A 115,343-nucleotide genomic window follows, 5' to 3' on the forward strand; every position below is an offset into this window, starting at 1 on the left:
GTGCAATGACCGCCTCATGAGAACGTAGAGCGCAGGCATGGATGATCAAATTAGCTTGCGTACCGCCCGTCACAAAGAAGATTGGTGTCTCTGCTTGCCCCAAATGACCCCGAATAAGTGCGCGCGCCTCATCGGAATGTGAGTCGGTACCATAAGGCTCGGCCTGTTCCAGATTGGCTTTGGATATTGCTTCCAAAATACTTGGATGGCAGCCTTCACTATAGTCATTTCTAAAACTGTATTTCATTGTGTTCACATCTGTATTATTGGATCTTACCAGTAATCGAAAATTTGGCTGCAAGTCAAAATCTAATAAACGATGATTCACATAAGAAAAACCTTGCAATTGGGGAGTTTTCGCCGTATGTGAGCCTCATTCCACACGCAGATTGGGATTGATTGGGGAGAAATCCGATCCGTTCCGCCCGGTGGCGTTCTAATTTTGGTTCGCTTCTTTCTGCGCTAGGTACAACCGGTAAAAGGAGAAACGGCATGGCAATGCCTTCATTTTCAATGCGTCAGCTATTAGAAGCTGGCTGTCATTTTGGTCACCAGACACACCGCTGGAATCCCAAAATGAAAAAGTTCATCTTTGGTGAGCGTAATAACATTCACATCATCGACCTTGGTCAAACATACCCAATGCTTTCAAATGCTTTGCAGCTTGTTTCTGACACTGTAGCTAAAGGTGGCCGTGTACTTTTCGTAGGTACAAAACGTCAAGCATCTGAAATCGTTGCAAAAGCTGCTGTTGAATCAGCTCAGTATTATGTAAATGCTCGCTGGTTGGGCGGAATGTTGACCAATTGGAAAACAATTTCAAACTCAATCGCACGTCTTCGTAAACTAGACGAACTTCTTGCTGGTGATGCACAAGGTTTCACTAAGAAAGAACGTTTGAACCTAGAGCGCGAACGTGAAAAACTAAACCGTGCACTTGGCGGTATCCGCGATATGGGCGGCACACCTGACCTTATTTTTGTCATCGACACAAATAAAGAAGGCATCGCTATCCAAGAAGCAAAACGTCTTAAAATCCCTGTAGTTGCAGTTGTTGATTCGAACTGTGATCCAGACATCGTTGATTTCCCAATTCCTGGTAACGATGATGCTGCTCGTTCAATTTCGCTTTATTGCGATCTTATCAGCCGCGCATGCATCGATGGCATCGCACGTCAGCAAGGTTCGTCAGGTGTCGATTTGGGCGCAGCTGTTGACGCGCCGATTGAAGCTGCTGTTGTCGCGGACGAAGCTCCTGCCACAGAAGAGGCTCCAGCCGCTCAATAAGAGCTGATGAGTTTTTAGATTAGCACTGGCGGCATATTAATTTCTGCCAGTGCTACATGTTAAGTGTCATATAATTGAACCGATACTCTGGTATCGATGTAGAGATAATTTGAGATACATATCTCACTATTTTGCAAAAAGAGGCTAAAATGAGCATCACAGCAGCAATGGTTAAAGAACTGCGCGAAAAAACAGGCGCAGGCATGATGGACTGCAAGAAAGCACTAACAGAAGCTGGCGGCGACATGGAAGCTGCTATTGATTGGCTTCGTGCTAAAGGTATCGCAAAAGCTGACAAAAAGTCAGGACGTACGGCCGCTGAGGGCTTGATTGCTATTGCAAGCAATGAAAATTCAGCAGTTGTTGTTGAGTTAAACTCTGAAACAGATTTCGTTGCGGGCAATGCCGAATTCCAAGGCTTGGTAAATGGTATTGCTGATGTTGCTTTGACAACTGACGGTACGGTTGAAGCTGTGGTTGCAGCAAATCATCCTTCTGGAAAAACAGTTGAAGACACAGTTAAAGATGCCATCGGTACGATTGGTGAGAACATGACACTTCGTCGTTCTGCCAAATTGGAAGTTGGTAATGGTGTAGTTGCGTCATACATCCACAACGCAGTAACTGACAAACTTGGTAAGCTAGGCGTTCTTGTGGCGCTGGAATCAGATGGTGATAAAGAAAAGCTAGCGGCTGTTGGTCGTCAGGTTGCAATGCACGTTGCTGCAACGAGCCCACTTGCGGTTACGTCGGAAGAAGTTGATAAAGACGTTGCAGAGCGCGAGCGTCAAGTTTTCCTTGAGCAAGCTAAAGAATCCGGCAAGCCTGATAATATTGCAGAAAAAATGGTTGAAGGTCGCATGCGCAAATTCTTCCAAGAAGTTGCGTTGATGTCCCAGGCATTTGTTATGAACCCAGATCAAACTGTTGAGGAAGCTGTTAAAGCTGCGGAAGCAGAAGTCGGCGCACCGATTAAAGTAGCTGGTATGGCCCGCTTACTTCTTGGTGAAGGTGTTGAAAAAGAAGAAGAAGACTTTGCCGCTGAAGTGGCAGCGACTGCAAAAGGCTAAATGCTTTTTCAAAAATCTATTGGATTTTTTCCGAATATATTGGGGCATCGCGTGACAACGCGGTGCCCTTAGTGTATCCGATTGTGAGTTTGATTTTCATCAAACGATAATTATTAAAATGAAGGTGCTATATGTCTGAAGACCCAGTTTATAAACGTGTTTTGTTTAAAGCCTCTGGTGAGGCGCTTATGGGCGATCAGGGATTTGGTATTGATGTTAATGTTGCAGACCGCATAGCGGGCGATATTGCAGAAGTTCATAGAATGGGTGTCGAGGTTAGCGTTGTTGTTGGCGGCGGTAACATTTTTCGCGGCGTGGCAGTTGCTTCCAAAGGCGGTGATCGCGTAACCGGTGACCATATGGGTATGTTGGCAACAGTCATCAACGCACTGGCGTTGGCGACATCTTTGCGTAAATTAGGTGTGGAGACGGAAGTTCTATCAGCAATCGCGATGCCGGAACTATGCCAGAGTTTTTCTCAACGCGCTGCAAAGCATCATCTTATTAAAGGTCGTGTCGTCATTTTTGCCGGTGGCACTGGCAATCCATTCCTGACAACCGATACTGCTGCTGCTTTACGTGCGGCTGAGATGAATGCCGATGCTATTTTCAAAGGTACGCAGGTCGATGGAATTTATACCGCTGACCCTAAGACGACGCCTGATGCAACTCGCTTTAATGAATTGACCCATGATGAGGTCTTACGGCGCGGGCTTGCTGTTATGGATATGGCAGCTGTGTCGCTTGCGCGCGAAAATAATATTCCAATTGTTGTGTTTTCTATCCATGAGAAAGGTGGTTTTGCCGAAATTCTTAGAGGTGGTGGACGTTCAACGATTGTGCGTGATAACTAATATAAATATTGCTGAACAGAATCTTATGGAGTGGAATATGCCCGGTACTGATTTGAATGACCTGAAACGTCGTATGGACGGAGCTGTTACAGCGTTCAAGAAAGAACTAGCTGCACTAAGAACAGGACGCGCATCCGGAAATCTGCTTGATCCGGTTATGGTTGATGCATATGGATCGAAAGTACCTCTCAATACGGTTGCCAATATTACCGTTCCAGAACCACGCATGCTTGCCGTTAATGTTTGGGATAAAACAATGGTCGCTGATGTCGAAAAAGCGATTCGTAATGCCAATCTTGGGTTTAATCCTATCACTGATGGTCAAAATTTACGTATTCCAATGCCAGATTTGAATGAGGAACGTCGCAAAGAATTGGTTAAGCTTGCTGGCACATATGCTGAAAATGCAAAAGTTGCTATTCGTCACGTTCGACGTGATGGCATGGATGGCCTTAAAAAAGCCGAAAAGGATGGTGATCTTGGTAAAGATGACGCACATGCTCAGTCTGAAAATGTACAAAAAGCAACAGATGATGTGACCAAAGAGATTGATGTTTTGCTTGCAGATAAAGAAAAAGAGATCATGACCGTTTAGTCAGATCAAGTTTGGGCGGGCCAGCATTTTGCAGACATTTTCAAATAATATTCCCGAACATGTAGCTATTATTATGGATGGCAATGGCCGATGGGCTAAAGAGCAGGGGTTGCCTCGAAGTGCAGGTCATAAAAAGGGTGTAGAAACGCTCCGCCAAGTGGTCACAACATCAGGAGAAATTGGAGTTAAATATCTAACGCTTTTTGCATTTTCTTCTGAAAATTGGAGCCGGCCAGCCGAAGAAGTCGGTTTCTTAATGGGACTGTTAAAAACCTTTATGAAGCGTGATTTGGGAAAACTTCGCGATAAAAATGTTCGCGTACGCATAATTGGTGGCCGAGAAAATCTACAATTGGATATCTTAAAGCTTTTGCTAGAGGCAGAAGAGTCAACAGCGCAGAACACGGGTCTAAATCTTGTGATTGCATTTAACTATGGCGCTCGTGATGAAATCGCAAGGGCAACAAAGAGAATTGCAGCCGATGTTAAATCTGGCCTGTTGGATGTAAATGATATCAATGAATGCTGTGTATCTTCCTATCTTGATACAAGGTCCATTCCAGATCCCGAACTCATCATTCGCTCCAGTGGGGAGCAGCGATTGTCAAATTTTCTGTTATGGCAGGCGGCATATTCAGAGTTTGTTTTTGTAGATGAGCTGTGGCCTGATTTTACAAAAGATGTCTATTTATGCGCGATTGATAAGTTTAAATCTCGCGAAAGACGTTTTGGCGGTGTTGTTCCCCAAAAAGTTGCTGTAACTTCTTGAGGATGAACTTCGATTATATATGTTCTTTGCGTAATTAAACGTATACCTTTATAAAAAAAAGGGCTGCTACTTTGTGCATTTCTCATATTAAGAACAATTATTTAGCAAGAATCGCATGAGCAGAGAGTTAAAGCTGCGCACCATTTCTGCGATTGTGTTGGCAATATTGGCTATATTCTCGACCTGGATGGGTGGTAAGGTATTTGCCTGCGTAGTGATTGTCGCTGGGTTCTTGATTTACTATGAGTGGAGCACCATCACGGCTCTAAGGAGTAAAAGTATTCGCGCCAATGGTGTTGCATGGCTGACACTGGTTCTCAGCTTTTCATTTTTGCTGTTTGATTTACCGATTTATGCTTTTGTTGTTCTTCTAAGTGGCGCTGCTGTTGCGATGACTTTTGGCGCAAGACAGGGTGTTTCGGCGGTATCTGTAGCGGGGATTTTTTATGCAGGATTTCCTGTCATCGCGCTGACCGAGTTACGTGGCGATGGGCTCTTCGGGCTATTTGCAGTAATCTTTGTTTTAAGCATTGTTTGGGCTACCGATATTTTTGCCTATTTTTGCGGTAAAGCGATAGGTGGTCGAAAGTTAGCTCCCGCCATTTCACCAGGCAAAACGTGGTCGGGTGCCATATTTGGTTTGGCAGCAGGTGTGGGTATTGGGCTTATAAGCGTGATGATGCTCAGGTATGGCGGCGGAATTTTCGTTCCAATCGTTGCAGCAGTAATTTCCATATCAGGTCAAATTGGAGATTTGTTTGAATCTTGGATCAAGCGAAGATATGGGGTCAAAGATTCAAGCCAGCTTATACCTGGACACGGAGGGTTTATGGATCGGTTAGATGGTGTTATTTTTGCCGCGATAATCGCGTTTGTAATCGCTACCCTAAACCAGTATTATAGTGGTATTGATTCAAGTTCGATATTGGCTGTACACCTCTTAGACTTATAGATTTCAAACATTACTACTCCTCAACTGGACAAAATTATGGATATCCTCAGTTCGCTATATTCGATTTTGACTGGAAATGTTCTTTCCTTCATTGTTGTTCTTTCAATCGTCGTTTTTGTACATGAGATGGGACATTACCTTGTCGGTAAATGGTGCGGTATTCATGCGACAACATTTTCCATAGGTTTTGGTAAAGAACTCTTTGGATTTACAGATAAATCCGGAACTCGCTGGCGGTTAGCGTTAATTCCATTAGGTGGATACGTCAAATTTTTTGGCGATCAAAATGCGACAAGCGCATCAGATGGCACAGCGATAGAAATGTCCGAAGCTGACAAAGCTCGTTCTTTTTATTATGCGTCAGTAGGTCGTCGTGCATTGACGGTTCTCGCCGGACCAATGGCCAACTTCATTCTCACCATTCTTATTTTCACAGCAATGTTTGCGACATTTGGTCGGCAAATTGCTGATCCAATCATATCGGAGGTTGTTGCTCAATCGCCGGCCGAGAAAGCAGGTCTTCAGAAGGGGGATTTGTTTGTTGCTGTTGACGGTATAGAGGTAATCGTTTTTCAAGATCTAAAACGCTATATAAGCTCCAGACCTGAAACAGAAGTTGCAATTACAGTTAAACGAAATGGGCAGGATGAAATACTGACCTTGATTCCTGATCGGATTGTAAGCAAGGATCGTTTTGGAAATGAGATAGAAGAGGGGCGAATGGGAGTGATGGTAAGTGCCGAAGGAGGCAATTTCCGTCAGCAGATATTCACTGTTCCTGAGGCGGTAGGACAGGCTTTTTCTGAAAGTTGGTTCATCGTAACCCGTACATTTGATTATATTGGCAACATATTAGTCGGTCGTGAAAGTGCAAAACAACTTAGTGGCCCCATAGGGATCGCGAAAATTTCAGGTCAGGTGGCCACCTTGGGTGTCCTTGCACTCGTACAATTGATGGCAGTAATTTCACTTTCTATTGGCTTGCTGAACTTAATGCCCATACCTATTCTCGATGGCGGTCATTTGGTGTTTTATGCTTTTGAGGCAATGTTGGGGCGGCCATTGAGTCTCAAGACACAAGATTATGCGTTGCGAGTAGGTATAATGATTCTCTTATCGCTTATGATATTCACCACGTTTAATGATGTCGGTTCTATCTACAAAAACATAGTTGGCAGTTAGTAGTCGCCTATTTTGTAAGGATCTTTGGTAAAATAGTGAAATAATTTGTTAACCCTAAAACATATCAGTTGAATGGGTGGCGTGATAAATAATAAATAAGTAAACGGAATTTAACGCTTTTCCTTGCTTGTAGGGGAAAAGCGTTTTAAACGTAAACCATAGTGCGAGTCTGGGCTAGGTTCAGGCGCGCCGTTGCGTTGTTAAAAGAAGGTACGTAGTGCAATGAAGTTTCGTTCTCGTCTGTTAAGTGCTGTTTCAGCCGTCTCATTATCGGCAGGTATCGCGATTACAGGAGTTGGCTCAGCTATGGTTGTCATGACTGGTATTGCCGAGGCCGCTGTGGTTAGCCGCATTGTTGTTCAGGGGAATTCGCGCGTTGATGCATCAACAGTGCGTAATAATCTGACTATCACACCAGGTGGTCGTTTTAATAATGATGATATTGATGAGTCAGTTAAGCGTCTTTTTGCAACGGGGTTCTTCTCCGATGTTAGTATTCGGGTTGCTGGTGGCAGCCTAATTGTTGATGTCTCTGAAAATCAGGTTGTCAATCAGGTTGTTTTTAACGGTAATAAAAAACTTAAAGACCGCCAATTGCAAAATGTCGTGCAAACCGCATCATTGGGACCGTATAATGATCTAATCGTTGCTGCAGATATTGAGGCTATAAAAAGCGCATACGCTGGTATCGGTCGAGATGATGCAAGCGTAACGACACAAGTTGTGCCTTTGGGCAATGGCCGAATTAATATTGCGTTTCAAGTTAATGAAGGCGACAGAACAAAAATTTCAAGAATAAATTTTGTTGGTAACAATTCTATCGCTAATAATCGTCTTGCTGATGTTATTTCGACGAAGAAATCTAACTTTTTGAGCTTTCTCAGCCGTAAAGATATTTACGATCAAGATAAATTATTGGCTGATGAGGAGCTTCTAAGACGGTTTTATTATAATCAGGGCTTTGCTGACTTCCGTGTAACATCGTCCTATGCAGATCTTAATGAAGCTACAAATGAATATGAAGTTACCTTCACTGTTGATGAAGGTGAACGCTATAAATTTGGTGCTATTAATGTTGATAGTACGATACCGGGCATAGACACAGATTCATTGGCTCGCGTTATTAAAAGTAAATCAGGTAAAACTTACAGCGCAAGATCGGTAGAAGATACGATTACAGCAATTGCAGATGAAGTAGCCGCGCAAGGCTATCCATTTGCGCAGATTACGCCACGAGGAGATCGCGATTTTTCTGGCCGAACAATATCGGTAGATTACCTTGTTGATGAAGGTACACGCGCCTATGTTGAACGTATTGAAATCATTGGTAATACGCGTACAAGAGATTACGTAATCCGTCGTGAGTTCGATATTAGTGAAGGTGATCCTTACAATCAGGTTCTGTTGCGTAAGGCTACTAAGCGCCTAAATCAATTGGGTTATTTCTCATCCGTCGACATATCAACGCGTCCTGGTTCTGAAGCTGATCGTGTGATCTTGGTTGTAAATGTTCAAGACAAGGCAACCGGCGAGTTCGGAATCGGTGGTGGTTATTCAAATACTACAGGGGCGTCTGCTGACATTTCCATTACTGAGAAAAACTTCTTGGGTCGCGGTCAATTCATTAAGCTTTCAGCGGGGCGTGGCGAAAATACGCAAAAGTACAATCTTTCATTCACGGAGCCCTATTTCCTAGGTTATAGATTGGCTGCAGGATTTGATTTATTCAGTGAAGAAGATACCTCAAACAGCGGTTACACAGCCAATACGCAAGGTGGAAGCTTAAGAATCGCAGCGCCATTGACGGATTATTTGTCATTGTCTGCCGCATATAATTATAGTCTGGTTAAATACCCGTCAGTGTCTACAATTGCATCAAATCCGGAAAAAGCTGTTGTTACTGCAGGAAACCGTACAACGTCTTCTATTTCCTATGCACTTACATATAAGAATTTTGATGATGAGCAATTTACACGTGAAGGTTACGGTGTTCGTTTAAATCAGGAAATTGCTGGCTTAGGTGGTGACGCTCAATACATCAAGACGACAGCAAAAGCGTCATATTTTGACGTTATTTCCGAGGCTGTTGATCTTATTGGTTCTGTGAAAGTGGGTGCAGGGTATGTGCAAGCGCTCAATGGCAATAATTTGAACGTGTTTGAGCATTTATATCTTGGTGGTGAAACCGTTCGTGGTTTTGATACAAAAGGTATAGGCCCACGAGTATTTTCGGGTGCATCGAATATTGAAGCGGCAGGTGGCACGACGTACTTTAATGCAAGTGTTCAAGTGAGTGCACCATTTCCAGCGGTATCGCGTGACTTTGGGTTAAGGCTTAATCTGTTTGCAGATGCCGCAACATTGTATGGTAATGACATTTCAGCTTCTGATCTTGGTGGACAAACAATCACTGGTTCAAGCATGAAGTGGCGTTCGTCCGTCGGTGTTGGAATTACTTGGGCATCTCCATTTGGGCCTCTTAATTTCTATTATGCGGAGCCTGTTGTTAAACAAAGCTTTGACAAAACTCGCCGGTTTGGCTTTGGTGCTTCAACACGTTTTTAAGTTAAGTAATCCCGTCTTCTTAGGCGGGATTCCATTTGTATGTCTGGTCGGTTGCAATGGGTAATTCTTTTTTCGCTTGTTCGGATAACTTGCCCGTAGCAAAAATAATTGAAATTACCAATGCGCAGGTTGAGCAGGAACTTTCACCTGATTTGTATGTTTCAGATGTTGCGCCAATAGAGCGTGCTAATCGTTCTGAAATTACATTTATTAGATCGCGTAAATCTCTGAATTTATTAGATAAAACAAGCGCTGGATTTGTATTTTGTACAAAGGCTTTGGCGTCAAAGATTCCTGAACATATTATTGCTCTTATTGTTGTAAATCCGCAACTGGCCTTTACCCAGACAATCGCTCTTTTTTATCCAGACGCTTCTACTGCAATTATCCAAAATGTTGAGAACAAAATCTCTGCGAATGCTATCATACATGAAACAGCAAGATTGGAAACAGGTGCACATATAGGTGCGGGCGTTATCATAGGTGCCGATGTATCTATCGGCGAAGGCAGTGTCATCGGCGCGAATACGGTTATTGAACAAGGCTGCAAGATAGGTCGATTATGTTCCATTGGCCCAAATGTAACACTGCAAAACAGTTTAATTGGCAACCGAGTTACTCTTCACGCAGGAGCTTGTATTGGTCAGGATGGCTTTGGATATATAACAACAAAAACAGCGCATCTAAAAATTCCCCAGATTGGTAGAGTTATCATTCAAGATGATGTCGAGATTGGAGCGAATACGACAATTGATCGTGGTGCCTTAGATGATACGGTCATCGGCGAGGGGACTAAAATTGATAACCTAGTGCAGATTGGTCACAATGTAACAATCGGGCGCAATTGCATGATTGTTTCACAGGTTGGAATTGCAGGTAGCGCGACACTCGGTGACTTTGTCGCCCTAGGCGGTAATGTTGGCGTAAATGGTCATATTACCATTGGTGATGGTGCACAAATTGCTGCAAAAAGTGCTGTTCCAGCCGATGTTCCGGCTGGCGCCATTTGGGGCGGAATTCCTGCAAGGCCGATGAAGGCCTTTTTGCGTGATGTAGCTGAAATCAATGCAAGAGCCTTTGGGCGAGGAAAATACAATAAAGATGGAGATTCAAATGAGTGATTCTGATCAAAACGCTTTAGAAACAGCTGACATAATGAAAATTATGGAACTGCTTCCACATAGATATCCATTTCTTCTTGTTGATAAAATTATTGATATTGATGGAGACAGTTCGGCGGTTGGCATTAAAAACGTGACTATGAACGAACCGCACTTTACGGGCCATTTTCCTGCGCAACCTGTTATGCCAGGAGTGCTGATTGTTGAAGCTATGGCGCAAACATCTGGCGCGATTTGCGTCATGAATTCTGGCGTAGAGGCAGATGTCGTTTACTTTATGACTATTGATAATTGCCGCTTTAGAAAGCCAGTTGTCCCAGGTGATCGATTGGAAATACACGTCAAAAAAATCAAACAACGTGGAACAATTTGGAAGTTCCATTGTGAAGGTATTGTAGACGGCAAAAAAGTTGCGGAAGCTGATATTGGTGCCATGCTTGTTGCCAATGAAGAAGGCAAGTAGATGATTTCAGCTTCAGCGCAAGTTCACCCATCTTCGATTGTGGAAGATGGTGCTATTTTGGCGGATGGCGTTAAGGTCGGTCCTTTTTGTATGATTGGGTCAAAAGCTCAAATTGGTAAAAATGTAGAGCTTAAAAGCCATATATCCGTTATGGGGAATACTAAGATTGGTGCAGACACACTCATTTTTCCGCAGGCTGCTTTGGGTGGTGACCCGCAAAACATCCATTATAATGGTGAAGATACTCAGCTGATCATTGGTGAGCGTTGTACTATTCGCGAAGGCGTGACGATGAACACAGGTATGCCTGACGCTGGTAATAGAACTATAGTTGGCAACGACTGTCTTTTCCTCGCATATTCCCATATCGCGCATGATTGTCGTGTTGGGAACAATGTTATCCTTTCAAATAATGTGATGCTTGGCGGACATGTTGAGGTTGGGAACAATGTCATTATGGGCGGCGGGGCTGCTGCGCACCAGTTTGTTCGTATTGGACACCATGCTTTTATGGGTGGTTTGTCACTGGCAAATCATGACGTTATACCATTTGGAATGGTAACTGGCGCTCCTGGTTCACTTATGGGTCTGAATGTTATTGGACTTAGCCGTTCAGGTTTTAGCCGGTCCGACATTCTTTCGATAAGGCGTTTCTATAAACATATGTTTGAAGGGGTGGGGCACTTCAAAGATCGGCTAGAGCAGGCAAAAGCATCCAAGATGAATAGCCTGGAAAAAGATATTTTTGATTTTGTCTCGGTTGATAGTAAGCGGGGTTTTCTATTCCCTCCTCAAGATCGGAAAAGAGGCTGACAATGGCATCTACGTCGCCAAATTCTCAAAGCGACGGCCGATTAGCAATTATTGCTGGCTACGGACAACTTCCGTTTGATGTTGCGCTGGCCGCAAAAGATATTGGTGAGAATCCATTTGTGTTTAAACTTGTTGGCGAAGCTGACCAAAACTGGGACGGATTTGAAACGACAGCTTTTCAAGTTGGTGATTTTTCATACTTAAAACAGCAGATTACACAGCGCTGTATCAAGCGAATTGTTATGGCTGGCGGTGTTAAGAAACGCCCGCAAATTTCACAGGTTCGCCCATCGCTAAACACTATCCTGGCATTACCATCAATAATTCGGAAAATTATCTCAGGCGGAGATGATGCGCTTCTGCGTGGCTTTATTGAGCTGATTGAAGCGCAAGGTTGCAAGGTTGTAGGCGCTCATGAGATCGTTCCTGATTTGCTGGCAGACATTGGTACTATTGGTACGCATAGTGCAGATAAGACAGCTAAGAGTGATATGAAGGTAGCTATTGAAGCTGCACTTAAGCTAGGTGAGCTAGATATAGGGCAGGCTGCTGTGGCTGTCAGTGGCCGTGTGGTAGCGTTGGAGGGGCTTGAGGGTACCGATGCAATGCTCTCTCGTGTTGAAGGTTTACGGAAGGCCGGACGCCTTCCAAACGGTAAAAAGGGAGTGTTGGTCAAATTTTGCAAACCAAAGCAAGATATGCGGGCAGATTTACCCACCATTGGCCCTGAAACCATAGAGCATGCGAAGCGTGCCGGACTAGCTGGGATTGTTCTTGAAGCAGGTAAATCTTTTATCTTACACAGAGACAAAACAATCAAAACCGCTGATAAAGAGGGACTTTTTATTTTGGGCGCTGAACGCGATGTTGCATAGATGAGCAATCTGGGTGGGATAAAGTTAGCCGTTATTGCGGGCGAAGTATCAGGTGATCACTTGGCCGCGGATCTTGTGCATGAAATAAAATTTCAACTTAAGAAGACAGATACAGCACTCGAATTGATTGGCGTCGGTGGCGAGGGATTAGAAGAGGAGGGGCTTACCTCGTTTTTTGATTATTCTGAGCTTTCATTGATAGGAATAGGTGCTGTTTTGAAGCAGTTGCCAAAACTTCTAATGCGCATAAATCAGACCGCTAAGGCGATTATTTCGCAGCAACCGGATGTCTTAATAATTGTAGACAGTCCAGATTTTACACACCGTGTTGCAAAGAAAGTGCATGAAGAACTTCCCGACCTTCCCATCATAAATTACGTATGTCCAACAGTATGGGCATGGAAACCGGAACGGGCGGAAAAAATGCGTGCCTATGTCAATCACGTGCTGTCTGTGTTCCCATTTGAGCCTGAGGTGGTTGCAAAGTTAAATGGTCCCCCACTTACCTACATAGGTCATCGATTGGTTGAAAATAAACAACTGAACAAAGCTCGCTCTGCTCAGAAAAAACGTAAGCTTACCGATCAAGCAAAAACCTTTCTTCTACTTCCTGGTTCTCGCAATAGTGAAATCATGCGTCTTATCGATGTCATGGGTGATGCGGCAGAGGAGTTGGCGATACAATACCCTACGGCGAAATTTGTTATTCCCACGTTAGAGCGATTTCGTGCAAAGATAGAGGATGAAACTAAAGCCTGGTCGGTTGATGTCGATATTGTTACAGGAGAGGCCAATAAATGGAAGGCGTTCGCTGAGGCTGATGCAGCACTTGCAGCATCTGGAACCATATTGTTGGAACTTGCGCTGGCGGGTGTACCTTGTATTTCGATCTATAAAACAGATATCTTGCTGAGAATGCTGTCGTATAAAATCAAAACCTGGTCAGCCGCCTTACCTAATCTCATTGCTGGTTATCCGGTGATACCCGAATATATTGACCATATGCTGCGACCAAGCGCGTTGGCTCGTAAATTGAACCGATTGGCATCTCCGACATTAGAGCGTGAGGCAATGCTGGAAGCATTTGGTCTTGTCCATCAGAAAATGAAGGTAGATAGAGCGCCAAGCGTAATGGGTGCGGAGATCGTCATTTCGCATATAAAAAAGGACGCTAAATAGCGTCCCTTAAACTTAAATTTTAGGTTAAACCTATCGATCTTTTATAGGTGTGTAGTCACGAACAGCAGGGCCTGTATAAAGTTGTCGCGGGCGACCAATACGCTGATTTGGGTCTTCGATCATTTCTTTCCATTGCGCGATCCAACCGACAGTTCTTGCAAGCGCGAAGAGCACTGTGAACATCTCTTTCGGGAAGCCAAGCGCTTTCAGGGTGATGCCGGAATAGAAATCGATATTCGGATAGAGCTTCTTTTCAATGAAGTAAGGGTCAGTCAGGGCGATCTTTTCAAGCTCCATAGCGACTTCTAGAAGCGGGTCATCCTTAATGCCTAACTCGTTAAGCACTTCATGCGTTGTTGTTTGCATAATTTTCGCACGTGGATCGTAGTTTTTGTAAACGCGGTGACCAAAACCCATAAGGCGGAACGGATCATCGCGATCTTTAGCACGAGCAACATATTCAGGGATGCGATCAACAGAACCAATTTCGGCAAGCATATTAAGCGCTGCTTCATTCGCACCACCATGGGCAGGCCCCCAAAGACAGGCGATACCAGCGGCAATACAAGCGAAAGGATTTGCGCCTGATGAGCCAGCAAGACGAACGGTTGATGTGGACGCATTTTGCTCATGATCGGCATGAAGGATGAAAATCCGATCCATTGCGCGTGCGAGAACGGGGTTCACCTTGTAGTCCTCACAAGGGACAGCAAAACACATGCGCAAGAAATTGGCCGCATAATCAAGATCATTTTTCGGGTAAACGAATGGCTGTCCCACATGGTATTTGTATGCCATCGCTGCCAAAGTTGGCAACTTAGCAATCATACGCATAGACGCGACCATGCGCTGATGTGGATCAGTGATATCCGTTGAATCATGATAAAATGAAGACATTGCACCCACACAACCGCAAAGCACGGCCATCGGGTGAGCATCTCTACGGAAACCCGTGAAAAAACGAGACATTTGCTCATGAACCATAGTATGCTTGGTCACACGGTTGTCAAAATCAAGTTTTTGTTCTGCAGATGGCAATTCGCCATGCAGAAGAAGATAACAGACTTCCAGAAAGTCACCTTCACTTGCCAGCTGTTCGATCGGGTAACCGCGGTGCAGCAGTACACCTTTATCACCATCGATGAATGTAATGTCTGAATCACATGATGCGGTAGATGTAAAACCCGGATCAAATGTAAAAGCATCTGTGTTCTTGTAAAGTGCGCTAATATCTATAACATCAGGGCCCAGAGTACCAGAGCGAACAGGGAAGTCATATTCCTTGCCTTCGAAGTTCAAGGTCGCTTTTTTATCTGTCATAATTTTTCCCTTTTGCCGTATCTTATCGCCATAGTCATGGCGAGACTTTCTGTTCTAATTATCATGTGCATTAGCTATACGATTTGCATCTCAATGCCAAGTTTTTATCATAAATATTGTGCAGTGCAATGTATAGAGCGCTTATGCAAACCAAAGGTAATGTTGACAATAGTTGGGCGTGGGTATCATTGTATCCATAAGGGAGCGGTGAAAATCGTTGAGTGGGTGCATTGTCGACCGAAGATGAAAATTATCAAATAGATAAGAGGGAGAGTGCGGACCGTAAAGTTCCTAAAAACCCTATATATATGGATTTAAATCGGTTTATACGAGGCTTGGTGACACCTGCTCCGGCGCCGCTAAAACAACCTGCAATACAAAGATGGCTGGATGAAGAAGTACATTTTGGCCATACATTTCTCTGGTTTCCAATTGCGCTCATTGCTGGCGCATATTTTAATTTCACGCGTCAAAATGACATCCCAATTGCCGCTCTTATTTTGCCCTTTTCAATTCTTTTGACAATTCGTGTCTGCATAAATGGTTTGTCTGTCCGGTCAAAATATATAGTCAGCTTGGGGATGGCATTTATTGTTGGTGCGATTGCCGTCAATTTTGAACACCGGGGTGAGTTTATTATATTGGATCAGTCCGTAACAATCAACGTCGAAGGTCTTGTTATCGCTAAAGAAATCGGGGTTAATGATATGCCTCGATATAAAATTGAAGTGGTTGATACTAGTAATCCAAGAATATTTAGGTCCCCGACTGTCATTCAACTTGTTGCACGTAGTTCTCATAAGGTTTTTGAGGTTGGGGAACCAATAAAAGGACGCGCGCGACTTTCGCCGCCGTCAGGGCCGGTTTTTCCAGGAGGCTATGATTTTTCGTCAGCAGCTCTGCAAAAAAATATTGGGGCCTATGGATTTTTTTACGGTAAACCAGAAAGAGAAGTCTTATCTGCACCTCCTAAATTGGATTTGAGAACCAAATTTCTGGTCTCGGTAAATTGGGTACGAAGCGAAATAGCATATCGAATTAGGCAACAGCTGGATGGGGATGCCGCTGGAATAGCTTCGGCGCTCATCGTATCTGATCGAAGAGCAATAAGTAAAAGTGCTGTTGAGTCTTTAAGAGCGTCAGGACTTGCTCATGTCTTGGCAATATCTGGCCTTCATATGGTACTGGCATCCGGCACTTTCTTTTTTGCACTGAGATTAATACTCAGCTTATTTCCGACACTCGTGCAGTCATTTCCGGTGAAAAAAATAGCTGCATTTGGCGCGATCATCGCTGCAAGTTCTTACCTGACTATTTCTGGAGCTCCGATCTCAGCGCAACGGGCTTGGATCATGCTGGTCATCGTATTGTTAGCAGTATTAATGGAACGACCCGCCATTACATTACGCAATGTAGCAATTGCGGCAATCGTTATAACCGTCATCTCACCATCAGCAGTGATGACACCTGGTTTTCAGATGTCATTTTCCGCTGCAGCGGCGCTCGTGGCCATTTATACAGGTTGGGCAAATTTTTCTGCAGCCTATGAGCGCTCGAGGGGAGGTATCTATGATGGCTTTATATTTCTCGTTCGGTTTTTTATAGGTCTTGCCGCAACTGCAATCATAGCTGGACTTGCAACTGGTATCTTCGCTGTTCAGCATTTCTATCAGTTCGCAGGGTATGGCGTACTAGGGAATGTTCTTGCCATGCCAATTGTCACGTTGTTGGTCATGCCACTGGCACTTCTCTCTGTGTTACTCATGCCATTTGGCCTTGAAACTTGGCCGCTGATGGCAATGGGATGGTCAATTGAAATAGTTATTATGATTGCAGAGTGGGTGGCCAGTTTAGGCAGCAATATTGCAATCGGGAAGCCGTCTCCAATCGCAAGCTTCCTAGCGTCCGTTGGTTTTGTTGTGTTTATCTGTTTCAGAAGTAAGTTGCGTTTTACAGGATTGGCTTTGATTGGGTTCTCAGCATTGGGATTGTTAATGGTAAACCCCAAAATTCCTGACATGTTGATTAGCGAAGATGGCAAGCTTGTAGGAATTCGCAAGTCAAATACAAACCAGTTAAGTATTAATCGATCACGACCATCAAAGTTTATTCTTGATCAATGGTTAGATGCCTATAAGTTTCAGATAGGTAAGCCAATACAGCTTTCTAATAAGCAGAAAGCCAAGGAGTTGCTTTCGGAGGAGGCGGTTGAATTTTGGCCCAAGTTTGATGGACTCTCAAACCAGACCGCGTTTGCGGAGTTTAAATGTGTATCGAGTCAATTCTGCTACTTTGAAAACAGCGAGGTCAAAATCGCAACAATTACAGATCAAAGATATTTAAGAATCGCCTGCGATCGCGCAAATATTGTAATCTTGTCTACAAGGCTAAAAGACGAAAACAGCACTTGCGATAAGAATGTAATGGTGCTTGATCAAAATTCACTGCGAAGAACAGGTTCTCTTGCCCTATATCGCAATCTGGACAAGACGTCTCAATCTACCCTCGATTGGAATATTGTAAGCGCCATTAACAATAGCGTTCGGCCTTGGACATCTCACCGCTATTACGACTGGCGAAGCCGCAGCTACAAAATGCCAAATGGTGAAATCGTCAAATACCATGGCCTCACTAATTTCAAGGCCAACGCACCAGAACTGAATACCAAAACTAATGATAGCGGCGAATAAGACCTACCAATTTGCCTTGAACTTTAACACGGTCAGGTCCAAAAATTCGTGTTTCATAGGCTGGGTTAGCAGCTTCCAGAGCAATTGAATCACCCTTACGACGAAACCGTTTTAGTGTAGCTTCTTCTTCATCAACAAGTGCAACGACGATGTCGCCGGGTGTGGCATGGTTGGTATCTTTAATTACGACCGTATCGCCATCAAAAATTCCAGCCTCAATCATTGAATCACCTTTGACTTCAAGAGCATAATGATCTCCAGATCCAAGCATATCAACCGGAACAGCCACATTATGCGTATTGTGTTGTATTGCCGATATGGGAACACCCGCGGCAATCCGCCCCATGACCGGAACGTTTAATGCGCCGGCATTATCATCATTGGATGCTTTAGGCTTCAAACTCTGTGTCGGTGTTCTATCTTTGCTGCCCTCAATAACGCTTGGCGTAAAGCCGCGCGGCGGAGGTGATGTGTTTTGGTAGCTCTCTGGTAGTTTTATAACTTCAAGTGCACGTGCTCGATTAGGGAGTCTTCGAATAAAACCACGCTCTTCGAGCGCTGTAATTAAGCGATGGATTCCAGACTTAGATGCTAAATCAAGCGCGTCTTTCATTTCATCAAATGATGGAGGTATACCGGATTCTTTCATCCGCTCATGAATGAAAAATAATAACTCTTGCTGCTTACGGGTCAACATATGATATACCTTTGCAAAATGAAACAAATCAAGAACAATTCTTATATGTTCTATATGTGTTCCGCAAGTGTTAAAAAACATTTAAAGAACATTGCTATGAAATTACGTGTTTCACTTGAACAAAGAGGAACATAGACGGAATACATAAATGTTATTGAACAATTGGATCATATTAGATGATGAATCTGGCAGATCCTTGGTTCAGCCGGTACATGTAGATGATTGAAAAATATAATGAATTTATAGATGATTAGTTAAAGCGAGTTGCGTAAGCCTGTTATCGCACTGTTCTATTCTTACTGAACAAGAAATATTTGGTTTTGCTTTGCAAAATTAATTCCAAATAGTTCAACTATCTAACAAGATTACGTCGCAAGTATCGCCCTTTTTCGCCGGTTTTGCATTTGGGGGGCGAATCAAAAGACCATTTGCATCGGCAAAGACACGTACCAGAGATGAATCCTGCCGAGAAAATGGGGTAGCAGTTAGGTTTCCATTTTTATCATATTCGATGCGGGCTCGCATATAATCTTGTCGGGAGGCGTTTTCCGTAAGATCAACTGTAGTTCTCGCTTTTTGGATGACTTGTGTTGCCCGGTTTCCGCTAAGCTTTCGAACAAGCGGTGCTAGAAATAAATTGGCCGTCACTAAACATGATGCTGGGTTACCCGGTAATCCCATGAAACGCATGTTACCAAGTTGGCCAAACATAAGTGGCTTACCAGGACGCATGGCGATTTTCCAAAAATTAAGCTCCATACCCATGTCGATAAGAGCTTTTTGTACCAAATCATAATCGCCAACAGATGCGCCACCAATGGTCACAAGAATATCGGCTTTGCTATCAATTGCTTTTTGCACGCGTGTTTTGATATCATCCAAATTATCGGTAGCTATTCCGAGATCGACAGCATTTGCTCCTGCGCTCGAACATAAGGCCACAACGCCATAGCTGTTAGATGAAATGATCTGGTTTTCATCTGGTGTTCCGCCCGGTTTTACGAGTTCGTCACCCGTTGCCAGAACGTAGACATCTGGTTTTTCAAAAACCGCCATATGTGACTGGTTCATACATGCAGCTAGGGTGAGGGCGGAATAGTCCAGGCGTCGAGATTTTTCCAGCAGCATCTGATTTTCATCAAAATCAACACCTTTGAGCCTGATGTGCCGATCTTTTTGTGCCGGGTCAGTAACTTTGATGACGTTTTCTGCAATGATCTTGGTGTTTTCCTGAATGAGGATCGTATTAGCCTGAGCGGGCACTGGCGCACCTGTGAAGATACGGACAGCCTCACCTTTATTTACAACACCTGTGAAACTTCGCCCTGCAGCGGATTCACCAACAACACGCAATGTCATGCCAGCTTTGCAGGCATCATCATAGCGAACCGCATAACCATCCATTGCTGATGCATTAAATGGTGGCTGCGCGCGGTTGGATGAAATGTTCTGGCTTAAAATGCGACCATGAGCATCGCTGATTGAAACCTTTTCTTCACCCTTAGGTTCAGCACCCTTAAGAAGTCTTGATAATGCTTCGTCAACGGGAAGTAGGCTCATGATGTAGCGCTATCCGATAAATCTGCATGCCACTCGCCAGATTTACCCCCAGTTTTCTTAACAAGACGAATGCCACCGATTTCCATGCCTTTATCCGCCGCCTTAGCCATATCGTAGATGGTTAGGCATGTAACAGAACATGCCGTCAGCGCTTCCATTTCGACACCTGTTTTTCCTGAAAGACGAACGGTAGATGTAATGCGTAAACCGGGAAGTTCAGGTGCTTCTTCAATATTCACCGCGATTTTAGTCAATAGTAGCGGGTGGCAAAGTGGGATCAGGTTTGAGGTCTGTTTTGCAGCCATAATGCCAGCAAGGCGAGCCGTGCCGATAACGTCACCTTTTTTAAGGTTACCCTCGCGAATGAGCGCAAGTGTTTCAGGTGCCATTTTAATTTGACCAACCGCAATAGCTTCTCGCGTAGTCGCAGTCTTATCACCTACATCGACCATAGAGGCAGACCCATCTTCAGCTAAATGTGTGAGTTTGCCCTCGTTCGTCATCATCTATCACCAACTCTTCTGGCTGCCCCTAAAAGCTCTTTAGTCGCCTTGGTAACGTCTTCTTGGCGCATAAGACTTTCGCCCACCAAAAATGTGCTGATATCTGACTTTTGTAAACGCAAACAATCATCATGAGTAAATATGCCGCTTTCTCCAACAAGCAGGTAATCATCGGGTACCATCGCGGCTAAGCGTTCTGAATTGGAAAGCGAGACTTCAAAGGTGCGTAAATTTCGGTTGTTGACACCCAGCAATCGACTATCAAGTTTGAGTGCTCGTTCAGTCTCGATCTCGTCATGCACTTCAATAAGCGCGTCCATACCAAGTTCAAAGGCACAATCCTCTAAAGCCTTAGCCTCATCGTCACTTAGGCATGCCATTATAATGAGAATTGCATCTGCGCCCCATGCGCGCGCTTCATAGACCTGATAAGGTTCAAACATGAAATCTTTGCGCAAAGCGGGTAGGGCGCAGGCATCTCTTGCAGCAGTTAAAAACTCAGGCGCGCCTTGAAAAGACGGAGTATCAGTAAGAACAGAAAGGCATGACGCACCGCCCTGTTCGTAGGCTTTGGCAAGTTCCTGCGGGTTGAAATCTTCCCTAATCAAACCTTTAGAAGGACTAGCCTTTTTGATTTCTGAAATAAGGCCAAATTCTCCATTGGCTTTTTTTGTATCTAGCGCTGCTTTAAATCCACGTGGAGCATCACCATCGGCGAACTTTGCCTTTAGATCGCTGAGGGACATTTTAGCCTTGGCAACTTCTATTTCGACGCGTTTATATTCTTCGATTTTCTTTAAAATGTCAGCCATATTTAGCTTTCAGTTGGGGCTAAGCGATTGGAGGTTGCAACAAGTTGCTCAAGTGTATTGAGTGCTGCACCGCTATCAATCGTTTTGGCTGCTATTTCAACGCCTTCAATCAAGGTTTCGGCTTTCTGTGCTACAATCAAGCTAGCAGCGGTATTCAGCAAAACAACTTCTCGATAGGCGTTTTTATCGCCCTGTAAGACACCTCTAAGAGCTGTGGCATTTTCTTCACCACTTCCGCCTTTAAGTGCAGATAGATCAACACGTTTTAAACCTGCATCCTCTGGCGAGACAGTAAAGTTCTTGATCTGTCCATCGAGAAGAGCTGATACTTGGGATTCACCCGTTGTTGTCAATTCATCAAGACCATTGCCGTGAACAACCCAGACTGATTTTGAACCACGGTCTTTTAGCACATGTGCGAGAGGTTCTACCCATTCGGGTGCAAAAACGCCTGTAAGTTGGCTTTTGACGCCGGCTGGGTTGGAAAGGGGGCCAAGCAGGTTAAACATTGTGCGTGTGCCCAGTTCAACCCGTGTAGGCCCTACATAACGCATGGCAGAATGGTGGTTTGGCGCAAACATAAAGCCGATACCGGCCTCATGAATACATGTTTCAATGCCTTTAGGGTCCAACGCCAGGCTTAGGCCTAGCGCAGATAGACAATCTGCAGTTCCTGCTTTTGATGAAAGGGCCTTATTGCCGTGCTTGGCAATTTTTACACCGCAGCCTGCTGTTACGAAAGCTGTGCATGTTGAAATATTATAAGTACCCGAGCCATCTCCGCCAGTACCAACAATATCTATGGCATCAGCGGGAGCTTTTACGGGCAGCATTTTCTCACGCATGATCGCAACAGCGCCAGATATCTCTTCAACGGTTTCGCCACGCATACGCAACGCCATAAGAAAGCCGCCGATCTGGGAAGGTGTTGCTTCACCTGACATGATGGAATCAAATGCTTGGCGAGACTCATCCGTAGAAAGTTTATCGCCGTTGGCGACCATTCCGATAAATCTTTTTAAATCAGACATAAAAACTCCCCAAAAAGATTACTGCGCCAAAATGTGGGAAGCAAGCTCACGATTTACTGTTACGCCATATTCTGATTGGAGGCGTGAAACAAATTGTCCGACAACTTCGTTGCCTGCCACTGCATTAAAGTTTTCTAGATTTTGAGTAATCGCCTGATCGGATAAAGCATCTTCTGGGACATTTACGGCCACAACTTTCATTAAGACCTGATTGGCACCGCTGGCGTCAGGTGCAACAGTTGTTAATCCGATAGGACCAGCAAAAGCTGCTTCAATTGTTGCCAGATTAAACACAGCATCGGGTGCACCACGTGTAATATCGATCTTTTTCTCAAGATTAATCGTATGCTCATCTGCGACCGCAGCTAGTGTTTTGCCATCATCGAGTTGTTTTTTCAGCTCATCAGCTTTAGCAACCAAGGCCGCTTCCGTTTCTGCTGCTAACCAATCTGCTGATACTCTATCTTTGACTTCATCAAGTGTTCTGTCTCGGGCTGCAATAATGTCGAGAACTTCAAACCAAACAAAACCTTCAGAACCAATATTAATTGGAGGTGTTTCAAGGTTGATGTCCGATTCAAAAGCTTGGGTGATAACCTCACGCGATTGCGGAATGCCTTCCACAGCAACGCCTTTATCGTCGGCGCCTGTTCGATCAATCATGTCAATCGTCACAACTTTTAGGTTTTGCTTGTCGGCGGCTTCAATAAGTGTCAACCCGCTTGCACGATCATCTTCGTAGGCATCATGCACATCCAACAAAGTATCTGCAGCTGCGATAAGTGCCAGTTGCCGACGAATGTCTTCTTTCACATCATCCAATGTTCGGGTTACCGCAGGCTCAATCTTCGAAACACGTAATATAACTGGACCAAAGGTTCCTTTTAAAACATCCGTGTTTCCACCTTCCGCAGGAACAGAAAATGCCGCATCTGCAAGGCTTTGATCTGGCATCCTATTTTTTGTAAACGTGCCAATCGATACATCACTGGCTGTTTTACCTTCTTCAACGAGGAGGTCATCAAAAGATGTGCCAGAGTTCAATTTTGCCAAAGCGGCATCTGCTGCCACGTCGTCTTTAAACGTTAGCTGGTCAATCGCTCGGGATTCTTCTGTGCTGTAGCTTGATTGACGTGCTTCATATTCTTGCACAATAGCTTCTTCGCTTACACCATCAAGATCGATAATATCTTCACTTGTTAGTTTAAGGTATGAAATCTTACGATATTCAGGCGCTGCGTAACGTGCAATGTTCGCATCAAAGTAAGTTTTGAGTTGTTCATCTGTCGCCGCTGCCATTTCATCAAGAATAGCGGGAGTTAAAACAAGATAGTCGATATCACGTTTTTCAGTGCGGTATTCCGCTAGCGCTTTTAGAAGTGTTTGAGGAATTTTAAATCCATCCGACACAGCCTCTGTGACCTGACTGCGGGTTGCCTCTTTTGCGCTGATTGTCAGGTATTGGGATTCTGACATGCCAATATTTTGTAACACCCGACGAAATGTCCCCTGATCAAACTGCCCGGTAAGGCTATCCTGAAATATTGGTTGCTGAGATAGAATAACACCTTGGCGTTTTTCCGACACGCCCAAATTAAGTTCAGATGCTTGCTGGTCTAGAGCGGCGTTGGTGGCCAGTGACCCAAAGACTTGATCTTCAATACCGAAAGCGCGAGCTTCTTCAGTTGTTAAGTTGCGGCCAAACTGCTGTGAAATAGCACCAACTTGCTGGCGGTAGGCCAGATAAAACTCCTCAGGACCAACTTTTTCGTCGCCAACAGATACAACCGTCGTTGAATTATTTTGCAAAATACTGCCTGATATGCCCCAAACACCAAACGACGCAACCAACAAAATAAGCAATAGTTTGGCAACCCAAGTCTTTGCAGCTCTTCTTAAAAAGTCCATATTGTGAATCTCTCCAACCCAACAAACAGTTATCAATTGATATCTGTATATAAATAATTATGGCAACCTTTAGCCCATACAGATTATGAATTGAAGACTTATTGCACTGCAAATCAAATATTTGTAAAGAACAGAGCAATCAAAACGCAACCCGACGTAAATTTAAGCCCTATTGAGGATAAGATGACACCAAATATTCGCCCACTTGTCGCTGGAAACTGGAAAATGAACGGTAAGCGCGATGCGCTCGGTGTTGTAAAGCAAGTCGCAGATGCATCCGACAGGGATAGCTTAAGCAAGATTGATGCGCTTTTATGTCCGCCAGCCACATTATTATATGTCGCAACAACTCTGACAGAAGATTCGGCACTTAATATTGGCGGTCAAGATTGCCATACGAATAAATCTGGTGCTCATACTGGCGATATTTCTGCTGAAATGATCGCTGATTGCATGGGTTCTCATGTAATTGTGGGTCATTCAGAGCGTAGAACAGACCATGGGGAGACTGACGCTATGGTTAAAGAGAAAGCACAGGCTGTTCTTGCATCTGGATTGAAAGCTATTGTTTGTATTGGAGAGACCGAAGAAGAGCGCAAGTCTGGCAAAACACTTGATGTTTTAAAAACGCAACTTGCTGGCTCTATAACGGACAAAGCAACAGCGGAAAATACTGTCATCGCCTATGAGCCAGTTTGGGCGATCGGTACGGGTCTTGTGCCAAGTGTTGAAGATGTAACAGAGGCGCACGCTTTTATGCGCGCAGAACTTGTTGCAAGGTTTGGCGAAGCAGGCCAGAACATGAAAATCTTGTATGGCGGGTCAGTTAAACCTAATAATGCCGCCGAATTAATGTCGATTTTGAATGTTGATGGCGCATTAGTTGGCGGTGCAAGCTTGAAAGCAGACGACTTCATTGCCATCTGTGAAGCTACAGCAAGCGTTGCATAGTTATAATAACTGCTATTTTACGCTTATCGCGTGACTATTGGGCTTGGAAAATTGCCAAAGCTCGTGTATGGACGCGCAAAGTTCTAATACTAATGAGCCTTCAAGGCAGGAATAATACATGGAAACCGTACTCATAGTTATACACTTGATGATCGTTATCGCTCTAGTTGGCGTTGTTTTATTGCAACGTTCAGAAGGCGGCGGGCTTGGCATCGGTGGCGGTGGCGGTGGTGGCATGATGACAGCACGCGGTGCCGCAAGCATGTTAACACGCGCAACAGGTATTTTAGCTGCAGGCTTTTTTATCACATCATTGGCTCTCGGAATTCTCGCGCGTTATAATGATCCGACCTCTGGTGTTCTTAATCAGATTCCAGCAATTGAGAGCGATGGGCAGGGTATCTTAAACCAGCTTGGTGGATCTGACACAACGGAAATTCCAGCCGCGCCAGCTGATGATGGCACTTCAGTTCCAACAGGGAACTAGTTCAAGCTGTAAATTTGAGCAGTTTAAAATTTTAAAGCCCGGGCATTGTCTCGGGCTTTTTTGTGTTCGTAACTTTTTTGCTAAAAAACAGGTGAAGAACAAATTTTTTGCTGGCGCACATCGTAAAAGTTAGCTAATCCTTCAATCCCATGGCACGATATGTTTTTATAACTGGTGGCGTGGTTTCTTCCCTTGGTAAAGGTGTTGCTTCTGCTGCTTTAGGCGCTTTGCTGCAAGCTCGTGGTTATCGAGTGCGGCTGCGTAAACTTGACCCTTATTTAAATGTTGATCCGGGCACGATGAGCCCTACTCAGCATGGCGAAGTCTTTGTGACCGATGATGGTGCAGAGGCTGACCTTGATTTGGGCCATTATGAAAGATTTACTGGCAGGTCTGCGGTCAAGATGGATAACATCACCACGGGGCGCATTTATAAGGATATCATCGACAAGGAGCGCCGTGGCGATTATCTAGGCGCAACCGTTCAGGTTATTCCTCATGTAACAAACGAAATCAAAGACTTCGTGCTTGATGGCAATGAAGATTATGATTTTGTGTTGTGTGAAATCGGCGGCACGGTGGGCGATATTGAAGCCATGCCATTTATGGAAGCCATTCGTCAGCTTGGTAATGATTTGCCGCGCAACAGTGCGATTTATCTGCATCTAACTTTGATGCCGTTTATTGCTGCTGCTGGCGAATTGAAAACCAAACCAACACAGCATTCGGTCAAAGAATTGCAAGCTATGGGCATTGCACCTGATATCTTACTGGTTCGCGCTGATCGTGAAATCCCGCAGGAAGAACGCCGCAAACTCTCGCTTTTCTGTAACGTGCGTCCTTCTGCTGTTATTCAAGCGCTTGATGTCGCAAGCATATATGATGTGCCTTTGGCCTATCACAAAGAAGGCCTTGATAACGAAATCTTGGCAGCCTTTGGTATTGACCCTGCTCCCGAGCCACGCCTTGAGGCATGGCAGGATGTTTCTGATCGCATTCAGTCACCTGAGGGCGAGGTCACAATTGCTATTGTAGGCAAGTATACCGGCCTGAAAGATGCTTATAAATCACTTATGGAAGCCTTGTATCATGGCGGTATAGCCAATCGGGTTAAGGTGAAATTTGAGTGGATTGATTCTGAAATTTTTGAAAAAGAAGATCCTGCACCATATCTGGAGAAGGTGCATGGTATTCTGGTGCCTGGTGGATTTGGATATCGTGGTGCTGAGGGAAAAATTCGTGCTGCCGAGTTTGCTCGAACTAAAAAAGTACCATATTTCGGAATTTGCTACGGTATGCAAATGGCTGTTTTGGAAGCTGCGCGTAATTTGGCTGGTATTAAAGATGCTATGTCGAGTGAATTTGAACAGAAAACAGGTACAAACCTCGTAGGTATTATGACTGAATGGGTCAAAGGCAACCAGCTTGAACAGCGAAAAGCCAATGGTGATCTGGGCGGGACTATGCGTCTTGGTGCTTACAATGCTTCATTGAAGAATGGTACGCGGATCGCTGAGATATATGGCTCTGAGAGCATTTCTGAACGTCATCGTCACCGCTATGAGGTTGATGTGAACTATAAAGATAAACTCGAAGAGTGTGGCCTGGTATTCTCAGGGCTTTCTCCTGATGGGATTCTTCCAGAAACTGTTGAATATTCTGATCATCCCTGGTTTATCGGTGTTCAATATCATCCAGAATTGAAATCGCGCCCACTAGACCCGCATCCGCTATTTGCAAGTTTTATAGAAGCTGCTCTTGAGCAATCACGATTGGTCTAGATAAGTTAGTATTGTGCAAAAATTTGATCTCATCTGGATGGTGAGATCAAAATTCATCCCAGTTGCTATCATTGGACTGATATTGACCTTGTTGCTGATTTTCTTGCGTCACAGCGCCAGCTAGTCGGCGGCCTAATGATCGGGCAGGGGATGTGCTTGGTTGAGATGGTACATAAGTATTGTCCACCGCTCTTAACTGTAGGCTCTCTACGGGTCGCGATTGTGTCTGGCCAATCGGCTGAAACGGTTGTGTCGGTTGCACATATTGGTTAGCTGTGGGCATTTGAGTAGGATAATTTCCTGAATTTTCGAGACGAAAACGTCTGATACTATTCTCGAGTTGTGATGATAACTCCAAAAGACCTGAGCAAGATTGATGTGTTTGCTGGGCAATATTTTTACTCTGTTTTGTTGTCTGATTCATCTCACTCATAGTGCCATTAATATCATTAAGTGCACTGGATTGCTCAACCGAGCTCTGGACGATAACACCTATAATATCGTTTATCTCTGCAACACGTGCTTCAATTTCCTGCAAAGAATCACCTGTTTCATTAACAAGTGAAACACCTGTTTCAACCTGCTTAGATGAAGTATCAATCAGTCCTTTAATTTCCTTGGCCGCATTTGCTGAGCGGCCGGCAAGTTCACGTACTTCTTGAGCAACAACTGCAAAACCTTTGCCAGCTTCTCCGGCTCGAGCAGCCTCTACGCCGGCATTTAGCGCAAGAAGATTAGTCTGGAAGGCTATCTCGTCTATCACCCCAATGATCTGATTGATTTGTTGTGCAGATTCTTCAATTTTTGTCATAGCTTCAATAGCTGTACGAACAACAGCGCCAGACTTTTCAGCCTCTTCTTTTGTTTGAGATACCATAGCCTGAACATTACTTGCCTGTTCGCTCGACCCGCTCACACAAGTTGTTACGTTATTGATTGCTGCGGCTGTTTGTTCAAGCGCTGTTGAATGCTGCTCTGTATGATGGGCTAACTCAGTGGAGGATTGTCCTGCAACATTTACCGTATTGGTAACGTTAGCTGTTGTGTTGCTAATTTCAGATAATGCGACAGACAGTGCAGATGTACTTTGATTATATGCGGCACGCAGTTGCCCGAATTCCGGTGTGAGTTGTTCATTTATCCGAAAACTAAGATCACCTTGCGAAGCAGACACCAATCCGTGAGTGAGTACTTGCAAGGCGTGAGCACGTTCTGCCTTGTCGTGTGCTGATTTTTCATTTGATTCAGCACTGTCTTCATCTTTTTTCTTTAGTTGCTTTTCAGAAAGCGCGCGTTTGTTTTCTCGATCAATAACAATCTTCTTGAGCTTTTGAATGGATTTTGCAATTTCGCCAATCTCATCCTGCATCTCCATAAATGGCACATCACTTGAGAAATTTCCAGCAGCTAAATGCTCACCAATCCGTGATAGCGGAGCAACGGCACGCTTCTTGATCCAATAGAAGACGAACGTTGTTATTAAGATCGACATGATGGCAACAAGTACGATTGCCAAAGTTAGAATTGCTTCATTTTCAGCGCCTGCATTTATTTTCTGTAAGGCGTAATATTGTGTTGTTAAACTGGCTATGAAAGCAAGAACTACAATAAATCCGAAAATGAACATCTGGTTGGCGATAGTATTTTTCATGTCACTCAATCATTGTGTGGTGCGCAGGGCACGTAAATCCATCATATCTCATTAAAAGAGATTTCATTCGACTCTTGATGTCATTTTTTTAATGAATGAAGCTTACGCAAAGATGGATTTTGTGCGTTTCAATTCATTCATCACCAGATGTTTCGTAGCTGGTAATTGTCATAAAACACGCAAGAAACTCTGCTAATTATTGCATTTTTGACACTTTACGTTATGAACAGGCCAACTGTCCTCCCAACCCATTTTTCAGGGCGGTATGGAAAACAACTTAATCAACTTAAAAATGGTTAACTATCTAAATTTGAGAAGGATCACATAATATGGCAGCAATTGTCGAAATCAAAGGTCGTGAAATTATCGACAGTCGCGGAAATCCAACAGTTGAAGTTGATGTTCTGCTCGAAGATGGCGCGTTTGGTCGTGCTGCCGTTCCTTCTGGTGCATCAACCGGCGCCCATGAAGCTGTCGAGCTTCGTGATGGCGGATCACGTTTTTTAGGAAAAGGCGTCACAAAAGCAGTTGCTGCGGTAAATGGCGAAATTTACGACGCTGTTATCGATATGGAAGCCGAAGAGCAAATCGCAATTGATAAGACAATGCTTGCTCTCGATGGTACGCCTAATAAAGCCCGTCTTGGTGCAAACTCTATCCTAGGTGTTTCGCTTGCTGTTGCTAAAGCTGCTGCACAATCTTCTGGTCTTCCGCTTTTCCGTTATGTCGGTGGACCGAATGCCCATACAATGCCTGTTCCAATGATGAATATCATCAATGGTGGTGAACATGCTGATAACCCAATTGATTTTCAAGAATTCATGATTATGCCTGTCGGAGCTGACACAATGTCAGATGCGATCCGCATGGGATCAGAGGTTTTCAATACTTTGAAAAAAGAACTATCTGCCGCTGGCCACAACACAAATGTTGGCGACGAGGGTGGTTTTGCTCCAAATATCGGTAGTGCACCCGAAGCTCTTGATTTCATCATGCAGTCAATCGAAAAAGCTGGCTACAAGCCCGGCGAAGACATGTTCCTCGCACTGGATTGTGCATCAACTGAATTCTTCAAAGACGGGAAATATGTTCTTGCAGGTGAAGAACGTACACTTGATGCTGGTCAAATGGCTGCGTATCTTGATGAATTGGTCGATAGATACCCAATCATTTCAATTGAAGATGGTATGGCAGAAGATGACTGGGAAGGTTGGAAAACATCAACTGAACTGTCTGGCAAAAAATGTCAGCTTGTTGGTGATGATCTGTTTGTAACAAACACTGCTCGTCTTAAGGATGGCATCAAAATGGGCGTTGCAAACTCTATTTTGGTGAAAGTGAACCAAATTGGCTCGCTGTCTGAAACGCTGGATGCTGTTGAAACCGCGCATAAAGCGTCATACACAGCTGTTATGTCCCACCGTTCCGGCGAAACAGAAGATTCAACTATTTCCGATCTAGCTGTTGCTACAAATTGTGGGCAAATCAAAACTGGCTCGTTGTCACGATCTGACCGATTGGCCAAATACAATCAATTGATCCGTATTGAAGAGGAATTAGGTGCGCAAGCAGTTTATGCTGGCCGATCTATTCTTCGCGATTAATCGCAGTAAATTTTGTTATGAAAGGCGGTGCTTCGGCGCCGCTTTTTTTATGCGAATTTAATTCAGATATTGATGTTAATTATGAAAAAAGCAGGTCGTCGATAAGACAAAATTAATCATCTTCGTCGATATTGAATATCACGAGGTCAAGTAATGCGTACTCGCTTTAAACGTAAATTTATAATGCTAAGGATCGGCCTATATCTATTGGGTATGGCATCACTTAGTTATTTTGCTTTTCATACCGTAAATGGTGAATACGGTATGACGTCCGGCAAAGCTATGCAGGCTCAAATTGATGAGTTAAATGCAGAATCCAAAGTGTTGGCTGCACGGCGAGCCTATCTGACAAAACAAGTAAAATTGATGAGCGATGGAACTCTCGAAGCGGACATGCTTGATGAGCGAGCTCGTAGTTTGCTTGCTGTTTCGCGAGAAGATGAAATCATCATTTATCAGTAATTTATGCATTAACTTAAATTAAGTTAATTTTATAATTTCATATAAAAATCATATATATAACATGAATATCAGCTATGCATTTATGCTGTTGCTGTTAGTTACAATTTGAATTATGATCGCCCAAACTTCACCACTGGGAGGCTCATATGGCAGCTCGAAAGACTACAAGATCTTCGGCACGAAAAACGACCACGAAAAAAAATGTAATTGGTAAATCAATCAGCGATTTTGACAAAGAGACAGAATTAAAAGCATATCGTGAGATGCTCTTGATCCGGCGCTTTGAGGAAAAGGCTGGTCAATTATATGGCATGGGTGCAATCGGTGGGTTTTGTCACCTTTATATAGGTCAGGAAGCTGTCGTTGTTGGTATCCAGATGGCGCTTAAAGATGGTGATCAAATGATCACTGGTTATCGTGATCATGGTCATATGCTGGTTAAAGGCATGGAAGCTCGAGGTGTTATGGCGGAGTTAACTGGTCGCCAAGGCGGGTATTCGCGAGGTAAGGGCGGCTCCATGCATATGTTCTCCAAAGAAAAAGATTTCTACGGCGGTCATGGTATTGTGGGCGCGCAAGTGGCGCTAGGTACTGGTTTGGGCTTTGCAAATAAATATCGCGGCACAGATAATCTAGCCGTTGCATTCTTTGGCGATGGCGCGGCCAACCAGGGTCAGGTTTATGAGAGCTTTAATATGGCTTCTTTGTGGGATTTACCTGTTCTTTATATTGTAGAAAACAATAGATACGCAATGGGCACCGCAGTGTCTCGCGCATCAGCACACACAAATTTTGCAGATCGAGGAACAGCTTTTGATATTCCAGGATATCAAGTTGATGGTATGGATGTTCGTGCAGTGCATGCGGCCTCAGAGGCTGCTGTTGAGCACATTCGTTCTGGCAAGGGCCCAATGATCCTTGAAATGATGACATATCGTTACCGTGGACACTCGATGTCCGATCCGGCCAAGTACCGCACCAAAGATGAAGTGCAGAAAATGCGCTCAGAACAAGATCCTATCGAGCAGGTTAAAGAACGTCTGATTTCGGGCAAGCTTGCGACCGAAGATGATTTGAAAACCATCGACAAGGAAGTTCGCACAATCGTTGCTGACAGCGCAGATTTTGCACAAAGTGATCCAGAGCCGGATGCATCTGAACTTTATACAGATATCTTGGTTTAAGGGAGGAATAGAACATGCCAATAGAAATTCTAATGCCTGCCTTGTCTCCTACAATGGAAGAAGGCAATTTGACTAAATGGCTTAAAGCCGAAGGGGACGCGGTGTCTTCTGGCGATATATTAGCCGAAATCGAAACTGATAAAGCGACAATGGAAGTTGAAGCGGTTGACGAAGGCGTCATCGGCAAGATCATGGTTGCTGAAGGCACTGAAAGTGTGAAAGTTAATTCAGTCATCGCTGTTCTTTTGGAAGAGGGCGAAAGCGCTGATGCAATTGGATCTGCACCTACTGCTGCGCCAGTTGCACAAGCTGCCAGTGCACCAGAAGTCAATACAGAAGTTGCTGCTGCATCTATTCCAGCTCAACCGGTCGTTGTTGAATTAGCGTCAGATCCGGAAATTCCCGCGGGAACGGAGATGGTTTCAACCACGGTTCGCGAAGCTTTGCGCGATGCTATGGCCGAAGAAATGCGCGCTGATGACGATGTTTTCGTCATGGGTGAAGAAGTTGCCGAATATCAAGGTGCCTATAAAATCACACAAGGTATGCTTGATGAGTTTGGCGAACGACGTGTGATTGATACACCGATCACCGAACATGGCTTTACAGGCATCGGCGTTGGCGCAGCAATGGCTGGTCTCAAGCCAATTGTGGAGTTTATGACGTTTAACTTTGCCATGCAGGCAATTGATCATATCATCAATTCGGCAGCTAAAACGCTATATATGTCTGGTGGACAGATGGGCGCACCAATCGTGTTCCGTGGCGCAAATGGCGCAGCAGCTCGTGTGGGTGCGCAGCATTCGCAGTGTTATGCCGCTTGGTATAGTCAAATTCCGGGGCTTAAAGTCGTCATGCCTTATAGCGCTGCAGATGCAAAAGGCCTTTTGAAAGCCGCGATCCGCGATCCAAATCCAGTTGTGTTCCTTGAGAATGAAATTCTCTATGGTCAAACATTCGATGTACCTAAAATGGATAACTTTGTTCTACCAATCGGTAAGGCACGTATCCATAAAGAAGGGAAAGACGTAACAATCGTATCCTTCGGAATTGGCATGACATACGCAATAAAAGCAGTTGAAGAACTTGCAACTATGGGCATTGATGCAGAACTTATTGATCTGCGCACTATTCGCCCGATGGACCTTCCTACAATCATTGAATCAGTGAAGAAAACTGGCCGTTTGGTGACTGTAGAAGAGGGGTATCCGCAAGGTTCTGTTGGCGCTGAGATTGCCACTCGCGTTCAACAACAAGCATTTGATTATCTAGACGCGCCTGTTCTAACTGTCGCTGGTAAGGATGTTCCAATGCCATATGCAGCCAATCTTGAAAAGCTGGCTTTGCCAAACGTTCAGGAAGTTGTCGATGCTGTTAAAGCCGTCACATACACAAGTTAAGGGAGGACGACATCATGCCTATTAATATCACAATGCCTGCCTTATCGCCCACAATGGAAGAAGGCACACTTTCAAGCTGGCTTGTTAAGGTTGGTGATCAGATCAATCCTGGTGATGTTATCGCCGAGATTGAAACTGACAAAGCAACCATGGAAGTCGAATCCGTTGATGAGGGTGAAGTTCTAGAGCTTCTTGTTGAGGCGGGAACCGAAGGCGTTAAAGTGAACTCAGTTATTGCTGTGATTTCTGGTGAAGAAGTTGGTGCACCTGCTGCCCCGGCTGCTACACCAGCGCCGGCAGTTGTAGCAGAGGCAAAAACTGAAGCTCCGGCTGCTGCTGTTAGTCCTGCACCAGCAACAACTCCTGGCGTAGCATCGGCTAAGGCCGATGGTGCTCGCGTGTTTGCATCACCTCTGGCTCGCCGAATTGCAAAAGACGCTGGTCTTGACGTGTCTGTCGTTTCAGGATCTGGCCCAAAAGGCCGTATCATTAAACGTGATGTCGAAGCAGCAATTGCTAATGGTGTAACTGCCGCTCCGCAAGCGACTGCAACACCTGCGGCAGCAAACGCATCGGCCTCAAAGCCACCATCAATGTCTGATGAGCAAGTACTGAAATTGTTTGATGATGATTCATATGAATTGGTCAAACATGATGGCATGCGCAAGACAATTGCGTCGCGTCTGCAAGAATCTAAGCAGAACGTGCCGCATTTTTATGTGACAGCTGATTGCGAAATTGATGCACTTCTTGCACTTCGCAGCCAGATCAATAAATCTGCACCCGTTAAAGATGATAAACCTGCCTTCAAAATCTCCGTCAACGACATGGTAATAAAAGCCATGGCGCTAGCGCTTCGTGATGTGCCGGAAGCAAATGTATCATGGACCGCAGATAACATGGTCAAACACAAGCATGTTGATGTTGGTGTAGCTGTATCTATCGATGGTGGGTTAATTACGCCAATCGTTCGCAAAGCAGAAGAAAAAACTGTTTCGACTATCTCAAAAGAGATGAAAGACTTGGCGGGTCGTGCACGTGACAAGAAATTGAAACCAGCTGAATATCAAGGCGGTACAACAGCTGTTTCTAATCTTGGTATGTTTGGCGTCAAGAACTTCTCAGCAATCGTCAATCCTCCGCACTCAACAATCTTAGCTGTTGGCGCTGGTGAAAAGCGTGCAATTGTTAAAGATGGTGAATTGGCTGTTGCAACGGTTATGTCTGTTACACTTTCAACCGATCACCGTTCTGTTGATGGGGCCTTGGGTGCTGAGCTTATGGCCGCATTTAAAGGTCATATCGAAAATCCAATGGGAATGTTGGCTTAAGGCTGTTTAGCGATGAAAAATGTTCTCTGCTTTGGCGATTCACTGACATGGGGCTTTGATGCTGCATCGGGTGGTCGTCATGCACTTGAAGATCGTTGGCCAAGTGCGCTAGCAGATATGTTAAGCGATGATATTCACGTCATCGCTGAGGGACTAAATGGTCGGACCACAGCATTTGATGATTTCACTGCTGACTGTGATCGCAATGGCACACGAATATTGCCAACATTGCTTGAGAGCCATCAACCGCTTGATTTAGTTATTGTTTTGTTGGGAACCAATGATCTTAAAAACATGATCGTTGGAACCGCTACATCAAGCGTATCTGGTACAAAACGGATTATCTCGCTGATTAAAAACCACGCCTATCGGGATGGTACAAATATTCCAGAGATATTGATTGTCGCTCCGCCAAAATTTTCGCAAACAGCGAACACTGATATTGGCGCAATGTTTACCGACGGTCTTGCTCAATCATCAATGTTGCCAAGCTTGCTTTCTGAATTGGCAGACGAATTGGGCTGTGGTTTCTATGATGCAAATTCGGTGTCTAAAACAACACCACTAGACGGCATCCATATGGATGCGAAAAATACAAAAGAACTGGGCCGCGGGCTAGCTGCGACTGTAAAACTTATGTTGGGTCTCTAAGCGTAGAGACAATAAAGTATTGGAGACATTCTGATGTCGAATAATTATGATGTAATCATTGTTGGTTCTGGCCCCGGCGGCTACGTGACGGCCATTCGTTCTGCGCAATTGGGCTTGAAAACAGCTATTGTCGAACGCGAACATCTGGGCGGCATTTGTCTCAACTGGGGTTGTATTCCAACCAAGGCATTGCTTCGTTCTGCTGAGATGATGGACAACGCTGCTCATGCAAAATCTTATGGACTGACGCTTGAAGGCAAGATGACGGCAAAGGTCGAAGATGTTGTAGCGCGTTCACGCGGTGTTTCAGCCCGTTTGAATGGTGGTATCGGCTTTTTGATGAAGAAAAATAAGGTGGATGTGATTTGGGGTGAAGCAAAGCTTACAAAGCCAAATGAAATTGTTGTCTCTAAACCATCAAAACCAGCGATGCAGCCGCAAAACCCAGTACCAAAGGGCATTTTGCCGGAGGGCAACTACACAGCAAAACACATTATTGTTGCCACGGGCGCGCGTCCTCGTGCATTGCCGGGTATTGAGCCAGATGGCAAGCTGATTTGGACATATTTTGAAGCAATGGTTCCGCAAGAAATGCCTAAATCCATGGTCGTTATGGGGTCTGGCGCAATCGGTATCGAATTTGCTAGCTTTTATCTTTCAATGGGTGTGGATGTCACAGTTGTTGAGTTAATGAAAAATATCATGCCGGTTGAAGATCCAGAAATATCTAAGATCGCTCAAAAAGCACTAAAAAAGCGTGGCCTGAAGATCATCACAGAAGCCAAAATCACTAAAGTTGATAAGGGCTCCGATGATATTACCGCACATGTTGAAACCAAAGATGGAAAAGTCACCCAAATCAAAGCGGATCGTTTAATTTCGGCCGTCGGTGTTCAGGGTAATATTGAAAACCTTGGCCTTGAAGCATTAAACGTTAAAACCGATCGTGGATGCATTGTTATTGACGGTTATGGCAAAACCAATGTGCCAGGGCTTTATGCGATTGGCGATGTCGCCGGACCACCAATGTTGGCACACAAGGCTGAACATGAAGGTGTGATCTGCATTGAAAAAATTGCTGGTCTTCCAAATGTTCATCCAATGGACAAAAGCTTGATACCGGGATGCACATATTGCAACCCACAAGTAGCAAGTGTCGGCCTTACTGAAGAAAAAGCCAAAGAGGCTGGCCGCGAAATTCGCGTTGGCCGCTATATGTTCAGTGCAAATGGCAAAGCCATCGCACTTGGTGAAGACAACGGCATGATCAAAACGATTTTTGACAAGAAAACAGGCGAACTTCTTGGTGCTCATATGGTTGGAGCCGAAGTTACAGAACTTATTCAGGGATTCGTTGTAGCTATGAACTTGGAGACAACCGAAGAAGAGCTAATGCATACGATTTTTCCGCATCCAACATTGTCAGAAATGATGAAGGAAAGTGTACTTGATGCCTATGGGCGCGTATTGAACGCATAGTATCATGCGTGCGTTTCTCATACCTATGCTCATCGGCATTATCTTGGGTGCGTTGGGTGGTTTTGCTGCCATCCAAGGGCGTGGCAGTGTTGATATTGGTGGTATGAGTTTTGAGGGATGGACGGGCATTTGGATTGTCATCGCTATAATGGGCTGCGTTGGTTTGGTCGTTGGATTAATGGTTTGGCTTTTATCTAGAGCGCTCAAAATTGCTCAGCAAATCGATCGTAGCTAGACAATTAGGCGCATTGTTTCGAGTAAGAAATAACCGTATTTATGACAGCGATCATAAAACCGACTTAAAAGAAAATTACAGCGTAAATGATTAAGCGTAATCAATTTAGGAATTTATAATGGATACCCAATCTCTAATAATCTTTTTGGCCGTCGGTGTAGCTGCTGGCTTTTTAGCAAGCTTTATTGTTGGCGGAGGCGGCTTAATTCGCTATCTTATCACCGGTGTGATAGGCGCATTTGTCGGCGGTTTCTTATTTTCAGCATTTGGTATTAACCTTGGAATCGATAGCTTATTGATTGCGTCAATTATTCAGGCGACCGTAGGCGCGATTGTAGTGGTATTTGTGGCAAGAATGATTGCCTAATTCCCAAGATTGCTTATCTTTGATTTTGCAAGGTTTAGCACGAATTTGAATTGATATAGTGAAGGTGGCTACTATGACTTGGTTAATTGCTATTATTGTTGGCGGTATTGCAGGCTGGTTGGCCGGACAATTCATGAAGGTCAACACGGGCGTTTTGATTAATGTAGTTTTGGGTGTTGTTGGTTCTTTGCTAGCCAACTTTCTTCTCGGAATTTTTGGTATAGCTATCACAGGTGGTTGGCTTGCATATCTTATCTCAGGTTTTATCGGCGCTAGCCTCTTGATTTTCATCTCAAAGAAAATCAAAAATTAGACCAAACTTAGGAAGCACGAATGGTTACGATACTCGACACGATCAATGAGCCCAGGCCACGTCTTAGGCATCCCGAAAAGGCTCACAAACCCGATACGGAAGTATTGAAAAAGCCTGACTGGATTCGTGTGAAAGCACCTGTTTCTAAAGGCTATCGCGAAACAAAATCCATTGTTAAAGAGCATAATCTCGTTACCGTGTGCGAAGAGGCCGGTTGCCCGAACATTGGTGAATGCTGGGATAAGAAACACGCAACCTTTATGATTATGGGCGAAATTTGTACCCGTGCATGTGCGTTTTGCAATGTCATGACTGGCAAACCAAATGCGTTAGATCAGAATGAGCCAGAAAATGTAGCAAAAGCTGTCGTTGAAATGGGTCTCAAACATGTTGTGATTACATCTGTTGATCGTGATGACTTGGATGATGGAGGTGCAGAACATTTTGCGCAGGTTATCGGTGCAATTCGTAGCGCATCTCCTCAAACCACAATAGAGATATTGACCCCAGATTTCTTACGCAAGGATGGTGCGCTTGAGGTCGTTGTCAAAGCCAAGCCTGATGTTTTCAATCACAATCTGGAAACGGTGGCTTCTAACTATCTTACAGTGCGCCCCGGTGCGCGGTATTTTCACTCTATGCGGTTATTACAGCGGGTTAAAGAACTTGATCCAACCATGTTCACCAAGTCTGGAATTATGGTTGGTTTGGGCGAAACGCGGAACGAAGTTTTGCAACTGATGGATGATTTTCGTGTTGCAGATGTCGATTTTCTTACGATCGGACAATATTTGCAGCCAACGCGCAAACACCATCGTGTTGTAGATTTTATTTCGCCTGAGCAATTCAAAGCATATGAGACGAATGCCTATTCAAAAGGGTTCTTGATGGTGTCTTCAAGTCCGTTGACACGCTCATCACACCACGCGGGCGATGATTTTGCTAAACTTAGAGCAAATAGGGAAGCCAAGTTACTGGCAGACAGATAGCTTTGACCGATAATGCCAGAATTTGAAAAGCACCATAAGGTAAATCACAAAGCTGACGACATGTTTGCGCTGGTGGCGGATGTGGAAAGCTACCCTGAGTTTTTGCCCATGTGTGAAGCTCTAACCATACGTGATACGCGGGATCGTGATGGTAAAACGCTTCTGATCGCAGATATGACCGTGGGCTATAAGGCGATAAAAGAAACCTTCACCAGTCAGGTTTTGTTAAAGCCTGATGAGAAGATCATCGAGGCCAAGTATATTGACGGGCCATTTAAACACCTTGATAATCGCTGGACTTTTATTGAAGGTGACAAACAGTCAAGCACTATCGATTTTTATATAGATTATAGCTTTAAAAATCCTGCTTTGGGTTTGTTGATGGGGGCAATGTTTGAACGTGCATTTGCAAAGTTTACGCAAAGTTTCGAACAAAGAGCAGACGAGATATATTAATTGGTAGATTGGTCTAATGGTATTATATTCCAATAAGTTAAGCTATTTTGCAGTGCGGCTAGATTTTTTCCCAAAAAATAGGTTAGAATTTTAAATAAATATAAAATTCGATTCTTTTTTTGTTTGAAATTTATGTGTTGCTCGGGCGAATGCGCTACTCGTGCTGTAAAAGGGGCATCCTTTATGAATGTAGCTGGCATGGATGTAGCTGGACATTATCAAAATACGCCAATTTGGTTTCGAAACTTGGTTTCGTTTTTCACCCTTTGTTTAGTCTATGTGCTTGCTAGTAAGCTTGGTGATTTTTTTGTGATTCCACCTGGATTTGTTTCAGTAACATGGCCTGCGGCCGGTGTTGGGCTTGGTTTTGTCTATGTTTTGGGTAATAAGGCAGCCATCTGTGTTTTTCTAGCGCGCTTTATAATGGTAGTTGCTGTTTATAAAACCCCTGATTTCTCAGACATTTTAGTCACGACATCGCTGGCCACAGGAGCGGCTTTGCATGCAATAGTAGGCACATATCTAATTAGGCGCTTTACAAGTGCAGAATTATACATGGGTAGTTTGCGAGATATTCTTATCTTCCTTTTAATCGGTGGCCCGATAACTTGCGCAATGACAGCAACCATTAGCGGATTAGCGTTCGCCAATTTTGCGAGTCTGTCTAGCGGTGATTTTGTTGATTTCATTAAGATATGGTGGGTCGGAGATATCTTCGGTGTAATTGTTTTTGCCCCGCTCACGGTAGTTATTCTTTCGCATATTCGATGCCGAAATAAATTGGCAAAATCGACATTTTTTACAATTATCGTGCCTTTGCTAGTTTCAATTTCAGTGTTTATCTTTGTTTTTGATAGCTCAAAAAAACAATGGCTTAAACATACATTCGATGAATACTCCAGTGAGGTTCATACTATTGTGGATCAATTTACTGAGATGCTAGCGGTTGATATTACAGCCGTAAATGCCACCGGATCATTTGTTGAGGCGTCAGAAAATGTAACCGCTTCAGAGTTCAAAATATTTACCAAACCTTTGTTTGATACGCCTTGGGGTTTATACGGTTTATCATGGTTGCCAAAAATCGATCACCAGAATCGGGAGAAGTTTGTTGCAAACATCCGAGGTCAGGGTTTTTCCACTTTTGAAATTAGATCGCGTGATGAATTTGGAAAATTGACTATTTCGGCAGACAGGCAGGTTTATTTTCCACTGGCCTTCACGGAGCCGTATGAACAAAATCAACTTGCTCACGGATTTGATGTATATGGGGTAGATGGAATTTCGGGCGCGTTGCGTAGGGATACACTTGATGAAGCACGCGATAAACGCATAGCGCGAGCTACTAGTCGTTTTTCTATTGTGCAGAAACAAGATGAATATGGTTTCATTATTTATTTTCCCGTTTTTAAAAAGTTTTTGGGGCAAAAAGAACGGGTGCATATTGGATACATAAATGGCATTTTTGTTTTCCCTACACTTGTGCAAAGTCTTGTGGAAGCATCCTCATCAATTGAATCAGATTTTTTTCTCACTGAAATTTCGGCCGGCGCGGAACCCCTAGTGCTATTTGATTCCAGAACTTCCGATAATAAAGATGGAGCTGCTGAGAGTTATGTTTTGGATAGAATTGTTCATACAGAGCAGGAATTTGAAGTTGCTGGGAAAAGATGGAAAGTTACGTTCATCAAAAATGGCCCACTTTTGACTGGAGATTATATTAAGTCATTGTGGGGGTTAGCGGGCGGCGGAGCGGTGTTTATAACTTTGTTTTTGGTTGTCCTGATGATGATAGCATCACAGAATAATTTTGTTCAAAATTTGGTGGAACAGCGAACACGAGATTTAAAACATGCAAATGAAGAGCTTGAGGAGTTCGCATATAGAACGTCTCATGATCTGCGCTCGCCAATCGTTTCGTCCGTCACACTGCTAAGCTTGGCCGACGAATCAATCAATAACGGAGATACAGAAGCAGCACGCAGCAGCATATCTCATGCAAAAAAATCTTTAAGCAAACTTGAGGTTTTAATCTCGGATATTCTTACTTTAACGCGAATTGGAAGTGCGAATGAGAGCGATGTTTACTTAACCATTTCCGAGGTTATTGATGACGCCATCAGCAAACTGGATCACGCTAATGGATTTGAAAAATTATCTATAGAGCGAGATATAAGGTTTGAGGAGGGTATAATGACGAAACCTTCGAGGCTGAAACTCATCTTGGAAAACTTGATTTCAAATGCCGCAAAATATCATGATCCTGAAGAAGTTAAGCCAATGCTAAAAATATCCTGTTATCAGCTTGCAGAAGAACTTCATTTGGAATTCTCTGATAATGGATTGGGCATACGCGAAGAATATAGACACCAAGTCTTTGATATGTTTAAGCGGTTCCATCCAAGAGTTGCGGAGGGTACAGGTCTGGGGCTTTACCTCATGAAAAGAAGTGCCCATATGTTGGGTGGGGAGATTTCATACCATCCCCTCGAAAAAGGTTCCTTATTCAGATTAATTATACCAATAAAGTAGGTCAAAAATTGTCTTCTAATATAATTTTATCGTCGGTTATTGTGGTTGATGATAGCGAAGCTGATCAATTTATCTGCGATCACATTTTGCGTAAATACAACCCAGATATACAGATACTTACAGCTCTAGACGGTGAAGAAGCATTGGCCACACTCAAAGATCTGGACACTTTACCGCAGATTATCTTCCTTGATATTAACATGCCAAGAATGAACGGGCATGAATTTTTAGAAGCCTATGCAAAGCAATATGATCTGAGTAATGCGCCAGTTGTCATTATGTTGACATCCTCTAACCAGAAGCGAGATGTTGATAAATCTATGGCATTCGATGTAGTCGTGGAATACTTCACAAAACCTTTGAATATAGATGCCCTAGCCGATTTCTGTCAAAAAAATACAGCTTTGATCAATAAATAATTCGAACCTTGAGTGACGCGAAGAGGTTCATTCGTTGAGGATTGAAACTAGTTCAGTTAATGCACGCTCAACGGTCGCCTGTCTAATCTCATCGCGGTTCTTAAGTTCACCAAACATAAGTTTATGCACGTTCACATGTTTGTCTGTCGCAATTGCCAGATAAACAAGGCCAACTGGCTTTTCTGGCGTGCCGCCGCCTGGTCCGGCAATTCCTGTTACGGCGACCGCTATATCAGCATCGGAATTGCCCAGCGCTCCTTGAGCCATTTCAAGAGCTGTCTTGTCACTCACCGCGCCATGCGTTTTTAAAGTTACTTCAAGCACACCAAGCATCTCCAACTTGGCGTCGTTTGAATAGGTGACGAAGCCACGGTCAACTACAGCTGATGAACCGGAAATGCCAGTAAGCGAAGCTGCAATCAAACCACCCGTGCAGCTTTCCGCTGTTGCGATCATCAATCCCTTAGCCGCAGACGATTTTATCACCTTTTCTGCTAAATCTTGGGTATTCGTCATGCAGTGCCACCATAAACAACAGTCGCTGTTGCAATCGCGGCAATACCTTCTTCACGCCCAATAAAACCAATTCGCTCATTGGTCGTTGCCTTTACAGAGCAACGGATGACATCAATATCAAGGATTTTGGCTAGATTTTCACGCATAACCTGACGATGAGGTCCAATTTTGGGTTGCTCTGCGATTAATGAGACATCAGCATTCATGATTGTGCCACCATGACGATGTACGATTTCAACTGCTTTTTCCAAGAAGATATAGGATGCAGCGCCTTTCCATTGAGGGTCGGATGGGGGAAAGTGATCGCCAATGTCTCCAGCACCACATGTTGCAAGTAAAGCATCAGTGAGAGCATGAAGCGCAACGTCAGCATCCGAGTGACCAGATAAGGTTTTGTTGTGCGGAATATCGATGCCACAAAGTGTGACATGATCACCATCGATGAGTTGGTGTACATCATAACCATTACCGGTTCGCACATCGGGTAAGTTTGTCGATAGTTTCGCATTCGCCATTACGATATCTTCCTTGGTCGTAAGTTTTGTGTTCATACCATTGCCTTGGATTATATGGACCGGAATTCCTGCCCATTCTGCAATTGCGCAATCGTCTGTAAAATTTTGTAAACCTGCGTCCGCTGCCTTCTGGTGTGCCTCAATAATTTTCATGAATTGAAAACTTTGTGGCGTTTGGGCTGCATAAAGATTATCACGGGAAACTGTATTCTCAATAATTTGCTGATCATTAGTTCTTTTTAGCGTATCAGTGACTGAAATTGCGGGTAAAACAGCATCAACTCCATGTTCAAACTCTGCAATAATCCTCGTGATCAATTCTGTGGTTAAAAACGGCCTGACTGCGTCGTGAATCATTACATAGTCTGGTTTGATCTTCTCAAGCGCAAGCAGACCATTGTAAACAGAAGCTTGGCGTGTTGCGCCACCATGGCAAGTTAAGATGCGGGATTGATCCAAATTAGATAAAGCTTTGTGAATTAATTGATCGTCATCGGGGTGTGCTACAATCATTATTTGTGAAATGTTCGGGTGGTTAAGAAAGCCCTCCAACGTATGAGTAATGACAGGTTTCGTGCCGATTTCTCGATATTGTTTTGGACCGTCTTGCATTCCGCCAGCGCGCTCGCCACGCCCAGCAGCAACAATTACTGCTGCAATTTTTGATTTCGCGATTTGATTTTGAGGCATTAGATGAGGTTCCACAGAGATCTTTATTCTTTTAGACGGCCTTTAACCTACTTTCCAGCTTTTCGTTTCGCACAAAGGTTTTTTGTCATTTATGCAAATTTTAACTTTGCAATTTTTCAAATAATGACTAAAAATAGGGCAATTATTAATTTGCTTATTTGAAGGGCAAAATGTGATCGATCCGACATCCTCTCTAAAGGTTGGCCCACTAACTACACGCAATCGAGTAATTCTAGCTCCCATGTCAGGTGTTTCCGACCTTCCGTTCAGGCAGTTGGCTTATGAATACGGCGCAGGAATGGTCGTTACAGAAATGGTCGCAAGCCGGGAGCTTGTTGGTAGGTCCGCCGAATCGCAAGTGCGTTTGCAGGGTGAGGGTATCTCCCCACACGTTGTTCAGCTAGCTGGCCGCCAAGCGAGTTGGATGAGCGAAGCCGCAAAAATTTCTGAAGCTAGCGGTGCTGATATGATTGATATCAATATGGGCTGCCCCGCCAAAAAGGTGACGGGTGGATATTCAGGATCAGCATTGATGCGTGACCTTGATCTGGCGCTAGAGTTGATTGAGGCTACAATTGAAGCGGTTAACATTCCTGTGTCAGTCAAGATGCGCTTGGGATGGGATGAAAATTCTATGAATGCCGCAGAACTCGCGCGCAGGGCAGAGCAAGCGGGCGTGCAAATGGTAACAGTTCATGGACGAACACGTAGTCAATTTTATGACGGACATGCTGATTGGACTGCAATTGCGAATGTACGTGCTGCTGTCACTATTCCCTTTATAGCCAATGGCGATGTTGAAACGGTTGATGACGTTGACCAGATTTTGAAACTTACAGGTGCTGATGCTGTGATGGTTGGTCGTCAGTGCCAGGGGCGACCATGGCATTGTGGATTTTTAGCAGGTGATAATAACAGCCCTAAAACATCAACTGATATCTACCGGTTTGTTAGGCGACACTATTTGATGATGATTGATCATTACGGTGAAAAAATTGGTATTCGTCAATCGCGTAAACATCTCAATTGGTATTTGGAACGGTATGCGCAAAACCTGGATCCAAAATTGCGAACGGAAATTCTTTCATCTCTTGATGTCAATTTTGTTGTTAACAAACTGGAAAAAGCCATTGATAATAATGATGAAAATAAAATTGGAGAAGTCGCTTGATTGACATCCAAACCGACCAAGCAGGCCTTGTATTAAATGCACTTCCCCATGCTGTTATTATGGTAGACGCACAAGGTTATATAATCTCAGCCAACTGGGGTGCCGAGAATTTTTTAAGCGCCAGTATCAGTCATCTGACGAACCGGAAACTTGATGAATTTATACCTTTTGGTAGTCCGCTGATGATCCTTTTGGAGCAAGTTCGCGAGCGCCGTGGACCGGTCAGTGAATATCGTGTTGACCTGTCTTCACCTCGTTTGGGCGATGAGAAGCTTGTGGATATTTATGCCTCGCCTGTCGGCAATACAGACAATGTAGTTGTGGTTTTTCAGGAACGGTCACGCGCGGACAAAATTGATAGGCAATTGACCCATCGTGCTGCGGCAAGATCTGTTTCTGGATTGGCTTCCATGCTTGCTCACGAGATAAAAAATCCCCTTTCAGGAATTCGCGGTGCTGCGCAATTATTGGAAATGTCAGTAAGTGATGAAGATAAGTCTCTTGCTCGTCTCATTCGAGATGAAACGGATCGCATCGTCTCACTTGTTGATCGTATGGAGGTGTTTTCCGATGAGCGGCCCATCGATCGGGTCGCAACAAACATTCACTCTGTATTAGATCACGTCAAAGCTATTGCAAAAGCGGGGTTCGCTCGCAATATCGAGATTGCAGAACTCTATGACCCATCATTGCCAGAAGTTTTTGCAAACCGAGATCAGCTAATACAGGTTTTTCTCAATCTCATCAAAAACGCTGCAGAGGCGGTAAAGGGGCAAGAAAACCCCAAAATAACGATGATTACCGCGTTTAGGCCGGGTATCAAAATTTCTGTTGGTTCAACGCGTGAACGAGTTTCACTACCGCTTGAATTTTCAATTCAAGACAATGGTCCGGGTGTTCCTGCCGACATTCAACCACATCTGTTTGACCCCTTTATCACCACAAAAACGAATGGCTCAGGCTTGGGTTTGGCGCTTGTTGCCAAGATTGTTGGTGCTCATGGCGGTATCGTGGAATGCGATAGCCAAAAAGGGCGTACAACTTTCAAAGTGCTCATGCCGATTTCACGCGTAGAAAATATAGCTAAGAATCGAGATGTTGAGACTTCCCTCAAACTCTCAAATACTCATCTTGATGGAGCATAATATGACGGAAACTATTCTAGTCGCGGATGATGATGCTGCTATAAGAACAGTACTTAATCAGGCTCTTACAAGAGCTGGATACGATGTTCGTGTAACGTCAAATGCTGGTACACTTTGGCGTTGGGTAGCGGCAGGTGAGGGTGATTTGGTCATAACAGATGTCGTGATGCCCGATGAGAATGCATTTGATCTTCTGCCACGCATCAAGAAAGCACGCCCAGACCTCCCTATACTTGTAATGAGTGCGCAAAACACTTTCATGACTGCTATCAAAGCATCTGAAGGTGGCGCCTACGAGTATTTGCCAAAGCCGTTTGATTTAACAGAGATGGTTTCTATCATCGGTCGGGCACTTTCTGAGCCCAAAAAGGTAGTTCCAACTGGAAGCGATGAGGTGGGTGAGACCATGCCACTTGTGGGTCGCTCCGCAGCAATGCAAGAAATTTATCGCGTTCTAGCTCGACTAATGCAGACAGATCTTACGCTTATGATCACAGGAGAATCTGGCACCGGTAAGGAGCTTGTAGCGCAAGCACTTCATGACTATGGCAAACGCAGAAATGGCCCATTTGTTGCAATTAATATGGCTGCGATTCCGAAAGATCTCATTGAATCGGAACTGTTTGGTCATGAGAAAGGTGCGTTTACCGGCGCGCAGGCTCGGTCTACAGGGCGATTTGAGCAGGCAGAAGGCGGAACTCTATTCTTGGATGAAATCGGCGACATGCCGATGGATGCTCAAACTCGACTTTTGCGAGTTCTGCAGCAGGGAGAATATACAACAGTTGGCGGCAGAACACCGATTAAAACTGATGTTAGAATTGTCGCTGCTACAAATAAGGATTTAAAAAGTTCGATTAATAAAGGCGAATTTAGGGAAGATCTATTTTACAGGCTAAATGTTGTTCCGCTTAGATTGCCTCCACTTAGAGATAGAGCAGAAGATGTGCCTGACCTCATTCGGCACTTCACGCAGCAAAATGCAGGTGAGGGGCTAGAAGCAAAACGTTTTGATGTAGATGCGATGAATATGCTCAAATCACATCCGTGGCCAGGCAATGTACGTGAGTTGGAAAACTTTGTCAGACGCGTTATGGCTTTGTATCCGCAAGATGTTATTACGAGCGAGATTACAGCATCTGAATTTCAGCAAAATGAACCTTCGGCACAAGATCTTACTCATATAATGCCAACTGGCCCTGTTAGTATTTCTCAATCGGTTGAGGAAAACATGCGAACGTATTTCGCAAGTTTTGGAGATGACTTACCTCCTGTAGGCCTATACCAACGTGTAATTGAAGAAGTTGAATATCCGCTTATTTTGTCTGTCCTTACAGCAACACGTGGTAATCAGATACGAGCGGCAGAACTTTTGGGTGTAAATCGTAATACGTTGCGTAAGAAGATTAGAGAACTTGGAATTTCAGTTTACAGGTCCGCTAAGCCAGCTTGACAGTCTGTAATAAGCGTTGCATTTTAGCCACATTGTTGCTCTAAAACCACGACAACTAGTCGGTTCGAGAATGATTCTGTAAAACATGCAATTGAATATTAAAAACAATGACGTTGTGGCTGTAGATATGCAGGTCGGGGCGAACAAGCACCATCGTAGATTTTTAAACTATCGCACGGCACTCGTTTTTCTTGCGCTTTTGAGTGCTGGTATTTCATTTATGATCCTGCTGGGTCTGACGCCGATCAAACCTGAGGAAAACGTGGTTCTGGGTGCATTGGCCGTCAATTCGGCATTTGTATTGTGTCTACTTTTTATAATTATATTCGAGTTCACCCGTCTATTTAAGGCACGCCGTCGAGGAAAAGCTGCTGCGCGCCTCCATATTCGAATTGTTGGATTATTTAGCGTTGTAGCTATAACACCAGCGATCATCGTTGCTGTTATTGCAAGTATAACTTTAGATATCGGGCTTGACCGCTGGTTTTCAATTCGCACGAAGGCCATTGTCAATTCATCGCTCGATGTGGCCGAAGCCTATGAACTTGAGAATGCCCGATACTTAAATGGCCAAGTCTTATCAATGGCAAATGATCTTGATAGTTCGAGAGCGCTTTTTACCTTGGATAGAAACGGGTTTGCTGATTTTTTTAAACGGCAGACTATCGGGCGCGGTCTCATCGCTGCGCAATTGGTAGATAACAAAGGTGAAGTCATTCTTGAAGCTGATATTGAGGATGGTGTAACTATGCCAAACATGCCGGCGGGAACTCTTGATGATGCTTCCGATGGATTGCCAGCTCTTATTCGATCAGGTCGCACAAATCTTGTTGGTGCTGTTTTAAAACTAAGAAATATTTCCAACTCCTATCTCTATGTCGTCAGGGCTTTGGACGACGAAGTTATTCGCGCAAAAGGGCTGATGGAAGCCGCAACAATTGAATATAATTCTCTTGAAGAAGGTCGATCAACTTTGCAGGTCGCATTTGGTGTGCTGTTTCTTGGGTTTGCGCTTATTTTGCTTTTATCAGCAATTTGGATGGCGATTGCCGTCGCAGATCGTTTGGTTCGACCCATTCGACGCTTGATTACAGCGGCAGACGAAGTCGCTGCGGGTGATTTGACAATCAATGTACCAGTTCATGCGTCTGATGGCGATGTAGGCTCTCTAACAATGACATTTAATAACATGATTTCGGAGATCAGAAATCAACGCGATGAAGTTTTAGTTGCAAAAGATCAGGTCGATGAGCGGCGACGATTTACTGAAGCAGTTCTAACCGGCGTTTCAGCTGGGGTAATTGGTATTGATCACGATGGATTTATAACAATTGCAAACCGATCAGCATCAGTCATTCTGGATAAATCTGAAGATGATTTGGTTGGAAACAAACTGGAAGATGTCGCTCCGGGCTTTACGACCATTTTTATTGAAGCAGGCTTGAGAGGGCGTGATGAATTTCGATCTCAAGTTACCACGACGTCGGGCGGGAAAGAACATAATCTTGATGTTAAAATTACACGTGAACAATCATCCGATGGTCGACAATCTTATGTTGTTACCGTTGACGACGTGACCGATCTTGTGGTTGCACAGCGCTCCACAGCTTGGGCTGATGTTGCACGACGCATCGCCCACGAAATCAAAAACCCTCTTACACCCATCCAATTGTCAGCAGAACGAATTCGTCGTCGGTTTGGGAAGTATATTCCTGAAGATGGTAAGGAAGTCTTTGATCAGTGTACCGAAACTATCGTGAGGCAAGTTGGCGATATCGGAAGAATGGTCAATGAATTTTCATCCTTTGCACGTATGCCAAAACCAGTTAAATCGCAACATGACCTTCGTGATATCCTCAAAGATGCTATATTTACACTTGAAGTCAGCCGATCTGATATTCATTTTGAACGCGAGATGCCTGAAGAACCGATGCTTGGCGAATTTGACGCCCGTATGCTGGGGCAGGCATTTGGAAATCTGGTAAAAAATGCGTCTGAGGCAATTGATGCCGTCTCTGACGATAACGCTCGTAAGAGCAAGCGTATTTTTGTTCATGCTTATCCTTCGCAAAACGGCAAAGATTACATTGTCGATGTAATTGATAATGGGAATGGCTTGCCGAGAGAAAATAGACATCGATTGCTCGAGCCGTATATGACGATGCGAGAAAAAGGCACAGGGTTGGGGCTGGCAATTGTGAAAAAAATTGCTGAAGATCATGACGGTTCATTGGAACTCCACGATGCCCCACCTGATTTTGATAACAATCCTGGCGCGATGTTCCGTGTCATTTTATCCAAGAATTCTGTAAAACCTGCTGATGCAGGCAAAGATGAAAAATAGAGGTCTGATGAATGCCAACTGACATTTTGATCGTGGATGACGAAGAAGATATTCGCGAGATCGTATCGGGAATTTTAGAGGATGAAGGCCATGAGACGCGTACGGCTTTTGATAGCGATAGCGCGCTTGCTGCCATTGCAGAGCGTGTTCCGCGCCTTATCTTCCTTGATATTTGGCTACAGGGAAGTCGTCTGGACGGGCTTGCATTGCTTGATGACATCAAATCGAGATACCCTGACTTGCCGATTGTTATGATATCCGGACACGGTAATATTGAAACAGCGGTATCTGCGATCCGTCGCGGCGCATATGATTTTATTGAAAAACCATTTAAAGTAGACCAGCTTATTATGGTTAGCGAACGGGCTATTGAAACCTCCCAACTAAAGAAGGAGGTAAAAGACCTTAAGCGGCGAACGGGTGGTGAGAATATAGATCTGGTGGGTGCATCATTTGCTGTCACACAATTGCGCCAAGCCGTTGAAAAGATTGCACAAACGAATTCACGAATAATGATCAAGGGGCCTTCGGGTGCAGGTAAGGAACTCGTTGCTCGCCTCATTCATAAAAATTCTAGTCGGGAAAGCGGGCCTTTTGTTGTCTTAAACTCAGCAACAATTACACCTGAACGGATGGAAGTGGAGCTTTTCGGCACGGAAAATTCTAGCGGAACAGAGCGAAAAATTGGTGCGTTGGAAGAAGCTCACGGTGGAATTTTATATTTGGATGAAGTGGCAGATATGCCGCTTGAAACTCAAAATAAAATTGTTCGTGTACTCGTAGATCAGCAATTTGAACGGGTAGGTGGTACAAAGCGTGTGAAAGTTGACGTCAGGGTCTTGTCGTCCACCGCACAGAACCTTGAAGAGCTGATTGTAGCAAAGAAGTTTCGCGAAGATTTATTTCATCGATTAAATGTCGTGCCCGTTAAAGTGCCTGCGTTGAGGGATAGAGGAGAAGATATTCCTTTCCTCGTTGATCAGTTACTTAGGCAAGTATCTGAACAAATGGGTGTAAAAAAATGCAAAATTTCTGATGATGCGCTTGCCGTCTTACAAGCCTATTCTTGGCCCGGAAATATACGCCAGTTAAAAAATATAATCGAACGAGTTATGATCTTAGGACATGACCAAAGTTCAGATGGTGTCATCAATGTGGACATGTTGCCTGACGAAGTGACTGAACTAGGTCCGGCGAAACGTGATGGTGGTCAGCAACATATTATGACACTGCCGATTCGAGAAGCGCGGGAAGCCTTTGAGCGGGAATATCTTCTGGCGCAAATTAGCAGATTTGGTGGTAATATTTCTAAAACAGCATCCTTTGTTGGAATGGAACGATCGGCATTGCACCGAAAATTAAAATCTCTTGGTGTTGGAAACACATAGCAATCATATTCAAATTGGGGTAAACCAGCCACGCTAGTTTGAATTGTGTGAGTATAAATTGAACGTCAATTGCTATAAGGGACAGCCATGAAAGTTATAATTTGTGGTGCAGGGCGTGTCGGATACGGTATTGCTGAACGATTGGCCGCCGAGGAAAATGACGTATCTATTATTGATACATCCGAAGAGCTTATTCAGGTTATCCGCGATACCCTTGATGTAAGGGGCTATATTGGCCATGGTGCTCATCCTGAAATACTTGCGCGCGCTGGTGCCGAACAAGCTGATATGATTATAGCGGTTACGCTTTCTGATGAAGTTAACATGGTCGCTTGCCAGGTAGCTCATTCACTTTTCAATGTTCCCAAGAAAATTGCCCGTATTCGTGCTCAGGGATATTTGCAACAGCATTGGTCTGATTTATTTTCCAGCGATCATATGCCAATTGATGTCATTATTTCACCAGAGATTGAAGTCGGAAAAAAAGTATTGCGCCGTATTGCCCTGCCTGGCGCTATTGATGTGGTGAGTTTTGCTGATGACAAAGTCGTCATGACAGCGATTGAATGTCAGGAAAATTGCCCGGTTGTCGATAGGCCACTTGTCCAGTTAACAGAAATGTTTCCAGACCTTTTAGCAACCATTGTTGGTGTTTGGCGTAATGGTGAGTTTATTGTTCCAAACTCATCTGATCAACTTGAAGTTGGTGATGTTGCTTACGTTGTGTCGAGTTATAACCATGTTAATCGTACACTAGCGCTATTTGGGCATGAGGAGCAGGAAGCTCAACGTATTGTTATTGCAGGTGGTGGCAATATTGGTGAATATGTAGCCAAGAAAATTGAAGAGAGTCAGTCGCGAACGCGCGTCAAAATCATCGAATATAATCGTAACCGCGCGCTCAAAGTTGCTGATAATCTAGATAAAACAGTTGTTTTGAATGGTTCATCAATTGAACAAAAAATATTGGTGGAGGCTGATATTCAAGACGCGGATCTTATGATAGCGCTGACGAACGATGATCAGATTAATATTTTGTCTTGCGTTATGGCAAAGCACTTAGGTTGCAGTGCAAATCTTGCCTTGATCAATAGTCCAACATATCAGCAGTTTACAAAATCAATTGGAATTGACGCAGACATTAATCCGCGCTCCGTAACGATCTCTCGCGTTTTACAGCATGTGCGCAGAGGTCGAATTCGTTCGGTATATACGTTGCAGAAGGGGGCTGCTGAAGTTATTGAAGCAGAAGCTTTAGAAACTTCCGCATTGGTTGGTAAGCCAATAGGTGAATTGGAATTACCAAAAGGTATGCGTATAGGTTCGGTCTATCGCGACGGCAACGTTATCAAACCAAATGGAGCTACACAGATTAAGGCCCATGATCGTGTTATTATCTTGGCAACGGCCGATGCAGTAAAGGCTGTTGAGCAGCTCTTCAGGGTCAGTCTTGAGTTTTTCTAAGGCGTTGTGATGACAGGTATAGTACATGTAATTGCTCTTGCAATTTTCGGACTTTCCTCGCTCTTATTGATCCCTATATTGGTGGCTTTGGGGCAAGGTGAGGGTGGTCTTGCTGGCATAATGCTCATATTTTCTACGCTTGGAATATTTGTATCAATTGTTATCTTGGCAGCGATTGCTGATCTTGAATATAACCTGTCCCGCTCCTTAAGTTTTGTTTCGCTCTTAAGTTTATGGCTTATCACATCGTTGGTTGGCGCATTTAGTTTCATGGTGTTTTTGAATATGCCGTTGGGCGCTGCATGGTTTGAATCCGTAGCCGCATTAACAACATCGGGCGGGTCTTTAATTTCAAAATCGGCCTCCAGTCAAACAATGTTGGTCTGGCGCGCATGTATGGAGTGGTACGGAGGGTTTCTCACCCTTGTGTCTGTGCTACATATTCTAGCTCCGGGTGAATTTGGTGGTCTTATTAATACCGAGCGCACCCTTAGACCGAAATCTGGCAATAAAACATGGCTGCCGGATTCCTCTGGTTATCAACGATTAATTACAGAGTATGTTATTATCACGCTTCTGATTGCGGTTGGATTAATGGCGTCGGGTGTTACAAGCCTTAACTCAATGATGTTATCTATGGTCGCAATTGCGACCGGTGGCTTTACTCCATTCGAAGGTGCATTGGACGAAAATGTTGGCCGTTTTGGACAATTCGTTATCATTATTGGTCTTCTTGTTGGTACTCTAAACATCTTTTGGCGACGCAGTATTATTAGGAGTCCAAGAACATTTTTACGCAAAAATGTTGAACTGAATTATATTTTGGTTGCATTGCTTGTACTAAGTCTCGTTTACGGTTTTAGATATGCTTCGCTTGCCGGCTCAGAAAGATCTGCAGAAAATGCTTTGTTACATATTCTCGAGGGGTTGTTTTCAGCAACGTCTCTTATTGCAACAAGTGGAATGGAAACCCGCCCCGGTGCGATAGCCGTTCTTCCTGATGTATTGGTTCTTGCCGTCGTTCTTATTGGTGCGAGCATTTATTCAACGACAGGTGGGATCAAGATATATCGAATCGCAATGATGGCTGCCCATGCTCTGCGTGAATTGAAGAAACTCATTCATCCCACAAGTGTTCAAAATCTTCGATTTGGTGAAGTTGTGATCGATGAGCAAAAAATGGCAGCGATTTGGTCACACTTTATTCTCTCACTTATTCTGGTAGGCATTGGTGCCTTTCTAATTTCATTCTTTGGGTTTTCATTTGATGCTGCGGCGACATTGGCAATTGCACTTTTTTCTAACGCAGCCCCAATTTATGATGCGCTTATTCCGACACTATCCGAAATTTCGCTAGCTGAAGGTGTCGCGTGGCCGTCTTTGAGCGATGGAAATACATTGTCTTACATCGTTTTTAGCGCATTAATGCTGGTCGGACGCCTTGAAGTTATCGCCGTTTTTGCTGTTCTGAATTTCAGATATTGGTTAAATCGATAGGTTGGCATATAGCGGTGATTGAAAAAATAGCCAAATCAGTCGATTTTGAATAAAAACAATCTAAAATTTTCCAGAAACTACTAAATTTAACCATTTATGTTTCTAGTTGAGACTGTTAGATGTGAATGCTGATTGCTTTATTTTCTGCACCACAATGTTGAAGCTAATAAATAGATCCGAAAAACAATATAGAAAACGGGGAAAAAAAATATGGCTGATAAATCTCAAAATTTGCAAGACCTATTTTTGAACAGCGTTCGAAAACAAAAAATGTCACTCACAATATTTTTGATCAACGGTGTTAAATTGACAGGCGTTGTTACATCATTCGATAATTTTTGTGTACTATTACGACGTGACGGTCACTCACAATTGGTTTATAAGCATGCCATCTCCACTATCATGCCAGGCTCCCAATTGCAGATGTTTGAAATCGAAGAAGGTGCTGGCGATCAATAAGGATCAGAAGCAATAGATACGTTCGATACACCATTTTCTAAGCAAGACTCGACTGGTTTAGAAACAGATGATGGCATTCGTGCTGCCCGCACCATAGTCATTGTTCCGACAATCCGGCGACGATCTGATCCCAAACAGGTCTCACTCGGAACAGAGGTGATGCGGGATGGTGAAGCACGTAAAGACGAGGCAATCGGTCTAGCTCATGCGATTGATCTGGACGTTGTGTTGTCGCTGACCGTCACCTTACCTAAAGCTAAAGCCTCAACCTTGCTTGGTTCAGGTAAGGTGGACGAGGTCGCAAGCCTTATCAAGCAGTATGAGGCTGAACTTGTCATTGTTGATCACGCATTATCGCCTATCCAACAGCGAAATCTGGAAGAGGCTTGGCATTGTAAGGTTATTGACCGTACGGGGCTCATTCTCGAAATTTTTGGTAAACGAGCCTCTACAAAAGAGGGTGTGTTGCAGGTAGAGCTGGCCCATCTGAATTATCAAAAAGGACGTTTGGTGCGCAGTTGGACGCACTTGGAACGTCAACGCGGCGGCGGCGGCTTTATGGGTGGTCCAGGTGAGACGCAAATCGAATCTGATAGGCGCATGCTGCAAAGCCGTATTTCAAGTTTAGAGCGTGAACTGGAGCAGGTTCGGCGCACGAGGCAACTTCATCGCTCTAAACGGCAAAAGGTCCCGCACCCTATCGTCGCCCTTGTAGGATATACGAACGCCGGTAAATCGACGCTCTTTAACAAAATTACCGGCGCTGATGTGTTGGCTCACGATATGCTTTTTGCAACGCTAGACCCAACCCTTCGTAAAATGTCGCTGCCTCTCGGGCGTTCGGTTATTTTGTCTGATACAGTGGGATTTATTTCCGATTTACCCACTCACTTAGTTGCGGCATTCCGTGCCACGTTAGAGGAAGTGCTGGAGGCCGATCTAATCCTCCATGTGCGGGATATGACTGATCCAGATCATGAAATTCAGGCGAATGACGTCTTGCAGATTTTGTCTACTCTTGGTCTTAAGGACAAAGAGAACGCAAACATCATTGAGGTCTGGAATAAGTTGGATGATCTTGAGCCTGAAATAGCCAATCAATTCCGTGAGAAGGCTGACGGGCATGAAAAGGCGATAGGTGTGTCTGCGCTTACAGGGCAGGGCATTGGTGAGCTTCTAAATTTAATTGAGAAGGAGTTATCCGGTCGAATTACGGAACGCACAATTGAATTAAAGCCAGCTCAGATGCGGATATTGCCTTGGATTTATGAGAACACAAAAGTATTGGCCAGAAAAGATCAGGAAGATGGGTCTGTTCAATTAGATATTGAGGTAACAGAGCATGATGCCGAAGAACTTTTGAATCGACATCAAGTCCATTTTCTATAAAGATTTTGCCTCAACCCAAAGGGCTTCCATCTGCTCTAATGTTGCTGATTTAATATCTAAATTATTATCTGCAAGATTTTGTTCTATATACGAAAAACGTTTTCGAAATTTTGTATTAGTACCGCGTAGGGCCATCTCAGGATTGACATTTAAATGCCGTGCCAGATTGACGAGAACAAACATCAAATCGCCCATTTCATCCGCGACTTGGTCTTTGTTTCCCTTAGAAATTTCAGCCCGTAATTCAGCGATTTCTTCTTCCATCTTATCTAAAACCAATGATGGATCATTCCAGTCAAAACCAACTTTTGATGCCTTTTGCTGAATTTTTAATGCCTCTTCATTGGCTGGCATCGCGCGTGAAACTGTATCCAGTAGACCTCTGCTATCTTCCTCAGCTAAACCACGAGCGCGGCGTCTTTCACTACGTTCCTGCTTTTCTTCGGCTTTGATTTCATCCCAACGGATTTTTACTTTTCCACCTGTTTTCGCATTACCGTCGCCAAAAACGTGTGGGTGTCGGCGGATCATCTTTTTATTGATTGCATAAACCACATCCTCGAATGAGAATAGACCTTCCTCCTTGGCCATTTGTGCGTGAAAGACGACTTGCAACAACAAGTCTCCCAATTCGTCACATAAATCCTCAGGATCATTTCGTTCTATAGCGTCCGCAACCTCGTAAGCTTCCTCTAATGTATAGGGTTTAATTGTTTCGAAATTTTGCTCAATGTCCCAAGGACAGCCTGTTTCTTTATCCCTAAGTGCGGCCATTACTTCAAGTAAACGCACAATATCGTTTGAAGGTGTCATATTAACTTCCTGGCTATTTAACTTAGCGGAATATCATTTTCTGATTTACTGTTCTGATAGGTTGCCGACATTTCATCATAGCTTTTAGCAATTCTATCTACTTGCGTCAGAAGATCAGCCTTTTTGTCGCTATTGAGAGAGTTTATTCCTTCAACGATACCTTTTGCCGTAAAAAATGCGTTCTCATGATTGTAGCCACCTGCATCCAGTCCATAAAGTTCTTTCATGATTTTGAGATCGTGAGGGATTGCAAATGCATCTTTAGAATCAACATGTGAGAAGAAGTAGAAATAATTGTCAAATCCGGCCCATGTAATTGCAGACATGCACATTGTGCACGGCTCGTGAGTGGTCAGAAAAATGAGCTCAGAAGTTGGAGGGCGCTTATTCGCATCCATTTCATAAAATCGTTTTAAAAGATGCACTTCGCCATGCCAAAGTGGATTTTCCATCTCGTTATTTGTTTCTGCCAAAACAAGCGAATAATCACTTTTTCGCAAGACTGCTGCACCAAAAATTTTATTGCCGAGTTCAACACCTTTCTGGGTCATCGGAACGATATCATTCTCCAACACATTTAGCATCTTAGTAAGCAAGATTTCATCGTTAAAGTTTGGTGGCGTCATATTTGGCTCTCCGGTTAGAAAATACGGTAAGAGAATTCGTTTTCTCCTTTTCGCACCGAATTGAGAAAAATCATACCCTTCGTGATCAAAACTTCGATTGTTGTTCCTTCAATTTAATTTTGAAAGTAGCCAAAATACGCCGAGATACGAAACAGGACTTGGTTATGGCTGCAATTGAAGACAAACTTATCGCATTTCCTGCCTTCTTTAAGGTAGAAGGCGAGAAAGTTGCGATCTTTGGTAATGGTGATGAAGCATTTGCAAAACTGCGTCTGCTCTCAAATAGCCGTGCCGACATTATTGTTTATGCTGACGCGCCAGAAGCAGATCTTGTTAAATTTGCAGCCAAAGAAGGCTATGAGCTCATTCGTGCTAAATTTGATGCTAGCCAACTTGAAGATGCGGCTATGGTATTCGCTGGAACTGGCGATGAATTGCTTGATCAGCAGATTGTAACCGCTGCCCGTGAGTTTAAAATCCCGGCAAATGCTGTCGATCAGCCAGATTGGTGTGATTTTTATACGCCGGCTCTGGTGAACCGTGCGCCATTGTCAATCGCGATCGGTACAGAAGGTGCTGGGCCGGTTCTTGGTCAGATCGTACGTGCTCGTATAGATCAGATGTTATCTCCCTCTCTTGGTCCCCTGGCGCGACTTGCACAGCAGTATCGTAAAGCCGTTGATCACATGGTGCCACGTGGCGTAACTCGCCGCGTTTTCTGGCGTCGTTTTTTTACTGGCGATATTGCCGATAAAGTGGCAATGGGCAATATTTCAGATGCCCGACGTATCGCTACGCGTATTCTGCGTGAGCGTGAAGAAGCCCAAGGTCATGTTTGGCTTGTGGGTGCGGGCCCGGGTGCAGAAGATTTGCTGACATTGCGTGCACAGCGCGTCATGATGGAAGCTGATGTAATTTTATATGACGCGCTTGTACCAATGGCAGTTGTAAATATGGGGCGCCGTGATGCGGAACGTATATCAGTTGGAAAACGCAAGGGCTGTCATTCAAAATCACAAGATCAAATCAATGATCTACTTGTTGAACTAGCATCGTCTGGAAAACGCATAGTGCGTCTTAAATCTGGCGATCCACTCATATATGGCCGTGCTGGTGAGGAAATGGCCGCATTGCGCGATGCCGGCATCTCTTATGAAATTGTGCCGGGAATCACATCCGCATTTGCCGCGGCCGCTGATTTTGATTTGCCGCTTACTCTTCGCGGTGTGTCATCTTCACTCGTTTTCACAACAGGTCACGATCTAACAGGTGCCGCGTTACCTGATTGGGCACGTTTGGCAATTTCAGGTGCGACGATTGCGGTTTATATGGGCCGCACAGTTGCGGCGACGGTTGCGAATAAGCTTATGGAAGCTGGCCTTGATGGCAGTGTAAGCGTTGCGGTTGTTGAAAATGCTGGTCGTGCGGACAAAAAACTAATGCATGGCATATTACAAAACTTACCAGCGCTGGAAGATCGAACAGATCTTGCTGGCCCTGTCATGGTGATTATTGGGGAAGCCGTTGCTGGTGCAACTTTCGACCATTCAACACCGCTTCTTGAATTTTCAAATAACAAACTAAAAGCAACTATTGGAGCATAGTATGATTTCTAAAGTCTTGACTGCAAATAAACTAATCGATGGCAATAGCGTTTGGCTCAATGCTCAGGGCGAATGGTGTGAAGAGTTGAAAGACGCATTTATCGCCCGTCATGATGAAGCTGTTGCTGCTCTTGAAGATACTGGCAAAAAAGCCGTTTCTGATAATCTTGTTGTTGATGTTGCTGTGATCGATGTTGTTGAAAGAGAAAATGGCATCTGGCCAACGCGCTTGCGTGAGCGCATTCGCTCGCACGGCCCAAGTGTTGCCTATGGTTATGATGCGTTAGCTGATAACGCAGCGATAAAAGCTGCCTAAGGATACATAATGTATAGATATGATGAGTTTGATCACGCGTTCGTGAACGAGCGCGTAGCTCAGTTTAAAGATCAGGTTGAACGCAGGGTTTCTGGTGATATTTCAGAAGACGCATTTAAACCGCTTCGTTTGATGAATGGTGTATATTTGCAGCTCCATGCATATATGCTCCGTGTTGCCGTTCCCTATGGCACTTTGTCGCCCAAACAAGTGCGGATGCTGGCCCATGTTGCGCGCAAGTATGATCGTGGCTATGGCCATTTTACAACTCGTCAGAATATCCAGTTTAACTGGCCTAAACTATCTGATATTCCCGCAATTCTGGAAGATTTAGCAAGCGTTGAAATGCACGCGATCCAAACCTCTGGCAATTGTATTCGTAATGTAACAACAGATCAGTTTGCCGGTGCTGCCGCCGATGAAATTGCAGACCCGCGTCCCTATGCTGAGATTTTACGTCAGTGGTCGTCTATTCATCCTGAATTTTCTTTTCTCCCACGTAAATTCAAGATTGCAGTAACAGGCGCACCAAATGACCGTGCCGCGATCCAAGTGCATGACATCGGCTTGCAGCTTGTGAAAAACGATGCAGGCGAAATAGGCTTTACTGTCTATATTGGCGGCGGGCAGGGGCGTACGCCGATGATTGCTAAAAAAGTCAAAGACTTTTTGCCTGAAAGCGATCTACTATCTTACACAACAGCCATTATGCGTGTGTACAACTTGCATGGTCGCCGCGATAACAAATACAAAGCACGGATTAAAATCCTTGTGCATGAAACAGGTCTTAATGAGTTGAAAGCGCAAATCGAAACTGAATGGGCGCATCTTAAAGATACAGAACTTAAGCTTCCGGACGAAGATATTGCAGCTATAACCAAATATTTCGAGCCTCCCAAGCTTGTAGATCGTGCAGAGGGTTGGGGACAGCTGGCTGAATGGAAAAAAGCAGATGCTTCATTTGCAACCTGGGTAGGGCAAAATGTTGGCCCGCACCATCACCCTGATTACGGCACAGTGACAATTTCACTCAAGCCAATCGGTGGTGTTCCTGGTGATGCAACAGACGCCCAGCTCGACTTGGTTGCAGATTTGGCTGAAGAATATGGCAATGATGAAGTTCGCGTCACACATGAACAGAACTTGGTTTTGCCGCATGTCGCACTTGCCGATCTTGAGCCTCTTTATCGCGTTTTGGCTGCCCATGGATTGGCAACAGGAAATGCAGGTCTTGTGACAGACATTATTGCGTGTCCGGGTCTTGATTACTGCGCTCTGGCAAATGCCCGCTCAATTCCAGTTGCACAAGAGATATCCAACCGCTTCGGCGATGATGCACGTCAGCAGAAAATTGGCGATCTTAAAATAAAAATTTCCGGCTGTATTAATGCCTGTGGTCATCACCATGTTGGTCATATCGGTATTTTGGGCGTTGAGAAGAAGGGTGCTGAACTTTATCAGCTCACTCTTGGTGGTTCGGCGGATGAGAATACATCCATTGGCAACATCACCGGACCCGGGTTTGAGCCAGATAAGATCACCGATGCGATTGAAACTGTTGTTGATACGTATCTGGACCTTCGCACAAATGATGATGAGGCCTTTATAGACGCTTATCGTCGTGTGGGTATGGAGCCGTTTAAAGAAGCGCTCTATGGCAAGAGAAAACTGGCTTAAGGACCTGATATGACACAAATTTGGACAAAATCCGGTTTTCAAGCCGACAGCGAATTTGGTATCCTTGCCGATGGTGCAGAATATCTTACGATTTCTGATTTGGCCGATGCGACAGGTAACGATCTTGCTGTACGTATTGAACCATCAGATGATGTGGCTGAACTTTCCAAGTATTTGGATAAATTAAGCATTGTGGCTGTTCACTTTCCTGCCTTTAACGATGGTCGTGCGTTTTCACATGCATCGTTATTGCGTGATCGTCTTGAATATAAAGGTGAAATTCGCGCATTTGGCCATGTGCTTTTGGATCAGGTGCCTCTTATGCTCCGTTGTGGGATTGATAGTTTTGAAGTGAGTGATGAGCCAACAATTCGTCATTTGGGCGAGGGGCACGTTCCTGCAATTAGCCATCATTATCAACCATCAATGGACGAGCCACTCAAGGCCAATTCCTATAGCTGGCGATATATGGCAAAGCCAGCAAGTTAGAAATCACAATTCCTTTAATGCCCCATATTGCAATCTAACAGATACTGTGGGGCATTTGTTGCTATGCACTAATTGCAGCGCTGCAATGATGAAAATGCGTTACCTTTATAGCAAGGGAAGGCCTATTATCTATCAGCAATGTTAAGGAAACACAGCCATGAAATTTCCCAGCTTATTACAACAGGTCCGCAGCGCATATGCAGTAGGTACCGCGATTGAAAACGGAAAAGCACCGTCAAAAACACATCTGAAAAATTTGGGTATTGAAAAATCCTATAGTGAAACGTTCAAGCGTTAAGAGTTGAACGATCCGTTGGTATTTTGTGGATCTGTTAATGATTGTGATGATTAAACGGATCATGGGCAGGGCATTGGGGCAATGTTTTACTGCAGGCATTAATGGTGCGGCAGCACGAATAATCATGGCTGTAATTTATACGTTAATATTATAGTCCTTAAAAGCTGATTCAAATTTTCTGGAAGCTGTGAACAAGCATTGATGCTATTTCCTGCAATCTGTTCTTGGAAAGATGATGGCGTGCTGCGCCGGATAATCCGATCATGGCGGTTTGGTAGGTATCTGCCACCTTGGATGGATATTGAACCTTTAACTCACTCAATTTTACCACTAATTGGGCGCGAAATTCGTCGCGAATTTTCTGTGTGATTTCCAGCGCTTCCTGATCAGATGCATTACGGGTGCCATCCAGTACGAGGCAGCCTCGTCCTCCATCCGGCGACGTGTAGCTTTCAACCGCAGCGCTAAATAGAAGTTCAGTAAATTCTTCCAGATTATTTGCCTGAAAAGCCGGCTCAAACAGGGGCGCACAGCGATCCTGATATAGTTGTACAGTCCGGGCAAATAGATCAGCTTTTGATCCAAATGCTGCATATAAACTAGGTGCGCCTACACCAATATTCGAGGTGAGCTTTGACAGGCCAGTCGCTTCGTAACCATCGTCCCAAAACAGCTTAAGTGCGATGTTTGTCGCTTTCTCTTTATCGAATCCCCGAGGGCGTCCACGCTTCTTTTTTGTATCGGTCACTAAATAATCCTTGAGTTTCGTTTTTATTTCTGTAATGATCACTATATATTAAAATTGGAGATTATCAATGTTCTATAAAATCATATCAACAACAGCACTAATCGCATCCCTTAGTGTCGGGTCTATCGCAATTGCACGGAACGCACAGACAACCAGCGCAATTGACCCGAGCGCACCAATCTTAACAATGATCAATGTTTTAACACCAAAGAACGGAGATCAGGACGCTCTTGTTGCCCAGCTTGAATTAGCGCTACAATCCACTTTAATAAACGAACCTGGGTTCATATCCGGCAACGTCCATAAGTCTCTTGATTCCAAACATGTGGTAAATTATGCGCAATGGGAGGACCAAAAGTCACTTGAGGCATTTGTTGCCAAACTTCAGTCAGGAAATGCTCCTGACATGGCGCAGGTGTTTACAATGGCCACACCAGACTTCCATCCCTACAAAATAATGTCCGTTCACCAGTCCAAAAACTAAGGAACGGTTTGATGTTGACACTTTACGGATTAAATACACCAAACGTTTATAAGGTTACAATTGGTTTGGAAGAGATGGGCTTTGATTACGAGTTGAAGACTGTCGACGTGCGCTCGGGCAAACAGTTTGAACCCAATATTATTGCAATGAATCCAAATGCTAAAATTCCGATTTTACATGATCATGACAATGGTATTACCATCTCTGAATCAAATGCAATTTTACTCTATCTGGCAAAGAAGAGGGGAGGTTTCTTCCCTGAAGATGATCACGGGTATGCAAAGGCTATCGAGCTTTTGTTTTTCCAAGCAGCTTCTGTTGGGCCATTATTTGGGCAACGTGCACACTTTGCATTTCATTCGGGAGGTTTTGACAACACCTATGCACTTGCGCGCTACACTAAAGAGGGTGAGCGTCTATATGGTGTATTAGAAGAATATTTGAGCCGATCTGGTATATGGTTCTTGGATGAATATTCCATTGTGGACATGGCCGTCTATGGTTGGATGCACACAGCAATACATATGGGTTTCGGTGTTGAAAAACATCCGAACCTAGAGGCGTGGTGCAAACAGATGGCCGAACGACCCAATGTGATCAAAGCTGTTTCAATACCAGCAGTTTTACCCAACTTTCCGGAACCAAAACGACCTAGAGAAGCGACCGAAGCTTAAGGTTTAGCATCAGACGAATTAGTTAGAGAACCCTCTGAGGTTTGACGCATAGCCGATATTACGCATAATCAAGCGAGGCGACTGCAAGACAGATCGCCTCGCAAATGTTTTAAGTATCTCCATCGATCATACTCTTATGAGATTTGAATGATTTGTTGAGAGAGCCTTGTAATTTACCCAAAAGGTGCCTCATATAATGTTACTTCCAACATCGTCTATAATTTTAATCGCGTTCGCTCATAACATATATTCTCATTTAACAATCCCATATACTCAAGACAAAAAAGTCAAAATGTGAGACATCTCTAATTTGCCAAAGTGAGACACCAATAGAACGTACCCTGCTACAAACTTAAGTCGCATAAGATATATTATGGAACTTTTACATTGCCTTCAAAGTGGCTGACTATAGGTTTGAGGCCTGAACGCGTTTTGGGGTTTGTCCGTATTTCTGTTTGAATTTTGATATGAAGTGAGATGTATTATCATACCCAACTTCTAATGCTATTTCAGTGACTTGCATCTGTGTCTTCAACAATAGGTTATGCGCCTCCGCGAGCCGTTTGTCGATGAGCCATTGACTGGGTGCAATATTAAACTGACGTTTGAACTCTCTGTTAAATGTTGAGACTGAGCGACCGGATAAACGAGCATAATCCTGTACTTTGAGATTATGTGTGAAATGCCGACGCATGATATGCTGGATATTTCGACGACCACTTTCGGCATTATTTTCACTCAGAAAAGATTCGAAGTAACCTGTGTTGTCAGCCAGTTTAACTAAGTGCAGCAACTCCATTAATTTGATATCCAGAAGATCAGCTGATCCGCTGGAATTGTTATAGATTTTCAATAGCGAATGCATAAATTCAGATAGATTTTCATTTGCTGATATTTTGTAACTATTGGCCTTGGCTTCAGTTTGGCAGTCAGAAGAACTTATCCGTCTCTTGAATTTGGAAATTATATCTTGATCAAAGAAGAATAAAAATGCCTCCAATTGACCAGACCTATTGTAGAAGTTTGATACCATGTGAACATCTCGAGAAAATAAGACCATCTCATTGGCATTTACTACTATTTCTGTACCGTTGGGGGTTATAAAAGTCTCCTGCCCCTGAAGGACAAAACACAAACAAGGCAGATTAACGTGAAACTCGACATCCAAAGCTTCCGAATTGATAAGCTTATGATATATAGCGCTTTTTCCATATTTCATAACAGCCTTAGCGTCTGCAAAATCGCCCAAACCTTCCGGGATGATAAGACAGCTGTTGTCAAAATCATCAAAAGTCGCAAGTAATTTCGGCATATGTTTTTACTTTCATGAGCAATCGCAAGTTTGTGCGCGATTTCCGGCATTTTTGATCTATCGCAGATATCTCAATTCTTTTCTATCTCCTAAAAAGTCGCAACTCAAGAAAAGGAGAAAGATATGAATGTTTGGGTTACATTAGAATTGACTGTTCGAGACGGTGCATATGCCGATTTGAAACCGTTTTTGGAAGAAAAACTACCCGCAGTGCGCGGTTTCGACGGTGCTTTGTCTGTTTCCATTCTATTCGAGGAAACTAGCAATAAATTGTTGCTTCTCGAGGAATGGAAATCACAAGAGCACCATCAGGCCTATATAGCTGCAATCTCTGAAAATGGTGTCATGAAAGAGCTGCTTTCTTACATGATGGGCCCGCCGGATGTTCAGTATTATCATAGAGTTATGATATAAAGGCTTGTCGATATGGAAATTACCAGACGCGAAACACTAACTGCGGCTGCCATTTTATTTGCTGTCAGCAGCTTGCCTGTCAAAAGTAAAATCTTTGATTCAGAAAAAATTGTAACTTCGGTAACAAAGATGAAATTATCGGGTTCCAACTCACAATTTTCAGAGATAACCAATCGGCGTAAAATGCCCGGATTTTTATCCCAGAAAATTGTCAAGAACGATAATTTTATTGTTTTGATTGAAGAATGGAAAAATAGCGAACCATCCAATTCTCAGTCTTATCAAAGACAATTAATTTAAATCCTTTATCTGGCATTCGTTGCGGCGGATGCCAGATAATCTATCTGAATCATTCGGTACGTGGTTTATTTATCGATGGCAAAGCTGCCACAAGCAAATCATGAAAACCATCTGTTGATTTGTCGGATATATCAAATAGATCACGTCGCATGCGGGGCTCCCAGAACTTATTGATATGTTCAGCTACGTCTTTTGACGCGGTTGTCTGATCCTGTGATGAGAAGAAGGTCGCGATCTGGTTGCCCATTCGGATCAGTTTCTTATTTAGCTTGTCTTTATGCTCGTCATGCGACATCTGAATTACTCTCTGATTGGGCTTTGGCTAATTGAACACCAGCCAACTGTACACGATTTGGATGTGTGTAAATTTCAAAACTATCGACACGGGCAAGGGCGATCAGAGTTAGACCCGCCTGCTCTGCTGTACGTATCGCGAGCGCTGTTGGGGTTGATACGGCGATCAATATCGGTGTGCCTGAAATTGCGATTTTCTGAATAAGATCAACTGATACGCGTGATGTAAGCACAATTGCGCCTTTGCTCGTGTCTCTGTTTTCTCGTGCCAGTGCGCCAAGAAGTTTATCAAGTGCGTTATGTCGACCTACATCCTCTCGAATGAGTTCTAGATCACCTGATGATGATAAGAAACCTGCGGCGTGTACTGCGCCAGTTTCCGCACGAATTTCCTGCTTGTTATCAAGTTGTTCAACAGCACGACTGACAATTTCATGTGACAATTGAAATTTGTTTTCGCTAAGTTCTGGTAACTCACGCAAGATATCTTCGATGGACTCTATTCCACATAGACCGCACCCTACAGGGCCTGCCATAGCGCGGCGTGCGGCGGTAAAATTAGATTGCAATTCTTTGGTAAGCTCCATTTGAACATCAATACCTTCGCCGACATCCAGTACATCCATGTTCACGATGTCAGTTGGCATTCTAATGATCTGTTCTGACAGGCTAAATCCTATTGCAAAATCTTCTATATCAGCGGGTGTTGCCATCATCACGGCATGCGTTGTGCCGCCATAGGTAAATGCTACCGGCACTTCCTCCGGCACAGTCCGTGAAGCAGCTTCTAAGGAACCATTTTTTGAGATGGTACGAGAAACATGCGCATATGTTTTACGTCGCGTCACGCTTGCTACTCCGCAGGCTCAATAACTGGCATTTTGATACGTCGAGATTGATCAGCTTGCTCATTATATTCAATTTGCCATTCGGATGGTCCATTTGATGGGCTAACTTGCACCGCTGTGACTTTATATTCCGGGCAGTTTGTTGCCCAGTCCGAGAAGTCAGTCGTAATCACATTAGCTTGCGTATCTGGATGGTGGAATGTTGTATAGACAACGCCAGTTGCCACACGTTCGGTTAAAGTCGCCCGTAATGTTGTTTCGCCAGAGCGGGATGCAAGACGAACAAAATCACCTTCATTGATACCACGTTGTTCGGCATCATGCGGGTGAATTTCGAGCAGATCTTCTTCATGCCAGCGTGAGTTTTCTGTCCGACGCGTCTGTGCACCGACATTATATTGGCTTAGAATACGACCCGTTGTCAGAAGAAGCGGGAATCTTGGTCCAGATTTCTCATCTGTCGCCACATATTCAGTACGGATGAAACGCCCCTTCCCTCGCACAAATCCATCCATGTGCATAATTGGTGTGCCTTCCGGCGCATTTTCGTTACATGGCCACTGAACGGAGCCTTTGTCTTCGAGAAGATCATAATTCACATTGGCAAAACTTGGCGTTGTTGCAGCAATTTCATCCATGATTTCGGATGGATGGCTATAATTCCAATCCGCACCCATTACCTGTGCAAGCTTTTGGGTTACTTCCCAGTCGGCAAGGCCATTCTTGGGAGACATGACGCGGCGAACACGGTTGATACGACGTTCGGCATTGGTGAACGTGCCGTCCTTTTCCAAGAATGTGGAGCCCGGTAAGAACACATGAGCGTAGTTTGCGGTTTCATTGAGGAATAGATCGTGCACAACCACACATTCCATTGCTGCCAGACCCGCCTGAACATGTTTAGTATCAGGGTCGGATTGCAATATGTCTTCACCTTGAATGTAAATACCGCGAAAAGAACCCTCAACAGCAGCATCAAGCATATTCGGAATGCGAAGACCTGGCTCATTGTTAAGTTCAACATCCCACATTTTTTCAAAGATGTCGCGCGTGGCATCACCGGAGATATGACGATAACCTGGTAGTTCATGCGGGAATGACCCCATATCACAAGCGCCCTGAACGTTGTTTTGACCGCGAAGCGGGTTCACGCCGACACCTTTGCGGCCGATATTTCCAGTTACCATAGCCAGATTGGCGATCGCCATAACAGTCGTTGAGCCTTGGCTATGTTCAGTTACACCAAGCCCATAATAAATGGCACCATTTCCACCTGTCGCATAAAGACGAGCTGCACCGCGAAGCTCCTCGGCTGGAACGCCAGTGTAGCTTTCAGTTGCTTCTGGGCTATGTTTTTCATCTGAAACAAAACTCGCCCAGTCTTCAAACTCGGACCAGTCACAACGTTCGCGAATAAAAGCTTCATTCGCAAGACCTTCGGTGACGATGACATGTGCAAGCGATGTCATCACAGCCACATTCGTACCTGGACGTAGTGGCAGGTGGTGTGATGCTTCAACATGTGGAGAGCGCACAGTTTCAGTTACACGAGGATCGATGACAATTAATTTAGCCCCTGCCCGCAATCGTTTTTTCAAGCGAGAGGCAAACACTGGATGTGCAGCTGATGGATTTGCGCCAATGATGATTGCAACATCGGTATCTTCGACACTGTCAAAGTCTTGTGTACCAGCAGATGTTCCATAAGCCTGACCAAGGCCATAACCAGTTGGCGAATGGCAAACACGTGCGCATGTATCAACATTGTTATTACCAAAACCAGCGCGGATCAGCTTTTGCACGAGGTATGTTTCCTCATTCGTGCAACGAGATGACGTAATGCCGCCAATAGCGCCTTTGCCATGCTGATACTGAATACGACGAAATTCTGTTGCAACATGTTTGAAAGCCTCATCCCAAGACACTTCACGCCAAGGGTCTGTCACCTTCTCGCGAACCATTGGGTTTAAGATACGATCTTGATGGGTCGCATACCCCCAAGCAAAACGACCTTTTACGCAGGAATGCCCACGGTTCGCTTTGCCGTCTTTATAGGGCACCATACGGACAAGCTCTTCGCCACGCATTTCAGCTTTAAATGAGCACCCTACACCGCAATAGGCGCATGTTGTGATCTTCGAATGCTCTGGTTGGCCAATTTCAATAATCGATTTTTCCTGCAAAGTTGCCGTTGGGCAAGCCTGAACACAGGCACCGCAAGATACACACTCAGATGACATAAAGTCATCGCCTGACATGCCTGGCGATACGCGGCTGTCAAAGCCACGACCTTCTATGGTCAGTGCAAAAGTGCCCTGCACTTCTTCGCATGCGCGTACACAACGTGAGCATACAATGCACTTTGCTGGATCATAGGTAAAATATGGGTTGCTCTCGTCCTTGGCGATATATTTGGGGTTTTCCTCGCCATTCTGGCGCGCAACCACATGATTTTCACCTTCATAACCATAGCGAACATCACGAAGGCCAACTTCGCCTGCCATATCCTGCAATTCGCAATCACCATTGGCCGCACAGGTTAGGCAATCGAGTGGATGATCGGAAATATAAAGCTCCATCACGCCTTTGCGAATTTTCTTAAGAGGCTCGGTCTGCGTTTTAACAACCATACCTTCCTCGACAAGCGTTGTGCACGAAGCTGGCGTGCCGCGACGGCCCTCGATTTCTACCAGACAAAGACGACACGAGCCAAAGGCATCCACCATATCTGTCGCGCAAAGTTTTGGAACTTTAATGCCGGCTTCCTGTGATGCACGCATAACGGATGTGCCTTCCGGCACAGAGACCTCAACACCATCAACCACGATAGAAACCATGTTTTCTGATTTTGATTCAGGCGTTCCGAAATCTAATTCTTTAATCAATGGCATCTCAATTACTCCGCAGCTTCGATGTGCTGTTTAGGGAAGAAATCTTCAGGAAAATGTGTAAGCGCACTCATAACAGGATAAGGCGTGAAGCCACCCAATGCACAGAGCGAACCAAATTTCATGGTGTTACAGAGATCGGTCAATATTTCGATCTGCTCTTTTGCATCATCACCGTTGCGAATGTTATCTGCAACTTCAACACCCCGTGTTGAACCAATTCGGCACGGCGTACATTTACCGCAACTTTCAATGGCGCAAAATTCCATCGCAAAGCGCGCCTGAGCAAGCATATCGACACTATCATCAAAGACAACAATTCCTGCATGACCAATCAAGCCATCTTTGGCGGCAAATGCTTCATAATCAAAAGGCGTATCAAACAAATCGCGTGGGAAATAAGCACCCAAAGGCCCACCGACTTGTACAGCTCGCACAGGACGACCAGTAGCCGTTCCACCGCCGATTTCATCAACAATCTCACCCAGCGTCATGCCAAATGCTGCTTCAAAGAGACCGCCATGCCTCACATTTCCAGCAATTTGGATGGGCATTGTACCACGAGATCGACCCATACCAAAATCAGCATAATACTCGGCGCCTTTGTCCATAATAATTGGAACAGAAGCGAGCGAAATGACATTATTGACCACGGTAGGCTTGCCCATAAAGCCTTTATGAGCAGGGAGAGGAGGTTTAGCGCGAACAATACCGCGTTTACCTTCCAGACTTTCTAGTAATGATGTTTCCTCACCACAAACATAGGCCCCTGCCCCAATGCGTACTTCTATATCGAAGGCGCTATCGGAGCCCATCACAGATGGGCCCAAAATGCCATTACCTTTTGCAATGTCGATGGCTTTGTTCAAAATAATACCAGCATCAGGATATTCAGACCGAAGATAGATATAACCCTTGGTGGCACCTACCGCCAAGCCAGCGATTATCATACCCTCAAGAACAACAAATGGGTCACCCTCCATGATCATACGATCAGCAAAGGTGCCACTATCGCCTTCGTCCGCATTGCAGACAATGTATTTCTGATCTGCTTGAGCGTTAAGGACCGTGTTCCATTTTATCCCAGTTGGAAACCCTGCTCCACCGCGACCACGCAGGCCCGAATCTGTGACCGTTTTGACGATATCTTGGGCCGACTGCGCAAGTGCTGCCGTAAGTCCCTTTAAACCGTTATTAGCCCTATAATCTTCCAAGGATAACGGATCAGTTCGACCACAACGCTCAAACACCAGCCGTGTTTGTTTCTTAAAAAACGGAATTTCTTCAGTTAGGCCAAGTGAAAGTGGATGATCTTGCTTGCCCTCAAGCATGCCTGCATCATAGAGCTGACCAATATCATCAACTGTTACTGGACCGTAGGCCATACGACCTTTAGGTGTTTCAACCTCGATCATAGGTTCAAGCCAGATCATGCCGCGCGAACCTGTGCGAGTAATTGTAACACCCTGATTGGAAATCGCGACCGCGTTGGCGACGTCGTTAGCACCGAGCGCGACGGATGCACTGTCTTGTGAGATGAAGATTTTTTCACTCATGCCGAAACCTCCGCTGCAAGAGATTCGATTTTAGTACTATCAAGTCGCGCAACCAGTTTACCGTCAACCATGGCAGCGGGTGCGCAAGCGCACAGACCCAAGCAGTATGTAGCTTCAACTGTAACATTGCCGTCTTTTGAGGTTTCGCCCCACTTGAGCCCCAAAAGTGATAATAATCTATCAGATAATTCATTTATGCCCATGGATTGGCACGCTTCGGCGCGGCAGATTTTGACAATATGTTTGCCCGCCGGTTCCGTGCGGTAATCGTGATAAAAGCTCACAACGCCGTACACCTCAGCCTTCGATAGATTTAGCTTATCAGCAATAACGGCTAGCGAATCTTTTGGAATATAACCAAACGTCTCTTGTATTCCATTTAAAATGGGCAGCATCGGACCTTCAAGTGATTGTAATTTATTAATAATGTCAGATGTGACTGCTTCAATCTCATCGGTAATAATACCAAGTGACATTTTGCTACCTCCCAAAATCGCAAGCTATCTGGGTATAATCACGCGAAATTATTGCAAAATCAATAAGTGTATCCCGTTGATCGATAGAAGAATTCTATCAAGCTTTGAGATTACGCTGTGCCAAGCGATTTGCCTCATAAAGAAGCGCAGCTACGACAGGCGTATTAGGTTCTCGTTTGGCCGCAACAATCCCAACAATATGTTTGGCATTGGGGTTTTTAATCGGAATACCTTTGATATCGCTACCAAAACTCATTTGTTCAGCCAGATTGAATGGCATAATGCTTGCCCATTTTCCATTCATCACGTGGGAAAATAACACCAACATAGAATCGGATTGAAGCAACGGGGTGATTTTAATGCCAGCAGCATCCAAATATCTATTAATTATCCGGCGGTTTTGCATGTCTGGCGTAAGAAGGCATAAAGGTATTCCTTCCAATTCCCTCCATTCGACGGAGTCACGATCACTCATTGGACCGCCTTCTTTTACAATAAATTGATATTGTTCAGCAAAAATCGGAAGAGAAATGAATTTTCCGCTCAAGGGTTCATCATTTAAATATGTAATACCGGCATCAATTTCGAAATTTTCAAGCTTGGATAAGACTTCAATTGATGTACATGCTGTGATGGTAAACGAAACTGAAGGGTGTTTTTCCAGAATTGGTAGCGTCAGTTCATGGATAGTTGCCGATGCTGTGGGTATGGTTGCAATGCGAATATGACCAGATAATCCGCTTCGCGCATTTTTCATCTCATCGCGCATAGCTCGCGTGTCATTAACGATGCTCTGCGCCCACTCATGTACGCGCTGTCCTTCTTGTGTAAGGCCTTTGAAACGCGAACCACGTTGAACCAGGACCACGCCCAAATGATCTTCCAGCTGACGAATGGCTGATGACAAGGTTGGTTGTGTAACGCCGGAGGCCTCCGCCGCTTTGCCAAAATGCTCATGTTTTACGAGCGCAAGATAGAACTCCAGCTTATCGATCATCTGTGTTTTCCCAACTACTGTCGTATATTCATAATCTGAGATTGAGCAAATAAGCAACCAGCAAGAAATGTTATCTGCGTGGAATAAGATGAAACACTAGTTCTTTCATGTCGTAATCTTCACCATCATCTGCAAGAACATTTACGATAAATATTGAACGGTAGTGCGTTTCCACTTTCGTCTGAGGCACAGAAAATGGTGGCCCGTTTCGAACGGATTGATCATATTCCAATGTTAAAAGAAGTTGTTGGGCATTATTTGTAATCTGGGTGAGGTGCTTGGCGTAGCTGCTGCGAACATCAGCCGGCAATGCAACAAGCGCTGCACGGTCGTAAACAGCATCGACATGCCCAAGCATAGGGGGCGTCAGGTCAAAAATGTCTCCAACGAAAATATCAATATTTTCCGCGGAGTAAAGTTTAAAACTATCAATGTTTGTGATCTTGGGGGTAATACCAAGTTCATCAAATAATTCAATAATTGCTATTTCGCTTAGCTCAGCACCAACAACTTGATATCCGCTTGAGAGCAGCCAAGCGATATCTAATGTTTTGCCGCAAAGCGGGAGAAAAATACGAGCATTGTCGACAAGTTCGAGTGTATCAAAGTGTTCAATCAAAGTCGGATTCGCTTCAGGTTTGTGGAACCTGATATTTCTTGTTTTCCACCTATCATGCCAAAATTCTGCCTTCATGTTTATGCCTTTACTTGCCAGGATATGTTAAGCGCTTTTGGCCCACGGACTGAAAGACCACTCTTATAAATGACCCTTTCGTCAACTAGCTGAATGTTACTGAATCTGTGAAGCAGCGTATCAAATATAATCCTCATGTTTAGTCGCGCTAGATTATTTCCTAAACATAAATGGGCTCCCTGCCCAAATGCCAAGTGCCTGTTTGGTGTTCGTGTAATTATGAACTCATCAGCTTGTTCGAACTGCTCGGGATCCCGATTTGCAGAACCATAAAGCAACCCAAAAGTTGTACCTTTCTTGAAGTGCTGTCCGGCAATTTTTACATCCTCCAAGGCATGGCGATGAAAAAAAGGAAGTGGGGACTCAAAACGGAACATTTCTTGAATGGCCGTGGGCATTAGTTCAGGGTCTTCTTGTAAGGCTCTCATTGATTGAGGGTGTTGAAGCAACGTATGCATACCACTACCAAGTACATCGATGGTGGAGCCGTGACCTGCCATTAAAATTAACATGCAAGTCGAAATAAACTCATCTCTCGTGTAGCGTCCTTCCCGCTCGTCAATAATCATCTTTGATATGAGATCATCTTGCGGTTTGCGCGCGCGTTCAGCCCGTAAATCTTCCAGAAAATGATAAAATTCTTTTGTAGCATTCTCCGCAATTGTTTTCTTTTCATCGCTGCGATCAACATCAAAGAACTGAACGATTTGTTCTGACCAAAGGCGAAGTTGTGAGCAATTTTCCTCAGGTGCACCTAAAAGATGACCGATCACATAGCCGGGGATATGAGCTGCAAAATCATTAATAAATTCGATATCATCCCTTTGTTGAAGTTTATCCAAAAGTCCATCCACAAAGGTCTGCACAACATTTTCCAGATGGGCGATGGGGCGAGCGGTAAACTCTCCAAAAATCTGTTTGCGAAGGCGTCTATGTATGTCGCCATCACTATCAAGTAAGCTAAATTGAACAACACGTTCGTGGTATGGCATATCGTGCCAGTTTGCAGCTCGCTGTCGTTTTTTTGTTTGTTCCACTGTTTCCAAGCCATCAAGCGAGCGCACCATTTCTGGGTTGCGTGCTATCGCTGAAACATCCTCATATCGAGATAAAAGCCACAAATTTTGAGGTTCAAAATAATGCGCTTTACCGCTTTCTCTTAATTCCCGATAGATACGATATGGATTTTCGGAAAATGCATTTGAAAACGGGTCGAAGTGGATTTGTTGCTTACTCAAATTGGCACCATATATATTTAGAGTTTACCAGAAACACTAACAATGAAGGTGATAAGAAGCCATAGTCTAACTCTGATTTAATCTGGGAAATCTGGACATAACGAAGTATGCCATTTCCGATTTTAAAAATCGACGAATTGGTTTTTCACAAGCTTGATGGACGATGTAAGATAGGGTTATTACTAATAAAATGACTAGTGTTACCGCTTGAATCGGATTTAATCTGAGTTCAGCTAATTTTTGCAATACTATATACCCGACTTCTTGATGAATGAGATAGAGTGGATAGGATATCGCACCCAACATCACTGCGAACGAATGCTTAATGGGAATAATTTTGCCAAAAATCCCAATAGCAACGGCACCAATCGATAATATTGCGCAAATGGTAGACACCAGTAAATCAGGTTGATTGCTGAAATTCGGAAGCTGAGCCTGTATGCCAAGGTGTTTGATACCCAGTGATAATGACACTCCCGAAATCACCATGAGCAGAGCGTGGGGCGCTGTCCATCTATTTTGCTTGGCATGCCACATCACAAGGCCACAGACGAAAGCACCTGCATAGTAGGTAATGAATACGAGCTCGATGATTCGGTTTTCCAACAGCATTATATTTGCGAACGATATGCCAAGCCAAATGGAGCAGATTTTCAATAGATGCTTATGAAAAACATCAGACAGTAACAAAATAAATACCCAACCATAGAACACAAATTCAAGCACGAGAGTCCAGTAAACACCATCCACAAAAGGTTGACCAAGAGTTTGAGGAAGGAGAAGCAAGTTTGCGAACCATAATTTAAGATTCAAAATATTTGCGTTATCAAGCAAAGAAATGAGTAAAAAACTTGTCGTCATACAAATCCAAAATGCAGGCATTAGCCTTAAGATACGGTTGGATATAAATCTAAGTGGATGAATATCAGTACTAACATGAGCGATAACAAAGCCGGAAAGAATAAAAAATATAGGAACGCCCAAATACCCGTATTGAAAAAACAGGGCTGCAATTCCCTGGCTAGGTCCATATCCGGTCAAACCCATATAGGGACCGATATGTCCGTAATGTGCAAGCATAACCCAAAATGCCGCCAAAAAGCGGATAATATCAAGATTAGGATAATAGTTGCGGTTTTCAGGCTTCATTTACCTAAATTGCCAAATTTGGTGAGATTTTCAATCAAAATGCTAACTTTAGGTTAACGGCTGAATCCATGCGTGATCAAATTTAGCCCATGTAATCGCGCAAAATTACGAGTCTTTCAAAAACCGCATTTTTTTTGATTTCTTGGCCATGAATTGTCCTAATTTCGCCCTTCCTCAAACACAAAACATCGTCATCTTGTTGTTATTCGCAATGAAGCCAATAACGGTAGCGAATAACTAAAATAAACGACGAACGGTCAAACCTCTAAGAGTTTGGCATGTTTAACAAGGAGAATTAAAATGAAAAAGTTCCTAACACTTGCTACAGTAACATTGCTAACTGCAACTGGCGCGAATGCGGCAGAATTCGTTGAAATCGACACAAATGCTGATGGATATCTTTCATTTGAGGAAGTTGTTGCAGCAATGCCTGACATGACAGAAGATGCATTCAAAGCAGTAGATATCAATCTCGATGCGCAAATCGATGCAGACGAGTTTGCTGCTGCTGAACTTTAAAAAGTAGAGTTTGTCCCCCCAAGACTTCTACTGGAGAGTGGCTTTGTGCCGCTCTCCAAATTCTGTTTAGAGAGTGACTTCAATCTTTAGTCCATCGTAACACGGGGCAATGTGTTCAGGTGTCGATGACATGACATAGTCATAGTCTAGCGCCGTGTGCATATGCGTTATATATGCTTGTTTTGCGCCAAGTTTTTTTACCCATTCTGTTGCTTGATCGAACGAAAAGTGACTAAAATGTGGTTTTGGTAAAGTCGCATCAATAATGATTGTGTCTAACCCTAGCAGCTTTTCCATGCTTTCTTCTGGAAACTGACTCACATCACTGCAGTACGCAAAATTCCCAATTCTAAAACCCAATGAGTGAATGGGACCGTGGATAAGGTCAATTGGCATAAGTGGTATAATTCCACCCTCGCCGTCGATCTCAATTGATGTGTTCATGTCTTTGATCAAGTTATGCTCGATGACCGGTGGATATTCACTTCCTTTAGGAGTCTTAAAGCAATACTCGAATGAATCTTCCAAAGTCTCGAGTGTCACTTTATCAGAGTAGATCTGTACGCGTTTTCGGTGCGCCATTGCAAAAGCGCGTAAATCGCCAATACCGTGGATGTGATCGGCATGTCCGTGTGTATAAATAACTGCATCAATATATCTGACGCGAGCTGAGATCATTTGCTCTCTAAAATCAGGACCGGTATCTACAACAACTGTTGTTTTCTCTCCCATAGGACCGAATTGTTCGATCAATAAGCTCGCACGTCTGCGTCTGTTTCGAGGATTATTAGGATCACATGCACCCCAATCACCGTCCGAGCGCGGTACCCCATGGGACGAACCACAACCCAATATAGTAAATATGCGACTTGTCGGTTTGATGGTCATTAGAACGTCATTTTCGTAAATAATCTTCGACAGTTTTCCGTCGTCTTTAACCATAACTCATCTTCGTCAAGACCTACAGTTTCTGCCAGAACACGAGCGGTATGAACGACATAAGATGGTTCATTTCGTTTGCCGCGAAATGGCATCGGCGCAAGATATGGCGCATCAGTTTCCACAAGCAAACGATCATGGGGAACAGATTTTGCAATCTCGCGTAATTCATCAGATTTTTTGAATGTTAAGATACCGGAAAAAGAAACATAGCCTCCAAGTTGAACTCCTGTTTTGGCAAGTTCTGCCCCGGAGGAAAAGCAATGTAAAATAAAAGGAAAATCGCCCTTTGTAACTTCATCTTCCAAAATCTCTGTCATATGCGCATCAGCATTACGTGCATGAATAACAAGCGGTAAGCCTGTTTGTCGTGCCGCCCAGATATGAGTGCGCATAACTTTTTCTTGCACCGCGGGTGGTGCATTATCATAATAATAGTCTAGACCCGCCTCACCTATTGCCACGCATTTCGGGTGTTTGGAGAGTTCTAGGAGTTCATTAAGTTCGATATCCGGTTCTTCGCCTGCATTAAGCGGATGTGTGCCAACAGAACAAAAGACGTTATCGTATTTTTCTGCAACAGCTTTTACTTGATCAAACTTCCGCACGCGGGTGCAAATTGTTACCATCCTGCCAACACCAGCTTGCTGTGCTCGTGTGACAAGCTCATCACGATCTTCGTCAAACTGCTCGAAGTCAAGATGGCAGTGACTGTCGATCAAAAGTTTGGTTCCCTCGATTAGTGGTCGTTCTGCTGGCACGTTACTACTCAACTTCTTGTTCAACATAACGAGGGAAAATACCTGATGGTTTAGGAAGATCAGTACCTGATTTTAGCCGTCCGGTTTTACCCAACTGTGCAAAACTACGCTCATCTTCTGCTATCAACAAAAGGTCAAGCAGTTTAGCGGATGAATCGGGCATAATGGCCTGACATAGAATACCAACTTGCCGGATGACCTCTGCCGTTACGTAAAGTACTGTTCCCATACGTTCCGGATCAGTTTTCTTTAAGGCCCAAGGCTCTTGACCTGCGAAATATTTATTAGTTTCAGAAACAGTTGCAAATACCGCGCTAACATATTGATGCACAGCTTGCTTATTCATTGCATCACGTGCCCCGGTAAGCAGATTATCAGCTTGGGTTAAAATCTCCTTATCTTCGGCGCTTAGTTCACCACAAGTAGGAACTTTAGCCTCACAATTTTTATGTATCATAGAAAGCGAACGCTGGGCTAAGTTTCCCAAATCATTAGCTAAATCAGAGTTTATTCGGCCGACGATTGCATCGTGGCTATAGTTGCCATCATTGCCAAATGGCACCTCGCGCATAAAGAAAAAGCGAACCTGATCAAGACCATAATGATCAACCATAGATATCGGATCAATGACATTTCCGAGTGATTTTGACATTTTTTCTCCTTTGTTAAAGAGAAAACCATGAGCAAAAACACGTTTTGGTAAGTCGATACCCGCAGACATCAAAAATGCCGGCCAGTAAATTGCATGAAATCGAATGATATCTTTGCCAATTATATGTGCAGCAGCAGGCCAAAATTTCCAATTTCCAGCATTTTCATCCGGAAAACCGAGCGCTGTAATGTAGTTGGTTAGTGCATCCACCCAAACGTACATTACGTGCTTTTCATTGCCAGGAACTTGCACGCCCCAATCAAATGTAGTGCGCGAGATTGAAAGATCTCTCAGGCCAGATTTTACGAAAGACATAACTTCATTACGACGAGAATTAGGCCCTATGAAATCGGTATTATCTTCATAATGTTTTAGAAGAATATCCTGGTACTTGGATAAGCGGAAAAAATAACTTTCCTCTTCTACCCATTCGACCTCAGTTCCCTGTGGTCCGTAACGTTTTCCGTCTTCACGAACATCTGTTTCATCTTCTTGATAATAAGCTTCATCGCGGACAGAGTACCAACCCGAATAACTATCTAGATAGATATCACCGTTGGCTTCCATACGGCGCCAGATTTCTTGGCTTGCTTTATGGTGGCGTTCTTCACTAGTCTGAATGAAATCGTCATTTGATGCATTCAAAACCTCTGCCATGTTGATAAATTGAGCAGAGTTTTCTGCAGCGAGTTCAGCGGCAGTAACCCCCATTTTTTGTGCTGTTTGCAGCATCTTTTGGCCGTGAACGTCTGTGCCAGTTAGAAAGTAAACTTGTTTACCATCTAAGCGTTGAAACCTTGCCATGACGTCGGTCGCAATCAACTCATAGGCATGGCCGATATGCGGCGCACCGTTAGGGTAGGAAATTGCAGTCGTGATATAATATCTATTTTGATCAGTCATGATGTCACATATTTTGAATTGAAATGATGTTTGCGTCTTAAGTGAAAATTTGAGAAATAGCTATGTTTTTTCTCAAATTCCCATCATAGAGAATAGAGTTAAAATCGTCTGTTTGCGATCAAGATTATAGATGTCAGACTCAGTTTTATGATTGTTCAACTTCTCGGATAATTCCGCAAGTTCAGCCGCCTTGCTAATCTGGCCTGCATTCGCAGCCGTTTTAGCCTGCTCCATTGTATGCGTGATCATATGATCAACAAGGAAGTGATAGCTGGTTTCCTGATCTTTTTTTGCCAGACTTTCCGCTAGTTTGTGTAGCGTTTTACGATCTGCCTGACTATCCTGATCGATAATATCATTAAAATGTCCGATGAGCTCGGCTCCACCATAATTTAGAATTGTCAAAGCTCTGGAAACCGACCCCTCTGACAGTTTTAGTAGTTGGCGTATGCTTGCGTTATCAAGGCCGTTTACAACATCTAGATGATTTAATGCAGACACCATGTCTTGATCATTTAATGACTTTATATGAAGAGAAAGACATCTTGAGCGAATGGTAGGTAACAATCTTCCTGGTGAATTTGATAAAACCAAAAAAAGCGCTCGTTTTGGTGGCTCCTCAAGAATCTTTAAAATTGCATTCGCAGCGGATCTATTCAGGTCATCGGCTGTATCAATAATGGCAATTCGCCAATTATTAGAACCGGATGTCTGTGCGAAAAATTTACCTGTTCTTCTGATATCATCCACGCTGATTGAAGATTTCGTTTTGCCTGTTTTTGCGTCCACTTCACATTTGATGTGCATAAGATTATGCGATGCTTCACCAGCAACCTGACGAAAAATGGGGTTCTCAGGATCTGGGTCTGATATCTGATCCGGAGCTTGATCTGTATCGGGGTTGTTTAGGATATGATTGGCAAGGCGAAAAGCAAATGTGGCTTTACCGATGCCTTGTTCACCTTCTAGCAAAATTGCATGGTGGATCCGCCCGGATTTAAATGCAGAGGCAAGAAAATTCTCATTTTCCTTGTGGCCAAATAATTTTGTGTTTTCTGCAGGCGGTATAGCACCCTCTAGCTCAAGACTCATGAGACCTTATTCTTAGAGAAACGTTTTCCTCTAGCTTTCTTCGGCAAGATGGCAGGCAAAGCGAGCTCCACAGTTTCAAAAACGTCTTGAAATATGGCGTTAACATCCCGATCGCCATCAATTATGCGACATCGGACAGGGTCTTCTTTTGCAAGATCTAAGAAACCTTCGCGCCGCATCTCGTGTGTTGCCATTTCTTCGCGTTCAAAGCGATCAAGTGTACCGCCTGTTCCGCTTCGTTCTTTAGCTCGTCGCATTCCGACTTCAGCAGGAACATCAATAATCAATGTCATGTCCGGATACATATTGTTAACAGCAACACGTTCCAGACTTTCCAAAAGATTTGCCTCAATATTTCCCGTAACACCTTGGTATATTCGCGTTGAATCCGCAAAACGATCACATAAAACAACCCTGCCGGCTTTTACAGCTGGCCGAATAACTTCCTCCACATGGTCGCTTCGCGCCGCCGCAAACAGAAAAGCCTCCATGCGCACGCCAAATTCTTCCGCTGCGCCAGATAGCAACACATGTCTTGCAGCTTCCGCACCAACCGAGCCACCTGGCTCGCGTGTTACAACAACGTCATGACCGATTTTCTTCAGCTTTTCAGCCAGAAGTTTGATCTGAGTGGATTTCCCTGCCCCTTCCCCTCCTTCGAAGGTTATGAAGCGACCTCTTTTTAAATTCACGTTACTGCCTACAATCAATTGCGCGCTAGACTCATTGTCTATCCGTCTAATTTATAACAAAGCATTAGGCAATAGAACCTGAAACCGCAAATTTGATGGATTGTCAGAGGTTTATCACAACCAAAATAGTAAAAGCTCTTTAAAGGCGTCCCATGCACGGTCATGAAACTCGCCTTTCTCCATGTCACTCTTAGCGAAAACTGGCGCGGTACGTGATAATGTCTCGCCAACCCATATACGAACCTCACCCACTTCATCACCGGCTTTCACAGGCGCTGCAAGTGGCCATTTATAAGCAACACGGGCTTTCAACCGTTCAGTGTTATTAGCCGGAAGCAGAATATCGACGTCCTGTCCTGCGATTAGGTCAATTTCTCCTGCTCCGCCATAAACACTGGCAGTTCCGAGATTTTCACCTTTCTTAAAAAGTAGTTTGGATTTGAAGTTTTCTAATGCCCAAAGCAAAATGCGTCTTGTCTCTTCTTGCCGCTGTTTCTTGGTTGCTAAACCACTCATAGCCAAAAACAATCGCTGGCCATTTTGCTCAATAGATGATGCAATCGCGTAGCCAGATTCCTCGGTAAAACCGGTTTTAAGACCATCTACACCAATGCCAGCAGTTAACAATGGCGCACGATTGAGCTGTCTAATCTTGTTCCAAGTAAATTCAGTTTCTGAGTAATATTTGTAATATTCAGGATATGTGTCAAAGATATGCTTTGATAGGGTTACAAGATCGCGCATTGTCACCCGTGCTTTTTCATCCGGCAGGCCAGTCGAATTGGCAAATACGGATGATTTCATCCCGATTTCACCAGCGCGTGCCGTCATATGGCTAGCAAATGTTGCCTCATCTCCCGCCATGCCTTCCGCTAGGATAATACAAGAATCGTTACCAGAATGAACAATCGCTCCACGAATAAGGTCTTCAACTCGAATTTCAGATTTAAGCGCTGCAAACATTGTCGATGTGCGTGAAGGTGCTCCGCCTGTTCGCCATGCATTTTCAGATACTTTAAATGTATCTTCTAAGCTTAACTCACCTTTTTGTAATGCATTAAATACCATCTCCATAGTCATAATTTTTGCCAATGAGGCCGGAGGTATTTGTTCATCTTCGTTTTTGGCGAAGAGAACTGTGCCTGTCCTTGCATCAATTAAATATGCTTGTTTAGCCTTGGTTTGAAATTCCTGCGCAGATAATTGCGGGCAAAACACAACTGGAATTGCAAGTAGTGCAAGAACAAAAAAACTCAATTTGAGGTGAGTGCGCATCAATCACGTTGCCTAAAGGTGAAACAAAACAATATACAATTGTTTTGATGATAAACCATATTAGCTAATGATTGAAGTTATTGTATCGTTTTTCTCAAGTGATATTTTTTTAACAAATCCACAGTCAGCTTTGGCTTCACGACAGCCGTTTGCGGTTCGGCCTCTAACGCAGATGCCAGAACTGTTGGTTTCGCTGCTTTAACAGTCTTTGAAACTGTCTCTTTAGTTATAGTATTTGTTTTGGCTGGTTTGGGAATAGTTCCTGTTACTTCAGCAGAGGGTACATAAACATTTTTGCCACCCACCAAGGTCAAAAGGTCACGATGTGGAGGTTTTGCAGGCTTGGCAGCTTTGGCTGTTTTAAATACTTCAAACGGAGCTTTTACTGCATTTACAGCCAATTGGGTGCCTTGAGCAAAGATGCCTGGACTTCCATTTTCTGAGTATGATGCAACCAAATATTGCATATCCTGACCATGTAAAGGTGCTCTTCCTATATACTGAACGCGAACATCGGCAACGCCTTTTTGCTTCGTGCCAAGCATGTCGGCGGCTTTGCTGGAAAGGTCGATGATACGTTTGTGCGCAAAAGGACCACGATCATTGACGCGGACAACAACAGATTTACCAGTTTCCTGATTTGTTACACGAGCATAACTTGGCAACGGAAATGTGGGGTGTGCAGCTGATAAATGGTATTGATCATAAATCTCACCATTGGCTGTTAATCGACCATGAAAATTGGGACCGTACCACGATGCTAATCCAGTGCGATCATAGCCAGGCTCTTCTTTTGGGTGATACCATTTACCGCGAACTTTGTATGGTTTGCCAACGACAGCACGACCACCGCCTTTTTTAACATTTTTAGAAACTGTCAGACGTGGACTGGCAGCCACACCATAAGATTTTGATGAAAACTTGGTTTTATTGTTTATACTTGCGGTGTTTGTCCCAACTTTTAGCGCATCACCAGTAGAACTACAGCCAGCGAGCGCAGCAGCTAAAACAAAACCGCAGCAGATTTTTGTCAGGAACCCCAGTGAAGGCTTGCCAGCGCGAAGGTTTGTTATTTTAAAACGAAGGTCCAATATATTTAACTCTTAATTTCATCTATGTCGAATTGTGGTCATTAAAGGCCACTATATGGCAAAAATACGATCTAATCCTTTAATCATGCCGAATCTGCTCAACATGTCGCACATTTGTTGTTTCATAGTTGATAAAGCCTTAAAACAGCAATATCTACTGTGTGAATGATATCTGCATAAATATAATTCACCAGCAAGTCACTTTGAATTACGTTTTATTATTAAAAACTGCAATATTTTTCAAGAAACTGAAAAACACGTCTTGCATTCAGTCTCAGTTTGTTACAAAAGACGCTCACCGGAGAGGTGGCTGAGTGGTCGAAAGCACTGGTCTTGAAAACCAGCGAGCGTGTAAGCGTTCCGTGGGTTCGAATCCCACCCTCTCCGCCATTATTCTCATACTACGACTATGCTTTTGAAATTTGCTCAAACCCCAAGATAGTTTGTACTCAAGTTTCACGTCTATTTTATTTTAGCAAATACTCATTATGAGCGATGTTAGTTGTGCTGTTTGAAGTATCCGATATTCAATTTAAAACAGATCCTTATCACTTTATGGCAAGGGTAATTGTAAGCCCGATACCGTCATTGACTTGACTGAGCGCTGGTCCAAGATCGATTTTTGCGAATGCCTGTTTCGAACCCAACGTTCCATATTCTGCAACGCTCATAAATGTCTGTTATGCATCTTTTGTTAATCGAATGATGATTTCGGGGATGTCAGTGACTTTAACATAGTTAGTGTGCGCCAATTCACCCCATCGATATTTGGGACTATATATGCATTAATAGGGGCGATAAAAAGCGGAGCGAAAAAATGGAAAGAGATCTGCAATTTGAAGTTCTTGTTGTTGGCGGCGGGTTAGCTGGTTTGAGCGCAGCAATTGCAGCGCATCTTGCTGGTTTTAAAACTGCTGTGATCGCTAAGAAATCGGATACTGATGATGAGCGCACAACAGCTCTTTTTATGCCGTCGATTGATTTTCTGGACAAAATAGGCATCTGGCAGCAGATAGAGACAAAGACAGAGGCGCTTCAAACCATGCGCATTTTGGATGGTACAAAACGCATTATTCGCTCGCCGCCCGCTTCATTCCACGCCAATGAAATTGAACTGGATCAATTTGGTTTTAATATCCCAAATCAAGTATTATTGGATGCGTTATTTGCTAAACTGGACGAGCTCAAAATCACTCGTTTTGATGAGTTTGCTACTGATTACGTTGATAAAGATGATATTGCTACAGTTAGTCTGACAAATGGTGACGTGCTAAAAGCCGGGCATGTCATCGCCGCTGATGGCCGACGTTCTCTTATCCGTGAAAAAGTTGGTATTAAGCATAGAGCTTGGCAATATCATCAAAAAGCCATTGTGCTTTCATTTAAACACAGCCTGTCTCACCAAAATATTTCGACTGAGTTTCACACCGAAAAAGGTCCGTTCACACAGGTTCCATTGCCTGGCAAGCGTTCTAGCCTAGTCTGGGCAATCAAACCTGAAGAAGAGGCTGAAATTCTCGGTCGGCCTTTAGACGAGCTTAACCAAATGGTTGAGCAAAACTTACACTCCACTCTTGGTGCCGTCGAGATAGATACAACACCACAATGTTATCCGCTTTCTAGCCTGCTGGCAAACAAATTTGGCCGAGGCCGTGTAATGCTTGTTGGAGAAGCTGGTCATGCATTTCCGCCGATCGGCGCGCAAGGTTTGAATTTGGGTTTACGGGATGTAATAACAGCAATCGAATGTATTTCAGTTAATGATACGGAACATAGTGCAGGCGTTGGCGAAGCCTATCATCGTGCGCGACAACTGGATGTAATTACACGGACATTTGGCATCGATATGTTCAACCGCACGCTTTTAACCTCATTTTTACCCGTTCAACTCGTCCGAAGTGGTGTAATTTCGGCTGCAAGCAATGTGTCGTTTCTTAAACAACTAGTCATGAGACAGGGCGCTCAGGTAAAAAAACATACAGATAAGATTGCAAGTTAGAAAGTGTTGTTCAGATTGGCATCACGGAAATAAATCAAACGGGATAGTTTGTGACTTGAATAGCCAAAGCCAGGTCGAAACCGTTAAAATTGAACAAATAGTGGTTATTAGAACACACGCTGAGGCGCGCTCTGTCCATTGGTCATATTGCTGGCCGATTACAAAAACATTGGTTGCTGTTGGCAATGATGCCAGCAATACAGCGACTTGAACCCATATAGGGTCAAAATCCCCGACAAAACTTAGCGCAACATAAGTAAGAGCTGGATAGATAGCGAGCTTGATTGGCGTAATATAGAATATCTCAATTGGTATTCGCTTTATGGCGCGCAATGCGAGCGTAACACCCATTGCAAAAAGAGCACACGGTGCCGCAGCTTGCGCCAGAAGGTCTATAATATTATCGGCCGCATCTGGCAGATCTATTTTATATATCGCTGCGATAACGCCGATAAATGACGCGATTATAAATGGATGAAGGATAATGTTCTTGATAACTTTCTTTGCTAGGTCTCCGTAATTTGCCTGATCGTCACCGCCACGAAATGCCATGAGAAGTGGTGCGACTGTAAAGTGCAAAATGTTCTCAATACAGAATATCAAGGCGACGGGTATCGCCGCCACTTCTCCAAACGCGAGAAGCGCCATTCCAGGGCCCATATATCCAATATTGCCATATGCCGCCGCCAAACCTTGAATGGTTGAATCGCCAATATTGTTACGTCTTATGACCCAGCCTACAAGAAAGATCAGGTAGAAAATAAAAAACGTAACTAGGGTTGTGGTTGTCAAAAAATCTACACGCTTGAATTGTTCAACCGGTGTGTTAGAAAGCAATTTATAGAACAGTGCAGGTAGAGATACATAAATAATGAAAATGTTAAGCCAACCCATAGCACCATCAGGTTGCTCCGTGAATTTTGCGACAACAAATCCTAAAATAATAAGACCAAAAAATGGTAAGACGAGTGATATAATTTCAGACATTAACTGGTCTAATTCTCAAATATAATCGAAGAAACATAGCAATGTTTAGTTTCATCAAATTGTTTAAAGTAATAGATGAGTAACGGCGTAATGAAGGATTGTCGATGGAAAAATCTCACGCGAAGTTTAATCTCGGGCAAATTGTTCGACACAGGCTGTTTGATTTCCGCGGCGTGATATTTGATGTTGATCCGGTTTTTAACAATACCGAGGAATGGCTTGCTGCTATTCCCGAGGATATTCGCCCGCACCGCGAACAACCATTTTATCATTTATTCGCCGAAAATAGCGAAATCGAATATGTTGCTTATGTTTCAGAGCAAAACCTATTAGCTGATGATAGCGATGTTCCGCTTCGGCATCCAGATATTGGAAAATTCTTTAAAGAATCTCAAAAAGGTCAGTACGAGCCTATTGGAAATCAAACACACTAATAAAAAACCCGAGCAAATGCCCGGGTTGATTGTTTGATATTGAATGTTTTATTCGGTCTTTTTGGCTGCATCTTGAGCTGCTTGAAGTTTCGCACGAGATTCTTCAAGTTTTTTGCGAATCTCATCTTCACGCGCTTTTGCCTTTTCATCGCGTTCAGCAAGGCCGAGAGCTTCGCCATCAAATGCCTGAGTAAACCCAGCAAGTGAAATTCGGATAGGATTTGCAGCACGTTGTGCATTTACCGATGTAAAGACTGCCTCACTACCCTTCTTAAAATTCGCAACAACAGCATCTGTCATAGGAATTTGCGCTATACATTTATCTGGAAGGCAGACTGCATAGGGTATTTTAGTTTGTTTTCCGCCATCAACCTGCAATGAAATTCCAGGGGGAATAAAACGAGCAATTGGAACAGTGACCTGGAGAAGTTTTTGATTGACCTTGCCGGAAACATCCACAAGTCCAACAGCGGTAATTAATTGACCAGATTGTGCAGTAACAATGTTCTGTACGACGCAGATATCATTGTCAGCTTGTTTGCTGCACTCTTTATACCAACCATCAATTGGTGCTTGTGATTGCTGAGCATAGGTGCCTGTGACACCTGCAGTAATCACACCTACAAAAATAGTTGCGGTTTTTATTGATTTATTGAACAATTTGAACATTGCTTGAAACGCCTTGTAGATCTTAAATTCTGTTCCGTATTAGAATTATGTTGTTACATATTCCAATGCTGCCCAGTCTTCTGCCCATGAATTAAGGCAGTAAAATGACTCTCAGCTTCATCTAACGCGAGACGCCATCAATATCCAGAGGGTAAAGTAGTTTTTTTTGCCATTTTGACACCTGTTAGGTCTCGATGGCATGTTAGTTTATAAGAATCATTGAGTATCTGGGAGTTTGGTATGATCAAATCATTGTTTTCGACGTGCATCTTTGCGCTTGCGCTTACAGCCAACACAACATTGGCAGAACCCTTGCACGGCATCTCGATGCATGGAGAACCTGCCCTACCCGCTGATTATAAACATTTTCCCTATGCAAATCCTGATGCTCCCAAAGGGGGAAAGATCTCATATGGCGTTGTCGGTACATTTGATAGTTTGAATCCTTTTATACTGAAAAGCATGCGCACAGCCGCACGCGGGATAATCGACCCAGAATTTGGACACCTTTATTATGATACTTTGATGCAACGCTCTCGCGATGAAGCATTTACAATGTACGGCCTTCTTGCAGAAACCGTCGAATGGGACGACGAGCGAACTTTTCTTCAATTTAATTTAAATCCCAAAGCGCGCTGGCATGATGGAAAACCTGTTACAGCAGATGATGTCATATTCACTTTCGAAACGATGACGGAAAAAGGGCGTCCACCCTATAGTCGTCGTTTGGCGCGCGTTGAGCGTATGGAGAAGGTTTCCGATCTCAGCGTAAAATTTATCTTCAATGAAAAATCAAACCGTGAATTTCCGCTAATATTGGGGCTCATGCCGATTATCCCCAAGCATGATACCGACGCAGCCAATTTTGATAGTATTACAATGGACATTCCTGTTGGCTCTGGCCCCTATAAGGTTAAAGAAATTCGCCCAGGCGAACGAATTACTTATGAGCGTGACCCCAATTATTGGGCAAAAGACATTCCATCCAAAGTTGGGTTCGATAATTATGATGAAATTCGCGTCGAATATTTCTTATCGCAAACAGCGCAGTTTGAAGCATTTAAAAAAGGCCTATTTGACGTTTACCCAGAAGGTAATCCAACTCATTGGCAAACGGCTTATAACTTTTCCGCAGTTAACGATGGTGAAATTATAAAGCAAACTTTTAAGAAGCAGCGACCATCAGGCATGTATGGATTTGTCTTCAATACTCGTCGCGACATTTTTAAAGATATTAAAGTGCGCAAAGCACTCTCTTTGATGTTCGATTTTGAATGGATCAACAAAAATCTTTATGGCGGAGTTTACACACGGACGCAAAGTTTCTGGCAAGGGTCAGACTTATCCAGCTACCAAAACCCAGCAAACGACATTGAGAAGGCACTGTTAGCGCCCTTCCCTGATGCCGTCTCTCAAGACATTATGGATGGCACATATCAATTACCTGTCACGGATGCATCTGGTCGTGATCGTAAATTGCTGCGCCAAGCTTTGGGCCTATTTCAGGAAGCGGGTTATAAAATTGATGGTGGCAAGCTTATTGGCACCGATGGCAAACAGCTTACATTCGAAGTGATGCCTCAAAACGAGGATCAGGAAAAGCTAGCTCTGGCCTACCAGCGTTCGCTTAAGGCTCTTGGCATCGAGATGTCGGTAAGAACAGTGGATGATGCGCAATATCAAAAACGTTCGCAAACATATGATTTTGATATGATTATAAAAGCCTTTACATCCTCATTTTCGCCCGGTGGAGAGCAAGTTTGGCGTTGGAGTTCCCGTGCGGTCGAGCCAGAAGGCACATTTAATTTCGCTGGTGTTGCAAGCCCCGCTGTTGACGCAATGATCGATGCGCTTGTGAATGCGCGGACAACAGAAGATTTCCAAGCTGCAGTGCGCGCTTATGATCGTACCCTGCTTTCAGGACATTATATTATTCCAGCTTACCATCTGGGTGAGACATGGGTTGCTCATCGAGATTACATCAAATTTCCTGAAGGTAAGCAGCCGATTTATGGCTATCAGTTACCTGTTTGGTGGGATGGACGCGCAGAATAAAATTTAAAGGATCATCCATGACCGACGACAATCAAAAGCAACATGTCACGATTGATATTGTATCTGACGTTATGTGTCCTTGGTGTCATATCGGGCGCAAACGCTTGAATGATGCCTTGAGTGAATTAGGTGATGATATTGAAACAACAGTGCATTGGTTACCCTATCAACTTGATGCAACTTTGCCTAAGGAAGGCAAAAACCGGCAGCAATATTTCATCGACAAATTCGGATCATTAGATGCACATGAGCAAATCTATGCGCCGATTAATGAGGCGGGAAAGGCCGAAGAAATACCATTTCGTCTGAATGATATTACAGTATCACCCAATACACTTGATGCGCATAGATTGATTTTCTGGGCTGGGCGTGATCATGGCTCAGATGTGCAGAATAAGCTTGTTAATATTCTCATGCAATTTTATTTCGAGCAGGGCAAGCATATCGGCGATGATGATGTGCTTGTAGAAGCCGCTGAACATGCAGGTATGCCTGGGGAGAAAACGCGCTACATGCTTGCATCGGACGAAAGCAAAGAAGTCATACAAAATCAAATTGAAACCATCAAATCATCCGGTGTTAATGGCGTACCTGTGTTTATCTTAAATAAAAAATATGCTCTTGAAGGCGCGCAAAGCAAAAGCGTAATAAGGGATACAATTCAAGAAGTTATAAAGTTAAGTGAAAGTGATTAGTTAGCATCACTTTCAGCTATTTTCGCTAGTTTTGTCATCACCACAGCAGATCCCGCAAGTCGCTTGTCGGCATCGGTCAATTTGCGAGCAAAGAAGATACTCTGATCTGCTCTAATCTTAGCTTGGCTGCTTGGGTCAGACAGGTGTGCAACGAGCCCTGGGGGGTTAGGAAATTCACCGTTTCTAAAGTTTACAACAATACCTTTTGGACCGGCATCCAGCTTCTCAACATTGGCAGTCCGGCAAAGGGTTTTAATATAAACAACTTTCAATAGATGTTTGACTTCGACTGGTAATTTGCCAAATCGATCAACCAATTCTGCGCCAAATTCGTCTATTTCAGATAATTCTTCAATATCACCCAGACGGCGATAAAGGCTAAGGCGCAGATTGATATCTGGTACATAATTCTCCGGTATCATTACCGGAGCGCCAACCGTAATTTGTGGTGACCATCCACCATCACTGGCAAGTTCATCACCTTTAAGTTCGGCAATCGCTTCTTCCAGCATATGTTGATAAAGTTCAAAACCAACTTCTTTGATGTGTCCAGATTGCGCATCACCCAATAGATTGCCAGCGCCACGAATATCCAAATCATGACTGGCAAGTTGGAACCCGGCTCCGAGCGTATCAAGTGACTGAAGAACTTTTAGGCGGCGTTCAGCAGTTGATGTAAGCGTTTTGTTGAGCGGAAGCGTAAAGAGTGCAAACGCGCGAACCTTGGAGCGCCCAACACGTCCACGAAGTTGATAGAGTTGCGCTAAACCAAACATATCTGCTCTATGGACAATCAATGTGTTGGCCGCTGGCACATCAAGACCAGATTCAACGATGGTCGTCGAGAGGAGAACATCATACTGACCTTCATAAAAGGCCGTCATAATATCATCCAATTCACCAGGTGGCATTTGCCCGTGCGCAACAGCGACCTTTAGTTCGGGAATTTCAGCCTCTAAAAATGCATGGACTTCTTCGATATCTTTTATACGCGGAGCGACATAAAAACTTTGTCCGCCGCGATAATGCTCACGAAGCAATGTCTCACGGATAATCATCGTGTCAAACGGCGATATAAATGTGCGGACTGCCAAACGATCAACGGGAGGTGTCGTTATGAGCGACAACTCCCTCACACCCGTCATTGCAAGCTGCATTGTGCGTGGAATCGGAGTTGCAGAAAGAGTGAGGACATGAACGTCTGATTTCATCTCTTTTAACCGTTCTTTATGCTTAACCCCAAAGCGCTGCTCCTCATCGATGATAAGTAGACCCAAATTAGCAAATTTTATGGAGTCGCCAAGCAAGGCATGTGTGCCAATCACAATGTCTGTTTTACCAGATTCCAGTTCTTTTTTGGTGGACGTAAGTTTTTTGGCGCCAACCAATCGCGACGCGTGACCAACACGAAGTGGAAGTCCGCGCATACGTTCTGAGAAACTTTTAAAATGTTGACGCGCAAGCAATGTGGTTGGCACGACAACCGCCACCTGAACACCATTCATCGCAGCGATAAAGGCTGCGCGAATGGCAACTTCGGTTTTACCAAAGCCAACATCACCACAAACAAGGCGATCCATTGGCAAGCCCGCCACCAAATCATCTTTTACAGAATCGATGGCATTCAGTTGATCTTCCGTCTCGTCATAAGGAAAAGAGGCTACAAACTCGTCGTATAGCCCTTCTGGAGCGGTCAATGATGGCGCATGACGGGTATGTCGCGCTGCAGCAATGGCAATCAATTGATCTGCCATATCCATCAAACGCTTTTTAAGCTTTGCTTTACGAGATTGCCAAGCAACACCGCCAAGCTTATCAAGAGTTACGGTGGTGTCATCTGAACCATATCTTGATAATAATTCTATATTTTCAACAGGCAGAAAAAGCTTGTCGTCACCTAGATACCGTAACTCCAAACATGCATGTGGCGCCCCACCAGCTTCAATAGTCTGTAGTCCGACGAATTTGGCAATACCATGCTCAGCATGAACAACATAAGTACCTTCTTCTAGTCCCGCGACTTCAGAAATAAAGTCAGCGCCCTTACGCTTGCGTTTTGAGCGACGGACAAGCCTATCACCAAGAATATCTTGCTCACCAATGATCGCAAAATCTTCATTTTCAAAACCACTTTCAAGTGAAAGAATAGCTGATGCCGCCTGCCCCTTTTTAACTGCCGCCAAAGCATCAAACGAACCGATGGGTTTGATGTTTTCAAGGCCATGTTCGTTTAGAACCTGAAGCATGCGATCAAGGGAACCGTCGCTCCAGCCTGTTACGAGAACTTTTTGTCCAGACGCACGCTTGTTGGAAATATGTTTGACGACCTGATCAAATACATTCGTTCGAGATTCATCCTGCTTTTTCTCCACATTACTTGCCCATCTGGGACCTGGCTTGAGGGAAAGCGGTAATATTTGCCGATGATCCGTTTCGGGTTCTTCAAACGGCGTGAAGCGAATATATCTTACCAGTTCGAGGTTTTTTGTGAATTCTTCATGTGTAAGATAAAGGTCATCCGGCAGGATTGGCTTGTACGGTGCTGATTGTCCTAATGCTGACTTTGATCCCTCAAGTGTATTTAAACGCGCATCATAGTGATCATCGATTTGATCACGACGCTCCTTTGCCGCTTCAAGCGCTACATGGTCGGCGGTGACTGTAAAACCCGATAAATAATCGAAAAGCGTTTCCACCTCCGCATAAAACATTGGAAGCCAATGTTCCATACCAGAAAACCGTCTACCGACGCTGATCGCTTGATAAAGCGCATCGTCACGTGTTGCAGCGCCAAATGCTGTTAGATAATTAGTTCTAAAGCGTGCAATATTTGGCGAATCGAGCGCAATTTCACTCATAGCATTGAGTGAAAACTGCTTTAGCTGTTTTTTTGTACGCTGCGTTTCAGGATCAAATGATCGGATGCTTTCGAGCGTATCGCCAAAAAAATCAAGTCGGATTGGTACATCAGAACCGGGAATAAATAGATCCACAATCCCACCGCGAATGGCATATTCACCCACTTCGCGTACAGTATCTGTACGATCAAAACCAAGCCCCTCAAGCCGCGGAGGTAGGTCATCCATATGCAAATGTGCGCCAGCTTTAGCTGAAAATGCGAGGCTTTTAAGCTGGGAGGATGGTGTGAGCCGCTGCATTATTGCATTAACAGTGGTGAGTAAAATTACCGGCTTAGACTTCTCACTATGAGCAATCAATCGGCCAAGTGTGGATAGTCGTTTTGCAACGATATCAGACCCGGGCGATACCCGGTCATAGGGTAAACAATCCCAACCGGGAAATGTAAGTACCTCGACATTTGGAGCATAAAATGAGAGAGTTTGCGCAAAATCTGCCATACGTTGACCATCGGCCATGATATGGGCGACAGACTTTCCATCACGTGCCAATTCTGCAAGCACAAGAGCTTCGGCGCCTGCAGGTACATTGGAGATAATCACAGGACCCAATCGGCTTGTGATATCAGCCGTGGAAAATCCGGCTATTGCACTCATGTTAACAGCTCCAAAGCGGGGAAATGATGTTAGTAGTTGGGTTTATAGTCAATGACGCGCCGAAACAATGGTGTATTCAACTCATCTGGCGTCGGTACTTCGCGCATGATCCATTTCGATAAATCGGTATCCTCATGGGACATAATAAACTCGAGTTCATCTAAATCAGAATCATCCAAATCATGAAGGAAATTATCGACAAAATGGCCGAATACAAGGTCCATTTCTTTTGTTCCGCGATGCCACGCCCTAAATTTAATGCGCGCACGCCTGCGATCAAGTTTACTACTGCTTTGAGTTGTTCCGGTCATAACGGCCTATATACGTGACAAAATTTGTCTTGTCAGGACGTCAAATAGCACTTTGCCCGATTAATTTTGAATGATACAAAAACCTATGCGTCCAAATGAAATAGATATGTTCTTCAAAAGCGTAACCTCAATCAATGGCATTGGTCCAAAAGTGGCTGATCTTATTGCGCGTGTAACGGGACGTGAAAGCCGTGATGAGACTAAAATTGTTGATCTGATCTATCATGTACCAAGTAGCCTGATAGACCGACAAATTGGTCCCGGGGTTTCACATATGGTCGATGGTGCCGTTTCAACTGTCCGTATAACTGTGGATAGCCATCAAGCCCCTCCGCGTGGGCGCGGAAACATTCCCTACCGCGTTTTTGCGCATGATGAGACTGGTGAGATATCTTTTGTCTTTTTCAAAGCGCATCAATCATGGCTGGAGAAAAGCCTACCCGAAGGTGAAAAGGTTATCGTATCAGGTAAAGCTAGTTGGTTTAACGGGCAAGCTTCTATGGTTCATCCTGATTTTATGATGGCTGAAGATAAAGCCAAAGATATGCCTCGATATGAGACTGTCTATCCGCTAACGGCAGGCTTATCTTTAAAGATTCTCAAGAAGGGCATTAACGAAGCGGTCAGCACTTTGCCTGATCTCCCGGACTGGATTGATAAAGAACTTGCAAAAAAACACTCATTCCCCAGTTACAAAGATGCGCTCGATCAAATCCATCATCCTCGGGATATGGCAGACATGGAACCGCAAGCACCGGCGCGGCGACGTTTAGCATATGATGAATTCCTGGCTGGTCAGTTATCTTTGGCTCTTGTCCGGCAATCTATTAGAAAACTTCCCGGTGATCCGTTGCATGTCAAAGGCAATTTAAGACGCAAGATTGTAGATGCCCTTCCGTTTAGTCTTACCAATAGCCAAAATGACGCCATCCAAGATATTTTATTAGATATGAATAAGGATGAGCGCATGTTGCGGCTCTTACAAGGCGATGTGGGAGCTGGTAAGACAATAGTTGCACTCGCTGCTATGGCAGACGCTGTCGAGGCGGGTGGACAAGCTGTACTTATGGCACCAACCGAAATTCTGGCCCGACAACATCATGCATCTCTTTCCAAGATGGCAGCGGCAGCAGGCATCTCAATCGACATATTAGTTGGGAAAAGCAAAGCAGCAGAACGCCGCGAAGTGCTTGAACGTATTGAAGATGGGCGTGCGCAGATTATTGTCGGAACGCATGCTCTGTTCCAGGATGCTGTAATCTATAAAAAGTTACTCGTGGCCGTAGTTGATGAGCAGCATCGTTTTGGTGTTCATCAACGACTTCGCTTAACTGCTAAGGGTGTAGCGCCTCACATGCTGGTTATGACGGCAACTCCAATTCCTCGTACGCTGGTTCTATCTGCTTTTGGTGACATGGATGTCTCGAAATTGACCGAAAAGCCTGCCGGACGAAAACCGATTTCAACAGTATCTATTGATCGCGATCGACTGCCCCAAATGGTGGATCGCTTACGTGTTGCTACCGCCGATGGTAAAAAAGCCTATTGGATCTGCCCGCTGGTTGAAGATTCTGAACTAATCGATTTAACCTCTGCAGAAGCGCGAGCAGAGGAGCTGCAACGTGCCTTGCCCGATGTGCCTGTCGGTCTTGTTCATGGTCGGATGAAAGGCGATGAAAAAGACGACGCCATGGAAGCGTTTAAACGCGGTGATACACGTATTTTGGTCGCAACAACTGTCATAGAAGTCGGTGTTGATGTGCCAGATGCTACAATCATTGTGATCGAACATGCCGAACGTTTTGGTCTTGCACAACTGCACCAACTACGCGGACGTGTGGGACGCGGAGATGAGGCATCAAGCTGTGTATTATTATTTAAATCACCGCTATCTGAAACTGCACAAGCTCGGCTGAACATATTGCGTGAGACTGAGGATGGGTTTCGCATAGCAGAAGAAGATTTGCGATTGCGTGGTGAAGGCGAACTTTTAGGAACCCGGCAATCCGGTACGCCTGGCTTTCGCATTGCACAATTGGATGCGCACTCTGATTTGCTTGAAATTGCTCGGAATGATGCGCGATACATCATCGAGACCGATGCTTCACTGACCTCAGAACGTGGTAAAGCCATCAAAATGCTTCTTTATCTGATGCGTCGGGATGAGGCCATTCGGTTCATTCGTGCTGGATAAGAATAGCTCTCAGTTTTAAAAAAATTTGCTTGAACTTGACTTAATTCATATTTTTGTTAATTACTTAAATAACGAAGTAAGGAAAATAAATGCAAAATCTATCCAATACTTTTTCTGCCTTAGGCGACAAAACTCGCTTTGCTGTTGTCGAACAATTGCTTAATGAGGGCGAATTAAGCGTCAATGATCTTCAGAAAAATACCACGATATCGCCGCCAGCATTTTCGCGACACCTAAAAGTATTACGCGAGGCGGGTGTCATTCAGCAGCGAATTGATAAACAGAGGCGAATTTATTCAGTTCGTCCAGCCGCAGTTCAGGCTATTCACCGTTGGGTAATTGACCATCAGGAGTTTTGGCAAGCAAGTGTTGATCGTCTTGAGGATGCGCTGAATAGTTTCAATCCGGAGAAAGATCTAAAATGAGTGATGTTGTTATTGAAAGAGAATTCAAACAAACGCCTGATGTAGTCTTTGCGTTCCTAACTCAGGTTGAAAACCTTTTAAAATGGTGGGGTCCTGAAGGTATTACGGTTCCCTCCCATGATTTAAGTTTAGGAGAGATTGGTCCATGGTTTTCTGAAATGAAGGGATCCAAGGGCGAAATTTTTAAAGTTAGCGGCGATGTTAAATCGGTTGTTCCGCCTGAATATATTGAATTCACATGGGCATGGCATGATGACAATGACGCAAGAGGTCATGAAAGTCAGGTGCGTTTTGAAGTTACGCCCTCCCCGAATGGCGGATCAACATTCAAAGTTATTCATACAAATCTAGCTGATGATGAAAGCGCCAAAAATCACATGGGCGGTTGGACATCCAGCATAAACCGTCTCGAAAATGCGCTTGGTTAAAACACAAAAGGAGAATTGAAAATGCCAAAATATGTATTTGCCTATCACGGTGGAAAAACGCCAGAATCAGAAGAGGAAGGCGCTAAAGTAATGGCTGCGTGGACAACTTGGTTTGAACAACTCGGCTCTGCAATTGTCGATGGCGGCGCACCCGTTGGTCAGTCAAAAACCGTATCAATATCTTCTGTAACTGATGATGGTGGTGCAAACCCGATCTCAGGCTACAGCATTATTCAAGCTGATACATTTGATGCGGCTACAGACATGGCCAAAGGGTGTCCGATGGTGATAGATTCTTCGGGCACCGTTGAAGTCGCTGAAATTCACGTAATGTAAATAATGTTGGCGGGCTATGCCCGCCATTTGCCCTACTCTTCAATAATTTTATCTGCGAGGTTTTCTTCATGATCCGGCGAAACGAGCCCCGCTGAGATCACAAGTTTTGCAGCTTCCTCCACATTCATATCCAATAAACGCAAATCCTTGCGCGGAACAAATAGCAAAAAACCAGATGTCGGATTTGGTGTGGTTGGCAAAAAAACTGAAACTGTGTCTTCTTCCTTCAAAATATTCCCCACTTCACCGTGCGTATCTGTTGCAATAAACACAATTGCCCAAAGCCCTTTACGTGGGTATTCAATAATACCAGCTTTAGAGAACGAGCTTTGTCCCTCTGCGAGGACTGTTTCAAATATCTGTTTTAAACCCTTATAAATAGAACGAATAAGCGGCATTCGAGCAAGTATAGATTCACCGAAGTTCAAAACGGAACGACCAATTAAATTGCGCGTGAAAAAACCAACAATTGTTATCACTAGCAAAGCAAAGATCAGACCTAATCCGGGAATGCCAAATGGCAGATATGTCTCAGGATTATATACTTTAGGAATATAGGGTTTTGCCCATCCATCCACCCAGACAACAAAATTCCAAGTTAAATAAGCTGTTATCACAATGGGCGCACAAACAATCAGGCCTGTTAGGAAATTGTTACGAAGGCGCGCACCATATGAACGATGTGGCTTTTTTGTATTTTCTTTTACCATTATCTACTCTGTGAGTGTAAATCTTCACCTTGGTAATAGGTACCTTTGGTGCCCTCTACAACACATAAATGGCAGATTTGGTCGAAATGATGTTCTTTGTTCAAAAACATCGCTTCGCAAGTAAAATAAATCGGGCTTTCTTACTCTACAGTTACTGACTTCGCCAAATTTCTAGGCTGATCAACATCCGTTCCCATAAATACAGCAGTATGATATGCAAGCAACTGAATTGGCAGTGAATAGATCATCGGGGAAATGGCTTCTGGTACATCTGGTAAAACAATGGTTGACATTGTTTCAACCGACACTTCCTTTGCGCCACGCTCATCGGTAATGAATATGATTTTTCCACCACGAGCTGCTACTTCCTGCATGTTTGAAACAGTCTTATCAAACAAATCATCATAAGGTGCGATCGTGATAACCGGCATATCTTCATCAATGAGTGCAATTGGCCCGTGTTTAAGTTCGCCAGCGGCATAACCTTCTGCGTGGATATATGAGATCTCTTTCAGTTTAAGTGCTGCTTCCATTGCGAGCGGGAAATTTGTTCCCCTTCCTAAATAAAGCGCATGATTACACTTGGCAAGTTCGCGAGAGAGATCTTTGATACCATCATCAATGCTTTCAAGCGTGTTATTTGACAGACGTTCGATGCTTGCCATAGAACGCGCGAGTTCTTTTTCTTGTTCATCAGATATCGTGCCGCGAGCACGTCCGGCTGAAATCGCTAAACTTGCAAGCGTTGCCAGCTGGCAGGTAAACGCTTTCGTCGAGGCAACGCCAACTTCGATACCAGCCAATGTTGGAAATATGACATCCGATTCGCGCGCAATTGTAGATTCTGGCACATTGACGATAGAACCGATTTTTACGCCATTTTCTTTGCAGTAGCGAAGGCATGCTAAAGTATCGGCGGTTTCACCAGATTGAGAAATAAAGAAAGCAGCCATATTTCCCGTAAGAGGTAATTCACGATATCTGAACTCTGACGCGACATCTATCTCAACAGGCAATCGGGCATAACGTTCAAACCAGTATTTACCAATTAATCCGGCATAGTAAGCCGTCCCGCATGCAGAAATCGCTAAGCGATCCAAATTTGCAAAATCAATTTCACTTCCGATTGGTTTAAAGCTCTCAGTCGCCATATCCAAATAATGATGTATTGTGCGTGACATGACTTCAGGCTGCTCATGAATTTCCTTCAACATAAAGTGGCGATAATTGCCTTTGTCGGCAATCATGGCACTGCCTTGTGACTTTTGTCGTTTGCGTTCAACAATATCACCATTGAGATCATGAACTTCAACGCTTGTATGGGTAATTATGGCCCAATCGCCATCTTCAAGATAAGTGATGTCATCAGTAAATGATGCGAGTGCAATACTATCTGAACCGATAAACATCTCGCCATCGCCATGCCCAACTGCAAGTGGCGGACCACTACGAGCGCATAGGATCATATCGTCATAATCTTCAAACAACACAGCAAGTGCATATGCGCCCTCAAGACGCTTTAACGCGGCCTGCATTGCTTCTTGTGGTGTCATGTTTTTGGCAAGTAGAGATGAAAAGAGATGGGCAACAACTTCGGTATCTGTCTGGCTTGAAAACTGCGCACCTTGTTCGCTCAGTTCATCACGAAGCGTCGCAAAATTTTCAATTATGCCATTATGAACTACGGCAACACCTTTCGTGAAATGAGGATGCGCATTAGCTACTGTGGGTGCGCCGTGTGTGGCCCATCGCGTATGACCAATTCCAATATTGCCATCCAGCGGGGAATTGCTCAAACAAGATTCGAGATTCACGAGTTTGCCTTCCGCACGGCGGCGGTCGAGTATCCCATTCGCAATTGTTGCGACACCTGCGGAATCATATCCGCGATATTCAAGGCGTTTCAGTGCATCGACCAACTTAGGCGCGACAGAGCTTTTACCAACGATACCTACAATTCCACACATTTTTCACTCTCCGGATATGGACGAAATATTGTCCAAACTTATACGATGCATCCCTCATTACGGTGCATCGTGCTTTATTCAATTTATCGTTCTTTTGTGAATCACAATTCGTTACATGATCGTAGCAAAGCTAAATGCAATCAGCTGATTAACCGCGTTTTTTCTTTTTTTCTTCCTTCAGGAGGCGGTTTTTCTCATTAATACGAGCCCCAGCCCCTTCAATGTTGATTTGTTCGACCCTTGCGATAGCCAGTGCATCATTTGGTACTTCTTTATTTGTGATCGTTCCAGTACCAACATAGGCGCCATCACCAATTTTTACGGGTGCGATCAAAGAGGAATTAGAGCCGATGAAGCTATTATTGCCAATTTCAGTCAGATGTTTATTGAAGCCATCGTAATTGCAGGTAATGGTCCCTGCCCCGATATTACTATTACTACCGATTATGGCATCACCGATATATGTCAGGTGATTAATTTTTGAACCCACACCAACATTTGCTTTTTTGACTTCGCAGAAATTGCCGACTTTTACGCGTTCGGAAAGGTTTGCCCCCGGTCGGAGACGTGCAAACGGGCCTATTGATGCATTTTTGCCAATGCGCGCACCTTCAATGTGGCTAAATGCGTGGATTGTCGTTCCTGTTTCAACTTTCACATCAGGACCGATCCAGACATTCGGTTCGATCAATACGTCAGGCTCGATTTCGGTGTCGTAAGAGAGATAAACAGTGCTAGGATCGATCATGGACACGCCAGAAATCATAAGCTCCTCACGTTTTCTAAGCTGCCATTCGGCTTCGATCTCAGCCAGTTCTGATCTTGTATTACACCCCATCAAATCGCATTCAGGAGCAGAAGTGGCTACAGCCGTTCGGTCAGTACGCTGACATACATCTACAATATCCGTTAGGTAGTATTCACCCTTGGCGTTGTCGTTGCCGATTTCATCAAGTAATTCAAGAGCAATTTTGCCATTAATGCCGATCAAACCACCATTGCAAAACGTAATTTCTCGTTCTGTGTCAGTCGCTTCTTTTTCTTCATGAATAGCGATTAGTTTCCCATTTTTGACAATCATTCGACCATAACCAAATGGGTCTTCTGCTTCGAAACCTGCGACAACGACATCGGCGCCGTTTGCTAATTCTTTGCGAAGATCATCCAAAACTTCTGATTTTATAAGTGGTGCATCGCCAACCAACGCCAAAACATCATCGTAACCCTGTTCGATTTGTGATCGAGCCTGCAATACCGCATGTGCAGTTCCCATCCGCTCTTTTTGTAAATGAGCGCTAACAGGCACTCCATTTTTAGCCACAATTTCAGTCACCTTGTCTGCATCTCGCCCGACAATAATCGAAACATGGTCAACACCAGCTATTCCCGCCGTGTCAACAATATGTGAGATGATAGGAAGTCCACCAATTTTGTGTAAGACTTTAGATTTTGATGACTTCATGCGACTGCTGTCTCCAGCGGCCAAAATGATTGCTAAACATGAACGTGACATATAGCCTTCCCTCGAATCGATTTCAAATTTGATGACTACATAAACTAATCACATAAAGAATTTGTTTTTATCAGGATATTTTTTAAATTCAATAAAGCAACTTTCCAATAAGGTATTATGGTAATTTGTCCAAAAGTCTCTCCATAGCAAATGCGTGGCCATGGGCAGTGTTTGCATTAACACCGTTATTTTTTTCAACAAATTTAATTTTTGGGCGCGGGATTATATTCGACGTTGCGCCATTTACTATCGCTTTTTTAAGGTGGGCTGGCTGCCTAATTGTGTTGCTCCCAATCATTATTCGGGAAAAAGGTACGGTTACACCATTCCTTAAACATCATTTCTCTTTTTGGCTTATGTTGGGTTTTTTAGGTATGTGGATTTGCGGAGCGATAGTTTATATGGCGTTGCAAACAACGACAGCCATCAATTCAGCATTGGTTTATACCACTTCCCCGTTGTTCGTCATTATAATACAATTTTTATGGACAAAGAGACCAATAAAATTGCAGGAAATCATTGGTATTGTCGCGGCAACTATTGGTGTTTGTTACATTGTTTTAAAGGGAGAGTTAGAACAACTACTTGCACTCAATTTAAACTTTGGCGACTTGCTTATTCTAGGGTGCGCCGTATCATGGGCGCTTTATCTGATTTTACAAAAAACAGATGCAGGCAAAGATGTACCCAGTTTTGCTATGCTTGGCCTCATGGCCGCCGCCGGAACTATATTGTTGGCACCATTTGCAGCATTTGAGTTGTTTTCTGGTGCACGCATGCCCACTACCCAATCGGCTTGGTTAAATATTGGCGGAATTGTTTTCTTCTCGTCTTTGCTGGCGTTTAGCGGGACGCAGCACACAATTAAACATCTCGGGCCTGCCATTTCAAGCATGGCACTTTACTTACTGCCAGTCTATGGCGTCCTTTTAGCGGTAATAATGCTTGATGAAAAATATCATACTTATCACTTTATTGGGAGTGTCTTAGTGTTGGGGGGAGTTATAGTGGCAACTCTTCCCAAGAAATTAAAATGATCTAACCGATTGTTCCTAAAATTGGGAAACTTTCTAGTAGAAAGAAGCCAATTGTTGTGAATGCTCCCGTTAAAAACAACAATCCAGTAATCACAAGAAGCACGCCCATAATCCTCTCCATTAGGCCTAGATGCCGACGAAATCTGGTCAAAAATTTCATAAAACTGCCAGAGAATGCTGCCGCAATCCAAAATGGAACTGCTAAACCTAATGAATAGGCCGCGAGCAGCATGGCACCAGAATCAACCGTTTTACTTGATGCAGCAACGCCTAAAATCGAACCTAAAACGGGTCCGATGCAAGGCGTCCACCCAAAAGCAAAGGCAAGACCCATAAAATATGCACCAGAAAGCGTGGCAGGCTTACCACTACCTTGAAACCGATATTCACGCGCTAGGAGTCCAAGTCGGAATACACCCAAAAAATGCAAACCCATAACAATGATAATAACACCACCAATTTGTGCCAATATATCTAAATGCTGACGTAATATGCCACCAACAGTCGATGCGCTTGCGCCCAGTGCGATAAAGACGGTCGAGAAACCAAGTGTGAAGAGCAAAGAAGTTAGAACAATCGTTTTTCTAAAATTGCCCTGCTTATTTTGACCCTCTTGTCGAAAATCATCTACAGATACGCCAGCCATATAGCAAAGATAAGGTGGCACCAGCGGAAGAACACACGGAGATAGAAAAGATAAGGCACCAGCAAATATCGCAGTTAGTACAGATATTTCTGCAATTTCCATGTCTGTCTCCAAGTTTAATTCATCGAATTGTTCTCTACTCCAGATGCTATTAACATGCCAATCACAGTTTTGCGTGTTAACCGTGATAAAAAAACTTTGAAATGTTGAAAATTAGAGGTTGACCGAACCTAAACTCACCCCTATGTTCCGGCGAAATTCCGAAGCACTTTTTAGTGTGATTTGGGAGCGCGTAGCTCAGTTGGTAGAGCAACTGACTTTTAATCAGTAGGTCCAGGGTTCGAACCCCTGCGCGCTCACCATACTCAGGAAATAAAATTCCCGATATCAAAAATTTAATTAGGGTATTATGGTAGTGCCGTAAATATGTACGTACGGTTTACAAAACGATGTAAATGAAACGCTGTATCAGGGCCTTTATCTACCGCCAATTACCGTTATGCGCGCCATTATCTGCTCCAAGCTCACTATAATGTGAAAACAGCGTATGTATTCCAGCATGGACGTGGCTATATGTTTCTACTATCACCTGATGAGGTAGATTGCCAAAACGTAGCATGAACTCGATATTCATAATAATAACTGGGAAAAAGTATGACAAAACTATTTAAAGCCGCATTTTTGCTAACAACAATGTCGATTGCATCTGTTGATGCGTTTGCGGATAGCTCAGATGGTGAAGCCCTGATTGGTAAGTCCTGGGAAGAAATAACATCCATGGCAAAGGGCGGTGAAGTTAATTGGTTTATGTGGGGCGGCTCCGATACAATAAACCAGTATGTTACAGAATATGTCGGCGGTATTTTAAAGAATGAATATGATATTGAGTTAAATCGCGTTGGTATTAGTGATACAGCTGAAGCTGTAAATATCGTACTTAGTGAAAAAGAAGCAGGAGTCGTAGATAAAGGCTCTGTCGATATGATCTGGGTTAATGGTGAAAACTTTCGAACCATGAAACAGGGCGGACTGGCCTATTGCGGGTACACTGATACTTTACCGAATAACAAGCTTGTAAATTGGGATAATCCGGCGATCGCGATCGATTTTGGCGTACCTGTCGACGGATGTGAGGTGCCTTGGTCAAAAGTACAATTTTCATTTGCTCACAACGCAGCCACTATAGAAAACCCGCCACGTTCAATTGGTGAATTAATCGAATGGGTTAAAGAAAACCCAGGTCAGTTTTCATACCCGGCTCCACCAGATTTTAATGGCGCTGTTTTTGTGCGTCATGTCTTTTACCATGCCGCAGGTGGCGTAGAGCAACTGTTTGGTGATTTTGATCAAGAAAAATTTGATGAAGTCGCAACCAAAACCTGGAAAATTCTTCTTGATATGAAGCCATATCTCTGGCGCGAAGGGCAAACATATCCGGCATCAATTTCCGCGCTTGATCAATTATACGCAAACTCGGAAGTTGCGCTAACCTTCAATTACGAGCCTGCAGATGTGGGTATCAAAATTGAAAATGGGACCTTTCCGCCGACCACACAAGGTTATGGCCTAACAGACGGAACAATCGGCAACACCAATTATACCGTAATTCCATTTAACTCACCTAACAAAGCTGCTGCTTTAGTGTTACAAAATGTGCTGTTGTCCGGCGAAGTGCAACTACAAAAAGCAATGCCGGATGTGTGGGGAGCAGCGCCCGCCATCGAAATAAGCAGAACGTCAGAAGAAGTTCGAAAGAAGTTCGCAGCTATAGAGAGACACCCAAATGTCGTTCCAGCTGAGGATCTTGCAAAGTTCGCACTTCCCGAGCTTCAAGTGTCCTGGATTTCAGCGATTGAAAAAGGCTGGATTGAAAATGTAGGTAGCAAATAGCCCAAACAATTTCCGCTGTGGCGCATTTAGTTAGCGCCACAGCCTGATATAAAGTCTTATGATAAGTTCATAGATTGAATATTTCATTTCTACTTCGATCAGTTTTATGGATATTGTGCGAGCATGTCTGACCGCCAGAAAATATTCCTGTTGCTCCTTCCCGCAATGTTCGTAATCGTTGTCCTATTTTTTGGCGGGCTGGTAACAGGCCTGTTGCGAAGTTTTAACTACATGCCAATCATTGGTCTGACAGAGCCGAATGTAAGTGCATATATTTCGATATTTACAGATCGAGAGTTCTATTTATCTTTTGCACTGACTTTTCATATTGCCTTTACCTCGACGGTCATTTCTTCGATTTTGGCAGTTGCTGCCGCATTGTTACTACGCCGAAATTTTGTCGGGCGCGCCGTCGTGAATTTCTTGTTTCAGCTAAATCTAACCGTTCCTCACCTTGTCGGTGCAATAGGTATGCTCTATTTATTTTCACAATCAGGCAGCTTTGCACGCCTGGCAGTTGATTGGAAACTAATTGCGCGGCCTGCAGATTTCCCGGCACTGGTTTTTGATCCTTATGCGATCGGCATCATCTTGCAGTATGTATGGAAGGAGATTCCATTTATCGGGGTGATTGTGCTAGCAAACATACAGTCGATAGGAGAGGATTACGAAAGTGTTGCTCGCTCCTTGGGCGCCAATAGATGGCAGACATTTCGTCATGTACTTTTTCCAATGATTTTCCCTGGTCTTTTGTCGGCGTCTGTCATGGTGTTTGCCTTCACATTCGGTGCCTATGAAATTCCCGCGATTTTGGGAGCAAACTTCCCCGCTGCTTTGCCCGTTCTCGCCTATCGTAAATATACAGCTGTAGACCTTGCTGCCAGACCTGAAGCCATGGCGATGGCAATTATTATCGCGCTACTTAGCGCCCTTATGATCTGGATATATGTACGCTATACACGCAAACGGATTAGGGGGTAGTTATGAATTATCGCAAAAACTCCCCGCTACGTAGCTTCAGGGTTTTGTCTGGAATAGTGCTTATTACATGGCTCATATTGCCGCTGGTACCGCTGGCTATTTGGTCTTTTGCAAAAGGTTGGTACTTCCCTGATATACTGCCACGTAATTGGTCTTTAAATGCATGGGAATATACAGTTTCAGACACTGCAGGTGTATTGGATAGCCTTTGGCTCACAGTTTGGATTTCCTTCATTGCAACATTGCTTTCAATCTTAATTGGAGTGCCGGCAGGCCGAGCCCTTGGTATGTATAAATTCAAAGGCAAGGAGATCATAGAGCTCATGATCTTGGCGCCCACAATAGTTCCCGGCATCGCTGTTGTTCTCGGGATTCATTCGGTTTTCATCTCACTGGGATTAAATAATACCATCACTAGTGTAATTCTCGTTCATCTCATACCAACTCTTCCTTACATGGTGCTGGTTATGTCCGGTATCTTTGCAAATTATGACCAAGCATTTGAAGATCAGGCCCGCAGTCTTGGCGCCTCCCCTTTAAAAACATTCTGGTATGTGACATTACCTGCGATAATGCCAGGTATCATTGTTGGAGGACTCTTTGCTTTTCTTGTATCCTGGAGCCAATATATTCTTACGCTTATAATAGGCGGAGGCCGTGTTATTACCCTGCCGCTACTACTGTTTAGCTTTGCTACCTCAGGGCGAAATGATATCGCTGGTGCCATCGGTATGATTTACATTCTGCCTGGTATTGTCATTCTTTTTCTTACGGCAAAACACTTGTCCGGCCGTAGCGGTGTAGCTGGAGGCTTTGGCCGAATTTGACCCATGTTTCTATTAAAAATCTAACAAAAACATATTCTGGCACGAATGATCCCGCCTTGAACAATCTTTCATTAGAAATTCAAACTGGCGAACTCATCGCATTACTTGGACCTTCAGGTTGTGGCAAAACAACAACGATGAAAATGATTGCCGGATTATTGAAACCGTCCACTGGCGATATAAAATTTAATGGACGCTCAATTCTCAATGATAAGCCAGAGCATCGCGGTGTCGTCATGGTATTCCAAAACTATCTCTTGTTTCCCTACATGAATGTTGAAGAGAATATTGGCTTTGGTCTCAAGATGCGAAAAGTTGGTCCGATTGAAATCAAACGGCGCGTTGCGGAGATGCTCAAACTCGTAAGATTACCTAATCTTGCTGACCGCAAACCAAGTGAACTTTCAGGTGGACAACAACAACGTGTCGCGCTTGCAAGGGCTCTTATCGTTCAGCCCGATGTTCTTTTGTTAGATGAGCCTCTATCGAACCTTGACGCTCACTTACGGATTGAGATGCGCGATCTCATACGATCACTACAAAAAGAGATGGGCATCACCACAATATTTGTGACCCACGACCAAGAAGAAGCCGTGGTACTTGCAGACCGTGTTGCGCTCATTTTAAATGGCGAGATGAGGCAATACGACACGCCAGAAGCATTTTACAAACGGCCAGTTGATGAAGCAACTGCACGATTTTTCGGAGGTCGCAATTTCATAAGAGGCAATGCACTAGAGCAAAAATTTGTTGGAACATTTGGCATATTGGTCATACCAGACGGCGCTAACCAAGGTGATGTACACCTAACCATTCGACCGGAAAACATACACCTTAATAAGTCGGATAATACACCAAACTGTCTTCAGGCAATTGTCGTCGATAAAGTGTATTTAGGTACGCAAACACGCCTTAAAATCCGCATTGGTGATGAACATCTTGAAGCTTTGGCCAATCCGACGGAAGTAGAAAATATCGAGATAGGCAATAAAGTTACAGCAACTTTGCCGGCCGACGCGCTATGGATGCTAACCCCATAAAATGATATCTTGGATGTTTACATGTACATCCTCCGACCAACAGCAAGAGACAATTCTACATTATTTTTGTGGAGCGGGGCCCGTGGATTTTCCAAGGGTGAGTTCAACTTCCAGTAGCTCATTGGGTGGTTGCATATCTGGATTTGCAACAATCTGTAAAAGCATTTCGGCTAAACGGCGTCCCGCATCTCTCACAGACGATTTTGTCGCTGTAAAAATAGGAATATCATCGCTGTTCTGAAAATAGGACAAGCGGTCATCATGTGTTACAATAGAAACATCGCGACCAACAGTCTTCCCTGCCTCCTGTATCGCACGCCTAGCCCCAAGAGCAACAATAATTGAAGCTGTTAAAATCGCTGTAGGCGGATTATCCAGCTCTAATAATTCTAAAGTTTTGTGATATCCATAACTCTCGGTCATTTCATTTGAAAACATTAATTCTCTATCAATATTTAAACCGCGGGATTGCAAGGAACTTTCATACCCTTGCCTGCGTCTATAAGCAAAATCCATATGTTCGCTACCGTTTAAGAGAGCAATGCGCCTATGTCCTAAATCAAAAAGAAAGTCCGTCGCTCTAATAAATGCGGAACGATTGTTTACGTCCAACCAAGCGTAGGGAATCTCGCATTGGCTAGCCCTGCCATGCACAATAAACGGCAATCCAAGTTCTGTTAAAAAAGAAATCCGACCATCGTTGACCGTTGGGCTCTGAATAACTACCGCATCAACGGTACTTTGTGCTTTGAGATCTCTATAAACTTGATATTCATCCTCCTCTGGAGGTACGACAGATATCAACATTTTATACCCATTTGCAGAATAAACCTCACCAACACCGGCCACAAAATCTCCAAAAACTGGGTTCACCATTTCATTCTGATTGGATGTTGAAATAACATGACCTATTGTTAATGTTTGCCCAGTTGCGAGGCCTTTTGCTGCCTTGTTAGGCGCATAGTTATTTTGTTTCGCTATCCTCTGAACGCGTTCTCTTGTGCGTTCAGAGACTTCCGGAAAACCATTTAAGGCCCGGCTTACGGTAGTTTGACTAAGATTCAAAAGTTCTGAGAGTTCTCTTAAATTCATTATGTAAATGTACTCGAAGCGCTTCGAAAATCAATAAGAAAATCGACAAAGTAACAAAATATTTGGCGACATTGATCTTGTTGTTGATAAATGGAAAGGAAGTAAATGTATGAAAAGTATATTGAAATTATCTCACTTGACAGAATCTATAATTATACTGCTATAATGAGCCAGCCAAAGCGCTTTGAAAATATTTAATATATGCTGTTACAATGATTAATGGCGTGTAAAGGGAGGAAATCTGATGAATGGAACTATGAAACATTTTTTACTGGCTAGTGCCGCCACTATGCTCTTGGGAACCGCGGTTCAAGCTGAACAGTTGACTGTATTTGGCCCTTGGCTTGGACCAGACCAAAAAAACATCGAAACAGTGCTGAGTGACTTTGCTGAAAAATCCGGCCATGATGTTCGTTATGTTGGTTCGGATAGTTTCGAGCAACAAATCATGATCGATGCGGAAGCCGGATCGTCACCGAATGTTGCAGTATTTCCGCAACCTGGTTTAGCCGCAGACATGGCAAAACGTGGCTTCCTAACACCACTAAAAGATGGAACTGGTGACTGGGTAAAGGAAAACTATGCAGCTGGTTCATCGTGGGTTGATTTGGGTACATACAAGGATCAAAACGGTGCAGATAATCTCTATGGATTTTTCTATAAAGTCGATGTGAAGTCACTGGTTTGGTACAATCCGGAAAACTTTGAGGATGCAGAATACGAAGTGCCGACAACGATGGAAGAGCTGAAAGCTCTTACAGATCAGATTGTCGCTGATGGTGGCACGCCTTGGTGTATTGGTCTGGGTTCAGGTGGAGCAACTGGGTGGCCTGCAACTGATTGGGTCGAAGATATGATGCTTCGTACTCAATCGCCTGAAATGTATGATAAGTGGGTTTCAAACGAATTGAAATTTGATGATCCAGCTGTCATTGCCGCCATCGACGAATTTGGTGCGTTCGCACGTAATGATAAATATGTTGTTGGTGGTGCTGGCGCTGTTGCATCTACTGATTTCCGCGATAGTCCAAAAGGTATGTTCTCATCTCCTCCACAATGTTACATGCATCGTCAAGCATCGTTTATTCCAGCGTTTTTCCCCGAAGGTACAGAAGTCGGTGAAGATGCTGATTTCTTCTACTTTCCATCTTACGCGGGTAAAGATCTCGGTAATCCGGTCCTCGGTGCAGGCACATTGTGGGCTATCACAAACGAAAATGACGCTGCTCATGATCTGATCAAGTATCTTCAAACTCCTGCTGCGCATGAAATTTTTATGGCTCTTGGAGGGTTCTTGACGCCTCATAAAGGTGTTGATGCATCAAAATTCTCTAGCAAGTCTACAGCGAAGATGAACGAAATTCTTCTCGGAGCAACAACATTCCGTTTTGATGGATCTGATCTAATGCCTGGCGGTGTTGGCGCAGGTACTTTCTGGACCGGTATGGTTGACTATACTGGCGGCAAAGATGCGTCTGAAGTCGCAGCTGGTATCCAAAAAAGCTGGGATGCGTTGAAGTAAGGCGAGCAATTAAAGACAGCCCTCAATGTGGGGGCTGTTTCGCTTTTTACCGACTGTGGAGGCAGACGGCTAAACTTTAGATAGGGATGGAGTGTCTGATGGAAGCTGCATATAAAGGGTTACTTACGATATTTTTGGGCGTTGGTGGATGTCTTCTCTACTTTTACCTATCCAACCAAATTCTCGATAAGATTATATATCCTGCTACAGGAAAACATGCTGGTCGCAATATCAACCGCGCCAATATGATTAGGCCTTGGCTTTTTGTGCTGCCTGCCATGCTAGCATTGGGCATTTACTTAGCTTATCCAGTCGTTGCTACCTTCTGGTATTCCCTCACAGATCGTAGCCAAGATGGTGCTTTTGTTGGTTTGGCAAACTACCAACAAATGACCAGCGAACCTAAGTTTTGGGAAGCTATGCGTAACAATATGTTGTGGCTGATTATCGTGCCAGCCGCGTCAACAGCCTTTGGTTTGTTGGCTGCACAATTAACGGATCGTATTAAATGGGGATCTATAGCCAAATCCCTTATTTTTATGCCGATGGCAATTTCGTTTGTCGGTGCGGCTGTTATCTTCAAGCTTATCTATGATACCCGACCCGTTGATCAGGCGCAGATCGGTGTATTAAATGCAGTATGGCTACAATTTAATGGTGGTGTTGGTTCATGGTTAATCCTGCGGCTATTGCCAGCACTTCTTATGCTGTGCGGAACAGCAATCACGGCCTATTTAGCTTATGGCTTATATCATTCAATTCGTGAAAAAGGTGGTTTGCTTTTACGAGGCCTCGCTATTGTTGTCCTTGCATATATTGCATATTCATTTCTGTCTCTTGCTTGGGGCGCCCTCACCTCACCTCATCCATATGGCGAACCACAAACATGGTTGACAATTCCCGGTTGGAACTCATTCCTACTTATGGTGGTTTTGATCTGGATTCAAACTGGCTTTGCAATGGTTATTCTGTCGGCAGCTCTGCGCGGTATACCGGAAGAAACTGTCGAAGCATCCATTGTGGATGGTGCAAACCCGTTCCAAGTATTTTTCAAAATCAAAATGCCGCAAATTTCAGGAACAATCGTCGTGGTTTGGACGACCATTACATTAGTTGTGCTGAAAGTTTTCGACATCGTTTTTGCCATGACCAATGGCCAGTGGGAAACACAAGTTTTGGCCAACTATATGTTCGATAAACTATTCCGCGCAAATGATTGGGGCGTTGGCTCCGCATCTGCAATGACCATCATGTTATTGGTTAGCCCAATCCTGATTTGGAATGTTTATAACGCTCGCAAGGAGATGAAGTGATGGATAATATAGCTGGAAGCAAATCTAGCCTAAATTGGATTGTTCAAATTTCAGTCGTTGCGCTCGTACTATTGTGGCTGTTTCCCACATTTGGCCTGCTTGTGTCCTCCTTCCGCACAGCAGATCAAATCTCAGGTTCTGGCTGGTGGCAATCAATGTTTCCCACTCAGCAGAACCTGACATTGCGCGCAGCTGATCCTGATGATGAAGGCGCACAGGTTTTAGAAAACGGATTATACATCGTAGAAGGCAATCTTTTTGGTTCTGCAAGTGATGCTAATATTAGCGTTTGGGGAACCTCATCACGCGCAATTGGCGCCAGTATACCTGGTGTTACAGCTGAATTAAAAGATGGCGAGACCATGACCGTTCAGGCGGATGGCACCTATCGCTGGACTAGCCCAACTGAGCTGACAGGTCGCGGACAGCGTGTTTTTGTAACGGCAACAACGCCACCAGAATTTACATTTGGCAATTACCAGAATGTACTCTTCAGTGGCGATAGTACCGATAGTATGGCAAAGGCGTTTTTCAACACATTAACAGTGACAATACCGGCCACAATTATCCCTATAATTATCGCTGCATTTGCAGCGTATGCGCTAGCCTGGATGGATTTCCCAGGTCGTGCAATCCTTATTGCCGTTGTCGTAGGCTTGTTAGTTGTACCATTGCAACTGGCGTTAATTCCGCTGTTGCGTCTGCATTTGGGTATTGGTATCGGGAAAGGATATCTGGGAGTTTGGCTTGCTCATACCGGTTTTGGATTGCCCTTGGCGATTTACTTATTGAGAAATTATATGGTTGGGTTGCCAAAGGATATTATTGAGAATGCCCGTGTGGATGGTGCGACTGATTTTCAGATTTTTATGAAGATTATCCTGCCATTATCATTCCCTGCCCTGGCTTCTTTTGCCATATTCCAGTTCTTGTGGACTTGGAATGATTTGCTCGTTGCAAAGGTATTCTTAATCGATGCTACTGGCGAAACCACCGTCATGACCAATCAGATTGTAGAGCTTCTGGGTACACGTGGTGGCAACTGGGAAATTCTTGCGACCGCCGCCTTTGTTTCAATAGCTGTTCCGCTCTTGGTGTTCTTTGCAATGCAAAAATACCTTGTGCGTGGTCTTTTAGCTGGTTCAGTAAAATAGGATTAAAAATTATGAATTTAGCCGTAGCTCCAATGTTGGATAACGCAACTAATAAAGATTGGTGGCGTGGTGCTGTCATCTATCAAATTTATCCACGTAGCTATCAGGATAGTAATGGAGATGGGGTTGGTGATTTGGCAGGTGTTGTGCAGCGCATGCCATACATCGCGTCATTGGGGGTTGATGCGATTTGGATATCTCCATTCTTTACATCGCCAATGAAAGATTTTGGTTATGATGTAAGTGATTATTGCGACGTAGATCCAATGTTCGGTTCATTGTCAGATTTCGATGCGATCGTCAACGCAGCCCACAATCATGGCATTCGCGTGATGATTGATCTTGTGTTGAGCCATACCAGTGAGCAACATGCCTGGTTTGCAGAAAGCCGCAAAAATAAAACTAATTCAAAACAGGATTGGTATGTATGGGCTGATCCAAAACCGGATGGTACACCTCCCACAAATTGGCTTTCAATATTTGGTGGTCCAGCTTGGCAATGGGATGGACGGCGCGAACAATATTACATGCATAACTTCCTGGCTTCTCAACCAGACCTCAATTTTCATAATGTTGAGGTTCAGGATGCGTTGCTTGATGTGGCAAATTTTTGGCTTAATCGTGGTGTTGATGGGTTTCGTCTGGATACGATTAATTTCTATTTCCATGATGCTGAGCTGAGAGATAATCCAGCGTTACCAATTGAAGAACGCAACGCAACTATCGCTCCATCTGTAAATCCATACAATCATCAAAACCACCTATACGATAAAAACAGACCTGAAAATTTGAACTTTTTGCGGCGTTTACGTTCAGTCATGGAACCATTTGGTGCTGCTGCGGTTGGCGAAGTTGGTGATGCACAATTTGGGTTAGAGATATTAGGACAGTATACCGCTGGTAATGACTTAATGCAGATGTGTTACGCCTTCGAGTTTCTCGCGCAAGATCAACCATCAGCGGATTTGGTCGTGAAAGTTTTGAAGAAGGTCGATGATGTTGCCGCTGATGGTTGGGCTTGCTGGGCATTCTCCAATCATGATGTACAGCGTCATGCATCACGTTGGAACCTCTCGACAGACGCTCAAAAAACATTTGCTACCCTAATTATGTGCATGCGTGGCTCGGTTTGCCTATACCAAGGTGAAGAGCTTGGTCTTCCCGAGGCAGATGTAGATTTTGGTGATATCCAAGATCCGTATGGTATAGAATTTT

At 44.0% G+C, this 115,343-nt stretch carries 107 protein-coding genes, 2 tRNA genes and 1 pseudogene (2 of these 110 only partly in view); 69 read left to right on the forward strand and 41 right to left on the reverse strand.

Translation table 11 applies throughout. The features are described from left to right. Positions 1–247, reverse strand: the beginning of a protein-coding gene (locus AB2J24_RS10395; RefSeq protein WP_367385429.1) for a threonine aldolase family protein. It extends 779 nt beyond the left edge of the window; the window shows 247 of its 1,026 coding nt (coding positions 1–247); its start codon is at positions 245–247; the stop codon falls past the left edge of the window. Positions 248–492: 245 nt separating this feature from the next. Here AB2J24_RS10395 and rpsB point away from each other — a divergent pair, with 245 nt between their 5' ends. The 13 genes from rpsB (at position 493) to lpxB (ending at position 13,725) form a co-directional block, all read left to right on the forward strand. Next, entirely contained in the window at positions 493–1,287 is a 795-nt protein-coding gene (gene rpsB / locus AB2J24_RS10400) for a 30S ribosomal protein S2 (RefSeq protein WP_162653815.1), read from the forward strand. A 149-nt stretch (positions 1,288–1,436) separates the two neighbouring features. Then, complete coding sequence (gene tsf, locus AB2J24_RS10405) at positions 1,437–2,357, forward strand: translation elongation factor Ts (RefSeq protein WP_162653817.1); 921 nt, start codon at positions 1,437–1,439, stop codon at positions 2,355–2,357. Between the two features lie 131 nt (positions 2,358–2,488). Next, positions 2,489–3,211, forward strand: coding sequence for a UMP kinase (pyrH, locus tag AB2J24_RS10410; protein ID WP_367385430.1), 723 nt, complete (start codon positions 2,489–2,491; stop codon positions 3,209–3,211). Between the two features lie 37 nt (positions 3,212–3,248). Then, complete coding sequence (frr, locus tag AB2J24_RS10415; protein WP_162653820.1) at positions 3,249–3,806, forward strand: ribosome recycling factor; 558 nt, start codon at positions 3,249–3,251, stop codon at positions 3,804–3,806. 28 nt (positions 3,807–3,834) lie between these two features. Further along, positions 3,835–4,575 (forward strand): isoprenyl transferase, encoded by a 741-nt coding sequence (locus AB2J24_RS10420; RefSeq protein ID WP_367385431.1) that lies wholly within the window; start codon positions 3,835–3,837, stop codon positions 4,573–4,575. 115 nt (positions 4,576–4,690) lie between these two features. Beyond that, entirely contained in the window at positions 4,691–5,527 is an 837-nt protein-coding gene (locus tag AB2J24_RS10425; RefSeq protein WP_367385432.1) for a phosphatidate cytidylyltransferase, read from the forward strand. A gap of 36 nt (positions 5,528–5,563) precedes the next feature. After that, positions 5,564–6,709, forward strand: coding sequence for an RIP metalloprotease RseP (gene rseP / locus AB2J24_RS10430; RefSeq protein WP_367385433.1), 1,146 nt, complete (start codon positions 5,564–5,566; stop codon positions 6,707–6,709). Positions 6,710–6,931: 222 nt separating this feature from the next. After that, positions 6,932–9,274, forward strand: a complete 2,343-nt coding sequence (bamA, locus tag AB2J24_RS10435) for an outer membrane protein assembly factor BamA (protein WP_162653827.1) — start codon at positions 6,932–6,934, stop codon at positions 9,272–9,274. A gap of 56 nt (positions 9,275–9,330) precedes the next feature. After that, a complete protein-coding gene (gene lpxD, locus AB2J24_RS10440; protein WP_367385434.1) occupies positions 9,331–10,395 on the forward strand; it encodes a UDP-3-O-(3-hydroxymyristoyl)glucosamine N-acyltransferase in 1,065 nt (354 codons plus the stop codon). Further along, positions 10,388–10,858: a 3-hydroxyacyl-ACP dehydratase FabZ gene (gene fabZ, locus AB2J24_RS10445; RefSeq protein ID WP_162653831.1), complete on the forward strand. Its 471-nt coding sequence runs from the start codon at positions 10,388–10,390 to the stop codon at positions 10,856–10,858. The genes lpxD and fabZ overlap by 8 nt, the downstream gene beginning before the upstream one ends. Then, positions 10,859–11,671 (forward strand): acyl-ACP--UDP-N-acetylglucosamine O-acyltransferase, encoded by an 813-nt coding sequence (gene lpxA / locus AB2J24_RS10450; RefSeq protein WP_367385435.1) that lies wholly within the window; start codon positions 10,859–10,861, stop codon positions 11,669–11,671. It begins immediately after the preceding gene. 2 nt (positions 11,672–11,673) lie between these two features. Continuing rightward, positions 11,674–12,546, forward strand: a complete 873-nt coding sequence (locus AB2J24_RS10455) for an LpxI family protein (RefSeq protein WP_367385436.1) — start codon at positions 11,674–11,676, stop codon at positions 12,544–12,546. Then, positions 12,547–13,725: a lipid-A-disaccharide synthase gene (gene lpxB, locus AB2J24_RS10460; RefSeq protein ID WP_162653836.1), complete on the forward strand. Its 1,179-nt coding sequence runs from the start codon at positions 12,547–12,549 to the stop codon at positions 13,723–13,725. 30 nt (positions 13,726–13,755) lie between these two features. On the opposite strand, the gene gltA is transcribed toward lpxB, so the two are convergent. Next, the gene (gene gltA, locus AB2J24_RS10465; RefSeq protein ID WP_162653838.1) at positions 13,756–15,045 is read right to left on the reverse strand and encodes a citrate synthase; all 1,290 of its coding nucleotides are present in this window, start codon (positions 15,043–15,045) and stop codon (positions 13,756–13,758) included. 230 nt (positions 15,046–15,275) lie between these two features. On the opposite strand from gltA, the gene AB2J24_RS10470 reads away from it, so the two are divergent. Further along, complete coding sequence (locus AB2J24_RS10470) at positions 15,276–17,735, forward strand: ComEC/Rec2 family competence protein (RefSeq protein WP_367385437.1); 2,460 nt, start codon at positions 15,276–15,278, stop codon at positions 17,733–17,735. Here AB2J24_RS10470 and lexA read toward each other — a convergent pair. From lexA to AB2J24_RS10500, 6 genes are all read right to left on the reverse strand, one after another. Continuing rightward, positions 17,716–18,432 carry a transcriptional repressor LexA gene (lexA, locus tag AB2J24_RS10475; protein ID WP_162653841.1) on the reverse strand — a complete coding sequence of 239 codons (717 nt, stop codon included), beginning with the start codon at positions 18,430–18,432 and terminating at the stop codon, positions 17,716–17,718. The two genes, AB2J24_RS10470 and lexA, sit on opposite strands and share 20 nt — an antisense overlap. A 348-nt stretch (positions 18,433–18,780) precedes the next feature. After that, complete coding sequence (gene glp, locus AB2J24_RS10480; RefSeq protein WP_367385438.1) at positions 18,781–19,992, reverse strand: gephyrin-like molybdotransferase Glp; 1,212 nt, start codon at positions 19,990–19,992, stop codon at positions 18,781–18,783. Beyond that, positions 19,989–20,495, reverse strand: coding sequence for a cyclic pyranopterin monophosphate synthase MoaC (gene moaC / locus AB2J24_RS10485; RefSeq protein WP_367385549.1), 507 nt, complete (start codon positions 20,493–20,495; stop codon positions 19,989–19,991). The genes glp and moaC overlap by 4 nt, the downstream gene beginning before the upstream one ends. Further along, on the reverse strand, positions 20,495–21,307 hold the full coding sequence (trpC, locus tag AB2J24_RS10490; RefSeq protein ID WP_162653844.1) for an indole-3-glycerol phosphate synthase TrpC: 813 nt from the start codon (positions 21,305–21,307) through the stop codon (positions 20,495–20,497). Before trpC ends, moaC begins: the two co-directional genes overlap by 1 nt. Before the next feature lie 2 nt (positions 21,308–21,309). Beyond that, positions 21,310–22,338 (reverse strand): anthranilate phosphoribosyltransferase, encoded by a 1,029-nt coding sequence (gene trpD / locus AB2J24_RS10495; protein WP_367385439.1) that lies wholly within the window; start codon positions 22,336–22,338, stop codon positions 21,310–21,312. Between the two features lie 18 nt (positions 22,339–22,356). Next, a complete protein-coding gene (locus tag AB2J24_RS10500) occupies positions 22,357–24,246 on the reverse strand; it encodes a peptidylprolyl isomerase (RefSeq protein ID WP_367385440.1) in 1,890 nt (629 codons plus the stop codon). A 183-nt stretch (positions 24,247–24,429) separates the two neighbouring features. Between AB2J24_RS10500 and tpiA the strand changes: the two genes are divergently transcribed. The 3 genes and pseudogenes from tpiA (at position 24,430) to AB2J24_RS10515 (ending at position 27,465) form a co-directional block, all read left to right on the forward strand. Further along, positions 24,430–25,197: a triose-phosphate isomerase gene (gene tpiA, locus AB2J24_RS10505; RefSeq protein ID WP_367385441.1), complete on the forward strand. Its 768-nt coding sequence runs from the start codon at positions 24,430–24,432 to the stop codon at positions 25,195–25,197. A 118-nt stretch (positions 25,198–25,315) separates the two neighbouring features. Beyond that, a pseudogene (secG, locus tag AB2J24_RS10510) lies at positions 25,316–25,678 on the forward strand (preprotein translocase subunit SecG); the annotation flags it as partial. 155 nt (positions 25,679–25,833) lie between these two features. Continuing rightward, positions 25,834–27,465 (forward strand): CTP synthase, encoded by a 1,632-nt coding sequence (locus tag AB2J24_RS10515; protein ID WP_367385442.1) that lies wholly within the window; start codon positions 25,834–25,836, stop codon positions 27,463–27,465. 46 nt (positions 27,466–27,511) lie between these two features. On the opposite strand, the gene AB2J24_RS10520 is transcribed toward AB2J24_RS10515, so the two are convergent. Beyond that, positions 27,512–29,116, reverse strand: a complete 1,605-nt coding sequence (locus tag AB2J24_RS10520; protein WP_367385443.1) for a methyl-accepting chemotaxis protein — start codon at positions 29,114–29,116, stop codon at positions 27,512–27,514. Between the two features lie 329 nt (positions 29,117–29,445). On the opposite strand from AB2J24_RS10520, the gene eno reads away from it, so the two are divergent. From eno to AB2J24_RS10590, 14 genes are all read left to right on the forward strand, one after another. Beyond that, positions 29,446–30,720, forward strand: coding sequence for a phosphopyruvate hydratase (eno, locus tag AB2J24_RS10525; RefSeq protein ID WP_367385444.1), 1,275 nt, complete (start codon positions 29,446–29,448; stop codon positions 30,718–30,720). A 153-nt stretch (positions 30,721–30,873) separates the two neighbouring features. Beyond that, positions 30,874–31,182 carry an FtsB family cell division protein gene (locus AB2J24_RS10530; protein WP_162653858.1) on the forward strand — a complete coding sequence of 103 codons (309 nt, stop codon included), beginning with the start codon at positions 30,874–30,876 and terminating at the stop codon, positions 31,180–31,182. 146 nt (positions 31,183–31,328) lie between these two features. Then, on the forward strand, positions 31,329–32,366 hold the full coding sequence (gene pdhA / locus AB2J24_RS10535) for a pyruvate dehydrogenase (acetyl-transferring) E1 component subunit alpha (protein ID WP_367385445.1): 1,038 nt from the start codon (positions 31,329–31,331) through the stop codon (positions 32,364–32,366). 14 nt (positions 32,367–32,380) lie between these two features. Next, a complete protein-coding gene (locus tag AB2J24_RS10540; RefSeq protein ID WP_367385446.1) occupies positions 32,381–33,766 on the forward strand; it encodes a pyruvate dehydrogenase complex E1 component subunit beta in 1,386 nt (461 codons plus the stop codon). Positions 33,767–33,780: 14 nt separating this feature from the next. Beyond that, a complete protein-coding gene (locus tag AB2J24_RS10545) occupies positions 33,781–35,097 on the forward strand; it encodes a pyruvate dehydrogenase complex dihydrolipoamide acetyltransferase (protein WP_367385447.1) in 1,317 nt (438 codons plus the stop codon). Positions 35,098–35,109: 12 nt separating this feature from the next. Continuing rightward, entirely contained in the window at positions 35,110–35,748 is a 639-nt protein-coding gene (locus AB2J24_RS10550) for an SGNH/GDSL hydrolase family protein (RefSeq protein WP_367385448.1), read from the forward strand. 33 nt (positions 35,749–35,781) lie between these two features. Further along, the gene (gene lpdA / locus AB2J24_RS10555) at positions 35,782–37,227 is read left to right on the forward strand and encodes a dihydrolipoyl dehydrogenase (protein WP_367385449.1); all 1,446 of its coding nucleotides are present in this window, start codon (positions 35,782–35,784) and stop codon (positions 37,225–37,227) included. A gap of 4 nt (positions 37,228–37,231) precedes the next feature. Continuing rightward, on the forward strand, positions 37,232–37,462 hold the full coding sequence (locus tag AB2J24_RS10560) for a hypothetical protein (RefSeq protein ID WP_367385450.1): 231 nt from the start codon (positions 37,232–37,234) through the stop codon (positions 37,460–37,462). A 118-nt stretch (positions 37,463–37,580) separates the two neighbouring features. Next, the gene (locus AB2J24_RS10565; protein ID WP_367385451.1) at positions 37,581–37,829 is read left to right on the forward strand and encodes a GlsB/YeaQ/YmgE family stress response membrane protein; all 249 of its coding nucleotides are present in this window, start codon (positions 37,581–37,583) and stop codon (positions 37,827–37,829) included. A gap of 58 nt (positions 37,830–37,887) precedes the next feature. Next, on the forward strand, positions 37,888–38,142 hold the full coding sequence (locus AB2J24_RS10570; RefSeq protein WP_367385452.1) for a GlsB/YeaQ/YmgE family stress response membrane protein: 255 nt from the start codon (positions 37,888–37,890) through the stop codon (positions 38,140–38,142). A gap of 20 nt (positions 38,143–38,162) precedes the next feature. Beyond that, positions 38,163–39,131 carry a lipoyl synthase gene (gene lipA / locus AB2J24_RS10575; protein WP_162653874.1) on the forward strand — a complete coding sequence of 323 codons (969 nt, stop codon included), beginning with the start codon at positions 38,163–38,165 and terminating at the stop codon, positions 39,129–39,131. Between the two features lie 12 nt (positions 39,132–39,143). Next, positions 39,144–39,587, forward strand: coding sequence for a type II toxin-antitoxin system RatA family toxin (locus AB2J24_RS10580; RefSeq protein ID WP_367385453.1), 444 nt, complete (start codon positions 39,144–39,146; stop codon positions 39,585–39,587). 183 nt (positions 39,588–39,770) lie between these two features. Beyond that, positions 39,771–42,119, forward strand: coding sequence for a CHASE domain-containing protein (locus AB2J24_RS10585; protein WP_367385454.1), 2,349 nt, complete (start codon positions 39,771–39,773; stop codon positions 42,117–42,119). An 8-nt stretch (positions 42,120–42,127) separates the two neighbouring features. Further along, positions 42,128–42,538, forward strand: a complete 411-nt coding sequence (locus tag AB2J24_RS10590) for a response regulator (protein WP_197742871.1) — start codon at positions 42,128–42,130, stop codon at positions 42,536–42,538. A 27-nt stretch (positions 42,539–42,565) separates the two neighbouring features. On the opposite strand, the gene AB2J24_RS10595 is transcribed toward AB2J24_RS10590, so the two are convergent. Together AB2J24_RS10595 and AB2J24_RS10600 are read right to left on the reverse strand one after the other, a co-directional pair. Next, positions 42,566–43,054 (reverse strand): CinA family protein, encoded by a 489-nt coding sequence (locus AB2J24_RS10595; protein WP_367385455.1) that lies wholly within the window; start codon positions 43,052–43,054, stop codon positions 42,566–42,568. Next, a complete protein-coding gene (locus AB2J24_RS10600; protein WP_367385456.1) occupies positions 43,051–44,259 on the reverse strand; it encodes a bifunctional 2-C-methyl-D-erythritol 4-phosphate cytidylyltransferase/2-C-methyl-D-erythritol 2,4-cyclodiphosphate synthase in 1,209 nt (402 codons plus the stop codon). The genes AB2J24_RS10595 and AB2J24_RS10600 overlap by 4 nt, the downstream gene beginning before the upstream one ends. 172 nt (positions 44,260–44,431) lie before the next feature. Between AB2J24_RS10600 and dusB the strand changes: the two genes are divergently transcribed. From dusB to hflX, 9 genes are all read left to right on the forward strand, one after another. Beyond that, positions 44,432–45,430, forward strand: coding sequence for a tRNA dihydrouridine synthase DusB (gene dusB / locus AB2J24_RS10605; protein WP_367385457.1), 999 nt, complete (start codon positions 44,432–44,434; stop codon positions 45,428–45,430). After that, the gene (locus AB2J24_RS10610; protein ID WP_367385458.1) at positions 45,427–46,575 is read left to right on the forward strand and encodes a two-component system sensor histidine kinase NtrB; all 1,149 of its coding nucleotides are present in this window, start codon (positions 45,427–45,429) and stop codon (positions 46,573–46,575) included. The genes dusB and AB2J24_RS10610 overlap by 4 nt, the downstream gene beginning before the upstream one ends. 1 nt (position 46,576) lies before the next feature. Then, positions 46,577–48,028 carry a nitrogen regulation protein NR(I) gene (gene ntrC, locus AB2J24_RS10615; RefSeq protein ID WP_367385459.1) on the forward strand — a complete coding sequence of 484 codons (1,452 nt, stop codon included), beginning with the start codon at positions 46,577–46,579 and terminating at the stop codon, positions 48,026–48,028. Between the two features lie 85 nt (positions 48,029–48,113). Beyond that, the gene (locus tag AB2J24_RS10620; protein WP_367385460.1) at positions 48,114–50,372 is read left to right on the forward strand and encodes a sensor histidine kinase NtrY-like; all 2,259 of its coding nucleotides are present in this window, start codon (positions 48,114–48,116) and stop codon (positions 50,370–50,372) included. An 11-nt stretch (positions 50,373–50,383) separates the two neighbouring features. Then, positions 50,384–51,760: a sigma-54-dependent transcriptional regulator gene (locus tag AB2J24_RS10625; RefSeq protein ID WP_367385461.1), complete on the forward strand. Its 1,377-nt coding sequence runs from the start codon at positions 50,384–50,386 to the stop codon at positions 51,758–51,760. 87 nt (positions 51,761–51,847) lie between these two features. Then, positions 51,848–53,224 (forward strand): Trk system potassium transporter TrkA, encoded by a 1,377-nt coding sequence (gene trkA / locus AB2J24_RS10630; RefSeq protein WP_162653887.1) that lies wholly within the window; start codon positions 51,848–51,850, stop codon positions 53,222–53,224. A 9-nt stretch (positions 53,225–53,233) separates the two neighbouring features. Then, positions 53,234–54,721, forward strand: coding sequence for a potassium transporter TrkG (locus AB2J24_RS10635; RefSeq protein WP_367385462.1), 1,488 nt, complete (start codon positions 53,234–53,236; stop codon positions 54,719–54,721). Between the two features lie 210 nt (positions 54,722–54,931). Then, positions 54,932–55,180 carry an RNA chaperone Hfq gene (gene hfq / locus AB2J24_RS10640; protein WP_162653891.1) on the forward strand — a complete coding sequence of 83 codons (249 nt, stop codon included), beginning with the start codon at positions 54,932–54,934 and terminating at the stop codon, positions 55,178–55,180. 75 nt (positions 55,181–55,255) lie between these two features. Further along, positions 55,256–56,569: a GTPase HflX gene (gene hflX / locus AB2J24_RS10645; protein ID WP_420883649.1), complete on the forward strand. Its 1,314-nt coding sequence runs from the start codon at positions 55,256–55,258 to the stop codon at positions 56,567–56,569. Here the strand turns inward: hflX and mazG are convergent. Continuing rightward, positions 56,564–57,382 carry a nucleoside triphosphate pyrophosphohydrolase gene (gene mazG / locus AB2J24_RS10650; protein WP_367385463.1) on the reverse strand — a complete coding sequence of 273 codons (819 nt, stop codon included), beginning with the start codon at positions 57,380–57,382 and terminating at the stop codon, positions 56,564–56,566. The two genes, hflX and mazG, sit on opposite strands and share 6 nt — an antisense overlap. 17 nt (positions 57,383–57,399) lie before the next feature. Beyond that, entirely contained in the window at positions 57,400–58,008 is a 609-nt protein-coding gene (locus tag AB2J24_RS10655) for a deaminase (RefSeq protein ID WP_367385464.1), read from the reverse strand. A gap of 164 nt (positions 58,009–58,172) precedes the next feature. Here AB2J24_RS10655 and cysG point away from each other — a divergent pair, with 164 nt between their 5' ends. The 5 genes from cysG (at position 58,173) to AB2J24_RS10680 (ending at position 62,392) form a co-directional block, all read left to right on the forward strand. Beyond that, positions 58,173–59,612: a siroheme synthase CysG gene (gene cysG, locus AB2J24_RS10660; RefSeq protein WP_367385465.1), complete on the forward strand. Its 1,440-nt coding sequence runs from the start codon at positions 58,173–58,175 to the stop codon at positions 59,610–59,612. A gap of 1 nt (position 59,613) precedes the next feature. After that, a complete protein-coding gene (locus tag AB2J24_RS10665; protein ID WP_367385466.1) occupies positions 59,614–59,928 on the forward strand; it encodes a DUF2849 domain-containing protein in 315 nt (104 codons plus the stop codon). A 9-nt stretch (positions 59,929–59,937) separates the two neighbouring features. After that, positions 59,938–61,605, forward strand: coding sequence for a nitrite/sulfite reductase (locus tag AB2J24_RS10670; RefSeq protein ID WP_367385467.1), 1,668 nt, complete (start codon positions 59,938–59,940; stop codon positions 61,603–61,605). Positions 61,606–61,614: 9 nt separating this feature from the next. Further along, entirely contained in the window at positions 61,615–62,094 is a 480-nt protein-coding gene (locus AB2J24_RS10675) for a DUF934 domain-containing protein (protein ID WP_367385468.1), read from the forward strand. Positions 62,095–62,251: 157 nt separating this feature from the next. Next, positions 62,252–62,392 (forward strand): hypothetical protein, encoded by a 141-nt coding sequence (locus AB2J24_RS10680; protein WP_367385469.1) that lies wholly within the window; start codon positions 62,252–62,254, stop codon positions 62,390–62,392. Between the two features lie 169 nt (positions 62,393–62,561). Here the strand turns inward: AB2J24_RS10680 and AB2J24_RS10685 are convergent, their stop codons facing one another. Next, positions 62,562–63,140, reverse strand: coding sequence for a TetR/AcrR family transcriptional regulator (locus AB2J24_RS10685; RefSeq protein WP_367385470.1), 579 nt, complete (start codon positions 63,138–63,140; stop codon positions 62,562–62,564). 67 nt (positions 63,141–63,207) lie between these two features. Between AB2J24_RS10685 and AB2J24_RS10690 the strand changes: the two genes are divergently transcribed. After that, a complete protein-coding gene (locus AB2J24_RS10690; protein WP_367385471.1) occupies positions 63,208–63,624 on the forward strand; it encodes an antibiotic biosynthesis monooxygenase family protein in 417 nt (138 codons plus the stop codon). An 11-nt stretch (positions 63,625–63,635) separates the two neighbouring features. Further along, entirely contained in the window at positions 63,636–64,298 is a 663-nt protein-coding gene (locus AB2J24_RS10695; RefSeq protein ID WP_367385472.1) for a glutathione S-transferase family protein, read from the forward strand. Between the two features lie 406 nt (positions 64,299–64,704). On the opposite strand, the gene AB2J24_RS10700 is transcribed toward AB2J24_RS10695, so the two are convergent. Further along, positions 64,705–65,610: an AraC family transcriptional regulator gene (locus AB2J24_RS10700; protein ID WP_367385473.1), complete on the reverse strand. Its 906-nt coding sequence runs from the start codon at positions 65,608–65,610 to the stop codon at positions 64,705–64,707. 123 nt (positions 65,611–65,733) lie between these two features. On the opposite strand from AB2J24_RS10700, the gene AB2J24_RS10705 reads away from it, so the two are divergent. Continuing rightward, positions 65,734–66,024, forward strand: coding sequence for a putative quinol monooxygenase (locus AB2J24_RS10705; protein ID WP_367385474.1), 291 nt, complete (start codon positions 65,734–65,736; stop codon positions 66,022–66,024). Positions 66,025–66,036: 12 nt separating this feature from the next. Beyond that, entirely contained in the window at positions 66,037–66,324 is a 288-nt protein-coding gene (locus AB2J24_RS10710; protein WP_367385475.1) for a hypothetical protein, read from the forward strand. A gap of 49 nt (positions 66,325–66,373) precedes the next feature. Here AB2J24_RS10710 and AB2J24_RS10715 read toward each other — a convergent pair whose 3' ends face one another. The 9 genes from AB2J24_RS10715 to AB2J24_RS10755 all read right to left on the reverse strand — a co-directional run bounded on the left by AB2J24_RS10715 (position 66,374) and on the right by AB2J24_RS10755 (position 76,464). Continuing rightward, complete coding sequence (locus AB2J24_RS10715; protein WP_162653918.1) at positions 66,374–66,619, reverse strand: formate dehydrogenase subunit delta; 246 nt, start codon at positions 66,617–66,619, stop codon at positions 66,374–66,376. Next, positions 66,609–67,466, reverse strand: a complete 858-nt coding sequence (gene fdhD, locus AB2J24_RS10720) for a formate dehydrogenase accessory sulfurtransferase FdhD (RefSeq protein WP_367385476.1) — start codon at positions 67,464–67,466, stop codon at positions 66,609–66,611. Before fdhD ends, AB2J24_RS10715 begins: the two co-directional genes overlap by 11 nt. Positions 67,467–67,471: 5 nt before the next feature. Next, complete coding sequence (gene fdhF / locus AB2J24_RS10725) at positions 67,472–70,357, reverse strand: formate dehydrogenase subunit alpha (RefSeq protein ID WP_367385477.1); 2,886 nt, start codon at positions 70,355–70,357, stop codon at positions 67,472–67,474. Positions 70,358–70,362: 5 nt separating this feature from the next. Further along, positions 70,363–71,910, reverse strand: coding sequence for a formate dehydrogenase beta subunit (locus AB2J24_RS10730; RefSeq protein WP_367385478.1), 1,548 nt, complete (start codon positions 71,908–71,910; stop codon positions 70,363–70,365). Further along, complete coding sequence (locus AB2J24_RS10735; protein ID WP_367385479.1) at positions 71,907–72,386, reverse strand: formate dehydrogenase subunit gamma; 480 nt, start codon at positions 72,384–72,386, stop codon at positions 71,907–71,909. The genes AB2J24_RS10730 and AB2J24_RS10735 overlap by 4 nt, the downstream gene beginning before the upstream one ends. A 97-nt stretch (positions 72,387–72,483) precedes the next feature. Beyond that, positions 72,484–73,383: a LysR family transcriptional regulator gene (locus tag AB2J24_RS10740; protein ID WP_367385480.1), complete on the reverse strand. Its 900-nt coding sequence runs from the start codon at positions 73,381–73,383 to the stop codon at positions 72,484–72,486. Positions 73,384–73,453: 70 nt separating this feature from the next. Next, complete coding sequence (gene tmpT / locus AB2J24_RS10745) at positions 73,454–74,077, reverse strand: thiopurine S-methyltransferase (RefSeq protein WP_367385481.1); 624 nt, start codon at positions 74,075–74,077, stop codon at positions 73,454–73,456. Between the two features lie 2 nt (positions 74,078–74,079). Continuing rightward, positions 74,080–75,315 (reverse strand): cytochrome P450, encoded by a 1,236-nt coding sequence (locus tag AB2J24_RS10750; protein WP_367385482.1) that lies wholly within the window; start codon positions 75,313–75,315, stop codon positions 74,080–74,082. Positions 75,316–75,381: 66 nt separating this feature from the next. Continuing rightward, positions 75,382–76,464 (reverse strand): acyltransferase family protein, encoded by a 1,083-nt coding sequence (locus AB2J24_RS10755; RefSeq protein WP_367385483.1) that lies wholly within the window; start codon positions 76,462–76,464, stop codon positions 75,382–75,384. Between the two features lie 300 nt (positions 76,465–76,764). Between AB2J24_RS10755 and AB2J24_RS10760 the strand changes: the two genes are divergently transcribed. Beyond that, complete coding sequence (locus AB2J24_RS10760; RefSeq protein WP_162653929.1) at positions 76,765–76,983, forward strand: hypothetical protein; 219 nt, start codon at positions 76,765–76,767, stop codon at positions 76,981–76,983. Between the two features lie 66 nt (positions 76,984–77,049). Here the strand turns inward: AB2J24_RS10760 and AB2J24_RS10765 are convergent, their stop codons facing one another. The 7 genes from AB2J24_RS10765 to AB2J24_RS10795 form a co-directional block, all read right to left on the reverse strand. Then, on the reverse strand, positions 77,050–77,871 hold the full coding sequence (locus AB2J24_RS10765; RefSeq protein ID WP_367385551.1) for an MBL fold metallo-hydrolase: 822 nt from the start codon (positions 77,869–77,871) through the stop codon (positions 77,050–77,052). Further along, positions 77,871–78,695, reverse strand: coding sequence for a TatD family hydrolase (locus tag AB2J24_RS10770; RefSeq protein ID WP_367385484.1), 825 nt, complete (start codon positions 78,693–78,695; stop codon positions 77,871–77,873). Before AB2J24_RS10770 ends, AB2J24_RS10765 begins: the two co-directional genes overlap by 1 nt. Then, the gene (gene metG / locus AB2J24_RS10775) at positions 78,688–80,241 is read right to left on the reverse strand and encodes a methionine--tRNA ligase (protein WP_367385552.1); all 1,554 of its coding nucleotides are present in this window, start codon (positions 80,239–80,241) and stop codon (positions 78,688–78,690) included. Before metG ends, AB2J24_RS10770 begins: the two co-directional genes overlap by 8 nt. A gap of 69 nt (positions 80,242–80,310) precedes the next feature. After that, positions 80,311–81,330: a DNA polymerase III subunit delta' gene (locus tag AB2J24_RS10780; RefSeq protein ID WP_162653932.1), complete on the reverse strand. Its 1,020-nt coding sequence runs from the start codon at positions 81,328–81,330 to the stop codon at positions 80,311–80,313. Continuing rightward, positions 81,327–82,022 carry a dTMP kinase gene (gene tmk / locus AB2J24_RS10785; RefSeq protein WP_162653933.1) on the reverse strand — a complete coding sequence of 232 codons (696 nt, stop codon included), beginning with the start codon at positions 82,020–82,022 and terminating at the stop codon, positions 81,327–81,329. Before tmk ends, AB2J24_RS10780 begins: the two co-directional genes overlap by 4 nt. A gap of 114 nt (positions 82,023–82,136) precedes the next feature. Further along, positions 82,137–83,297 (reverse strand): D-alanyl-D-alanine carboxypeptidase family protein, encoded by a 1,161-nt coding sequence (locus AB2J24_RS10790; RefSeq protein ID WP_367385485.1) that lies wholly within the window; start codon positions 83,295–83,297, stop codon positions 82,137–82,139. Positions 83,298–83,374: 77 nt separating this feature from the next. Next, complete coding sequence (locus tag AB2J24_RS10795; protein WP_162654433.1) at positions 83,375–84,340, reverse strand: septal ring lytic transglycosylase RlpA family protein; 966 nt, start codon at positions 84,338–84,340, stop codon at positions 83,375–83,377. Positions 84,341–84,688: 348 nt separating this feature from the next. Between AB2J24_RS10795 and AB2J24_RS10800 the strand changes: the two genes are divergently transcribed. Continuing rightward, positions 84,689–84,778 (forward strand) — tRNA-Ser (locus tag AB2J24_RS10800). A gap of 158 nt (positions 84,779–84,936) precedes the next feature. Here AB2J24_RS10800 and AB2J24_RS10805 read toward each other — a convergent pair. Beyond that, positions 84,937–85,059, reverse strand: coding sequence for a hypothetical protein (locus AB2J24_RS10805; RefSeq protein WP_367385486.1), 123 nt, complete (start codon positions 85,057–85,059; stop codon positions 84,937–84,939). A gap of 146 nt (positions 85,060–85,205) precedes the next feature. Between AB2J24_RS10805 and AB2J24_RS10810 the strand changes: the two genes are divergently transcribed. Beyond that, a complete protein-coding gene (locus tag AB2J24_RS10810; protein WP_367385487.1) occupies positions 85,206–86,387 on the forward strand; it encodes a UbiH/UbiF family hydroxylase in 1,182 nt (393 codons plus the stop codon). Between the two features lie 21 nt (positions 86,388–86,408). On the opposite strand, the gene AB2J24_RS10815 is transcribed toward AB2J24_RS10810, so the two are convergent. Continuing rightward, a complete protein-coding gene (locus AB2J24_RS10815; protein WP_367385488.1) occupies positions 86,409–87,374 on the reverse strand; it encodes an AEC family transporter in 966 nt (321 codons plus the stop codon). A 104-nt stretch (positions 87,375–87,478) separates the two neighbouring features. Here AB2J24_RS10815 and hspQ point away from each other — a divergent pair, with 104 nt between their 5' ends. Beyond that, entirely contained in the window at positions 87,479–87,808 is a 330-nt protein-coding gene (gene hspQ, locus AB2J24_RS10820) for a heat shock protein HspQ (RefSeq protein WP_162653938.1), read from the forward strand. 48 nt (positions 87,809–87,856) lie between these two features. Here hspQ and AB2J24_RS10825 read toward each other — a convergent pair whose 3' ends face one another. Next, positions 87,857–88,477 carry an invasion associated locus B family protein gene (locus tag AB2J24_RS10825; protein WP_162653939.1) on the reverse strand — a complete coding sequence of 207 codons (621 nt, stop codon included), beginning with the start codon at positions 88,475–88,477 and terminating at the stop codon, positions 87,857–87,859. A gap of 240 nt (positions 88,478–88,717) precedes the next feature. Here AB2J24_RS10825 and AB2J24_RS10830 point away from each other — a divergent pair, with 240 nt between their 5' ends. Together AB2J24_RS10830 and AB2J24_RS10835 are read left to right on the forward strand one after the other, a co-directional pair. Next, positions 88,718–90,532, forward strand: coding sequence for an extracellular solute-binding protein (locus tag AB2J24_RS10830; protein WP_367385489.1), 1,815 nt, complete (start codon positions 88,718–88,720; stop codon positions 90,530–90,532). 17 nt (positions 90,533–90,549) lie between these two features. Continuing rightward, positions 90,550–91,227: a DsbA family oxidoreductase gene (locus AB2J24_RS10835; protein WP_367385490.1), complete on the forward strand. Its 678-nt coding sequence runs from the start codon at positions 90,550–90,552 to the stop codon at positions 91,225–91,227. On the opposite strand, the gene mfd is transcribed toward AB2J24_RS10835, so the two are convergent. Both mfd and AB2J24_RS10845 read right to left on the reverse strand, forming a co-directional pair. Further along, on the reverse strand, positions 91,224–94,742 hold the full coding sequence (gene mfd, locus AB2J24_RS10840; protein WP_367385491.1) for a transcription-repair coupling factor: 3,519 nt from the start codon (positions 94,740–94,742) through the stop codon (positions 91,224–91,226). The genes AB2J24_RS10835 and mfd overlap by 4 nt on opposite strands. Before the next feature lie 29 nt (positions 94,743–94,771). Beyond that, the gene (locus tag AB2J24_RS10845; RefSeq protein ID WP_162653943.1) at positions 94,772–95,053 is read right to left on the reverse strand and encodes a succinate dehydrogenase assembly factor 2; all 282 of its coding nucleotides are present in this window, start codon (positions 95,051–95,053) and stop codon (positions 94,772–94,774) included. A gap of 85 nt (positions 95,054–95,138) precedes the next feature. On the opposite strand from AB2J24_RS10845, the gene recG reads away from it, so the two are divergent. The 4 genes from recG (at position 95,139) to AB2J24_RS10865 (ending at position 98,436) form a co-directional block, all read left to right on the forward strand. Then, positions 95,139–97,247, forward strand: coding sequence for an ATP-dependent DNA helicase RecG (gene recG, locus AB2J24_RS10850; protein ID WP_367385553.1), 2,109 nt, complete (start codon positions 95,139–95,141; stop codon positions 97,245–97,247). A gap of 89 nt (positions 97,248–97,336) precedes the next feature. Continuing rightward, positions 97,337–97,672 carry an ArsR/SmtB family transcription factor gene (locus AB2J24_RS10855; protein WP_162653944.1) on the forward strand — a complete coding sequence of 112 codons (336 nt, stop codon included), beginning with the start codon at positions 97,337–97,339 and terminating at the stop codon, positions 97,670–97,672. Further along, positions 97,669–98,100 carry an SRPBCC family protein gene (locus tag AB2J24_RS10860; protein WP_367385492.1) on the forward strand — a complete coding sequence of 144 codons (432 nt, stop codon included), beginning with the start codon at positions 97,669–97,671 and terminating at the stop codon, positions 98,098–98,100. Before AB2J24_RS10855 ends, AB2J24_RS10860 begins: the two co-directional genes overlap by 4 nt. A 21-nt stretch (positions 98,101–98,121) precedes the next feature. Beyond that, positions 98,122–98,436 carry a YciI family protein gene (locus AB2J24_RS10865; RefSeq protein ID WP_162653946.1) on the forward strand — a complete coding sequence of 105 codons (315 nt, stop codon included), beginning with the start codon at positions 98,122–98,124 and terminating at the stop codon, positions 98,434–98,436. 32 nt (positions 98,437–98,468) lie between these two features. Here the strand turns inward: AB2J24_RS10865 and AB2J24_RS10870 are convergent, their stop codons facing one another. The 3 genes from AB2J24_RS10870 to glmU all read right to left on the reverse strand — a co-directional run bounded on the left by AB2J24_RS10870 (position 98,469) and on the right by glmU (position 102,626). Then, on the reverse strand, positions 98,469–99,146 hold the full coding sequence (locus tag AB2J24_RS10870) for a DUF502 domain-containing protein (RefSeq protein ID WP_162653947.1): 678 nt from the start codon (positions 99,144–99,146) through the stop codon (positions 98,469–98,471). A 140-nt stretch (positions 99,147–99,286) separates the two neighbouring features. Then, entirely contained in the window at positions 99,287–101,113 is a 1,827-nt protein-coding gene (glmS, locus tag AB2J24_RS10875) for a glutamine--fructose-6-phosphate transaminase (isomerizing) (protein ID WP_367385493.1), read from the reverse strand. A gap of 148 nt (positions 101,114–101,261) precedes the next feature. Further along, on the reverse strand, positions 101,262–102,626 hold the full coding sequence (gene glmU, locus AB2J24_RS10880) for a bifunctional UDP-N-acetylglucosamine diphosphorylase/glucosamine-1-phosphate N-acetyltransferase GlmU (RefSeq protein WP_162653949.1): 1,365 nt from the start codon (positions 102,624–102,626) through the stop codon (positions 101,262–101,264). Positions 102,627–102,751: 125 nt separating this feature from the next. Between glmU and AB2J24_RS10885 the strand changes: the two genes are divergently transcribed. Beyond that, positions 102,752–103,663 carry a DMT family transporter gene (locus AB2J24_RS10885; RefSeq protein ID WP_367385494.1) on the forward strand — a complete coding sequence of 304 codons (912 nt, stop codon included), beginning with the start codon at positions 102,752–102,754 and terminating at the stop codon, positions 103,661–103,663. Between the two features lies 1 nt (position 103,664). Here the strand turns inward: AB2J24_RS10885 and AB2J24_RS10890 are convergent, their stop codons facing one another. After that, positions 103,665–104,411 (reverse strand): cytochrome c biogenesis CcdA family protein, encoded by a 747-nt coding sequence (locus AB2J24_RS10890; protein ID WP_367385495.1) that lies wholly within the window; start codon positions 104,409–104,411, stop codon positions 103,665–103,667. 184 nt (positions 104,412–104,595) lie between these two features. On the opposite strand from AB2J24_RS10890, the gene AB2J24_RS10895 reads away from it, so the two are divergent. From AB2J24_RS10895 to AB2J24_RS10915, 5 genes are all read left to right on the forward strand, one after another. Continuing rightward, positions 104,596–104,671: transfer RNA gene (locus tag AB2J24_RS10895), tRNA-Lys, on the forward strand. Positions 104,672–104,963: 292 nt separating this feature from the next. Further along, positions 104,964–106,199: an ABC transporter substrate-binding protein gene (locus AB2J24_RS10900; RefSeq protein WP_367385496.1), complete on the forward strand. Its 1,236-nt coding sequence runs from the start codon at positions 104,964–104,966 to the stop codon at positions 106,197–106,199. A 123-nt stretch (positions 106,200–106,322) separates the two neighbouring features. Beyond that, positions 106,323–107,180, forward strand: coding sequence for an ABC transporter permease (locus AB2J24_RS10905; protein WP_367385497.1), 858 nt, complete (start codon positions 106,323–106,325; stop codon positions 107,178–107,180). Positions 107,181–107,182: 2 nt separating this feature from the next. Further along, complete coding sequence (locus AB2J24_RS10910; RefSeq protein ID WP_162653954.1) at positions 107,183–108,007, forward strand: ABC transporter permease; 825 nt, start codon at positions 107,183–107,185, stop codon at positions 108,005–108,007. Next, a complete protein-coding gene (locus AB2J24_RS10915) occupies positions 108,004–109,047 on the forward strand; it encodes an ABC transporter ATP-binding protein (protein ID WP_367385498.1) in 1,044 nt (347 codons plus the stop codon). Before AB2J24_RS10910 ends, AB2J24_RS10915 begins: the two co-directional genes overlap by 4 nt. Positions 109,048–109,107: 60 nt before the next feature. Here AB2J24_RS10915 and AB2J24_RS10920 read toward each other — a convergent pair whose 3' ends face one another. Then, positions 109,108–110,139, reverse strand: a complete 1,032-nt coding sequence (locus AB2J24_RS10920; RefSeq protein ID WP_367385499.1) for a substrate-binding domain-containing protein — start codon at positions 110,137–110,139, stop codon at positions 109,108–109,110. A 256-nt stretch (positions 110,140–110,395) separates the two neighbouring features. Here AB2J24_RS10920 and AB2J24_RS10925 point away from each other — a divergent pair, with 256 nt between their 5' ends. The 4 genes from AB2J24_RS10925 to AB2J24_RS10940 form a co-directional block, all read left to right on the forward strand. Next, positions 110,396–111,661 (forward strand): ABC transporter substrate-binding protein, encoded by a 1,266-nt coding sequence (locus AB2J24_RS10925; RefSeq protein WP_367385554.1) that lies wholly within the window; start codon positions 110,396–110,398, stop codon positions 111,659–111,661. A gap of 98 nt (positions 111,662–111,759) precedes the next feature. Beyond that, the gene (locus AB2J24_RS10930; protein ID WP_367385500.1) at positions 111,760–112,974 is read left to right on the forward strand and encodes a carbohydrate ABC transporter permease; all 1,215 of its coding nucleotides are present in this window, start codon (positions 111,760–111,762) and stop codon (positions 112,972–112,974) included. Further along, complete coding sequence (locus AB2J24_RS10935; RefSeq protein ID WP_367385501.1) at positions 112,974–114,128, forward strand: carbohydrate ABC transporter permease; 1,155 nt, start codon at positions 112,974–112,976, stop codon at positions 114,126–114,128. The genes AB2J24_RS10930 and AB2J24_RS10935 overlap by 1 nt, the downstream gene beginning before the upstream one ends. An 11-nt stretch (positions 114,129–114,139) precedes the next feature. Continuing rightward, a protein-coding gene (locus AB2J24_RS10940; protein WP_367385502.1) for an alpha-amylase family glycosyl hydrolase crosses the window boundary here: on the forward strand, positions 114,140–115,343 show its 5' portion. The gene runs 449 nt beyond the window's last position; the window shows 1,204 of its 1,653 coding nt (coding positions 1–1,204); the start codon lies at positions 114,140–114,142; its stop codon lies beyond the right edge, outside the window.

The organism is Lentilitoribacter sp. EG35, assembly GCF_040784015.1.
Lineage (GTDB): Bacteria > Pseudomonadota > Alphaproteobacteria > Rhizobiales > Rhizobiaceae > Lentilitoribacter.

Excerpts from the sequence above, each read along its gene's own strand:
- rpsB (WP_162653815.1), top strand. The coding sequence starts at position 493 with ATGGCAATGCCTTCATTTTCAATGCGTCAGCTATTAGAAGCTGGCTGT.
- tsf (WP_162653817.1), top strand. The coding sequence starts at position 1,437 with ATGAGCATCACAGCAGCAATGGTTAAAGAACTGCGCGAAAAAACAGGC.
- pyrH (WP_367385430.1), top strand. The coding sequence starts at position 2,489 with ATGTCTGAAGACCCAGTTTATAAACGTGTTTTGTTTAAAGCCTCTGGT.
- frr (WP_162653820.1), top strand. The coding sequence starts at position 3,249 with ATGCCCGGTACTGATTTGAATGACCTGAAACGTCGTATGGACGGAGCT.
- AB2J24_RS10425 (WP_367385432.1), top strand. The coding sequence starts at position 4,691 with ATGAGCAGAGAGTTAAAGCTGCGCACCATTTCTGCGATTGTGTTGGCA.
- rseP (WP_367385433.1), top strand. The coding sequence starts at position 5,564 with ATGGATATCCTCAGTTCGCTATATTCGATTTTGACTGGAAATGTTCTT.
- bamA (WP_162653827.1), top strand. The coding sequence starts at position 6,932 with ATGAAGTTTCGTTCTCGTCTGTTAAGTGCTGTTTCAGCCGTCTCATTA.
- lpxD (WP_367385434.1), top strand. The coding sequence starts at position 9,331 with ATGGGTAATTCTTTTTTCGCTTGTTCGGATAACTTGCCCGTAGCAAAA.
- fabZ (WP_162653831.1), top strand. The coding sequence starts at position 10,388 with ATGAGTGATTCTGATCAAAACGCTTTAGAAACAGCTGACATAATGAAA.
- lpxA (WP_367385435.1), top strand. The coding sequence starts at position 10,859 with ATGATTTCAGCTTCAGCGCAAGTTCACCCATCTTCGATTGTGGAAGAT.
- AB2J24_RS10455 (WP_367385436.1), top strand. The coding sequence starts at position 11,674 with ATGGCATCTACGTCGCCAAATTCTCAAAGCGACGGCCGATTAGCAATT.
- lpxB (WP_162653836.1), top strand. The coding sequence starts at position 12,547 with ATGAGCAATCTGGGTGGGATAAAGTTAGCCGTTATTGCGGGCGAAGTA.
- gltA (WP_162653838.1), bottom strand. The coding sequence starts at position 15,045 with ATGACAGATAAAAAAGCGACCTTGAACTTCGAAGGCAAGGAATATGAC.
- lexA (WP_162653841.1), bottom strand. The coding sequence starts at position 18,432 with ATGTTGACCCGTAAGCAGCAAGAGTTATTATTTTTCATTCATGAGCGG.
- glp (WP_367385438.1), bottom strand. The coding sequence starts at position 19,992 with ATGAGCCTACTTCCCGTTGACGAAGCATTATCAAGACTTCTTAAGGGT.
- moaC (WP_367385549.1), bottom strand. The coding sequence starts at position 20,495 with ATGACGAACGAGGGCAAACTCACACATTTAGCTGAAGATGGGTCTGCC.
- trpC (WP_162653844.1), bottom strand. The coding sequence starts at position 21,307 with ATGGCTGACATTTTAAAGAAAATCGAAGAATATAAACGCGTCGAAATA.
- trpD (WP_367385439.1), bottom strand. The coding sequence starts at position 22,338 with ATGTCTGATTTAAAAAGATTTATCGGAATGGTCGCCAACGGCGATAAA.
- AB2J24_RS10500 (WP_367385440.1), bottom strand. The coding sequence starts at position 24,246 with ATGGACTTTTTAAGAAGAGCTGCAAAGACTTGGGTTGCCAAACTATTG.
- tpiA (WP_367385441.1), top strand. The coding sequence starts at position 24,430 with ATGACACCAAATATTCGCCCACTTGTCGCTGGAAACTGGAAAATGAAC.
- AB2J24_RS10515 (WP_367385442.1), top strand. The coding sequence starts at position 25,834 with ATGGCACGATATGTTTTTATAACTGGTGGCGTGGTTTCTTCCCTTGGT.
- AB2J24_RS10520 (WP_367385443.1), bottom strand. The coding sequence starts at position 29,116 with ATGAAAAATACTATCGCCAACCAGATGTTCATTTTCGGATTTATTGTA.
- eno (WP_367385444.1), top strand. The coding sequence starts at position 29,446 with ATGGCAGCAATTGTCGAAATCAAAGGTCGTGAAATTATCGACAGTCGC.
- AB2J24_RS10530 (WP_162653858.1), top strand. The coding sequence starts at position 30,874 with ATGCGTACTCGCTTTAAACGTAAATTTATAATGCTAAGGATCGGCCTA.
- pdhA (WP_367385445.1), top strand. The coding sequence starts at position 31,329 with ATGGCAGCTCGAAAGACTACAAGATCTTCGGCACGAAAAACGACCACG.
- AB2J24_RS10540 (WP_367385446.1), top strand. The coding sequence starts at position 32,381 with ATGCCAATAGAAATTCTAATGCCTGCCTTGTCTCCTACAATGGAAGAA.
- AB2J24_RS10545 (WP_367385447.1), top strand. The coding sequence starts at position 33,781 with ATGCCTATTAATATCACAATGCCTGCCTTATCGCCCACAATGGAAGAA.
- AB2J24_RS10550 (WP_367385448.1), top strand. The coding sequence starts at position 35,110 with ATGAAAAATGTTCTCTGCTTTGGCGATTCACTGACATGGGGCTTTGAT.
- lpdA (WP_367385449.1), top strand. The coding sequence starts at position 35,782 with ATGTCGAATAATTATGATGTAATCATTGTTGGTTCTGGCCCCGGCGGC.
- AB2J24_RS10560 (WP_367385450.1), top strand. The coding sequence starts at position 37,232 with ATGCGTGCGTTTCTCATACCTATGCTCATCGGCATTATCTTGGGTGCG.
- AB2J24_RS10565 (WP_367385451.1), top strand. The coding sequence starts at position 37,581 with ATGGATACCCAATCTCTAATAATCTTTTTGGCCGTCGGTGTAGCTGCT.
- lipA (WP_162653874.1), top strand. The coding sequence starts at position 38,163 with ATGGTTACGATACTCGACACGATCAATGAGCCCAGGCCACGTCTTAGG.
- AB2J24_RS10580 (WP_367385453.1), top strand. The coding sequence starts at position 39,144 with ATGCCAGAATTTGAAAAGCACCATAAGGTAAATCACAAAGCTGACGAC.
- AB2J24_RS10585 (WP_367385454.1), top strand. The coding sequence starts at position 39,771 with ATGAATGTAGCTGGCATGGATGTAGCTGGACATTATCAAAATACGCCA.
- AB2J24_RS10595 (WP_367385455.1), bottom strand. The coding sequence starts at position 43,054 with ATGACGAATACCCAAGATTTAGCAGAAAAGGTGATAAAATCGTCTGCG.
- AB2J24_RS10600 (WP_367385456.1), bottom strand. The coding sequence starts at position 44,259 with ATGCCTCAAAATCAAATCGCGAAATCAAAAATTGCAGCAGTAATTGTT.
- ntrC (WP_367385459.1), top strand. The coding sequence starts at position 46,577 with ATGACGGAAACTATTCTAGTCGCGGATGATGATGCTGCTATAAGAACA.
- AB2J24_RS10620 (WP_367385460.1), top strand. The coding sequence starts at position 48,114 with ATGCAATTGAATATTAAAAACAATGACGTTGTGGCTGTAGATATGCAG.
- AB2J24_RS10625 (WP_367385461.1), top strand. The coding sequence starts at position 50,384 with ATGCCAACTGACATTTTGATCGTGGATGACGAAGAAGATATTCGCGAG.
- trkA (WP_162653887.1), top strand. The coding sequence starts at position 51,848 with ATGAAAGTTATAATTTGTGGTGCAGGGCGTGTCGGATACGGTATTGCT.
- AB2J24_RS10635 (WP_367385462.1), top strand. The coding sequence starts at position 53,234 with ATGACAGGTATAGTACATGTAATTGCTCTTGCAATTTTCGGACTTTCC.
- hfq (WP_162653891.1), top strand. The coding sequence starts at position 54,932 with ATGGCTGATAAATCTCAAAATTTGCAAGACCTATTTTTGAACAGCGTT.
- mazG (WP_367385463.1), bottom strand. The coding sequence starts at position 57,382 with ATGACACCTTCAAACGATATTGTGCGTTTACTTGAAGTAATGGCCGCA.
- AB2J24_RS10655 (WP_367385464.1), bottom strand. The coding sequence starts at position 58,008 with ATGACGCCACCAAACTTTAACGATGAAATCTTGCTTACTAAGATGCTA.
- cysG (WP_367385465.1), top strand. The coding sequence starts at position 58,173 with ATGGCTGCAATTGAAGACAAACTTATCGCATTTCCTGCCTTCTTTAAG.
- AB2J24_RS10665 (WP_367385466.1), top strand. The coding sequence starts at position 59,614 with ATGATTTCTAAAGTCTTGACTGCAAATAAACTAATCGATGGCAATAGC.
- AB2J24_RS10670 (WP_367385467.1), top strand. The coding sequence starts at position 59,938 with ATGTATAGATATGATGAGTTTGATCACGCGTTCGTGAACGAGCGCGTA.
- AB2J24_RS10675 (WP_367385468.1), top strand. The coding sequence starts at position 61,615 with ATGACACAAATTTGGACAAAATCCGGTTTTCAAGCCGACAGCGAATTT.
- AB2J24_RS10680 (WP_367385469.1), top strand. The coding sequence starts at position 62,252 with ATGAAATTTCCCAGCTTATTACAACAGGTCCGCAGCGCATATGCAGTA.
- AB2J24_RS10690 (WP_367385471.1), top strand. The coding sequence starts at position 63,208 with ATGTTCTATAAAATCATATCAACAACAGCACTAATCGCATCCCTTAGT.
- AB2J24_RS10695 (WP_367385472.1), top strand. The coding sequence starts at position 63,636 with ATGTTGACACTTTACGGATTAAATACACCAAACGTTTATAAGGTTACA.
- AB2J24_RS10700 (WP_367385473.1), bottom strand. The coding sequence starts at position 65,610 with ATGCCGAAATTACTTGCGACTTTTGATGATTTTGACAACAGCTGTCTT.
- AB2J24_RS10705 (WP_367385474.1), top strand. The coding sequence starts at position 65,734 with ATGAATGTTTGGGTTACATTAGAATTGACTGTTCGAGACGGTGCATAT.
- AB2J24_RS10710 (WP_367385475.1), top strand. The coding sequence starts at position 66,037 with ATGGAAATTACCAGACGCGAAACACTAACTGCGGCTGCCATTTTATTT.
- AB2J24_RS10715 (WP_162653918.1), bottom strand. The coding sequence starts at position 66,619 with ATGTCGCATGACGAGCATAAAGACAAGCTAAATAAGAAACTGATCCGA.
- fdhF (WP_367385477.1), bottom strand. The coding sequence starts at position 70,357 with ATGCCATTGATTAAAGAATTAGATTTCGGAACGCCTGAATCAAAATCA.
- AB2J24_RS10730 (WP_367385478.1), bottom strand. The coding sequence starts at position 71,910 with ATGAGTGAAAAAATCTTCATCTCACAAGACAGTGCATCCGTCGCGCTC.
- AB2J24_RS10735 (WP_367385479.1), bottom strand. The coding sequence starts at position 72,386 with ATGTCACTTGGTATTATTACCGATGAGATTGAAGCAGTCACATCTGAC.
- AB2J24_RS10740 (WP_367385480.1), bottom strand. The coding sequence starts at position 73,383 with ATGATCGATAAGCTGGAGTTCTATCTTGCGCTCGTAAAACATGAGCAT.
- tmpT (WP_367385481.1), bottom strand. The coding sequence starts at position 74,077 with ATGAAGGCAGAATTTTGGCATGATAGGTGGAAAACAAGAAATATCAGG.
- AB2J24_RS10755 (WP_367385483.1), bottom strand. The coding sequence starts at position 76,464 with ATGAAGCCTGAAAACCGCAACTATTATCCTAATCTTGATATTATCCGC.
- AB2J24_RS10760 (WP_162653929.1), top strand. The coding sequence starts at position 76,765 with ATGAAAAAGTTCCTAACACTTGCTACAGTAACATTGCTAACTGCAACT.
- AB2J24_RS10765 (WP_367385551.1), bottom strand. The coding sequence starts at position 77,871 with ATGACCATCAAACCGACAAGTCGCATATTTACTATATTGGGTTGTGGT.
- AB2J24_RS10780 (WP_162653932.1), bottom strand. The coding sequence starts at position 81,330 with ATGAGTCTTGAGCTAGAGGGTGCTATACCGCCTGCAGAAAACACAAAA.
- AB2J24_RS10790 (WP_367385485.1), bottom strand. The coding sequence starts at position 83,297 with ATGCGCACTCACCTCAAATTGAGTTTTTTTGTTCTTGCACTACTTGCA.
- AB2J24_RS10805 (WP_367385486.1), bottom strand. The coding sequence starts at position 85,059 with ATGAGCGTTGCAGAATATGGAACGTTGGGTTCGAAACAGGCATTCGCA.
- AB2J24_RS10810 (WP_367385487.1), top strand. The coding sequence starts at position 85,206 with ATGGAAAGAGATCTGCAATTTGAAGTTCTTGTTGTTGGCGGCGGGTTA.
- AB2J24_RS10815 (WP_367385488.1), bottom strand. The coding sequence starts at position 87,374 with ATGTCTGAAATTATATCACTCGTCTTACCATTTTTTGGTCTTATTATT.
- hspQ (WP_162653938.1), top strand. The coding sequence starts at position 87,479 with ATGGAAAAATCTCACGCGAAGTTTAATCTCGGGCAAATTGTTCGACAC.
- AB2J24_RS10825 (WP_162653939.1), bottom strand. The coding sequence starts at position 88,477 with ATGTTCAAATTGTTCAATAAATCAATAAAAACCGCAACTATTTTTGTA.
- AB2J24_RS10830 (WP_367385489.1), top strand. The coding sequence starts at position 88,718 with ATGATCAAATCATTGTTTTCGACGTGCATCTTTGCGCTTGCGCTTACA.
- AB2J24_RS10835 (WP_367385490.1), top strand. The coding sequence starts at position 90,550 with ATGACCGACGACAATCAAAAGCAACATGTCACGATTGATATTGTATCT.
- mfd (WP_367385491.1), bottom strand. The coding sequence starts at position 94,742 with ATGAGTGCAATAGCCGGATTTTCCACGGCTGATATCACAAGCCGATTG.
- AB2J24_RS10845 (WP_162653943.1), bottom strand. The coding sequence starts at position 95,053 with ATGACCGGAACAACTCAAAGCAGTAGTAAACTTGATCGCAGGCGTGCG.
- recG (WP_367385553.1), top strand. The coding sequence starts at position 95,139 with ATGCGTCCAAATGAAATAGATATGTTCTTCAAAAGCGTAACCTCAATC.
- AB2J24_RS10855 (WP_162653944.1), top strand. The coding sequence starts at position 97,337 with ATGCAAAATCTATCCAATACTTTTTCTGCCTTAGGCGACAAAACTCGC.
- AB2J24_RS10860 (WP_367385492.1), top strand. The coding sequence starts at position 97,669 with ATGAGTGATGTTGTTATTGAAAGAGAATTCAAACAAACGCCTGATGTA.
- AB2J24_RS10865 (WP_162653946.1), top strand. The coding sequence starts at position 98,122 with ATGCCAAAATATGTATTTGCCTATCACGGTGGAAAAACGCCAGAATCA.
- AB2J24_RS10870 (WP_162653947.1), bottom strand. The coding sequence starts at position 99,146 with ATGGTAAAAGAAAATACAAAAAAGCCACATCGTTCATATGGTGCGCGC.
- glmS (WP_367385493.1), bottom strand. The coding sequence starts at position 101,113 with ATGTGTGGAATTGTAGGTATCGTTGGTAAAAGCTCTGTCGCGCCTAAG.
- glmU (WP_162653949.1), bottom strand. The coding sequence starts at position 102,626 with ATGTCACGTTCATGTTTAGCAATCATTTTGGCCGCTGGAGACAGCAGT.
- AB2J24_RS10890 (WP_367385495.1), bottom strand. The coding sequence starts at position 104,411 with ATGGAAATTGCAGAAATATCTGTACTAACTGCGATATTTGCTGGTGCC.
- AB2J24_RS10900 (WP_367385496.1), top strand. The coding sequence starts at position 104,964 with ATGACAAAACTATTTAAAGCCGCATTTTTGCTAACAACAATGTCGATT.
- AB2J24_RS10905 (WP_367385497.1), top strand. The coding sequence starts at position 106,323 with ATGTCTGACCGCCAGAAAATATTCCTGTTGCTCCTTCCCGCAATGTTC.
- AB2J24_RS10910 (WP_162653954.1), top strand. The coding sequence starts at position 107,183 with ATGAATTATCGCAAAAACTCCCCGCTACGTAGCTTCAGGGTTTTGTCT.
- AB2J24_RS10920 (WP_367385499.1), bottom strand. The coding sequence starts at position 110,139 with ATGAATTTAAGAGAACTCTCAGAACTTTTGAATCTTAGTCAAACTACC.
- AB2J24_RS10925 (WP_367385554.1), top strand. The coding sequence starts at position 110,396 with ATGAAACATTTTTTACTGGCTAGTGCCGCCACTATGCTCTTGGGAACC.
- AB2J24_RS10930 (WP_367385500.1), top strand. The coding sequence starts at position 111,760 with ATGGAAGCTGCATATAAAGGGTTACTTACGATATTTTTGGGCGTTGGT.
- AB2J24_RS10935 (WP_367385501.1), top strand. The coding sequence starts at position 112,974 with ATGGATAATATAGCTGGAAGCAAATCTAGCCTAAATTGGATTGTTCAA.